The organism is Actinoplanes sp. 13, assembly GCF_056134165.1.
This window is the reverse complement of record NZ_JBVYOQ010000002.1, coordinates 631,981-725,406: the sequence shown is the minus strand read 5'-3', so window position 1 is coordinate 725,406 and position 93,426 is coordinate 631,981. Positions and strand designations below refer to the sequence as shown.

The 93,426-nt window shown below is 71.5% G+C and carries 83 protein-coding genes and 2 tRNA genes (1 of these 85 only partly in view); 36 read left to right on the top strand and 49 right to left on the bottom strand.

What is annotated here, in order from left to right:
• Window positions 1-271: 271 nt before the first annotated feature.
• The gene (locus AC0NH5_RS07785; RefSeq protein ID WP_474401365.1) at window positions 272-1,567 is read right to left on the bottom strand and encodes an aspartate aminotransferase family protein; all 1,296 of its coding nucleotides are present in this window, start codon (window positions 1,565-1,567) and stop codon (window positions 272-274) included.
• Between the two features lie 26 nt (window positions 1,568-1,593).
• Entirely contained in the window at window positions 1,594-2,970 is a 1,377-nt protein-coding gene (locus AC0NH5_RS07780; RefSeq protein ID WP_474401363.1) for an aminotransferase-like domain-containing protein, read from the bottom strand.
• Window positions 2,971-3,136: 166 nt separating this feature from the next.
• On the opposite strand from AC0NH5_RS07780, the gene AC0NH5_RS07775 reads away from it, so the two are divergent.
• From AC0NH5_RS07775 to AC0NH5_RS07745, 7 genes are read left to right on the top strand one after another with little or no spacing between them, the layout of a single operon-like run.
• Window positions 3,137-3,979, top strand: coding sequence for a nitrilase-related carbon-nitrogen hydrolase (locus tag AC0NH5_RS07775; RefSeq protein WP_474401361.1), 843 nt, complete (start codon window positions 3,137-3,139; stop codon window positions 3,977-3,979).
• Entirely contained in the window at window positions 3,976-5,376 is a 1,401-nt protein-coding gene (gene hydA / locus AC0NH5_RS07770; protein ID WP_474401359.1) for a dihydropyrimidinase, read from the top strand. Before AC0NH5_RS07775 ends, hydA begins: the two co-directional genes overlap by 4 nt.
• 10 nt (window positions 5,377-5,386) lie before the next feature.
• Window positions 5,387-6,382 (top strand): TIGR03842 family LLM class F420-dependent oxidoreductase, encoded by a 996-nt coding sequence (locus tag AC0NH5_RS07765; RefSeq protein ID WP_474401357.1) that lies wholly within the window; start codon window positions 5,387-5,389, stop codon window positions 6,380-6,382.
• On the top strand, window positions 6,379-7,221 hold the full coding sequence (locus tag AC0NH5_RS07760) for an ABC transporter permease (RefSeq protein WP_474401355.1): 843 nt from the start codon (window positions 6,379-6,381) through the stop codon (window positions 7,219-7,221). Before AC0NH5_RS07765 ends, AC0NH5_RS07760 begins: the two co-directional genes overlap by 4 nt.
• Window positions 7,218-7,976, top strand: a complete 759-nt coding sequence (locus AC0NH5_RS07755) for an ABC transporter ATP-binding protein (protein WP_474401353.1) — start codon at window positions 7,218-7,220, stop codon at window positions 7,974-7,976. Before AC0NH5_RS07760 ends, AC0NH5_RS07755 begins: the two co-directional genes overlap by 4 nt.
• Window positions 7,973-8,728, top strand: coding sequence for an ABC transporter permease (locus AC0NH5_RS07750; protein WP_474401351.1), 756 nt, complete (start codon window positions 7,973-7,975; stop codon window positions 8,726-8,728). The genes AC0NH5_RS07755 and AC0NH5_RS07750 overlap by 4 nt, the downstream gene beginning before the upstream one ends.
• A gap of 12 nt (window positions 8,729-8,740) precedes the next feature.
• Window positions 8,741-9,868, top strand: coding sequence for an ABC transporter substrate-binding protein (locus tag AC0NH5_RS07745; protein WP_474401350.1), 1,128 nt, complete (start codon window positions 8,741-8,743; stop codon window positions 9,866-9,868).
• 10 nt (window positions 9,869-9,878) lie between these two features.
• On the opposite strand, the gene AC0NH5_RS07740 is transcribed toward AC0NH5_RS07745, so the two are convergent.
• The 5 genes from AC0NH5_RS07740 to AC0NH5_RS07720 form a co-directional block, all read right to left on the bottom strand.
• Window positions 9,879-10,655, bottom strand: coding sequence for a hypothetical protein (locus AC0NH5_RS07740; protein WP_474401348.1), 777 nt, complete (start codon window positions 10,653-10,655; stop codon window positions 9,879-9,881).
• A 79-nt stretch (window positions 10,656-10,734) separates the two neighbouring features.
• Window positions 10,735-11,607 carry an SCO6745 family protein gene (locus tag AC0NH5_RS07735; RefSeq protein WP_474401346.1) on the bottom strand — a complete coding sequence of 291 codons (873 nt, stop codon included), beginning with the start codon at window positions 11,605-11,607 and terminating at the stop codon, window positions 10,735-10,737.
• Window positions 11,592-12,098, bottom strand: coding sequence for a hypothetical protein (locus tag AC0NH5_RS07730; RefSeq protein ID WP_474401344.1), 507 nt, complete (start codon window positions 12,096-12,098; stop codon window positions 11,592-11,594). The genes AC0NH5_RS07735 and AC0NH5_RS07730 overlap by 16 nt, the downstream gene beginning before the upstream one ends.
• 82 nt (window positions 12,099-12,180) lie before the next feature.
• Complete coding sequence (locus AC0NH5_RS07725; RefSeq protein WP_474401342.1) at window positions 12,181-14,478, bottom strand: putative bifunctional diguanylate cyclase/phosphodiesterase; 2,298 nt, start codon at window positions 14,476-14,478, stop codon at window positions 12,181-12,183.
• Window positions 14,475-16,346: a diguanylate cyclase domain-containing protein gene (locus tag AC0NH5_RS07720; RefSeq protein WP_474401340.1), complete on the bottom strand. Its 1,872-nt coding sequence runs from the start codon at window positions 16,344-16,346 to the stop codon at window positions 14,475-14,477. Before AC0NH5_RS07720 ends, AC0NH5_RS07725 begins: the two co-directional genes overlap by 4 nt.
• Before the next feature lie 172 nt (window positions 16,347-16,518).
• Between AC0NH5_RS07720 and AC0NH5_RS07715 the strand changes: the two genes are divergently transcribed.
• On the top strand, window positions 16,519-17,577 hold the full coding sequence (locus AC0NH5_RS07715; RefSeq protein WP_474401338.1) for a hypothetical protein: 1,059 nt from the start codon (window positions 16,519-16,521) through the stop codon (window positions 17,575-17,577).
• Window positions 17,578-17,663: 86 nt separating this feature from the next.
• On the opposite strand, the gene AC0NH5_RS07710 is transcribed toward AC0NH5_RS07715, so the two are convergent.
• Entirely contained in the window at window positions 17,664-18,380 is a 717-nt protein-coding gene (locus tag AC0NH5_RS07710; RefSeq protein ID WP_474401337.1) for a hypothetical protein, read from the bottom strand.
• Between AC0NH5_RS07710 and AC0NH5_RS07705 the strand changes: the two genes are divergently transcribed.
• Window positions 18,379-19,971, top strand: a complete 1,593-nt coding sequence (locus AC0NH5_RS07705) for a serine/threonine-protein kinase (RefSeq protein WP_474401335.1) — start codon at window positions 18,379-18,381, stop codon at window positions 19,969-19,971. The genes AC0NH5_RS07710 and AC0NH5_RS07705 overlap by 2 nt on opposite strands.
• A gap of 111 nt (window positions 19,972-20,082) precedes the next feature.
• On the opposite strand, the gene AC0NH5_RS07700 is transcribed toward AC0NH5_RS07705, so the two are convergent.
• Window positions 20,083-21,093 (bottom strand): LacI family DNA-binding transcriptional regulator, encoded by a 1,011-nt coding sequence (locus tag AC0NH5_RS07700; protein WP_474401333.1) that lies wholly within the window; start codon window positions 21,091-21,093, stop codon window positions 20,083-20,085.
• 265 nt (window positions 21,094-21,358) lie between these two features.
• Here AC0NH5_RS07700 and AC0NH5_RS07695 point away from each other — a divergent pair, with 265 nt between their 5' ends.
• From AC0NH5_RS07695 to AC0NH5_RS07675, 5 genes are all read left to right on the top strand, one after another.
• Window positions 21,359-22,351, top strand: a complete 993-nt coding sequence (locus tag AC0NH5_RS07695; RefSeq protein WP_474401331.1) for a GlxA family transcriptional regulator — start codon at window positions 21,359-21,361, stop codon at window positions 22,349-22,351.
• A 4-nt stretch (window positions 22,352-22,355) separates the two neighbouring features.
• Complete coding sequence (gene gap, locus AC0NH5_RS07690) at window positions 22,356-23,354, top strand: type I glyceraldehyde-3-phosphate dehydrogenase (RefSeq protein WP_474401329.1); 999 nt, start codon at window positions 22,356-22,358, stop codon at window positions 23,352-23,354.
• A 27-nt stretch (window positions 23,355-23,381) separates the two neighbouring features.
• A complete protein-coding gene (locus AC0NH5_RS07685) occupies window positions 23,382-24,398 on the top strand; it encodes a LacI family DNA-binding transcriptional regulator (RefSeq protein ID WP_474401327.1) in 1,017 nt (338 codons plus the stop codon).
• Window positions 24,399-24,548: 150 nt separating this feature from the next.
• Entirely contained in the window at window positions 24,549-25,556 is a 1,008-nt protein-coding gene (locus tag AC0NH5_RS07680; protein WP_474401325.1) for an aldo/keto reductase, read from the top strand.
• Between the two features lie 74 nt (window positions 25,557-25,630).
• Window positions 25,631-27,112: an FGGY family carbohydrate kinase gene (locus AC0NH5_RS07675; protein ID WP_474401323.1), complete on the top strand. Its 1,482-nt coding sequence runs from the start codon at window positions 25,631-25,633 to the stop codon at window positions 27,110-27,112.
• A gap of 9 nt (window positions 27,113-27,121) precedes the next feature.
• Here the strand turns inward: AC0NH5_RS07675 and AC0NH5_RS07670 are convergent, their stop codons facing one another.
• Complete coding sequence (locus AC0NH5_RS07670; protein WP_474401321.1) at window positions 27,122-28,051, bottom strand: PIG-L family deacetylase; 930 nt, start codon at window positions 28,049-28,051, stop codon at window positions 27,122-27,124.
• A gap of 218 nt (window positions 28,052-28,269) precedes the next feature.
• Window positions 28,270-28,848 (bottom strand): helix-turn-helix domain-containing protein, encoded by a 579-nt coding sequence (locus tag AC0NH5_RS07665; protein WP_474401319.1) that lies wholly within the window; start codon window positions 28,846-28,848, stop codon window positions 28,270-28,272.
• 47 nt (window positions 28,849-28,895) lie between these two features.
• On the opposite strand from AC0NH5_RS07665, the gene AC0NH5_RS07660 reads away from it, so the two are divergent.
• A complete protein-coding gene (locus AC0NH5_RS07660) occupies window positions 28,896-29,756 on the top strand; it encodes a class I SAM-dependent methyltransferase (protein WP_474401317.1) in 861 nt (286 codons plus the stop codon).
• 64 nt (window positions 29,757-29,820) lie between these two features.
• On the opposite strand, the gene AC0NH5_RS07655 is transcribed toward AC0NH5_RS07660, so the two are convergent.
• Window positions 29,821-31,776 carry an MFS transporter gene (locus tag AC0NH5_RS07655; protein WP_474401315.1) on the bottom strand — a complete coding sequence of 652 codons (1,956 nt, stop codon included), beginning with the start codon at window positions 31,774-31,776 and terminating at the stop codon, window positions 29,821-29,823.
• A complete protein-coding gene (locus AC0NH5_RS07650; protein WP_474401313.1) occupies window positions 31,773-32,174 on the bottom strand; it encodes a hypothetical protein in 402 nt (133 codons plus the stop codon). Before AC0NH5_RS07650 ends, AC0NH5_RS07655 begins: the two co-directional genes overlap by 4 nt.
• Before the next feature lie 180 nt (window positions 32,175-32,354).
• On the opposite strand from AC0NH5_RS07650, the gene AC0NH5_RS07645 reads away from it, so the two are divergent.
• On the top strand, window positions 32,355-33,011 hold the full coding sequence (locus tag AC0NH5_RS07645; RefSeq protein ID WP_474401311.1) for a hypothetical protein: 657 nt from the start codon (window positions 32,355-32,357) through the stop codon (window positions 33,009-33,011).
• A 24-nt stretch (window positions 33,012-33,035) separates the two neighbouring features.
• Here AC0NH5_RS07645 and AC0NH5_RS07640 read toward each other — a convergent pair whose 3' ends face one another.
• From AC0NH5_RS07640 to AC0NH5_RS07605, 8 genes are all read right to left on the bottom strand, one after another.
• Entirely contained in the window at window positions 33,036-34,193 is a 1,158-nt protein-coding gene (locus AC0NH5_RS07640; RefSeq protein WP_474401309.1) for a hypothetical protein, read from the bottom strand.
• A 656-nt stretch (window positions 34,194-34,849) separates the two neighbouring features.
• The gene (locus AC0NH5_RS07635) at window positions 34,850-36,199 is read right to left on the bottom strand and encodes a pectate lyase family protein (RefSeq protein WP_474401308.1); all 1,350 of its coding nucleotides are present in this window, start codon (window positions 36,197-36,199) and stop codon (window positions 34,850-34,852) included.
• A 4-nt stretch (window positions 36,200-36,203) separates the two neighbouring features.
• Entirely contained in the window at window positions 36,204-36,539 is a 336-nt protein-coding gene (locus AC0NH5_RS07630; RefSeq protein WP_474401306.1) for a cupin domain-containing protein, read from the bottom strand.
• Between the two features lie 4 nt (window positions 36,540-36,543).
• On the bottom strand, window positions 36,544-37,659 hold the full coding sequence (locus tag AC0NH5_RS07625; protein ID WP_474401305.1) for a Gfo/Idh/MocA family protein: 1,116 nt from the start codon (window positions 37,657-37,659) through the stop codon (window positions 36,544-36,546).
• The gene (locus tag AC0NH5_RS07620) at window positions 37,656-39,119 is read right to left on the bottom strand and encodes a mannitol dehydrogenase family protein (protein WP_474401303.1); all 1,464 of its coding nucleotides are present in this window, start codon (window positions 39,117-39,119) and stop codon (window positions 37,656-37,658) included. Before AC0NH5_RS07620 ends, AC0NH5_RS07625 begins: the two co-directional genes overlap by 4 nt.
• Complete coding sequence (locus AC0NH5_RS07615; protein ID WP_474401301.1) at window positions 39,110-40,399, bottom strand: enolase C-terminal domain-like protein; 1,290 nt, start codon at window positions 40,397-40,399, stop codon at window positions 39,110-39,112. The genes AC0NH5_RS07620 and AC0NH5_RS07615 overlap by 10 nt, the downstream gene beginning before the upstream one ends.
• Entirely contained in the window at window positions 40,396-41,820 is a 1,425-nt protein-coding gene (uxaC, locus tag AC0NH5_RS07610) for a glucuronate isomerase (RefSeq protein ID WP_474401300.1), read from the bottom strand. The genes AC0NH5_RS07615 and uxaC overlap by 4 nt, the downstream gene beginning before the upstream one ends.
• Before the next feature lie 8 nt (window positions 41,821-41,828).
• The gene (locus AC0NH5_RS07605; RefSeq protein ID WP_474401298.1) at window positions 41,829-43,163 is read right to left on the bottom strand and encodes a Gfo/Idh/MocA family protein; all 1,335 of its coding nucleotides are present in this window, start codon (window positions 43,161-43,163) and stop codon (window positions 41,829-41,831) included.
• 213 nt (window positions 43,164-43,376) lie between these two features.
• Here AC0NH5_RS07605 and AC0NH5_RS07600 point away from each other — a divergent pair, with 213 nt between their 5' ends.
• The 5 genes from AC0NH5_RS07600 to AC0NH5_RS07580 are packed head-to-tail and all read left to right on the top strand — an operon-like array spanning window position 43,377 to window position 48,157.
• On the top strand, window positions 43,377-44,402 hold the full coding sequence (locus tag AC0NH5_RS07600; RefSeq protein WP_474401296.1) for a LacI family DNA-binding transcriptional regulator: 1,026 nt from the start codon (window positions 43,377-43,379) through the stop codon (window positions 44,400-44,402).
• A gap of 8 nt (window positions 44,403-44,410) precedes the next feature.
• Entirely contained in the window at window positions 44,411-45,721 is a 1,311-nt protein-coding gene (locus tag AC0NH5_RS07595; protein WP_474401295.1) for an ABC transporter substrate-binding protein, read from the top strand.
• Entirely contained in the window at window positions 45,718-46,707 is a 990-nt protein-coding gene (locus tag AC0NH5_RS07590; RefSeq protein WP_474401293.1) for a carbohydrate ABC transporter permease, read from the top strand. The genes AC0NH5_RS07595 and AC0NH5_RS07590 overlap by 4 nt, the downstream gene beginning before the upstream one ends.
• On the top strand, window positions 46,707-47,543 hold the full coding sequence (locus AC0NH5_RS07585; RefSeq protein WP_474401291.1) for a carbohydrate ABC transporter permease: 837 nt from the start codon (window positions 46,707-46,709) through the stop codon (window positions 47,541-47,543). Before AC0NH5_RS07590 ends, AC0NH5_RS07585 begins: the two co-directional genes overlap by 1 nt.
• A 2-nt stretch (window positions 47,544-47,545) precedes the next feature.
• Window positions 47,546-48,157, top strand: a complete 612-nt coding sequence (locus AC0NH5_RS07580; RefSeq protein WP_474401289.1) for a hypothetical protein — start codon at window positions 47,546-47,548, stop codon at window positions 48,155-48,157.
• Between the two features lie 52 nt (window positions 48,158-48,209).
• Here AC0NH5_RS07580 and AC0NH5_RS07575 read toward each other — a convergent pair whose 3' ends face one another.
• Both AC0NH5_RS07575 and AC0NH5_RS07570 read right to left on the bottom strand, forming a co-directional pair.
• Window positions 48,210-49,448: an endonuclease/exonuclease/phosphatase family protein gene (locus AC0NH5_RS07575; protein WP_474401287.1), complete on the bottom strand. Its 1,239-nt coding sequence runs from the start codon at window positions 49,446-49,448 to the stop codon at window positions 48,210-48,212.
• 52 nt (window positions 49,449-49,500) lie between these two features.
• Window positions 49,501-49,968 carry an Lrp/AsnC family transcriptional regulator gene (locus AC0NH5_RS07570; protein WP_474401285.1) on the bottom strand — a complete coding sequence of 156 codons (468 nt, stop codon included), beginning with the start codon at window positions 49,966-49,968 and terminating at the stop codon, window positions 49,501-49,503.
• A 129-nt stretch (window positions 49,969-50,097) separates the two neighbouring features.
• Between AC0NH5_RS07570 and ald the strand changes: the two genes are divergently transcribed.
• The gene (gene ald, locus AC0NH5_RS07565; protein ID WP_474401283.1) at window positions 50,098-51,213 is read left to right on the top strand and encodes an alanine dehydrogenase; all 1,116 of its coding nucleotides are present in this window, start codon (window positions 50,098-50,100) and stop codon (window positions 51,211-51,213) included.
• Between the two features lie 140 nt (window positions 51,214-51,353).
• On the opposite strand, the gene AC0NH5_RS07560 is transcribed toward ald, so the two are convergent.
• Complete coding sequence (locus AC0NH5_RS07560) at window positions 51,354-52,922, bottom strand: beta-1,3-glucanase family protein (protein WP_474401404.1); 1,569 nt, start codon at window positions 52,920-52,922, stop codon at window positions 51,354-51,356.
• A gap of 244 nt (window positions 52,923-53,166) precedes the next feature.
• Between AC0NH5_RS07560 and AC0NH5_RS07555 the strand changes: the two genes are divergently transcribed.
• Window positions 53,167-53,904 (top strand): lytic polysaccharide monooxygenase, encoded by a 738-nt coding sequence (locus AC0NH5_RS07555; RefSeq protein ID WP_474401281.1) that lies wholly within the window; start codon window positions 53,167-53,169, stop codon window positions 53,902-53,904.
• 67 nt (window positions 53,905-53,971) lie between these two features.
• Here AC0NH5_RS07555 and AC0NH5_RS07550 read toward each other — a convergent pair whose 3' ends face one another.
• The 8 genes from AC0NH5_RS07550 to AC0NH5_RS07515 all read right to left on the bottom strand — a co-directional run bounded on the left by AC0NH5_RS07550 (window position 53,972) and on the right by AC0NH5_RS07515 (window position 61,650).
• Window positions 53,972-54,790 (bottom strand): MetQ/NlpA family ABC transporter substrate-binding protein, encoded by an 819-nt coding sequence (locus AC0NH5_RS07550; protein WP_474401279.1) that lies wholly within the window; start codon window positions 54,788-54,790, stop codon window positions 53,972-53,974.
• Window positions 54,791-54,866: 76 nt separating this feature from the next.
• On the bottom strand, window positions 54,867-55,523 hold the full coding sequence (locus AC0NH5_RS07545) for a methionine ABC transporter permease (RefSeq protein WP_474401277.1): 657 nt from the start codon (window positions 55,521-55,523) through the stop codon (window positions 54,867-54,869).
• Window positions 55,520-56,503: a methionine ABC transporter ATP-binding protein gene (locus tag AC0NH5_RS07540; protein ID WP_474401275.1), complete on the bottom strand. Its 984-nt coding sequence runs from the start codon at window positions 56,501-56,503 to the stop codon at window positions 55,520-55,522. The genes AC0NH5_RS07545 and AC0NH5_RS07540 overlap by 4 nt, the downstream gene beginning before the upstream one ends.
• Window positions 56,504-56,620: 117 nt before the next feature.
• Window positions 56,621-57,295, bottom strand: coding sequence for a response regulator (locus tag AC0NH5_RS07535; protein WP_474401273.1), 675 nt, complete (start codon window positions 57,293-57,295; stop codon window positions 56,621-56,623).
• 28 nt (window positions 57,296-57,323) lie between these two features.
• Window positions 57,324-58,484 carry a sensor histidine kinase gene (locus tag AC0NH5_RS07530; protein ID WP_474401271.1) on the bottom strand — a complete coding sequence of 387 codons (1,161 nt, stop codon included), beginning with the start codon at window positions 58,482-58,484 and terminating at the stop codon, window positions 57,324-57,326.
• 5 nt (window positions 58,485-58,489) lie between these two features.
• Complete coding sequence (locus AC0NH5_RS07525; protein WP_474401270.1) at window positions 58,490-59,188, bottom strand: YqeB family protein; 699 nt, start codon at window positions 59,186-59,188, stop codon at window positions 58,490-58,492.
• 78 nt (window positions 59,189-59,266) lie between these two features.
• Window positions 59,267-60,451, bottom strand: coding sequence for a fatty acid desaturase family protein (locus tag AC0NH5_RS07520; protein WP_474401268.1), 1,185 nt, complete (start codon window positions 60,449-60,451; stop codon window positions 59,267-59,269).
• 86 nt (window positions 60,452-60,537) lie between these two features.
• The gene (locus tag AC0NH5_RS07515; protein WP_474401267.1) at window positions 60,538-61,650 is read right to left on the bottom strand and encodes a ferredoxin reductase; all 1,113 of its coding nucleotides are present in this window, start codon (window positions 61,648-61,650) and stop codon (window positions 60,538-60,540) included.
• Between the two features lie 75 nt (window positions 61,651-61,725).
• Between AC0NH5_RS07515 and AC0NH5_RS07510 the strand changes: the two genes are divergently transcribed.
• Entirely contained in the window at window positions 61,726-62,934 is a 1,209-nt protein-coding gene (locus AC0NH5_RS07510) for a PucR family transcriptional regulator (RefSeq protein WP_474401265.1), read from the top strand.
• Between the two features lie 185 nt (window positions 62,935-63,119).
• Here the strand turns inward: AC0NH5_RS07510 and AC0NH5_RS07505 are convergent, their stop codons facing one another.
• The 8 genes from AC0NH5_RS07505 to AC0NH5_RS07470 all read right to left on the bottom strand — a co-directional run bounded on the left by AC0NH5_RS07505 (window position 63,120) and on the right by AC0NH5_RS07470 (window position 69,611).
• Window positions 63,120-63,416 carry a putative quinol monooxygenase gene (locus tag AC0NH5_RS07505; RefSeq protein WP_474401263.1) on the bottom strand — a complete coding sequence of 99 codons (297 nt, stop codon included), beginning with the start codon at window positions 63,414-63,416 and terminating at the stop codon, window positions 63,120-63,122.
• A gap of 348 nt (window positions 63,417-63,764) precedes the next feature.
• A complete protein-coding gene (locus AC0NH5_RS07500; protein WP_474401262.1) occupies window positions 63,765-65,177 on the bottom strand; it encodes a family 4 glycosyl hydrolase in 1,413 nt (470 codons plus the stop codon).
• A 277-nt stretch (window positions 65,178-65,454) separates the two neighbouring features.
• On the bottom strand, window positions 65,455-66,510 hold the full coding sequence (locus AC0NH5_RS07495; protein WP_474401260.1) for a carbohydrate kinase family protein: 1,056 nt from the start codon (window positions 66,508-66,510) through the stop codon (window positions 65,455-65,457).
• A 43-nt stretch (window positions 66,511-66,553) separates the two neighbouring features.
• Window positions 66,554-67,054 carry a hypothetical protein gene (locus tag AC0NH5_RS07490; protein ID WP_474401258.1) on the bottom strand — a complete coding sequence of 167 codons (501 nt, stop codon included), beginning with the start codon at window positions 67,052-67,054 and terminating at the stop codon, window positions 66,554-66,556.
• A 99-nt stretch (window positions 67,055-67,153) separates the two neighbouring features.
• Window positions 67,154-67,678: a GAF domain-containing protein gene (locus AC0NH5_RS07485; protein WP_474401256.1), complete on the bottom strand. Its 525-nt coding sequence runs from the start codon at window positions 67,676-67,678 to the stop codon at window positions 67,154-67,156.
• 23 nt (window positions 67,679-67,701) lie between these two features.
• On the bottom strand, window positions 67,702-67,995 hold the full coding sequence (locus AC0NH5_RS07480; protein ID WP_474401255.1) for a hypothetical protein: 294 nt from the start codon (window positions 67,993-67,995) through the stop codon (window positions 67,702-67,704).
• Between the two features lie 152 nt (window positions 67,996-68,147).
• Complete coding sequence (locus AC0NH5_RS07475; protein ID WP_474401254.1) at window positions 68,148-68,645, bottom strand: hypothetical protein; 498 nt, start codon at window positions 68,643-68,645, stop codon at window positions 68,148-68,150.
• 114 nt (window positions 68,646-68,759) lie between these two features.
• The gene (locus tag AC0NH5_RS07470) at window positions 68,760-69,611 is read right to left on the bottom strand and encodes a TIGR02452 family protein (protein ID WP_474401252.1); all 852 of its coding nucleotides are present in this window, start codon (window positions 69,609-69,611) and stop codon (window positions 68,760-68,762) included.
• Window positions 69,612-69,709: 98 nt separating this feature from the next.
• On the opposite strand from AC0NH5_RS07470, the gene AC0NH5_RS07465 reads away from it, so the two are divergent.
• The 4 genes from AC0NH5_RS07465 to AC0NH5_RS07450 are packed head-to-tail and all read left to right on the top strand — an operon-like array spanning window position 69,710 to window position 72,617.
• The gene (locus tag AC0NH5_RS07465) at window positions 69,710-70,492 is read left to right on the top strand and encodes an ABC transporter ATP-binding protein (protein WP_474401251.1); all 783 of its coding nucleotides are present in this window, start codon (window positions 69,710-69,712) and stop codon (window positions 70,490-70,492) included.
• 49 nt (window positions 70,493-70,541) lie between these two features.
• Entirely contained in the window at window positions 70,542-71,537 is a 996-nt protein-coding gene (locus AC0NH5_RS07460) for an aliphatic sulfonate ABC transporter substrate-binding protein (RefSeq protein ID WP_474401249.1), read from the top strand.
• Window positions 71,534-72,313 carry an ABC transporter permease gene (locus AC0NH5_RS07455; protein ID WP_474401247.1) on the top strand — a complete coding sequence of 260 codons (780 nt, stop codon included), beginning with the start codon at window positions 71,534-71,536 and terminating at the stop codon, window positions 72,311-72,313. Before AC0NH5_RS07460 ends, AC0NH5_RS07455 begins: the two co-directional genes overlap by 4 nt.
• Before the next feature lie 10 nt (window positions 72,314-72,323).
• On the top strand, window positions 72,324-72,617 hold the full coding sequence (locus AC0NH5_RS07450; protein WP_474401245.1) for a hypothetical protein: 294 nt from the start codon (window positions 72,324-72,326) through the stop codon (window positions 72,615-72,617).
• Window positions 72,618-72,622: 5 nt separating this feature from the next.
• On the opposite strand, the gene AC0NH5_RS07445 is transcribed toward AC0NH5_RS07450, so the two are convergent.
• The 7 genes from AC0NH5_RS07445 to AC0NH5_RS07415 form a co-directional block, all read right to left on the bottom strand.
• Window positions 72,623-73,969, bottom strand: coding sequence for a ferredoxin reductase family protein (locus AC0NH5_RS07445; protein WP_474401243.1), 1,347 nt, complete (start codon window positions 73,967-73,969; stop codon window positions 72,623-72,625).
• An 87-nt stretch (window positions 73,970-74,056) separates the two neighbouring features.
• The gene (locus tag AC0NH5_RS07440; RefSeq protein WP_474401241.1) at window positions 74,057-76,564 is read right to left on the bottom strand and encodes an NACHT domain-containing protein; all 2,508 of its coding nucleotides are present in this window, start codon (window positions 76,562-76,564) and stop codon (window positions 74,057-74,059) included.
• Window positions 76,565-76,626: 62 nt separating this feature from the next.
• Window positions 76,627-76,697 (bottom strand) — tRNA-Cys (locus AC0NH5_RS07435).
• A 14-nt stretch (window positions 76,698-76,711) separates the two neighbouring features.
• Window positions 76,712-76,795, bottom strand: a tRNA-Tyr gene (locus tag AC0NH5_RS07430).
• A 180-nt stretch (window positions 76,796-76,975) separates the two neighbouring features.
• A complete protein-coding gene (locus AC0NH5_RS07425) occupies window positions 76,976-77,977 on the bottom strand; it encodes a TAXI family TRAP transporter solute-binding subunit (RefSeq protein ID WP_474401239.1) in 1,002 nt (333 codons plus the stop codon).
• Window positions 77,974-79,986, bottom strand: coding sequence for a TRAP transporter permease (locus tag AC0NH5_RS07420; protein ID WP_474401237.1), 2,013 nt, complete (start codon window positions 79,984-79,986; stop codon window positions 77,974-77,976). Before AC0NH5_RS07420 ends, AC0NH5_RS07425 begins: the two co-directional genes overlap by 4 nt.
• Before the next feature lie 13 nt (window positions 79,987-79,999).
• Window positions 80,000-83,302 carry an NACHT domain-containing protein gene (locus tag AC0NH5_RS07415; RefSeq protein WP_474401235.1) on the bottom strand — a complete coding sequence of 1,101 codons (3,303 nt, stop codon included), beginning with the start codon at window positions 83,300-83,302 and terminating at the stop codon, window positions 80,000-80,002.
• A 93-nt stretch (window positions 83,303-83,395) separates the two neighbouring features.
• Here AC0NH5_RS07415 and AC0NH5_RS07410 point away from each other — a divergent pair, with 93 nt between their 5' ends.
• Together AC0NH5_RS07410 and AC0NH5_RS07405 are read left to right on the top strand one after the other, a co-directional pair.
• Window positions 83,396-83,692: a type II toxin-antitoxin system Phd/YefM family antitoxin gene (locus AC0NH5_RS07410; protein WP_474401233.1), complete on the top strand. Its 297-nt coding sequence runs from the start codon at window positions 83,396-83,398 to the stop codon at window positions 83,690-83,692.
• On the top strand, window positions 83,689-83,955 hold the full coding sequence (locus tag AC0NH5_RS07405) for a Txe/YoeB family addiction module toxin (protein ID WP_474401231.1): 267 nt from the start codon (window positions 83,689-83,691) through the stop codon (window positions 83,953-83,955). Before AC0NH5_RS07410 ends, AC0NH5_RS07405 begins: the two co-directional genes overlap by 4 nt.
• A gap of 53 nt (window positions 83,956-84,008) precedes the next feature.
• Here AC0NH5_RS07405 and AC0NH5_RS07400 read toward each other — a convergent pair whose 3' ends face one another.
• Window positions 84,009-86,300 carry a beta-galactosidase gene (locus AC0NH5_RS07400; protein ID WP_474401229.1) on the bottom strand — a complete coding sequence of 764 codons (2,292 nt, stop codon included), beginning with the start codon at window positions 86,298-86,300 and terminating at the stop codon, window positions 84,009-84,011.
• A gap of 188 nt (window positions 86,301-86,488) precedes the next feature.
• Between AC0NH5_RS07400 and AC0NH5_RS07395 the strand changes: the two genes are divergently transcribed.
• The 6 genes from AC0NH5_RS07395 (at window position 86,489) to AC0NH5_RS07370 (ending at window position 92,983) form a co-directional block, all read left to right on the top strand.
• The gene (locus AC0NH5_RS07395; RefSeq protein WP_474401228.1) at window positions 86,489-87,790 is read left to right on the top strand and encodes an ABC transporter substrate-binding protein; all 1,302 of its coding nucleotides are present in this window, start codon (window positions 86,489-86,491) and stop codon (window positions 87,788-87,790) included.
• 64 nt (window positions 87,791-87,854) lie between these two features.
• Complete coding sequence (locus AC0NH5_RS07390; RefSeq protein ID WP_474401226.1) at window positions 87,855-88,814, top strand: carbohydrate ABC transporter permease; 960 nt, start codon at window positions 87,855-87,857, stop codon at window positions 88,812-88,814.
• 1 nt (window position 88,815) lies between these two features.
• Complete coding sequence (locus AC0NH5_RS07385) at window positions 88,816-89,661, top strand: carbohydrate ABC transporter permease (protein WP_474401224.1); 846 nt, start codon at window positions 88,816-88,818, stop codon at window positions 89,659-89,661.
• A 14-nt stretch (window positions 89,662-89,675) separates the two neighbouring features.
• Window positions 89,676-90,692, top strand: coding sequence for a LacI family DNA-binding transcriptional regulator (locus AC0NH5_RS07380; protein WP_474401222.1), 1,017 nt, complete (start codon window positions 89,676-89,678; stop codon window positions 90,690-90,692).
• Window positions 90,693-90,794: 102 nt separating this feature from the next.
• Window positions 90,795-91,895: a glycoside hydrolase family 53 protein gene (locus AC0NH5_RS07375; RefSeq protein ID WP_474401220.1), complete on the top strand. Its 1,101-nt coding sequence runs from the start codon at window positions 90,795-90,797 to the stop codon at window positions 91,893-91,895.
• A complete protein-coding gene (locus AC0NH5_RS07370; RefSeq protein WP_474401218.1) occupies window positions 91,892-92,983 on the top strand; it encodes a glycoside hydrolase family 53 protein in 1,092 nt (363 codons plus the stop codon). The genes AC0NH5_RS07375 and AC0NH5_RS07370 overlap by 4 nt, the downstream gene beginning before the upstream one ends.
• 381 nt (window positions 92,984-93,364) lie before the next feature.
• Here AC0NH5_RS07370 and AC0NH5_RS07365 read toward each other — a convergent pair whose 3' ends face one another.
• Window positions 93,365-93,426, bottom strand: the final stretch of a protein-coding gene (locus tag AC0NH5_RS07365; RefSeq protein WP_474401217.1) for an MMPL family transporter. It continues 2,335 nt past the right edge of the window; only the last 62 of its 2,397 coding nucleotides appear in the window; its start codon lies beyond the right edge, outside the window — the gene reads right to left on this strand; its stop codon occupies window positions 93,365-93,367.

The window sequence follows — 93,426 nt, the reverse complement described above, 5'->3', positions numbered from 1 at the left end:
ATCGAGCCCCAACTTCACACACTCGAACGACCGACGCGCGCACGCCCCACCCACAGGCAGAGCCCAGCGTGTGAACTCCGGGCTCGAATCGAGCCCCAACTTCACACACTCGAACGACCGACGCGCGCACGCCCCACCCACAGGCAGAGCCCAGCGTGTGAACTTCGGGCTCGAATCGAGCCCGAACTTCACACAGTGGCTGGGGCGGCGGCGACACGGCTGCGGCGGCATTCCGCCTCGTACTGCACGGCGGGGGCGCCGTCGTCGAGTGTCAGGCGACGCGGGCCTCGGCGTCGGCTGTGGCGATGGCGTCGGTCAGGATGGCCAGGCCTTCCCGGGCCTCCTCCTCCGTCAGCGTCAGGGCGGGGCCGAGGCGCACCACGTTGCCGTAGAGGCCGCCCTTGCCGACGAGCAGGCCACCGGCGCGGCAGAGGTCGAACACCCGCGCCGTGACGGCGGGATCGGGCTCGACGGTCCCCGGCCGGACGAACTCGCACCCGATCATGAGCCCGCGTCCGCGTACCCCCGCAAGGATCTGATGGTCGAGCGAGCGCAGGCCGCTGAGCAGGATCTCGCCCACCCGCGCCGCGTTGCCCTGCAGATCGTGGTCGAGGACGTAGTCCAGGACGGCGTTGCCGGCCGCCGCGCTCACCGGGTTGCCGCCGAAGGTGGAGAAGCTGATCGCCGGCACCGCGTTCATCACCTCGGCCCGGCCGACCACGCCGCCGAGCGCGAAGCCGTTGCCGATGCCCTTGGCGAAGGTGATCAGATCCGGCGTGACGCCGTGCGCCTGATAGCCCCAGAAGTGCTCGCCGGTGCGGCCCCAGCCGGTCTGCACCTCGTCGGAGATCAGCAGGATGCCGTGTTCGGCGAGGACCTTGGCGTACGCCCCGAGCAGCCCGTCCGGCCCGTGCACGAAGCCGCCGACGCCCTGGATCGGCTCGGCGATCAACGCCGCCACGTCACCCGCGGTGACCGTGGCGAGGACCTCGCGCAGGTCGTCGACGGCCGCGTCGATCAGATCGCTGTCGGTCAGGCCGGCCATCCGCCCGCGCAGCCGGTCAGCCGAGGCCAGCCAGTTCACCGAGATCGGGCTCAGCGCGCTGGCCGACCAGCTGCGGTGCCCGGTCACGGCCATGGTGGCGAAGGTACGGCCGTGATAGCTGTTCTTGATCGCCAGGATCTGGTGGGAGCGCCGAACGTTGGTGGCGAACAGCAGCGCGCACTCGTTGGCCTCGCTGCCGGAGTTGGTGAAGAACACCCGCGCGTCCGGGATGCCGGAGAGCCGGGCGATCTTCTCGGCCAGCTCGACCTGCTGCCGGATCAGGTAGAGGGTCGAGGTGTGCGCGACGCCGGTGCCGAGCTGCCGGCGGACCGCGTCACTGATCTCGGCCACGTCGTACCCGATCATCGTGGTCAGCACGCCGCCGAAGAAGTCCAGATAGGACCGGCCGGCGGCGTCGGTGACCCGGCGGCCGCTGCCGGAGACGATCTCCAGGGCCTCGTCGCCGTAGTAGAGGGGCATCCAGCCGGGCATGACCGCGCGGTGCCGATCGAGCAGACTCATCGGGGACTACCTCCTGACATAGGGGTTCAGCGCCAGCCGTGCGGGTGCCCGGCGCCGCGCCGGCCGCTGCCGCGGCTGGTCCGGAGCGCCGCGGACGCGAGCAGGTCGGCGAGTTCGTCGTAACCGCCGGCGACCAGGCCGACGGTGATCCGCAGATGGTCGTCGCCCAGCGGGGTGACACAGAACGGCGCGCCGGGTGCGGCCGCGATGCCGCAGGCGGCGAGCGCCACGAGGGCGTTCTGCTGGTCCGGAACGGTCATCCAGAGGTTGATCCCGTCGGCAGCCGTCGCTTCCACGCCGCGGGACCGCAGCGCGGACAGGAGCGCGGCGCGGCGTTCGGCGTATGCGCTCCGCGCGGCCGCCACCCGGGCGATCGCGCCGTCGTCGGTGAGCAGGTCGAGCAGCACCCCCTGGAGCAGCCGGCTGGACCAGCCGGGGCCGAGCAGCCGCCGGTCGGCCACCCCGTCGACCACGTGCGCGGGGCCGCCGATCGCGGCGAGCCGCAGGTCCGGCCCGTGGCTCTTGGCGAAGCCGGCCACGTGCACGGTGCGGTCGCCGAGGTGCCGGCCGACGCTGACCGGCGGCGCGCCGGCGATGTCACCGGCGTGGTCGTCCTCGACGACCAGCACACCGGGGGCCTCGTGCAGGATCCCGGCGAGCACCCGGGCGCGGTCCGGGCTCATGCTGACACCGGTCGGGTTGTGCGCGCGGGGCTGCAGGAAGAGGGCGACCGGCCGGTATTCCCGCAACAGCCGCCGCAGGTCGCCGGGGACGATGCCCTCGTCGTCCATCGGCGCGCCGAGCACCGTGGCGCCGACCGCCTGGAGCAGGTCGAGCAGCGGCGCGAAGGCGGGGTTCTCCACCAGCACGTGGTCGCCGAACCGCAGCGTGGCACCGGCGATCCGGTCCAGGGCGTCCATCGCGCCGTCCACCACGGTGAGCCGCTCCGGCGGGAACGGCCAGCGGGCCCGCAGCACCGCCTCCAGCTCGGGCAGCACGGGCGCGTCCAGGTAGCTGCCCGCCCAGCGCCCGTCCCCGATCCGGCGCAGCGACTCGCTCAGATCGGGAAGCAGCGCCGGGTCGGGCACGCCGGTGGAGAGGTCCCGGGGCAGCGCGACGCCCGCCCCGCCGAGCTGGGTGTAGCGCAGCCGCTCGCGCGGTGGCAGGGGGCCGGCGACGAAGGTGCCGGAACGGCCGCGGGTCTGGATCGCCCCGGCGTGGATCAGGCTGCGCCACGCCTCGCTCACCGTGGTGGGGCTGACCCCGAGCTCGCCGGCGACCGAGCGCACGGTGGGCAGCCGGCCGCCCGGCGGCAGCCGCCCGGCGGTGATCAGCCGGCTGACGGCCGCGGCGATGCCCCGGGCGCTGCGGTCCTCGACCGCCCCGGTGATCAGACTCAGCAAATTACCTCTCCGAAACAATCGGTTACGTACGAGCAATTGTTCGCTTCCATGTGTGTCGTTAGTGTCCTACGGCATCGAGCGCTTCTAGGCAACCCCTGGCGCTGGAGGTACTACGGGGAGTAGACACACGATCACAGGCGAAATCCCCATCTGAGAGGGGCCCGCAATGTCGATAGACGTCGTTCGCGCCGCCCTCGTCCAGACCACGTGGACGGGCGACAAGGAATCCATGATCAAGGCGCACGAGGACTACGCCCGTGACGCCGCCGCCCAGGGCGCGAAAGTGATCTGCTTCCAGGAGCTGTTCTACGGCCCGTACTTCTGCCAGGTGCAGGACGCGGCCTACTACGAGTACGCGGAGTCCGTGCCCGGGCCCACCACCGAGCGGTTCCAGGCGCTCGCCGCCGAACTCGGCATGGTGATGATCCTGCCGATGTACGAGCAGGAGCAGCCGGGCGTGCTCTACAACACCGCGGCCGTCGTGGACGCCGACGGCCGGTATCTCGGCAAGTACCGCAAGAACCACATCCCGCAGGTCAAGGGCTTCTGGGAGAAGTTCTACTTCCGGCCCGGCAACCTCGGCTACCCGGTGTTCGACACCGCGGTCGGCCGGGTCGGCGTCTACATCTGCTACGACCGGCACTTCCCGGAAGGCTGGCGGGCGCTCGGCCTGGCCGGCGCCCAGATCGTGTTCAACCCGTCGGCCACCAGCCGCGGCCTGTCGTCGTACCTGTGGCAGCTGGAGCAGCCGGCCAGCGCGGTGGCCAACGAGTACTTCATCGGCGCGATCAACCGGGTCGGCGTCGAGCCGCTGGGCGACAACGACTTCTACGGGCAGACCTATTTCGTCGACCCGGAGGGCAAGTTCGTCGGCGACGTCGGCGACACCCACGAACCCGAGCTGATCGTGCGCGACCTGGACCTGAGCCTGCTCGGCACGGTCCGCGACCGGTGGCAGTTCTACCGGGATCGCCGCCCGGACAGCTACGACGGGCTGGTCACCCCATGAGCCTTCTGATCAGGGGCGGGACGGTCGTCGGCCCGACCGGTCCCCTCACCGCCGACGTGCTGGTCGACGGCGAGACGATCGCTGCGATCTTCGCGCCCGGCCGGGCCCCCGACGGTCCGGAGGTCATCGACGCCACCGGGAAGTACGTCATCCCGGGTGCCGTCGACGCGCACACCCACATGGAGTTGCCGTTCGGCGGCACCCACGCCAGCGACACCTTCGACACCGGCACGCGGGCGGCAGCGATCGGTGGCACCACCACGATCGTCGACTTCGCGGTCCAGCGGTACGGCGAGGTGGTGCAGGACGGTCTCGCCGCGTGGCACGGCAAGGCGGACGGCAACTGCCACATCGACTACGCCTTCCACATGATCCTCGGTGGCGTCGACGACGACTCCCTCAAGGCCATGGACCAGCTGGTGGCGACCGAGGGGATCAGCAGCTTCAAGCTGTTCATGGCGTACCCCGGCGTCTTCTACTCCGACGACGGCCAGATCCTGCGCGCCATGCAGAAGGCCCGCGACAACGGCGCCATGATCATGATGCACGCGGAGAACGGGCCGGCCATCGACGTGCTGGTCAGGCAGGCCCTGGAACGCGGCGAGACGGACCCGATCCACCACGGCCTGACCCGCCCGCAGGAGCTGGAGGCCGAGGCCACCAGCCGGGCGATCTGGCTGGCGTCGGTGGCCGCGGACTGCCCGCTCTACATCGTGCACCTGTCCGCGTCGAAGGCTCTGGAGGAGGTCAAGAAGGCCCGCGACCTGGGCCGCAACGTGTTCGCCGAGACCTGCCCGCAATATCTGTACCTGACGCTGGAGGACCAGCTCGGCGCGCCCGGCTTCGAGGGCGCCAAATGGGTCTGCTCGACGCCGCTGCGCAGCAAGCACGAACCGCACCGGGCCGACCTGTGGCAGGGCCTGCGGACCAACGACCTCTCGGTCGTCTCCACCGACCACTGCCCGTTCTGCTTGAAGGACCAGAAGGAGCTGGGCCTCGGCGACTTCTCCAAGATTCCGAACGGGATCGGCAGCGTCGAGCACCGGGTCGACCTGCTCTATCAGGGTGTGGTCGACAAGAAGCTGTCGCTGGGCCGCTGGGTGGAGACCATCGCCACCACCCCGGCGCGGATGTTCGGCCTCTACCCGCGCAAGGGGATCATCGCCCCCGGCTCGGACGCCGACATCGTGCTGTACGACCCGGCCGGGCGCACCCGGATCAGCGCCGCCACGCACCACATGAACATGGACCACTCCGCCTGGGAGGGCTGGGAGATCGACGGCCGGGTCGACACGGTCATCGCCCGCGGCGAGGTGATCGCCGCAGGTGGCGAGTACACCGGGCGGGCCGGCCGTGGCAGGTACCTCAAGCGCGGCCTCAGCGACTATCTGATCTAGGCGGGTGCCCATGGACATCGGCGTTGTTCTGCAGAACGATCCACCGGCGCTCGCCGTGGTCGAGTGGGCGAAGAAGGCCGAGGCGGCCGGCTTCAGCCACTTCTGGACGTTCGACTCGCACGTGCTCTGGCAGGAGCCGTTCGTCGTCTACTCGAAGATCCTCGCCGAGACCGAGCGCATCGTCGTCGGCCCGATGGTCACCAACCCGGGCACCCGGGACTGGACCGTCACCGCGTCGATGTTCGCCACGCTCAACGAGATGTACGGCAACCGGACCGTCTGTGGCATCGGCCGCGGCGACTCCGCCCTGCGGGTGCTCGGCCTGCCACCGCAGACGCTGGGCCAGTTGCGTGCGAGCGTCCAGGCGATCAGGGGCCTGGCCAACGGCGAGAAGGTGACCGTCCGGGGCAACGAGGTCCAGTTCGCCTGGGCCCCGGACAGCCGCCTCGAGGTGTGGGTGGCGGCTTACGGCCCCAAGGCGCTCGCACTCACCGGGGAGGTGGGCGACGGGTACATCCTCCAGCTCGCCGATCCGGACATCGCCGAGTGGATGATCGGCGCGGTGCGGGCGGCGGCCGTCGCCGCGGGCCGCGACCCCGACGCCATCAGGTTCTGTGTCGCGGCGCCCGCTTACGTCGGCGACGACCTGGCCCACCAGCGGGACCAGACCCGCTGGTTCGGCGGGATGGTCGGCAACCACGTGGCGGACATCGTCGCCCGGTACGGCGGGGACGGCGCGGTGCCGCAGGCCCTGACCGATTACATCAAGGCCCGGCAGGGGTACGACTACGCCGAGCACGGCCGGGCGGGTAACAGCCACACCGCGTTCGTGCCGGACGACATCGTGGACCGGTTCTGCGTGCTGGGACCGGTGGAGAGCCACGTCAAACGCCTCCAGGAGCTGAAGGCGCTCGGGGTGGACCAGTTCGCCGTCTACCTCCAGCACGACGCCAAGGACGAAACCCTTGCGGCGTACGGCAATCAGGTCATCCAGGCGCTGCGGTGAGAAGAGTCCTCGCGATCCTTGCCGGGTTGCTGGCCGGAGCCCTGCTCTGGGAGGGCTACAAGGCCGTCGGCAACCCCGAGGGCACCGTGGTCCTCGGCGTGCGGGTGCTCCCGCGCGCCGACGACCTCTCCATGCCGCACCTGTGGACGATCGCGGAACGGCTGGCCGGCCCGGAGATGGCCGGCGGCCGTCCGGTGTGGCTGGTGGTGCTCGAGGCCTGCTTCTTCACGCTCGGCATCACGGCCGCCGGGTTCGCCGCCGGCGCTCTGGTCGGCCTGCTGCTGGCGGTGGGCATGCAGCGCTTCCGGATCGTCGAGCGCGGCCTCCTGCCGTACGTCATCCTCTCGCAGACCGTGCCGCTCGTCGCGCTGGCGCCGCTCATCGCCGGCTGGTCCGGCAGCATCATGCCGGCCTGGGCCACCGTCGCGGTGATCGCCGCCTACCTGGCCTTCTTTCCGGTGGCGGTGGGCATGCTGCGCGGCCTGCAGTCCCCGGCGGCGGCCGGCGTCGAGCTGATGCGCAGCTACGCCGCCGGCTGGTGGCGGACCCTGGCGAAGCTGCGCTTCCCGGCGGCGCTGCCCTACCTGTTCCCGGCGCTGCGCCTGGCCGGCGCGGCGGCAGTGGTCGGCGCGGTGGTCGGTGAGATCTCCACCGGCACCCGTGGCGGCATCGGGCGACTGATCATCGAGTATTCGCGGGAGGCCACCTCGGACCCCGCCAAGGTGTACACGGCCATGCTCGGGGCGGCCCTGCTCGGCCTGCTCGTCGCGGCCGCCGTCAGCCTGCTGGAAGTGCCGCTGATGCGGCACCGGCGCCACGTGGAGGTGGTGACCCTGTGACGGCCGTGGTCGTGGACCGGGTGACGAAGATCTTCAACCAGGGCCGGGCCGACGAGGTGCTCGCGCTCGCCGACGTGGAACTGACCGTGGGCGACGGCGAGTTCGTCTCGCTGATCGGCCCGTCCGGATGCGGCAAGAGCACGCTGCTGCGGCTGATCGCCGACCTGATCGAGCCGACCACCGGCACGGTCACCGTCGCCGGCCGGCCCGCCGCGCAGGCCCGCCGGGACCAGGAGTACGGCATCGCGTTCCAGCAGGCGGGGCTCTTCGAGTGGCGTACCGTGCGGCGCAACGTGGAGCTTCCGCTGGAGCTGCGCGGGATCGGCCGGGCCGAACGCCGGGCCCGGGCCGACGAGATGCTGCACCTGGTCGGACTGGCCGACTTCGCCGGGCACTACCCGGGCCAGCTGTCCGGCGGCATGCAGCAGCGGGTGGCGATCGCCCGGGCCCTGGCGGTGCAGCCGCCGCTGCTGCTGATGGACGAGCCGTTCGGCGCGCTCGACGAGATGACCCGCGAACGGCTGCAGTCCGAGCTGCTCGGCATCTGCGCCAAGACCGGCGCCGGCACCGTCTTCGTCACCCACTCGATCTCCGAGGCGGTCTTCCTCTCCGACCGGGTGGTGGTGATGTCGGCCCGGCCCGGCCGGATCACCGCCTCGATCGACGTGCGCCTGCCGTCCCGCGACGAGGCCGGCCGGCAGGCACCGGCGTACTTCGCGGCGATCACCGAGGTCCGCAAGGCGCTGCGCGGATGAGGCGCGTCCTGCCCCCGCTGCTGTTCGGGGTCCTCGCGCTGGTCCTGTGGGAGCTCACCGTCACCCTCGGCCGGATCGCACCGTTCATCCTGCCCGCGCCGTCGGCGATCGGCGACCAGCTGGTCGAGCAGCGCGGCAACATCACGGATGCCGCCCTGGCCAGCGGCGCGAACGCGCTGACCGGCCTGATCGGCGGCACCCTGATCGCGGTGCTGGCCGCGCTCGCCGCCAGCCGCTCCCGGGTGCTCGGCGAGGTGTCGATCCCGTTCGCCGCGCTGGTCAACGCGCTGCCGATCATCGCGCTGGCGCCGATCCTCAACAACATGTTCGAGTCGACCAGCAGCGTGCCCCGCCGGCTGGTCACCGGGATCGTGGTGTTCTTCCCGGTCTTCCTCAACCTGCTGCGCGGCCTGCGGGAGGTCGATCCGGTGCATCAGGAGCTGATGCGCTCGTACGCGGCCGGCGGCTGGACGTTCGCCCGCAAGGTGCGCCTGCCCGGCGCGCTGCCCCACCTTTTCACCGGCCTGCGGCAGGCGTCGTCGCTGGCCGTCATCGCCGCGGTCGTCGCCGAGTACTTCGGCGGGCTGCAGGACGGGCTCGGCGCGCGGATCACCTCCGCCGCGGCGTTCACCGCCTATCCCCGTGCCTGGGCCTTCGTGGCCGGCGCCTGCCTCCTCGGACTCACCTTCTATCTGGCGACGCTCCTGCTGGAGCGCCTGGCCATGCCGTGGAAACAACGCCTCATCAGCTAGATAGGGACGCGCATGAAGATCTCCCGGATATTCCTCGCCTCGGTTCTCGCCCTGACCGCCTGCGGCACCGCCGACACCCCGTCCACACCGTCCGGCGGCGCCAGTGGCTCCCTCACCCCGGTCAAGCTGCAGCTGCAGTGGTTCTTCCAGGCCCAGTTCGGCGGCTACATCGCCGCCGTCGACCAGGGCTTCTACCGTGAGCAGGGCCTCGACGTCGAGCTCCTGGAGGGCGGCGTCGACATCGTCCCGCAGACCGTGCTCGCCCAGGGCAAGGCCGATTACGCGGTCGCCTGGGTGCCGAAGGCGCTCGCCTCCCGCGAGCAGGGCGCCGGGATCACCGACGTCGGGCAGATCTTCGCCCGGTCCGGGACCTATCAGGTGGCGTGGAAGGACAGCGGCATCACCACGGCCGCCGACCTCAAGGGCAAGAAGGTCGGCAACTGGGGCTTCGGCAACGAGTTCGAGCTGTTCGCCGGCATGACGAAGGCCGGGGTGGACCCCGGCAAGGACGTCACGCTGGTGCAGCAGCAGTTCGACATGCAGGCGCTGCTCAAGCGGGAGATCGACGCCGCCCAGGCGATGAGCTACAACGAGTACGCCCAGCTGCTGGAGGCGAAGAACCCGGCGACCGGCAAGCTCTACACCCCGGCCGACTTCTCGATCATCGACTGGAAGGCCGAGGGCTCGTCGATGCTCCAGGACGCGGTGTGGGCGAACACCGAGAAGCTCGCCGACCCGGCGTACCAGCAGCAGACCGTGAAGTTTTTGACCGCCACGATCAAGGGCTGGGCGTTCTGCCGCGACAACGCGGAGAAGTGCCGTGACCTGGTCGTCGCCAAGGGCTCGAAGCTCGGCAAGAGCCACCAGCTGTGGCAGATGAACGAGACCAACAAGCTGATCTGGCCGTCCGCCGGCGGCATCGGCCTGATCGACGAGGCCTCCTGGAAGCAGACCGTGGACATCTCGATGACCACGAAGAACCAGACCGGCGACACCGTCCTGACCAAGGCTCCGGAGGGCCTGGCCTTCACCAACGACTACATCAGGCAGGCTCTGGAGCAGGCGAAGGCCGCCGGCGTCGACGTCACCGGCGCCGCCTTCCAGCCGGCCACGGTCAGCCTGGCGGAGGGCGGCGCCTGATCCGGCCGGCTCAGATCGGGATCAGGCGGGCGGCGAGGGCGACCGCGTTCAGGTCGCCCTTGCGCAGCTTGTCGGCGGCGTCCTTCTCGCCGAGACCCTCCAGCCGGACGGCCGAGGCGGCGATCAGCTCGTCCTCGCCCTCCAGCAGCCGGCGGGCGATACGCGCTTGGGCGGGGGACAACTCGGCGTACGCGCACCGGTCGAGGGCCTCGACAGTCTCCTTGTCGAGCGTCCCGGCGAGCGCCCGCTCGGTGACCACCTTCATCAGCCAGCTCGGCCACCAGCTGTACTTGCCGACCACCTGGCCGGAGTGCAGCGCGGCGGCCGGCGACTGCCCGGCGGCGAGCAGCTTGACCGCCAGGTCGCCGTCGAACCGCTCCATCCGCAGCGCGCCGACGAAGGCCCGCAGGATCTGCTGGGTCTTGAGGAACCCCTCGGCCTCGGCGGCGGCCTCACCGACCCGGCCCTGCAAAAGATGACAGAGGGCGTACGCCTCGTCGAGCGCGAAATCCTCGCCGGAGCGCTCGACGAGCCGATCCACGGTCTCGACCAGCCGCTCGACGCCCTTCACGGCGCGGTCGGCCAGCTCCTGGCTGGTCGGCCGGTTCAGGTGCCGCACCATGAGGTCGGCGGCGATCTGCGCCTCGCGCCGCAGCAACGGCGACGCGATCTTGGCGACGATCAGGTCACCCAGCTCTTCGATCAGATAGGCGGTGTCGAACCGCTCGGACGCCTGGAGGAACTGCGCCCACCAGGACGCCGGGTGTCTCCGCTGTTCTCGTGTCACTCACCAAGCGTGACCTACCGATTACTCCCAGGCAAAGGAATCGGGGTGTTGGTCTGGTGTGCCTGATCACCGGCACGCGTCAACGAGCCCGGTCCCCGCTCAGGCTGCGGGGATCGAGCATGCCGGCCTTCACCACGGTACGGCTCAACGGCCGGGTCAGGGCGGCCAATCGCGCAGAACCGTCGGCACCGAGCGCCCGGTAGGCGGGCTCGGCCAGCCGGTCGGTCCGCTCCTCGACATCGGCACGCAGCTGCCGCCCGGCCTCGGTGAGGCCGTCGTCGCCGAGCAGCCCACGCGACCGCAGATCCTCGACGGTGGCCGCCCAGGCATCCCGGCTCCACCCCCGGGTCGGCCGCAGGAACCGCTCCTCGGCGCCGCCGCTCGCGACGTGCAACACGATCGACTCCAGGCCGGTCACGCCGGACTCCAGCAGCACCGCCACGTGCCCGTCGCCGCGGAACTCGCGGAGCAACGTCTGCGCGTGGAACAGCGTCAGGTGCGGTTGCTCCGGCCAGGGCAGCTCGGCGTATGCGGCGAACAGCGGGCGCCCCTGCGGCAGTTCGGCCGCGGCCAGCGCCGCCGTCCGCGCCAGCTCCGCCGCCTCGGCCACCTCCGGACCGGCCACCACCTCGGCACCCAAGCCCCTGGTCAGGGCCGCGTCTGCCGCGTCGAGCCGGGCCGCCAGCACCGCCGCCGGGGTGGTCCGCTCCCAGGCTGCCGGCAGCGCCCGCGCCACCAGCGCCGGGTTGAAGTTGTAGAACGTCGCCGCGACCAGGCCCGGACCGGTCGGGCCGAACACCGCCCCACGGGAGGCGAAATAGCCGGCCGACGCGTCGAGCCCCAGCGCCGCATAACGCTGCGCCGCCTCGGGGACGAAATAGATCATCGCGTGCAGCGGCTCGGTGACCCGCCAGGCCAGCCGGTACGGACTCTCGCTCACAGGCTGCCCCACGGCAACTCCTCTGTCTCGGCGGCGGGAACGACGTTCGGCGAATGATGCGGCGCCGGGCGCTCGACGACGGTGTGCCAGCGGCCCGCCTGCCGGGCGGCCTCCCGGGTGACCAGGTGCACCGGCAACGGTGGTGACGGGAACGGGCCGGCGCCCCAGCGGACCCAGATCGCCACCCGGCCGGCCGCCGCCTCGGCGAGCAACTTGTCGACCGTGCGCTGCCGGTCCAGGCGGTCAACCTCGATCGCGATCGGCGGCGCGCCCGGCCGTGCGCAGGCCACGTCGATCACCGAGTGGCCGCGCAGCGGCGGCGGCAGCGGGACGACGCTGGGCGCCCGGCGGTAGACCCGCCAGCCCTGGTCGGCGCCCCAGCCGGCGACGGCGTCCAGGATGCGCGCGGTCGCCTGGTCGGCGGTCAGGTCGGCGAAGGTGACCCGCTCCAGCCACCGCGCCAGGGACCGCGCTGTGCTGGTGCCGTCGTCCGCCGTGTCCACCGCCGTACCCTATCGCCCCCTCGGCGAGCGGCTGTGTGTGAAGTTGGGGTCGGATACGGACCACAACTTCACACGCTCGGGGTCAGGCGGCGGCGTGGGTGCGCTGGGCGGCGAGCCGGGCGGTCAGCTCGGCGGCGCTGCCCGGGCGACCGAGGTGGTAACCCTGGCCGACCGTGTAGCCCAGGCGCAGCAGCCGCTCCACCTGCTCCTGGTTCTCGACGCCCTCGGCGACGGTGTCCAGGCCGAGCGCGTCGGCGAGCTGGACGACCGCGCGGGCCACCGCCTGCCGGGCGTCGGCAGCCGGGGTGCCCGGCTCGTCGAGCTCGATGCCGTCGACGAACGACTTGTCCAGTTTCACGATCGCCGCCGGGAAGGATCGCAGCAGGCTCAGCGACGACTCGCCGGTGCCGAAGTCGTCCAGCGCCAGCCGGACGCCCATCCCGTGCAGCTCGTGCAGGACCCGCAGCACCTGCTGGCCGCGCAGCACCGCGGACTCGGTCAGCTCCAGGACGAGGCGCTCCGGGGGCAGGCCGAAGTCGCGCAGGGCGGCCCGCACGTCGGCGACGAAGTCCGGGTCGTGCAGCTGGCGTACCGAGACGTTCGGCGCGACCTTGAGGAGCGCGTCCGGCCCGAACTCGTGCAGCCACTCGGCGGCCTGCCGGCACGTCTCGCGCAGCACGAACCGGCCCAGCGGCACGATCAGGCCGGTGCGCTCGGCCGCCGGGATGAAGTCGGCCGGCGAGATCAGGCCGCGGTCCGGGTGCTGCCAGCGGACCAGCGCCTCGGCGCCGGTCACCCGCCCGTCGGCCAGCCCGACGATGGGCTGGTAGACCACGCGCAGCTCACCGGCGTCCAGGGCCCGGCGCAGCTCGCCGCCCAGCCGCGCGTGCGCCTGGGCGGGTTGCTCCATCCCGGCGGCGTAGCGGACCCAGTTGGCCTTGCCCCGCTGCTTCGCCGCGTGCATGGCGGCGTCCGCGTCACGCAGCAGCTGGCTCGGGGCGGAGCCGGGCGGCGCCGAGGCGAGGCCGGCACTGACGTGCACCAGCAGCCGGTGCTCGCTGATCGGCACGGCGGTCGCCGCCATCACCCGCTCGGCGACGCACTCCCCCGCCGTGCCGGTGCCGGTCAGCACCGCGAACTCGTCACCGGCCAGCCGGGCCACCTCGCCGTCGTCGCCGGCCGCGGCGCAGAGTGACGTCGCGAACGCGACCAGCAGCGCGTCGCCGACGTCATGGCCCAGGGAATCGTTGACAGTCTTGAAGTCGTCCAGGTCCACCAGCAGCACGGTGGCGCCGCCCGCGCCGAGCGCGGTCTCCAGGCGCTGCTTGAACAGCGCCCGGTTGGCGAGCCCGGTCAGCGGGTCGTGGGTGGCCTCGTGCAGCAGCCGGCCCTCGGACGCCCGCTTCTCCTCCAGCAGGCCGGTGTTCTCCCGGAACACCACGTACTGGCGTACCGCGACCAGCGCCGTCACCACGATCGCGGCGAGCACGACGAGCCGGCCCTCCCATCTGCCCGGACCCCAGTGCTCGGGCCGGAACAGCACGTCCGCGACCGGGACGTCGACGGCCAGCACCGCCAGGTACGGCAGCCAGACGTTGCCGGACCGCCGCGGTCCGCAGGTGGCCGTCTGCTGCCGGCGGGCGCCGAGGGCGATCAACAGGCCGGAGAGCGGCATGCAGACCGCCTGCCCCGGGAGGATGCCGTCGTAGCTGCCGAGCACGGCCAGCAGCGCGACAGCCGCCGCGGTCAGCCCGGTGCAGGCCACCAGGCGCATCGCCGTCCGGTCCACCGGCCCGCCCGCGATGTAGGACACCTTGGTGATCGCGCCCGCCGCGAAGGCACAGGCCAGCAGCAGGATGGAGAGCGCTGAGGTGGTCCACGGCTCGGGCGCGGTGACCATCGGTGAGACGCCGAAGTGCCAGAGCACGGTCGAGCAGCCGAGCAGCGCGATCGTGCGGTCCAGCCACTGCTTGCCCCGCTCGTACCAGGTCGTCACGCCCAGCGGCACCTGGATGACACCCCACATCGCGACCACGACGCCGGAGCCGATCAGCACCGCGCCGGCCGGGGGCATCGCCGGCAGTTCCGGCGAGAACCGGAACGCGTCCACCGCGAGCAGCACGAAGCCCGCCGTGAACAGATAGCAGCAGGCCTCCAGGGTGAGCCAGAAGCGGCGGCCGGCCGGCGCCAGCGCGACGGCCCGGCGCAGCGAGCGCACGGAGAGCCCGCCGACGGCCATCACGGCCGGCATGAACAGGTAGCCGACCGCCGCCGGTCCGGTGCGGCCGCCGGTGGCCACCCACAGCAGGTACCACACCGTGCTCATCAGGACGATGACCGCGGCGGTGAGGACGTACCGCAGCGGCGCGCGAGCCGTCACGGGGACACCGCCCTCGAGCGCTGCTTGTCGTCGTACATCCGCAGGTCGGCGGTGTGCAGCAGGCGGTCGGGGTCGGCCGCCGGGCCGGCCGCGACGCCGACGCTCGCGCCCACGGTCAGCTCGCGGCCGGCGAACCGCACGGGCCCGGTCAGCGCGGTGCGCAGCCGGACCGCGAGGCGCTCGGCGGCGGCCGGGTCACCGCCGCCGGCCAGCACCGCGAACTCGTCGCCGCCCAGCCGGGCCGGGAGGTCGTCCGGGCCGGCGCAGGCGCGCAGCCGGTCGGCCACGTGCCGCAGGACCGTGTCGCCGGCGCTGTGCCCGTACGTGTCGTTGATCTGTTTGAAGCCGTTCAGGTCGATCAGCAGCACCGCCGCCCCGCCGTCGCCGCCGGGCCCGGCCGCCGCGAGCATCGCGGCGGTGAACTCACGCCGGTTCGCCAGCCCGGTCAGGTCGTCGTGGCCGGCCTGGAAGCGCAGCCGCTCGTGCAGCTCGCGGGACTCGGTGACGTCCCGGGCGTTGCTCACCACACCCCCGATGGCCGGTTCGTCGGCGAGGTTCACGGCGACCACCTCCAGCCAGCGCCAGGAGCCGTCGGCCCGCCGGTATCGCCCCTGAAAGGTCAGCTCGGCGCCCGGGGTGGAACAGAGCGTCTCCAGCTGCGGCCCGAGCCGCTCCAGGTCCTCGGCGTGCAGCGTCTCGAGCGACGAGCGCCCGAGCGCGTCGGCCGCCGGAAGACCCAGCACCTTCTCCACGGCCGGGCTGATGTAGCGGAACTCGCTGCCGGGACCGATGATCGAGGTGATCTCGGAGGCGTGCCGCAGCAGCGTCTCGAGGCGGCGCTCCCGCTCGTCGAGCTTGTCCAGCAGGCGGTTGTTCTCGGCCAGCGCCAGCACCTGCCGGGCCACCACGAGCGCGACGTTCAGCAGCAGAGCGATCAGGGCGCCCCAGGCCGGCAGCCCGAGACCCCCGGCGAGCAGGGCGGCCACGAGGGTGGCCGCGCAGATCACACTCGCAGCGTACGGCAGGACGCTGTACCGGCGGCGGCGGTTCGCCCGGACCGGCCGTCCCGGCGTGCCGGTCCCCTGCCGCAGCTCCTGGATCCGGGGCGCGGCCAGGGTCAGGATGCACGGGGTGATCGTCAGGATCATCTGCAGCCCGGAATATCCGGCGCCGGCGCCCGGCAGCACCACGGTCACCGCCGCCTGCAGCACCAGCGAGACGACGATCGGCAGCGCGGCCGCACCGAGGATCGGGCTGTTGCCGCTGAGCACCAGCTTCACCGAGAGCAGCACCGCGCAGAACATCACGCCGCAGCCGACCAGCGCGGTGACGTACTCGGCGCCGCCGGCGGCCACCACGCTGGGCCGGGTCATCAGGCACCAGGCGACCGCCGCGGCGGCCGACGACACGATCGCGGCGTCCAGCAGGAACGTGATCCGGTCACTGCGCCGCCAGATGCCGATCGGGTGCAGCAGCCCGACCGCGTACACCATCAGCACGCCGAGCAGTGCTGTCGCGGTCTGCACCGGATGGGCGACGGAACGCTCGATCGACGGGTCGCCGAGCACGGTGACGCAGAGCGCGGTGTCACCGACGGCGAAGATCAGCCCGGCCAGCCCGACGGAGCGCCAGAACCGGGCGGGCACCGGGTCCATGCCGCCGGCGCGGTACAGTCGGCGGCACATCCAGAACAGCAGGACGTCCATCACCGGGGCGACCAGCCAGCAGACGATCAGCTGGGTACGCGAGCCGGCCACGTCCAGCGCGTACCAGCCGAGCAGCGCGAGACCGCCCACGGCGAGGGTGGCCAGCACCGGGTCGCGCCACAGCGGCGCCGGGCGCGCGGTGTCGCCGACCGCTGCCTGCATGGGTGATCTCCCGTCGTTCTGCTGTCCACGCCTGCGATCGGCGGGACTTCGCACGGGCTTAGCGTTCTCGGCGCGCTCACCCGTTATTGATCAACGGTCATCCGTCCGATGCCTCACGGTCACCCACCGACCTTATATTGACCTTCTTATATCCCCTGCACGAGGAGCATCGATGGGCGGAACAGGTACGGGCGCGGGCCGGCGCTGGGCGGCGGCGGCCGCGGCCTCGGTTCTCGCGGCGGCGGGCGCCGCCGTGGTCTCGCCGGTGGCGGCACAGGCGGCCCCGAGCCGGGCGGAGCTGGCACTGCGCTGGGCGCCGGTCCACCACCAGGACGTGGACGCCACCGGATCGCACGCGCTCGGCGGCAAGGCCGACATGGTCACCCGGTACGACTTCGACGGCAACCTCAACGGCCGCGACAACTGGGACAACGCGGGCAGCGAGACGGCCGCGTACGCCTACTACTCGATCGCCGAGACCACCACCCACTGGTACCTGACGTACCTGTTCTTCCACCCGCGGGACTGGGTCGACCACCCGTTGTTCGAGACCGAGCACGAGAACGACGGCGAGGGCGTGCTGGTGGCCGTCGAGCGGGACGGTTCCGAGTACGGGGTGCTCCGCGGCGCCGTGACGGTGGCGCACAGCGACTTCTTCTCGTACACGCCGAGCGGCAGCACCTGGAGGAACGGCAGCGAGACGATCGACGGGACGCTGCAGCTCCAGTCGTCGCCGCACGACGCGTTCCAGCACCCGGTGACCGCGCAGGAGGCGAAGGGGCACGGGCTCAAGGCCCACCCGCAATACCGGATCAACGGTGACGGGATCGTCTACTTCCCGTCGCTGACCAGCGCCGACACCCCGTCCGGCGCGGACGACCGGGACGTGCGCTACAAGTTGGTCGACATCTTCGCCGACGGCGGGCTGTGGGCGCAGCGCACCAACAGCAGCCTGTTCGCGGGCCTCGGCACCTTCGCCGGCGACACCAGCGGCGGGTGCGGCACCGGCACCTTCTCCTGCGGGACGAACTCGGCGAACGCCCCGTGGGGCTGGGACGACGGCAACGACACGGTGGCCCGGGGCGAGATCGCCACGGACCCGGCGAAGCTGGCCACGGCCTACTTCGCGGTGCCGGGCTCGCCGGCGCGTGGGTACACCTTCAACCCGTACACCGCGGCGTCCGCGGCGCTGAAGGAGGCCGCGCGCACCCTGCCGCCGACGGTCGACTGACGACGCCGGTGACCGGCCCGCCCGCTGGTTCTGGCGGTGGGCGGGCCGGTCACCGTGGGGCCGTGCGACCGGGTCGGGGGACCCGGTCAGACCTCCGGCGTCGCCTCGGGCACGGGGGTCTCTTCCGGCTCGGGGGTGTCGGTCGGCTCGGGAGTCGCGGTGGGCTCCGGGGTGCCGGCCGGGTCGTCGCCCGGCGCCGGCGAGTCGGTCGGGGCCGGCGAGGTGGTCGGGGCCGGCGAGGTCGGCGACGGGGCGGCGGTCGGCGGGACCGACGGGCTCGGTGACGCCGAACCGCTCGGCTGCGGCGCCGGCTTGACCCGCTTGCCGGTCGCCTGGACCTTCGCCGCGGTGTAGGCGGCGTCGATCCGGGTGCCGGTCACGGTGATCCGGTCACCGGCGGCCAGTGCGCCGATCTTGACCGCCTTGCCGTTCAGCAGGACCCGGACGCCGGACGGCACGGCGACGGTCACCGTACGGCCCTTCACGTCCTTGGTCCCGCCGTTAGCCGCGACGGTCACGGTGCCCTTGGCGCCGTCCACGGCTTTGACCGTGCCGGACGCCGAGAACACCACCTTCTTCTTGCCTGGCGCGGGCTTGGCGGTGGGCTTGCCGGGCGCGGGCACCGGCTTGGCGGTGGGCTTGCCGGGCGCGGGCTTGGCCGGCGCGGGCTTGTCGGACGGGCCCTTCTTGGCAGCCGAGACCACGCCGGCCGGCGACGCGTAAGCGATCACGCCGGTGGTGACGGTGGAGACGGTGACAGCCGCGGCCACGGCGACGGCTACGGCAGTGCGGCGCACTCGCATGACTAACTCCTACAACTCGGGGGAACTCGAAGTCTTGGGCCCGGCAGGTTCAAGCCGGTTGCCCGGCCGGTTGCGAACCGGTTGCGCCGCTTCCCCGGGCAGCGACAGATCGCCGCACGTCAGGGCCCGGTTGCCGAGACTTCCGTCGCACGGCCACCGCGGAGGAGTTGACATGCCCGTCGGACTGGGTGAATGTCCTGGGATGCACGATGTCTGGCCGGCCCCGGGTGTCCTCCTGGCCTCGCGGTACCGCCTTGTCACATTGATCGAGACAGGTGGCATGGCGCAGGTGTGGCGCGCGGTGGACGAGCTGCTGGACCGGCCGGTCGCGGTCAAGCTCCCGGCCGGCGACACCCGGGCGGCCCACCTCGCCTGGCGGGAGGCCCGGCTCGCCGCGCGCCTGTCGCACCCCGGGATCGCCGCCGTGCACGACTACCGGGAAGCGGTGCGCCCGGACGGCTCGGTCGCCCCGTTCGTGGTGATGGAGCTGCTGGGCGGCGAGACCGTGGCGGCCCGCCTGGTCGACGGCCCGATGCCGTGGGGTGAGGCGGTGTCGATCGGCACCGCGGTCGCCGAGGCCCTCGCCGCCGCCCACGCGGCCGGCGTGGTGCACCGCGACATCAAGCCGGGCAACGTCATGCTCTGCCCGGGCGGGGTGAAGCTGCTCGACTTCGGCATCAGCGCGGCCGCCGGCGAGCCGGACGACGACGACACCGGCGCCACCTTCGGCACACCGGCCTACGCGGCGCCGGAACGCCTGGACGGCAAACCCGCCGAGCCCGCCACCGATCTGTACGGGCTGGGCGTCCTGCTGTTCGAGATGGTCGCCGGCGAGCCGCCGTACAGCGTGGACACCTGGGAGGAGCTGGCCGCCGCGCAGGTGGTCGGCCCGTCCCCGCTCCCGGAGAACCTGCCGGTCCGGCTCCGCGAGCTGATCCGCCGCTGCCTGGAGGACGAGCCGCACCGCCGCCCGTCGGCCGCCGAGGCACGCCGCGCGCTGTCCCGGCTGATCCCGTCCACGCCCGCCCGGGCCACCATCCCGCTGCCCGAGCCGCCGCCGACCGGGCTGGCCCGGGTCATCCCGTCCGCCGGGCACGGTGGCTCGGCCGCCGGGCGCCGGATCGGCGTGGCGGCCGGGCTGGTGCTCACCATCGCCGCCTTCCTGGTGCTGGTGAACGCGGTGAACTCGCCGGAGGGCGGCAACGACACCGCGCAGACGCCGGCCGGCACGCCGTCGGCGGAGTCACCGCGGGCGACCACCCCGCCGCCGTCCCCGCCCGCGCCGAAGACCGCGAGCACCACGTCACCGGCGCCGGTGCCGGCCGAGACGCTGACCGTGGACGCTGCCCTGAGCCGGGTGCGGGCGGCGGTGGAGGAGGGCGAGGACCTGGGCGAGATCCGGCCGGACGTGGCCCTCGACTTCAAGAACCTGCTGCGCCAGATGAGCGCCGGGGACGCCGTGGTCGGTGACCAGGTGGACCAGCTCAGCCAGAAGGTGCGGCAGCGGCTCGGCGAGGGGGCGCTGACCGAGGGTCAGGCGAGCGAGCTCCAGGCGCGCCTGACCGACCTGCGGGACGTGTCCGGCGCCTGAAGCCCGGCCACCCACTCACCGCCCGGCGGTCGCGGCACGGGCCGGACCCGCCGGCCAGGCCGCGGGGTAGCCCACGGGAGGCGGTCCTGGGTCGTACCCAAAAGGAATCGCTCAGGCCGAGCCGCGAAGGATCAGGCGGGTGGGCAGCACGGTCTCGTGCTCGGACGGCTCGTCGCCGTCGAGCTTGGCCAGCAGCAGCCGGACCATCTCCTGGCCCATCTGCTCGATGGGCTGATAAACGCTGGTCAGCGGCGGGTCGGTGTGCCGCGCGATGCCCGAGTCGTCGAAGCCGATCACCGCGACGTCCTGCGGCACGCGGCGGCCGGCGCGGCGCAGCACCCGCAGCGCGCCCGCCGCCATCATGTCGGAGGCGGCGAAGACCGCGTCGATGTCGGGGTATTGCGAAAGCAGCCACTCCATGGCGGTGGCGCCGCTGAGCTCGCCGAAGTCGCCGCGGGCGGCCGGGCCCTCGCCGACGACGTCGCGATAGCCGTCGTAGCGGGCGATGCCGGCCGCCATGTCGAGTGGCCCGGTGATCGTCGCGATCTGCCGGCGGCCCTGGTCACGCAGGTAGGCGACGGCCGCACGGGCCCCACCCCGGTTGTCGGCGTCGACGTAGCTGACCGGCTCCGGGTGCACCGGGCGCCCCACCCGCACCGTCGGCACACCGCGCTCCTCCAGCTGGTTGGGCAACGGGTCGTCGCCGTGCAGCGACAGCAGCAGCGCGCCGTCGACGTGCTGGCGGGTCAGATAGCCCTCCAGCTGGCGGCGCTCCTCGGGGGCCTGCGCGATCATCAGGACCATCTGCAGGTTGCGCGCGACCAGCACGGAGGAGACCGACTGCACGATGCGGCCGAAGAACGGCTCGGCGAAGAACCGCTCGCCCGACTCGAAGACGACCAGCGCAATCGAATCGGTTCGCTGGGTGACCAGCGCGCGGGCCGCCCGGTTCGGCACGTAGCCGAGGGCGTCGATGGCGTCCTGCACGGCCTGCCGCGCCTTGGGACTGACCTGGGCGGACCCGTTGACGACACGCGACACCGTGCCGCGGCCGACCCCGGCTCGGGCCGCGACCTCCTCGAGCGTGGGCCGCCCCGCAGAGCGGCTCCGTTCGTCCCTCATCGCCGGCCGTCCTTTCCACACCGCTACGTCGTGCGCGCCCGACACAAATTACACGTGCCGCACCGCCCGGCGCGTGATCGCGATGGGCGTTGGTCTGCGTCAAGAGGGTAGTCTGCCGCCTCCGCGCCGGTCGCCCCCGGCTCGCGGCCGTGCCGGAGCAGTGCCCGTCTCGCCGTTTGCGCGCCATCCGAAACGGCGCTTTTCTTGCGGACCATGGCGGTACCGCCAGTTCCTCCGGCCGGGTGAGCCCGGCAGAGTGAGACCCATGCACCGGATCGCTGTTCTCGTCCTCGACGGCGCGGCGCCCCTCGACGTCGGGATCACCGCGCAGACCTTCGCCCCACGTCACGGCCTCTCCTACGACCTGCGGCACTGCTCCCTGCAGGCCGGCCCGGTCCCCGGGCGCGACGGGCTCGGCTTCGTGGTCGACGCCGGCCTGGAAGCCATCGCCACGGCCGACACGGTGATCATCCCGGGGTTCAAGGACCCGATGCGCCCGCGCGACCCGCAGATCCTGGACGCGCTGCGCGACGCCGCGTTCCGGGGCGCCCGGATGGTCTCGATCTGCACCGGCGCGTTCGCTCTCGCCGCGATCGGCGTGCTGGACGGCCGCCGGGCCACCACGCACTGGCAGATGGCGCCGGTGCTCGCCCGGGAGTACCCGAAGGTGCAGGTCGACGGCGGGGTGCTCTTCGTCGACGAGGGTCAGGTGCTGACCTCGGCAGGCGTGGCGGCCGGCATCGACCTGTGCCTGCACCTGATCCGCCGTGACCACGGCGTGCAGGCCTCCAACGCGGTGGCCCGGGTGCTGGTCGCGGCGCCGTACCGCAGCGGCGGCCAGTCGCAGTACGTGCCCCGGTCCATCCCCGAGCCGCTCGGCGACGTGTTCGCGGCGACCCGTGAGTGGGCGCTGCGCCACCTGGGCGAGCCGCTGACCGTGGAGGCCCTGGCCCGGCACGCGCGGGTGTCGGCCCGCACGTTCGGGCGGCGGTTCGTCGAGGACACCGGGTACACGCCGATGCAGTGGATCCTGCGGGCCCGGGTGGACCTGGCCCGGGAGCTGCTGGAGGGCACGGTGCTCGGGGTGGATCAGGTCGCCGCGCGGGTGGGCCTGGGCACCGGGGCGAACCTGAGGCTGCACTTCCAGCGCATCCTGGGCGTGTCACCCAGCGAGTACCGGCGGACGTTCACTGGCGGCATCCTTGCGGGACCTGGCGTGGCCGGGCCTGCCGGGACGCGCCGCACCGCACCACGATGAGGACATGACAACTCGCATCGCGATCAACGGATTCGGCCGCATCGGGCGCAACGTGCTGCGGGCCGCGGTGGACCACTCCGACCTGGAGATCGTCGCCGTCAACGACCTGGCCGACCCGCGGACCCTCGCCCACCTGCTCCGCTACGACAGCACCCTGGGCCGGTTCGCCGGCCGGGTCGAGGCGCACGACGACCACCTGCTGATCGACGGCCGCCGGGTCGACGTGACCTCGACGCGGGAGCCGGCGCAGCTGCCGTGGAAAGACCTCGGCGTCGACGTCGCGCTGGAGTCGACCGGCCGGTTCACCGCCGCCGCGGACGCCCGCGCCCACCTGGCCGCCGGCGCCCGCAAGGTCCTGGTCAGCGCGCCGTCGAAGGGCGCGGACATCACCATCGCGTACGGGCTGAACCACGGCGAATACGACCCGGACCGCCACGAAGTGGTGTCCAACGCCTCCTGCACCACGAACGGGCTGGCGCCGGTCGCCTCGGTGCTGGACGACCTGGCCGGCATCGAACACGGGTCGATGACGACCATTCACGCGTACACCCAGGAGCAGAACCTGCAGGACGCCCCGCACCGCGACCTGCGCCGGGCCCGCGCCGCCGCGCTGAACATCGCGCCCACCACCACCGGCGCCGCCACCGCGATCGGCGCCGTGCTCCCCCGGCTGGAAGGCCGGCTGCGCGGGTACTCGGTGCGGGTCCCGGTCCCGGTCGGCTCGCTGGTCGAGCTGAACGCGGTGGTCCGCCGCCCGGTCACGGTCGAGGAGGTGAACAGCGCGTTCGAGGCGGCCGCCGCCGGCCCGCTGCGCGGCGTCCTGGAGTTCTCCACCGACCCGCTGGTCTCCAGCGACATCACCGGCAACCCGGCGTCGTCCATCTTCGACTCGCTGCTGACCACCGTGCAGGGCCCGCTTGTCAAGGCCGTGGCCTGGTACGACAACGAATGGGGCTTCGCCGGCCGGGTGGTCGACACGCTGAGCCTGATCGGGCGCGGCTGACCGGCGGCCGGGCCCTATGCTGTGCCGATGGCGGTCACTCTCGCGGATGTGGCCCGGCTCGCCGGGGTCTCCCCGGCAACTGTCTCCCGCGTGATCAACGACAGCTCGAAACGGGTGAACGAGGATCTGCGTGAGCGGGTCCTCGCCGCGGTCGCGCAGCTCCACTACGTGCCCAACGCGCACGCCCAGCACGTGGCGCGGCCCCGCAAGTCGGCCGTCGGGGTGATCGTGCACGACGTCTCCGACCCGTACTTCGCGGAGATCACCCGCGGCCTGCAACGCCAGGCGGGCGCCCACGACCGGCTCCTGGTGATCTGCAACAGCTACCGGGAGCCGGAACGCGAGCTGGCGTACGTCGCGCTGTTGCGCGCCCAGCAGGTGCACGCGCTGATCCTGGCCGGCTCCGGCTACCACGACGACACGTTCACCGAGCGGCTCAACGCCGAGCTGGGGGCGTACCAGCAGGCCGGCGGCCGGGTCGCGGTGATCGGCCGGCACCGGCTGGTGGGCAGCGCCGTGCTGCCGGCCAACGAGGACGGCGCGCACGAACTGGGCCTGCGCCTCTTCGGCCTCGGCCACCGCCGCGTCGCGATCATCGCCGGCCCGCGCCGGCTCACCACCACCACCGACCGGCTCACCGGTTTCCGCCGCGCCGCCGAGGAGTGCGGCGTCGAGCTGCCGCCCGCGCGCATCATCTACACCGACTTCACCCGCGACGGCGGCGCGACGGCGGCCGGGGCGCTGCTCGACGCCGAGCCCGGCCTCACCGCGCTGGTCGCCCTCAACGACTCGATGGCCGTCGGCGCGCAGGCCACGCTGCGCGAGCGGGGCGTGCGGGTCCCGGACGACGTGTCGGTCACCGGTTTCGACGACATGCCGATCGCCCGGGACGTGACGCCGTCGCTCACGACGGTCAAGCTGCCGTTGGTGGCGATGGGCGAGCGGGCGATGGCGCTGGCGCTGGGCCACGACGACGGCCCGCACACCGAGCCCGCCCCGGCGACGGTCATCTGGCGCGAGAGCTGCGCGGCGCCCGCACTCTGAGATCCCCCGCGCTGCAGCGTTGCGTGGGGACTTGGGGTGCGTAGCGCACCCCAAGTTCACACGCTGCTGGTGGCGGGGTTGAGCTGGAGCGCGCTCCAGGTCATAGCGTCGGGGCCGGCGCCGACGTGCGGCGCGGATTCGGGGGTCGCCGTGGAGTACACCCGCCTGGGCCGGACCGGGCTCGAGGTCAGCAGGTTGTGTCTGGGGACGATGACGTTCGGCCGGGAGATCGGCGAGGCGGAGAGCCATCAGCTGATGGACCGGTTCACCGAGGCCGGTGGCACGTTCATCGACACCGCGGACGCCTACAGCGAGGGCCGGTCCGAGGAAATCGTCGGCAGCTGGCTGAAGGGCCACCCACGGCAGGACGTGGTGGTCGCCTCCAAGGCCCGGTTCGGCAGTGGCCGGAACCGCCGGGGCCTGAGCCGCAAACACCTTCTCGACGCGGTCGACGGCAGCCTGCGGAGGCTGGGCACCGACCACATCGACCTGTACCAGCTGCACATGTGGGACTACGGCACCCCGCTCGACGAGACGCTGCGGGCGCTGGACTCGATCGTCCGCGCCGGCAAGGTGCGTTACCTGGGGGTCAGCAACTTCAGCGGCGCCCAGCTGCAGCGCGCCGTCGACATGTGCCGCACCGCCGGCCGGGAGCCGCTGGTGTCGCTGCAGCCGCTCTACAACCTGCTGGACCGCGAGGCGGAGTGGGAGCTGGTGCCGGTGTGCCGCGAGGAGGGTGTGGGCATCGTGCCGTACAGCCCGTTGCGGGGTGGCTGGCTCACCGGCAAGTTCCGGCGCGGGGCACCGCCGGCCGACGCCGGCACCCGGATCGCGGCGACGAACCGCTCCGGTGAGCCGGTGTGGACCGAGGCCTGGGGCAACTACGACAACGACCGCACCTGGAACGTGGTGGACACGCTGATCGCCGTCGCGGAGGAGGCCGGCACCACCCCGGCCCGGACGGCGCTCAACTGGCTGCTGCACCGTCCCGGCGTCACCGCGCCGATCATCGGCGCCCGGACGACGCGGCAGCTCGACGACAACCTCGGCGCCGTCGGCGTCACGCTGGATCCGGAGCAGCGGGCCCGCCTGGACCGGGTGAGCGAGAAGCCGAAGCCGTACCCGTACCAGTTGCTGGCCGATCTGCACGACGTCTGAGCGCCGAGCGAGCCCCGGCACGCCCGGAGGGTTAGGGTCGCGGGGAACCGCACCCGCCGACCACGAGGACCGCGATGACCCGGATGGACGACGACGTCACGCTCGACGCGGCCCTGGACCCGCTGGTCCTCGCCCTGGACATCGGCTCCACCGCCACCCGGGGCGGCGTGCACGACGCGACCGGCCGGCGGGTCCACGGGCTCCAGCACAAGGTGCCGCACGCCTTCACGGTGGCGCCGGACGGCACCTCGATCATCGACCCGGACCAGGTCACCGCGGAGGTCGAGCAGCTCCTCGACGCGCTGACCCGCGACCCGCGGCTGGGCACCCGCATCGCCGGCGTCGCGATGGACACCTTCGCCGCCTCGCTGATCGCGGTGGACGCGGCCGGCCGTGCGCTCACCCCGTGCCTCACCTACGCCGACTCGCGCAGCGCCGACGCGGTCACGGCGCTGCGCGAGGAGCTCGACGAGCACGCGGTGCAGCAGCGCACCGGCACCCGCCTGCACACGAGTTATCACGCCCCACGCCTGCGCTGGCTGGCCGCCACCCAGCCGCGCGTCGTGGCCGCGGCCGCCGCCTGGTGGTCGCTGGGCGAATACGTGCTGGCCAGGCTGGCCGGGCACCCGCTCGCCGGGACGTCCACGGTGGCGTGGACCGGCCTGCTAGACCGGCACACCGGCGAACTCGACGCCGAACTGCTCGCCGCCGCGGGCGCCGGCCCCGAGCACTTCTCCGCACCGCGGGACATGACCGACCCGGCGCCGCCGGCGGCCCCGGCACACCGGCCCGCCCTCGCCCGGGCCCTCTGGTTCCCGGTCATCACCGACGGATTCGCCAGCAACATCGGGTCCGGTGCGACCGACGCCACGGTGCTCACCGCGGCGACAGCCACCAGCGGTGCGCTGCGGGTGCTGCTCGACGGGCCCGCCGACCCGCTGCCGTTCGGGCTGTGGAACTACCGGGTCGACGCGCGGCGCACGCTGCTCGGCGGGGCGATCAACGACGTCGGTCGCGCGGTCAGCTGGGCGCAGAGCACATTGCTCCTCGGCCCGGACCCGGCGGCCGTCCTCACCGCGCCGCCGAGCGACGCCACCCCGCTCGTGCTGCCGTACCTCACCGGTGAACGCGCGCCGGGCTGGGTCGGCGGGGCCCGCGCCGTGTTCGGCGGGGTGTCCACGGCCACCGGCGCCGACGCCCTGTTCCGCGGGATCGTCGAGGGCGTGGCCATGACGTACGCCCGGGTCGCCGACGAGCTGCACCCGGCCGCCCCGCAGGTGCTGGAGGTCGCGGCGGCCGGCCGGGTCAGCAACGACCAGCCGCAGTGGCTCCAGATCCTCGCGGACGTGCTCGGCCGTCCCGTCACCCACGTCACCCGGCGGCGGGCCACCCAGCGCGGCACGGCGCTGCTCGCGCTCGACGTGCTGGCGCCGGACGTGCCCCGCGCGCCCCGGGGCACCGGAGCGACGTACGAGCCACGGCCCGCGCACGTCGAGCACTACGCGGAGCGGCGCGCCCGGTTCGCCGAGGTGTACGACGCGCTCGTCCGCGGCTGAGGGAAGGGGTCAGCCGGCCCGGTGGATGTGGGTTATCACCTGGTTGGTCAGGTAGCCCCAGTAATCGGCGTTCGCCCGGCACGCGGCGCGGGTCTGGCACACGCGTCTGTCGCCCGCCGCGTACGCGTGGAAGGCCGCGTACTTCGCGTCGGCCCGCGCGGCGGACAGCGTGCCCGGCTTGATGAACCGGATGTGGTAACCCTGGTACGCGGTGAGGCTGTGCGGGAGCGCGTACCGGCGCTGTGCCTCCTCGGCGATCAGGCCGGCCACCCGATGGTCCTCGTGGTCACCGGCATCGAACGGGTGCGTGAAGTCCAGCGTGTTGATCTCGCGCGGCCGGTACAGGTCCATCATCCCGGTGACCGTGCCGGTGATCGACTCCCGGGTGTACACCTGCTTGCCGTCGACGGTCCCGATGGTTCCGCTGGTGCCGTTCCCCTGCCAGACGGTCCGCAGCCGGGCCTGGAACGGCGCTCCGTACTTGTCCGGGATGCGCATGAACAGGAGCGTGATGCCGGTGCCGGTGAGGGTGGCGCGGTGCACGGCGGCGCCGCGGACACGCAGCGTGTCCTCGGTCCACTTGTTGCGCTTGCCCGCCATCTGGGCGTAGGCGGCCATCGCGCCACGCTCGCGCCCCCGCCAGTACGTGTAGCCCCGGCCGGCGTCGCCGGCGGTGACGAAGACGGTGGTGACGCACCTGCGGGCGGTGATGTCGTCGCTGATCGCCGGATTGATGAACAGCAGGTCGTCGTCCTGGTGCGCGACGATGTTCATGGTGCGACCGCACCGTGCGGTGGACGACGGCGTGGCCGTCGTGGCCGCCACCGGCGCGACGAGCACCGTCGAGGAGGCGCAGACCAGCGCGGTGGAGGCGACAGCAGCGGCCCCGAGGGTACGCGTGACCCAGCCGGCGAGGCGGGATCTGAGATGGACGGTCATGCGGCTCCTCCTCGCTCGGCGATGTGGTCGCCAGGTGCCACGCCGCGCCCACCGGTATGAGACTGGCCGGTGCGGGGCGCACCTGTGGAGCGCCGGCGGAGTGGCCGGGTTGCACCCGTGCTTTTGACCCGAGCACCGCATGTCCGCACCGGGCGTCGTCGGAAACAGCCGAGAACTGCCCTCCGCCACCCTTGCCGAACAGCACCTCCCCCGGCGCGTCACCGGACGTCTGCCTGGTCGAGGTGCACCCGCTCGCCGTCGTGGTCCAGGATGGCGATCACCTCGGCCGGCCCGCCCCGTGCCCCGAAGGTGTGCGGGATCATGGTGCTGAACGCCGCCGCCTGTCCCTCCGTCACGACGATCGTCCGCTCCCCCAGCACCAGCTCGACCGTCCCGGACAGCACCGTGAACCAGTCCCGGCCGGGGTGCACCCGCAGCGCCTCCGGATCGCGCGACGCCGGCCGGGTAAGCCGCACCCGGGACACCGTCATGCCCTTCTGCCCGGGGTCGTGGCTGAGCACCCACGTGGTGATCCCGCGCTCCGGATGGTGATGCGGCTTGATCACCACCTCCTCGCCTCCGGTCTCGACGAGGTGGTCGAGGCTGACCCCGAGCGCGCGGGCGATCGCGGTCAACTGGTCGAGCCCGATCCGCCGGTGCCCGGTCTCGATCCGGCTCAGCGTCGACGGGCTCAGGTAGCACCGTCCCGCCAGGTCGTCGAGCGACCAGCCCTTGGCGATCCGCAGCGCCCGGATCCGGGCCCGCACCAGTCCGTCGATCTCAGCGTCTTGCGTCATACGCAATACACTATGCCTCCGGCGCAATCGGTGCCTACAGTCGGGCCATGGCTCACGCACACCACCACGGAACCGCCCCGTCATCCGCTCACGGCATCGCCCACCAGGAGATCCTCGATCTTGACGCCGAGGTGGCGGCGCCCCGGCTCGCCGAGCTGATCGTGCGGGCCGCCGGCCTGGCCAGCGACCCGGTGCGGCACGTCATCGACGTGGGCAGCGGCACCGGCACCGGCACGTTCGCGCTGCTCCGGCACTTCCCCGAGGCGACCGCCACCGCCCTGGACACCTCCGACGAGATGCTGCGCCACCTGCGGGAGAGCGCCGGCCGCCACGGCCTCGCCGACCGGATCCGCCCGCTGCGCGCCGACCTCGACGAGGGCTGGCCGGCGACCGGCCCCGCCGACCTCGTCTGGGCCTCGTCGTCCCTGCACCACATGGCCCATCCCGACCGGGTGCTCCGCGACATCCGCGCCGCCCTGCACCCCGGCGGCGTCCTCGTGGTCCTCGAGATGGAGCACCTGCCCCGCTTCCTGCCCGGGGACCTGGGAGCCGGCTTCGGCGAGCCCGGCCTGGAGGACCGCCTGCACGCCGTCACCGAGCAGGCCCGCAACGAGCACCTGCCGCACATGGGCGCCGACTGGCCCGCCCTGCTGGGCGCGGCCGGCTTCACCGTGCGCGAGGCCCGCACCCTCGACGTCGACCTCTCGGCGCCGTTACCGGCCCCCGCCCTGCGGTACGCCCGGGCCACCCTCGAACGCTTCGCCGCCGGCATGGCCGACCGCCTCGCCGCGGACGACCGCGCCGCGCTGGACCGGCTGCTGGCCGCCGAGGGGACGGCCGCCCTGGAGCAGCACCCCGGCCTGACCGTCCGCAGCTCCCGCGACGTCTGGCTCTGCACCGCCGCGTGATGAGGCCACGGCCGGCCGGGTCCGGCGGGCTCGCGCGGGGGCCGTGAAAGGCCCGGCGGGCGGGTCAGCCCCCGACCGGCGCCGACTCCGCCACCCGCTCCTGGACCGCGGCCTTGATCCGGTCGGCCTGGATCCGGCTCTTCACCCCGGTGACCGCCTGCACCTTGTAACGGCTCAGCCGCCCGGTCGTCCGCAGATGCTCGTCGAGCTGCTCGCCGTAGACCTCGAGCACCTCCTCGTCGGACGGCCCCCGCCCGGCGTGCGGGCGCGGCAGCAGGTGCTGCCACGGCTCGCCGCCCGGGCCGGCCTGCCCGCCGAGCACCAGCAGATAGTCCGTGATGAACCGCTGGATCGTCGCCTCGTCCAGCCGCGGCGCGCTCGGCGTCAACAGTTCGGCCAGCTCCCGCGCGTCCCGCGGCTCGCCGTGGCCGAGTTCCTCGACGAGCGCGTCGCGCAGGTCCTCCAGCGCGACCAGCCAGGCGTGCGAGCCGGGCGCGGCGGTCGCCGGAGCGGGAAGCAGATCACGCCAGGGGTACGCCGACTCGACGTGCTCCCCGCCCAGCTCCCGCACGTAGTCGTTCACGAACGCCCGCACCACTCCCTCACCGAGCTCGGAGACCCGCGGTGCGAGGGCCCGGGCCAGTTCGGTGACCCGCAGGTACGTCATGTCCGGCAGGTCCTCGGGGCTGATCTCGGCGGCGACCAGGCGGCTCAGCCGCTCCACGGCGAGCCGCCACCACGGCGAGCCCACGATGGTGACCGCGGGCCGGGCCCCGGTCCCGGTCGACGCCCAGGCGGGGACCGCCGGCGCCGGCGACACCGGAACAACCGGATCCACCTCGGCCGCTGGCGTCGGCGCCGGCGCCTGCGGTGCCGGGGAAGCGCTGAGCTCGGCCTCGACCGGCCGGGTCACCGCGTCCACTTCCGCGGCGGACGGTCGGCGCTGAGCCGGCACTTCCAGCATGGCGTCCCGCATCCCGTCGACCGCCACCTCATCGGCGAACCGGTGTGAGCCGTTCACCGGACCGTCGACGGTGGGGACAGGCGGCACGAACCGCACCGGCTGAACCGCCGGAGCCTGCCGCGGAGCCTCCACCGGGTCCGCGACCGGAACCGGCGGTGCCGCCGGGACGGACGACGGCGCCGGGACCGGGGACGGCGCGGCAACCGGCTGCGGCGCGGGAGCTCGCAACGCCTCCCGGTCGATCACCGGCAGGCCGGAACCGCCCGGAACCAGCAGATCCATCACCCGCTGGATCCGGGCCAGCTGCTCGACGACGTCCTCGACCACCGGCTCCCCGGCGGTCCGCGCGTCCTTCAGCAGCCGGGACCGCCACCACGACTGCGGCCAGCGGCCACCGCTGACCCGGTGATGGTTCACCACCATCCGGCGCACCTGGCGGTCGGCCGCCATCCGGACCAGGTCCGGGTCGTCGTCCGGGATCAGCCAGCCCCACCGCTCGGCGAGCCGGCGCGGGCTGTAGGCGAACCGGCCCCGCCGCACCCGCTGTCCCGCCGCGGTGAGCGCCGCCCACCACATCAGGAAGATCACGCAGGGCACCGCCAGGCGCAGCAGCTTCTCGGTGCCGGTGACGGCGTTGCTGGCCACGATGATGCCGGAGAGGGCGGCGATCAGCGCGGCGATGTAGAGCATCGGCCCGGGGTGGCCCGGCGTGACGATCCCGCCGTCCGGCCCGTACACAGTGGTGCGCCGGTACTGTTCCGCCGCCAGCGACGTCGCGGTCAGGAAGCAGATCTCGAACACCGCGAAGACCAGCACCGCGAACACCGGCGGCAGCCGCAGCTGGTCGATCGCGATCACCCACATGCCCTCGGCGTTGAGCAGCAGGGCCAGGTTCATGCTGAAGGCGAGCGCGATCGGGCGCAGCGGTTTGCGCGACCGTTTCGCCCAGACGAACAGCCCGGCCAGCGCCAGCACGCCGAGCAGCCCGGCGCCGAGCAGCACCAGTGCCGCGTAGTCGCGCCAGAAATCCGCGATCAGGTCGTTGTACTGCTTCACGCGGTGACGCCTTTCGTATCGGGAAGGAGGACGCCGGGAAGGAAGGCGTCGAGCGCGAGGGCGATCAACGCGGACCGGTTGCCACCGGTGTGCTGGGCGGCCAGCCGGTCGATGACAGCGAGGTTGTCCCGGTGCGGGCGTATCGAGACCTGCACCTGGTCCTCGCGGTGCTGTCGTCTGGTCGTACGCTGCGCGAGAAAGATGCCGTCGACGGCAGCCGGCAGCGAGCCGCCCCGCGCGACCAGATCGGCAAGCTGATCGTGGGTCGCGTTGAGCGCGTCGAAGACGAGTTGCGTGTGCGAGCGGCCGGTCGACGCGGCCAGGGCCCGCAGCCGGGAGCGCAGGCTGACCGAGAGATAGACCACCACGCTGCTGCCCGCTCGAACGGCGATCGCCACCCGCGTCTCCTCTGCTGGCGTAAACCGGGACGGAGCTTTCTACCACGCCCGCATGACGCCGGAGGGAAGGCACGCGCGAGCGCGCAAGCTATCGGATAGCAATGACGGATAGCACAGCACCCCCGGCCGGCGGCCGCGCGATCGATCACCTTACGGTCGGGGAATCGACGGTGATCGAGAGTGGGGAGCGTGGTTTTGCCGGGCTGGTCGGGGTGGGTCCTCGTGTTCGCGGTGCTGGTGGCGGTCGCCTTCGGCGGCTCAGCGGTGATAGCGGGACGCGTCCGGCACAGACCGGAGCCGCTGCAGTCGCCCGAACCGGTCGAGGAGGCCGCCGAACTGGCTGCCGACGTGGAGGCGGTGCGGGCCGCCGCCGAACGCGCGGTCAGCGCCGCCGACCAGGCCCGGGACCGGGCGGAGCAGGTCGCCGGCATGCGCGACCAGGCCGAGCGCCGCTATCTGCAGGCCCGCCGGCAGGCCCGGACGGCCGCGGTCGACGAGCCGCAGCGGCTGGTGCAGCGGGCCGCGCTGGACGCCTACCGGCGCGGGGAGCTGACGGTGGCGCAGCTCAACGGGATCTGGCAGCACACCGGCGGCGGCGAGATCGCCGAGGTGCCGGACGACGACGTGCTGGTGCGGGCGGCCCGCGACGAGTACGAGCGGGTGATCGCCGAGACCGCGCACAGCCGCCGCGAGGCGCACGTCGCCGAGGTGGCCGCCGAGGTGCTCGCCGAGGAGGTCCGCATCGCCGAGCAGGACGTCATCGCGGCGGAGGAGGCGGTGCGCTCCGGCACCGGCCTGGACGGGCTGCTCGGGCCGACGGAAACGGCCCGGCCGTAGCCGGGCCGTTCCGCGATGCAGTACTTACTGGTTGAGCGAGCAGGGCGCGAGACCCTCGGCGTTCAGGTTCGGCTTGGCCGCGGCGCGGCCGATCGCGGTCTCCATCCGGTTGATCGTCGCGAACCGCTTGCTCTGCAGCGGGCCGAGGATCGCGTTCTGGACGAAGTTCGGGCCGCCCTGGCCGGCCGAGCTGGCGATCCGGTCGTTCGCCTCCTGGATCTGCTTGTCCAGCAGCGCCAGGTTCCGGTCGATCTCGGCCTGCGCGGACGCCGGGATCGCGACGTTGATGGTCACGGCCGGGCAGTTCACGGTCGCCACGGCACCGGCGTCGCCGTTACCGCCACCGGCGTTGCCGTTGCCGCCCCCGGCGTTGTTCCCGGGGGCCTCGGTGGCCTCCGGCTCCGCGGCGCCGCCACCGTTCTCGTTCAGCGAGCAGGGGGCGAGACCTTCGGCGTTCAGGTTCGGCTTCGCCGCGGCGCGGCCGATCGCGGTCTCCATCCGGTTGATCGTCGCGAACCGCTTGTCCTCCAGCGGGCCGAGGATCGCGTTCTGGATGAAGTTCGGGCCACCCTGCCCCACCGTGCTCGCGATCCGGTTGTTCGCCTCCTGGATCTGCGTCGCCAGCAGCGCCAGGTTCCGGTCGATCTCCGCCTGCGCGGACGCCGGGATCGCCACGGCGATGTTCACATCCGGACAGTTCACGGTCGGCACACCGCCGGCGTTGTTGTTCCCACCGGCGTTGCCGTTGTTGTTCTCCGGCACCTGGGCCGGCTCCGGCGCCGCGGTGCCGCCACCATTCTCGTTCAGCGAGCAGCCCGACAGCCCCTCCGCGTTCAGGTCCGGCTTGGCCGCGGCGCGGCCGATCGCGGTCTCCATCCGGTTGATCGTCGCGAACCGCTTGTCCTTCAGCGGGCCGAGGATCGCGTTCTGGACGAAGTTCGGGCCGCCCTGGCCGACCGAGCTGGCCAGGCGCGCGTTCGCCTCCTGGATCTGGGTGTTCAGCAGCGCCAGGTTCCGCTCGATCTCGGCCTTCGCCGACGCCGGGACAGCAGGCAGCTTGTCCGCAACCGATTGGCAGTTCACCGTCGGCACCCCGGAGTCCGCGGCCGCCGCCACGCCCAGTCCCACACCGGCCAGGGCCACCGCCACGCCCGCCACGCCGGCCACGCGCCAGCGCCGCACGTTCGATCCCCCAGCGTTGTTCCGGTAGCTCCGGTAGCGCTTCATGTGCGTGCCTTCCTTTTGAACCGGGTTCTCCACCGGTCCATACGGGAACGCTCCCACGGCGGATCGATCTAAAGGCAAACTTAAGAATCAACGGGCAGCGGTCTTAAGGCACACCTCTTCGACCTGCGCAAACCCCACGGTGCAGGCTTGTCGATCACCTTCCATCTCGCAACCGTCTTTCTTGTACGAGCCGGCAAAGTCCCGCGCTACACCGCGACCGATTGCCACGCAAGGCCGCCCGGCGGCCGCCGGGCTGAAGCGACGGCCCGGCCCCGGCGGTCCCGTGCCCCCGAGGCGCGCCGCCTCCCGCCCGAGGTCGCGCCGCCGTCCCGCGCCCCACGGGGACAGCACCTGTAGCCCGTCCAAGCCAACGGAGACGTGGCGACGCACGACCGACCGATTCTGATTACCTCACCCACCGAGGCCCACCCGCACCCCGACCAGTGTGTGAAGGTAAGGCTCAATACGCACCCGAACTTCACACACTCGAACTGCCGCGGCCGGGCGTGTGAAGGTGAGCCCCCGTCCGCACCTGAACTTCACACGCTCGGTTTGTGCACGAGAGCGCCGGACGGCGGGCCGCCCGGCGCTCGTGTCGTGTGCTGCGGTGATCAGATCCGGCCTGCGCCGGCTCCCGCGTTCACCACCGCGGGCACCTGGGCGGTCGGCGTCACCGGCCCGGCCCGCAGCACCGGCGTCCAGCCGGCGTCCGTGCCCAGGTCCGGGTCGTGCGTCGCGTTGTACTCCGCCAGCAGGCTGACCGGCTCGACCCGCCCGGTGCCGACCTGGGTCAGCGTCCCGATCTCGGTCATCGCCGTGCCGCCCCAGTCGTAGACGAAGTCGTCCAGGGCGAGACCGGCGCTGCGCAGCAGGAAGTTGTTCTCCGCGTAGATCGCCGAGTACACCCCGACGCCCCACGAGTACGAGTACGCGTCCTCGTCGGTCAGGTAGTAGTAGTTGTTGTAGACGTCCACCTGCCCGAACCGGACCCGCGGCACCCGCTGCCCGACGTTGGCGAACTTGTTGTGGTGCAGGGTGACCCGCAGCTTGCCCACGTCCGCGCCGACCGTGTTGGTCGAGCCGATCAGCATCGTCTTGTCGTGTTCCTGAAACACGTTCCACGAGATCGTCACGTAGTCCGACGCCCGGATCACGTCCAGTGCCCCGTCGTGCACCTGGTACGGCCGCCCGAAGTAGCGCGGCTGCGCCGAGTCCACGTTGTTCCCGTCGCTGAACGTGTTGTGGTCGGCCCACACGTGGGTCGCACCGGTCAGCGTGACCAGGTCGTACGCGGAGTTCCAGTTGCCCGCCGACCCGTCGGTCGGGTCCCACGCCGGGAAGCAGTCCGCGGCGTCCTCCAGCCGGAGGTTGCGCACGATCACGTTGTCCACGTTCTGGACCAACAGGTTCGCGCCGACCAGCCGGGCGTTCGGCAGCCCGTAGATGGTGGTGTTCGACCCGACCCGGAAGTTGATCCGGGCGGCCTGGTTGCGCTGGGACCGGACCCGGGCCTCTTCGAGCGGACCGGTGGGCCGGGTCGCGCGTCCCCACACCGCCGGGTCGTAGGCGGCCAGGTAGGCGTCCAGGCTGTATCCGGGGTCGGCGTAGTCGTCGCAGGTCAGCGGCGCGCCGGTGTCGTCCTCGTTGGCCCGGATCGTGCCGGCGACGAGCACGATGCGCGGGGTGGGGTCGGTGCCGCCGGCCAGCGCGGCGGCCAGTTCGGCGCGGTTGCGCACGACGAAGACATGCGCGTCGTCGGCCGCAGCCCCACCGGTGGTCCCGGTGGTGGCGGCCGCCCAGCCGTCGTTCGGCGCGAGCACCTGCCGGGCGCCGGCAGGCGCCGCGTCCGGCAACGCGACGGACGCTGAACTCAGAGGTGCGGAGGCGGCGGAGGCGGGGACGGTGGCGACGCCGGCGAGGAGGAGGCCGATCGTCGCGGCGAGAGCGGTTCGGGTGGCCATGGCGTTACGCCACCGGTTCCAGGTGCATCCACACGAAGACCAGCGGCTCGTCACTCCGCTTGATCAGGTGGTGGTCCTCGCCGGGTTCGAACATCACGGCCTCGCCGGCGGTGAACTTGTCCACCTCCGTGCCGTCGATCTCGATGACGCCGCTGCCCTGCACGATCACGAAGATCTCGGGCACGGTGTGCACGTGCCGGCCCGGCTCGTCGTGGGTGCGGAAGTTCGGTTCGGCGTACACCCGGAATCCGCCCTTCTGGACGGTGTGGCCGGGCAGGACGCTGGTGAAGGTCGGGCCACGATGGTGGTCCGCGAATTCAGCGATGCTCAGTTTGCGCATGGTGTCACTCCTTTCTGTCGGTAAAGGCCACCCGGTGCGGATCGACCGCCCAGGTGACGCCGGTCTCGGACGGCAGGAGGCCGGTGGCGGCCACCTTCCGGACGAGCTCGTCGATGCCGTCGACGACGTGGCCGCCGCCGTCCGGGTGCGGGCGCAGCGCGCTCCGCGGGATCGTCGCCGGCGGCGGACCGGCCACGATGGCCTCGGCCACGGCGGTGAAGGTCCGGGTCCGTTCCAGCGGGGCGATCAGCGGTACGCCCGGGTCGCTCCGATGATCGAGAAGGTTCTCCAGCAGTCCCCTGCGCCCGGGGACGTGCCGGGCCCCGGTGTCGCCCGGCAGCCGGACCCGGTCGGTCGGATATTCCAGGACCGCCTCGCCCACCTGGATCTCCCCGGCGATGAAGATCTCCGACGCCAGCGTCACCCCCACCGTGATCCGCTCACCGTCCGCGCCGGTGAGCCGCAGGAAGGTGGTGTCGTCGGTCTCGATCGCCCGGGACCGGTACCGCTCCAGTTCCAGCAGCGCCGGGGCGAACTTCCCGGCGACGACCAGCGACTGCATCAGCGCGTGCGCGAACGGGTTGACCAGCGCGCCGTCCAGGACCGGCCGGTCGGCGATCGCGCGGCGCCCGGCCCACGGCGCCCGCAGGTAATAGCTGTCCGGCCGCCACCAGGCCCCGCGCACCGCGATCGGGCCGGCCGGGGCGGCGCCGCAGAACTCGGCGAGCGCCGCCGAGCCCAGCGCCTGGAAGCCGACCTGGCACAGCCGCCCGGTCGCGGTGACGGCCGCCGCCAGCCGGTCGTGTTCCGCCGCCGACATCACCGGCGGCTTCTCCAGCAGCAGATCGGCACCGGAGTCGAGCACGTCGAGGGCGATCGCCAGGTGGGTGTGCGGCGGTGTGCAGACCACGACGACATCGGGGCGGGCGTCCGCCAGCAGTTCGGTGTGGCTGGTGTAGAACGGGACGCCGGGCAGCGGCGCGTCCGGGTGCGGCTCGACCGGCTGCCGGTCGCAGAGCCCGGTCACCGTCACCCGGCCGGCGTCGGACAGCCGTTGCAGGGTGCGCCGGTGCCACAGACCGTGCCCGCCCGCGCCGATCAGCGCCACCCGCACGCTCATGAGGAGAGACTCCGGATGGTCGCCTCCGCACCGTGCTTCTCCAGGTCGGTGTACCGGCGGATCAGCTCCCGGCGCAGCTCCTCGTCGGCGGCGAGCGCAGGCGGGAACACCTGGGTCAGGCCGAGCAGCGCGTCCACGACCCCGGCCGGGGTGTCCGGCGCGGCGTCGAGCGCGGCCCGGATCTCCTCGGCCAGCGGGTCGTCCAGCGGCAGGCTGGCGCCGCTGTCCGCGTACCCCCGCGCAAAGCGCATCCACGCGGCCAGGACCAGGATCCCCCAGCCGGGGAGGGCACCGGCCCGCCGCCGGTCGGCGACCGAGCCGAGCAGGCGGTGCGGCAGCTTCTGGCTGCCGTCCATCGCCACCTGGATGTTGCGGTGCCCGAGCTCGCGGTTGGCGAAGCGGGCCAGGGCCGAGTCGCCGTACTCGACGACGCTCACGCCCGGCGGGGGTGTCACGGTCGGCGCGATGTCCTCGGCGATGAACCGGCGCAGCACGCCGGTCATGCCGGGCAGCTCCAGCGAGTCGGCGATCAGCTCGCGCCCGGCCAGGGCACCGAGGTACGCGCAGGCCGAGTGCACGGCGTTGAGGGCGCGCAGCTTGAGCATCTCCCAGGGGGTCACGTCGTCGGTGAGCACCGCGCCGGCCGCCGCCCAGTCCGGCCGCCCGCCGGGGAACCGGTCCTCGATCACCCACTGGGTGAACGGCTCGGCCACCACCGGCACCGCGTCGTCGGCGCCGAGCGCGAGCGCCGCCCGCCGCCGGTGGTCGGCGCTGGTGGCCGGCACGATCCGGTCGACCATGGTGGCCGGGAACGCGACATCCGCGGGCAGTTCGGCGCCGGCCACGGCCAGGGCCTGGGTGACCAGGCCCTGGATCCGCGGGCCGTTGCCCATCAGGTTGTCGCAGCAGAGCACGGTGAGCGGTCCGCCGCCGGTCTGCCGCCTGCGCAGCAGCCCCCGGACGAGCAGCGCCGGCACGGATGTGGGCGGTGCCGCCCCGGTCAGCTGGGCCCGCAGGTCGTCGTCGAGCAGCAGGCGCCCGTCGTGGTCGAGCCGGTACGCCTTCTCGGTCACGGTCATCGTGACGATCCGGATGCCCGGGTCGGCTATGGCCGCGACCACGCCGTACGGGTCGCCGGCCGCGTGCCCGAGCCCGGACAGGATCCCGATGGTCCGGGCCTGGTCCTCCGCACCGCCGACGGTGAGCACGCTGTAGAGGCGGTCCTGCTCCCGCAGCTGGTCGAGGATGGTCCTCGATCGCGGAGCCACCCCGACGATCCCCCAGTCCCCGCCGGACGCGGCGACCGCGTCCTCGGTGTAGACGGCCTGGTGGGCGCGGTGGAAGGCGCCGAGTCCGAGGTGGACGACGCCGGGCCGGACGTCGCCGGGCCGCACGGTGGGGCGGCTCCCCGACGGCAGCGAGGCGAGCGCGCTGCGGCCGAGGCGGTAGGTCACCGCCATGCCGGGCCGTCCGGGAAGCGGAACTCGGCGATCGACTCCGGCTTCATCTCCACGCTGTAGCCGGGCTTCGCCGGGAGCCGGTAACGGCCCTCGACGACCGTCACCGGGTCGGTGAAGTGCTCGTGCAGATGATCGACGTACTCGATCATGCGGCCTTCCAGCGACCGGCCGGCCCGCAGGTAGTCGAAGATCGCGAGGTGCTGCACGTACTCGCAGAGGCCGACCCCGCCGGCGTGCGGGCAGACCGGCACACCGAACTTGGCGGCCAGCAGCAGGATCGCCAGCACCTCGTTGACGCCGCCGACCCGGCAGGCGTCCACCTGGCAGACCTGGATCGCGCCGGCCTGCAGCAGCTGTTTGAAGATCACCCGGTTGGCGGCGACCTCGCCGGTGGCGACCCGGACCGGGTTCACCGCGCGGGCGATCCGGGCGTGCCCGAGCACGTCGTCGGCGTGGGTCGGCTCCTCGATCCAGTACGGGTCGAACGGCGTGAGCCGCTCCATCGCCGCGATCGCCTCGTCCACGTCCCACACCTGGTTGGCGTCCATCATCAGCCAGGCGCCCTCGGGCAGTTCCTCGCGGATGATGCGAGCGCGGCGCACGTCGTCCTCGAGCGGCCCGCCCACCTTCATCTTCACCGCGGTCCACCCCTCGGCGACGGCCTGCCGGGTCAGCTCGCGCACCTTGGCGTCCGGATATCCCAGCCAGCCGACGCTGGTGGTGTACGCCGGGAAGCCGTTGCGCTCCAGCTCGGCGAGGCGGTCCGAATATCCCACCGCGCCCTTCTCCAGGAGCTCGCGGGCCTCCCCCGGGGTGAGCGCGTCGCTGATGTGGTGGAAGTCGATCGAGGCGACGATCTCGTCGGCGGAGAGTTCGGCGAGGTAGCGCCACATCGGCTTGCCGGCCAGCCGGGCCCGCAGGTCCCAGACCGCGTTGACCAGCGCGCCGGCCGCCATGTGGATGACGCCTTTCTCCGGGCCCAGCCAGCGCAGCTGCACGTCGGCGGTGATCGAGCGCCAGAAGGTGACCTGGTCGGCGGCGATCTCCTCGACGGTGCGCCCGGTCACGTGGTGTGCGAGGGCGTCGACGGCGGCGCAGGTGATCTCGTTGCCCCGGCCGTTGGTGAAGGTCAGGCCGGTGCCGGTCACCCCGGCGTCGGTGGTCACCTCGACGTACGTGGCCGAGTAGTCACCCTTGTTGATCGCGTCCGAGCCGTCGCCGGCGGCCGCGGTGGGGAAGCGCACGTCGTGCACCTCGACCCCGGTGATCCGGACCGTCATGGTTTCTTCTCCTCGAGCTTGAAGACCTGCTTGGGCAAGTGGTACGCCAGGTCGGCGATGGTCTCGGCGGCCTCGTCGAGCGGCAGCCGGCCCTCGGCGACGAGCCGGGCCAGGAAACCGGCGTCGACCCGCCGGGCCACGTCGTGCCGGGCCGGGATGGAGCAGAACGCCCGGGTGTCGTCGACGAAGCCGGAGGTGTTGTAGAAGCCGGCCGTCTCGGTGACCGTCTCGCGGAACCGGCGCAGCCCCTCCGGGCTGTCCAGGAACCACCACGGCGCGCCGAGGTAGAGCGAGGAGTACCCGCCGGCCAGCGGCGCCAGCTCCCGGGTGAACGTGGTCTCGTCCAGGGTGTAGAGCACCACGCGCAGCCGCGGGTCGTCACCGTAGAGGTCGAGCAACGGCCGCAGCGCCCGCACGTACTCCGTCGGCGAGGGGATGTCACCGCCGACGTCGCGGCCGTGCCGGGCGTGCAGGGCCCGGTTGTGGTTGCGGACCGAACCCGGGTGCAGCTGCATGACCAGGCCGTCGTCGAGGGACATCCGGGCGAACTCGACCAGCATGTGCGCCCGGAACAGCTCGGCATCACGCTCGTCGGTCCCGCCGCCGAGCGCCTTGCGGTAGAGCACCGCCGCCTCGGCGTCGTCCAGCGCCGCGGTGGCCGCGGTCGGGTGCCCGTGGTCCGAGCTGGTGGCGCCGGCCGCGATGAAGTCCTCGCGGCGGGCCCGCAACGCGGCCAGGAAGCCGGGGAACGTGCCGACGTCCTGCCCGGTCAGCTCGCCGAGGGTGGCCACCCGGTCCCGCCAGCCGGCCCATTCCAGGTCGACCAGGTTGTCCGGGCGGAACGTGGTGATCACTCGGCCGCCCGGGCCGCCCCAGCCGTCGGCGGCCAGCTTGGCGTGCGCGCCGAGGTCGTCGATCGGGCTCTCGGTGGTCGCCAGCACCTCGATGTTGAACCGGGTGAACAGCGCCCGCGGCCGGAACGCTGGCTCCGCGAGCCGGGCGCTGAGCTCCTCGTAGATCTCGTCGGCGGTGGCCGCGTTCAGCGGCTTGTCGATGCCGAAGACCTCGGCGAACACCTTCTCGGTCCAGAGCCGCGACGGGGTGCCGCGGAACAGGCGCCAATGGGCGGCGAGCAGCCGCCAGATCTGCCGGCCGTCGGTCTCCACCTCGGATCCGTCGATGCTCGGCACCCCGAGCCGGGCCGGTGGGACGCCCTGGCTGGCGAGCATCCGGGTCACGTAGTGGTCGGGCACCACGAACAGCCGGGCCGGGTCGGGGAACGGCCGGTCGTCGGCGAGCAGCGCCGGGTCGACGTGGCCGTGCGGGCTGATCAGAGGCAGGTCGCGGGCGTGCTGATAGAGCTCGCGGGCGATCTGCCGCTGGGTGGTCTCGGCGGGGAAGAGATGATCTTCTTCGGGCACCGGGGCTCCTAGCGGGGGTTGGACAGGTCGAGAAGGTCGGTGACGCGGACGGCCTCGCGGGTCGCCAGGGACTCGTTGCCGGCCAGGCCGGTGAGCAGGGCTCGTGCCCCGTCCACGGCGCCGGCCGAACGCCCCAACGGATCGACCGTAACCTCTGGGCGGATGAGATCGCTGAGCATCCGCACGTCCGCGCCGCCGTGCCCGCCGCGGCTGAGCCCCTCGACGTGCACCTCCCGGGGCGGCGCCCAGTACGGCCGTACCAGAAGGCGTTTGAAGCCCTGCTCGGCGGTGGACTCCGCACCCGGCTCGCCCTTGACGCCGGCGGCCGCGGCCGGGGCCACGTGGTCGCTCTCCACCACTTCCAGTTCCAGGCGGCCCTTGCTGCCGTTGACCATGACGCGGTAGCCCTCCCACGGCGCGTACGCCGTGAGGTGGTAGCTCATCGAGGCGCCCCGGGCGTACCGGACCAGCACCGCCATGTCGTCCTCGATGGTCACGCCACCGCCGAACACGTTCTGGTCGCGGTGGTAGCCGTCGTGCTGCTCGGCGTCCAGGTAGAGCTCGCGCAGCCCCGGCTCGTCGGCGAGCCGCAGCGCGAACGGGTCGCCCTCGGCCGCGGCGGCGCCGTGTGCGCGCTGATAGTCGCGGGCGTACCCGTGCCGGTGGCCCTGCTCGCCGTAGAAGAACAGCCGCCCGGCCGCGAACACCTGCTCGGGCTCGTCGTCGAGCCACCAGTTCACCAGGTCGAAGTGGTGGCTCGCCTTGTGCACCAGCAGGCCGCCGGAGTTGGCCTTGTCGCGGTGCCAGCGCCGGAAGTAGTCGGCGCCGTGGCGCACGTCGAGCAGCCACTCGAAGTGCACCGAGCCGACCTCGCCGATCTCGCCGTCGAGCAGGATCCGCTTCACCGCCTCGTGCAGCGGGTTGTAGCGGTAGTTGAAGGTCACCTTCACCGACCGCCCGGGTGCGCGGCGCTCGGCCTCCAGGATGCGCCGGCAGCCGGCCACGTCCACGGTCATCGGCTTCTCGGTGATGGCGTCGCAGCCGGCTTCCAGGGCCGCCGCGACGTACTGATCGTGATATCGGTCGACGGTCGTGACCAGGGCGACGTCCACCCGTTCGCGCTTCAGCATCTCGGTGAAGTCCGCGGCGTCGTAGACCGGGACGGGCGAGGCGCCGAGGGCGGCGAGACGGGCATTGTGGACGGCCGGTCGTGCCGGGTTCGTGTCGGCCAGGGCCACCAGCTCGGCCACATCGGCGTGATCGGTGGTGAGGGCCCGGAGGAACAGACCGGCCCGGGCGCCGGCGCCCACGAGGGCATACCGGCGGCGGGGTGACAACGACATTCCGTCGCCTCCATTCGGCAAACGTTTGCAACAGATTAGGGATCAGAGCGAGACGCAAGTCAATGGACAGTCCAGGTATGTCCATTTTTATCCGCAGTAGGCAATCCGCAGGCAACAAGATCGATATCGAAGGGCGTTGACACGGCAGCAACCGTTTGCATTAATGGCTCCACCGGAGAGATCCGGGTCACATCCGCAAGTCAGGGAGGCACCGTGGCCGTGACGATCCGGGACGTCGCAAGGGCGTCCGGAGTGCACATCTCCACGGTGTCGCGCACCTTCTCGGCGCCGCACCTGGTCAACCCCGAGACCCGGTCCCGGGTGCTGGCCACCGCGGAGCAGCTCGGTTACCGCCCCAACCGGGCGGCCCGGGCATTGATCACCGGACGCACCCACAACATCGGCCTGATCGTGGCCGACATCGCCAACCCCTTCTTCCCGCCCTTGATCAAGGCGGCCGAGACCCACGCCCGGCGGCGCGACTACCACGTCTTCGTCGCCGACACCGACGAGGACCCGATCGTCGAGTTCGACCTGGTCCAGGCCCTGGCCAAGCAGGTCGACGGGATTCTGCTCTGCAGCCCGCGGATGAGTGACGACCAGATAGAACAACTGCGCCGCGAGGTGCCGCTGGTCGTCGTCAACCGCATGATCACCGGCTTGCCGGCCGTGGTCATGGATGTGGGGCACGGCGCCCGCCAGGCCATCCTGCACCTGCTCGACCTGGGCCACCGGCACCTGGTCTACCTGGGCGGCCCGCGTGGCTCGTGGACCAACCGGGAGATCCGCCGGGCCGCGGGAGCCACCGCACGCGCGGCCGGCGCGGATCTGACCGTCCTCGGCCCGCACCAGCCGGTCGAGGAGGCCGGCGCCGCGGCCGCCGAGGCGGTTCTCGCCACCGGCGCCACCGCGGTGCTGGCCTACAACGACCTGATGGCCATCGGCCTGCTCCAGGCGTTGCAGGACCGCGACATCGCGGTGCCCGGGCAGGTCAGCGTCGTCGGCATCGACGACATCGCGTACAGCAATCTGGTCCGCCCGAAGCTCACCACCGTGGCGAACCCGACTGCCACGGCCGGGCGCGCCGCCGTCGACATGCTGCTGCAGCAGGGCGACGACGGGGCCACCGGCCAGATCACCCTCCGGACCGACTTGATCATTCGCAACTCCACCGGCCCCGGGCCGTACACCCCGGCCGCCGCGACCACCGCTGAGGTAGCCGCAACCGTCAAGGAGTGACGACAAGCATGACCGCACCCATGTCCTTTCCCCGCCCCACCCGACGCCGCCTGCTGAGCGGCCTCGTCGCCGGCATGCTCGCCCTTCCCCTGGCGCTCGGCGCCTGTGGTGACGGCGAGGAGGCCGGCGGCGACGACGGCAAGGTCGAGCTGAGCTTCTTCTGGTGGGGTGGCGAGGCCCGCGCCGAGCTCACCGAGAAGGCGCTCGACCTCTACACCGCGAAGAACCCGAACGTCACGTTCAAGAAGACCTGGCAGGCCAACCAGGGCTACTTCGACAAGCTCGCCACGCTGACCGCCGGCGACGACGCGCCGGACATCTTCCAGATCGACGACAACTTCCTCTCCGAGTACGCGACGCGCAACGTCACGCTCGACCTGACGGAGTACCAGAACTCCGGCAAGCTCGACCTGACCAAGTTCCCCGAGGGCCTGTGGAAGTACGGCGTCGTAGACGGCAAGCTGGCCGGCATGGCCATGGGCGAGAACACGCAGGGCCTGGTCTACAACAAGACCAAGCTGGAGGCCGCCAAGCAGCCGCTGCCGACCACCGGGATGACCTGGGAAGAGCACATCAACTGGGCGAAGGCCGCGGGCCCGGCCGCCAAGGTCGCCGGCACCATGGACCCCAGCGCCGACTACAAGGCCTTCTGGGTCTGGCTGCGCCAGAACGGCAAGGACCTGTACGCGAACGGCCAGCTCGGTTTCACCAAGGAGGACGCGCAGGCCTGGTTCGAGCTGTGGAAGGGCGCCCGCGACGCCAAGGCCACGCCGACCGCCGACATCATCCACGAGGGCAACGCCACCGACATCACCAAGCAGCTGGTGGTGACCAACAAGGCGCTCACCTCCTGGGTGTGGGCCAACCAGATGCCCGAGCTGCAGAAGAACACCAAGGACGAGCTGGGCGTCGTGGCGTACCCGGGCGACCCGAGCGCCCAGTGGCCGCGCGCCTCGATGTACCTGTCGGTGTTCCGTGGCACCGAGCACAAGGACATCGCGGTGGACGTGCTCAACTTCCTGGCGAACGACCCGGAGGCCGGCGCGATCCTCGGCACCGACCGTGGCCTGCCGTCCAACCTGGACATCCGTAAGTCGGTCGCTGCCTCCACCGACAACCCGTCGATGAAGCAGTCGATCGCGTTCGAGGACGAGATGCAGGCGAAGTTCGGTCCGGCGCCGACCGTGCCGCCGAAGGGCCACAGCACGGTCCGCTCCGAGCTCATCAAGGCCGCGGAGGAGGCCCAGTACGGCCGCGCCACCCCGGCCGAGGCCGCCGAGCAGTTCCTCGCCGCCAGCCAGGCCGCGATCAGCCGGTGAGTCCAGTGGCCGTCACCACCACCCGGCCCTCCCCGAATCGGCCGCCGGCCGGTCCCGCCGCCTCCGGGCGGCGGGGCCGGCCCCGCCGGCGCAACGAGAACGACGGGATCGCCGGTTACGTCTTCCTCTCCCCCTGGCTGCTCGGATTCGCGGCGATCACCGCGATCCCGATGCTGATGTCGCTCTACCTGAGCTTCACCAACTACGACGTCCTGAGCGACTGGGAGTCGATGGAGTGGATCGGGTTCGACAACTATCGCCAGATGTTCACCGAGGACCCGTCCTTCTGGCACGCGGTCCGGGTGACCCTCACGTTCGCGCTGGTGGCCACCCCGCTGAAGCTGGGCGCCGCGCTGGCTGTGGCGTTGTTGCTGAACCGCTCGTTCCGCGGCGCCGGGCTGTTCCGGGGCCTGTTCTACCTGCCGTCGCTGCTGGGCGGCAGCGTGGCCCTGGCCATCGTCTGGGTCAACATGTTCAACCGGGACGGCGCGTTCAACTCGTTCCTGGCCTGGTTCGGCATCGAGGGCAAGGCCTGGGTCAACGACCCCGACTTCGCGCTCGGCACGCTGATCCTGCTGGCGGTGTGGCAGTTCGGCGCCCCGATGGTGATCTTCCTGGCCGGCCTGAAGCAGGTGCCCACCGAGCTGTACGAGGCGGCCTCGGTGGACGGCGCGGGCCCGATCCGCAAGTTCTTCAGCGTCACGCTGCCGATCCTGTCTCCGGTGATCTTCTTCAACCTGGTGCTCGAGACCATCAACGGGTTCCAGGGCTTCACCTCGGCGTTCGTGCTCAGCAACGGCACCGGCGGGCCGGTGGACTCGACGCTGATGTACACGCTGCACCTCTACATCAAGGGCTTCACCGAGTACCAGATGGGCTACGCCTCCGCGATGGCCTGGGTCTTCCTGCTCACCATCGGCCTTCTCACGGTGGTCATCTTCCGTACCGGCAAGTTCTGGGTGCACTACTCGGACGGAGACGACTGATGGCCCTGCGCAGGTTGTCGCGGCCTCTCGTGCTGCTCCTGCTGACCGCGATCGTGCTGTACCCGCTGGTCTGGATGCTCGGCAGCTCGTTCAAGGCGCCGCAGGAGGTCCTGAACAACATGTCGGTGTTCCCGGAGGTGTTCACCCCGGGCAACTTCACCGACGGCTGGTCCTACTTCGACGTGCCGTTCGGGCGGTTCTTCCTGAACAGCGCGCTGGTCGCGGGACTCACCGTGGTCGCCAACTGCATCTCGTGCCTGCTCGCCGCGTACGCCTTCGCCCGTCTGCGGTTCAAGCTGCGCGGCTTCTGGTTCGCCATCATGATCGGCACGCTGCTGCTCCCCGGCCACGTGCTGATCGTGCCGCAGTTCGTGATGTTCAAGACCTTCGGCTGGGTCGGCGGCGACTTCCCGTACCTGCCGCTGCTCGTCCCGCAGCTGCTGGCCACCGAGGCGTTCTTCATCTTCCTGATGGTCCAGTTCATGCGCGGCGTGCCGCGCGAGCTGGACGACGCCGCGAAGATCGACGGGTGTACGGCCTTCGGCGTGTTCCGCCACGTCATCCTGCCGCTGAGCCGGCCGGCCCTGGTCTCCACCGCTATCTTCTCGTTCATCTGGACCTGGAACGACTTCTTCCGCCAGCTGATCTTCTTGTCCGATCTGGAGAAGTACACCGCGCCGGTGGCCCTGACCATGTTCATCGACTCGTCCGGCCAGTCCGCGGTGGGCCCGATGTTCGCGATGTCGGTGCTCTCGCTGGCGCCGGTCTTCCTGTTCTTCGTGGCCTTCCAGCGGATGCTCGTCGAGGGCATCAACACGACGGGCCTGAAGGGATGACCGTGGCGGCCGAGCCGAACTGGCCACGCGAGGAGGCGCCGGCCGTCCGCCACGACTGGCGGGAACGGCTCGCGCTGGCCGCCGACCTCGCGCTGATCGGCGTGCTGGTCACCATCGCGGCGCTGCCGGTGCTCACCGCGCCGGCGGCGCTGGCCGCCGGGTCGGTCGCGGTCCGTCATCGCTGTCGCGAGGGAGACCTGGCGCCGGTACGGCCGTTGCTGCGCCTGTACCGCCGCCACCTTCTGCCCGGGATCCCGGTGCTGCTGGTCGCGGTGGTGCTGCTGGTGGACCTGATGGCGATCAGCCGGGGCCTGGTCCCGGGCGGCCCGGTGCTGTTCACCGCCACCGCCGCGGTGACGGTCTGGCTCGGCGGCTTCGCCACGCTGACGGTCGTCGCGATCGGCCGCGACGCCGCCGGTTCGCTGCGCGACGCCGCCCGCTGGGCCTGGGGGCAGACGACCAGCCGGCCGTGGACGGCCGTCGCCCCCGCGCTCGCCGGGGTGATCGCGTTCTTCCTGGCGCTCACCGTGCCGGCCACGATCCCGCTGGTGATCGGCTTTCAGCTGTTCGCCGCCCACGTGATCACCGACCGGCTGGCGCCGGCGGCCCGATGAGAGCACGGCCGGCCCGGTGTCCGGGCCGGCCGCTCTCGTGGGCCTCGGTCACTCAGAGGCGCAGGTCGCTCCAGACGAGCCGGTGGTCCGAGGTCGGGTAACCGCCGACCGCCGACCACGCCGGGTCGTAGACCCCGGTGAGCCGGGACAGCGGATCCGCCCGGACCGGCCAGAACACACCGTTGCGCACCACCCGCAGACCCTTGCGCGGCAGCACATAGTCCGCCCGCAGGTTGCCCGGCGCCGTGTCGGCGAAGTCCGCCGTATCGTTGCGAGGGTCCCCCTCGTGCGCCAGGTTCGCCCCGCCCTGCAGCGTGGCCGCCTCGGCGCCACCGGCACTGGCCGGCGCGGTCCGCGCGTTGATGAGCGGGTGCTCGGTGAGCTGCCGGATCGCGTCGTCGTAGGAGTCGCCGTCGAACGGGTCCGCGTTCTGGTCGCCGGCGATCACGAACGCCGCCCCCGGCCGCAGGCCGCCGCGGCGCCCCCGGTCGTCATAGACGTAACGCGCCCGGCCCGGCGCCACGTAATCCGCCCAGAACCGGATCTCGTCGTGGTTGCGGCGCCCGTTGCGGTCCTCCGGCCCGTCGAAGGTGGGCGGCGTCGGGTGCGAGACCAGGAAGTGCACGGTCTCGCGGCCGACCTTGACCGGCACGTCCCAGTGGCTCTTCGACGACAGCCGCAGGACTGCCTGCTCCTCGGGTGAGTAGAAGTCGGTGGGCAGCAGGTTGCCCGGCATGTCCTTCCACTTGAAGAGCTGGAACGTGCGGACCGACGACCGGTCGATCGGGTACTTCGAGTAGACGACCATCCCGTACTGCCCGGGGAACCAGCCGAAGCCGAACGAGTCGTCGCCGTACCCCTGGTCGCCGGGTGTGGTGTCGGTGACCCCGTTGTTGTTCAGGTCGAAGCCGGTGGAGATCCCGGTGTTCGACGGCGCCACGTACCGGTACGGGTACCGCTGCGCCTTCGCCCCGTTCTGCGGCACGGCCAGGAAGTTCTCCGCGAACAGCCGCGCCGCTTCCGGGTCGAAGTCGAACTCGTTGATCAGCACGACGTCCGGCGCGGCCCGCTGGATCACCTCGGCGACGTTGCGCGCCTGCCGCCGGTACACGTCGTCGACCGCCGGGTTCGCCAGGTGCTCGCGGAGCAGCCCCTGGGCCGGCCGGTTCAGTGACAGGTTGTAGGTCGCGAACCGTACCTCATGGTGTCTGCCGCCGGCGCTCGCCGGCGCCGAACCGATCGTCGCTGCCAGTGCCGCCGCGCCGAGCGCGGCCGCGAGAATTCGCTTCATGATCTCTCCCTACTGGAGGGTCACCCGGCACGCAATGGTGTTCATCGAGGCTTCATCCGCCCCTGCGGTGCTCGAAGATCAGGTAAGTCTCGGTCCCGGCGATCAGCCGCGTCCCGCTGAGCCGCTCGGTGATCACCGACCGCAGGTCGTCCACGTCGGCGGCCGCCACGTGCAGCAGGAAGTCGTAGGAACCCGACACGAAGTACACGTCGCGGACGGCGGGGATGCCGGCCAGCGACTCGGCGAACTTTCCGATCGCGTCGCGCGCGTCCGACCGGATCCGCACCGCGATCATCGCCTGGATCGGCCGGCCGATCCAGGCCGGGTCGACGTCGGCGTGGAACCCGCGGATCGCGCCGATCTCGCGCAGCCGCCGCACCCGGGTCAGGCAGGTGGACGGTGCGATGCCGACCCGGTCGGCGAGGGCGTTGTTCGGCATCCGGCCGTCGGCGCGCAGCAGGCTGAGCAATTCCAGATCGACCTGGTCGAGCCCTCGAAGATCCTTCGGAAGATCCGTCATTCCGGCCGCCGCGACCGCACGATCTGCGCGCACGGCGTTACGAACAGAATGTCGTTCGCTCGTCTTGCCCGAATCCTGCACATCGTTTCACCCTATCGCCACAGACGACGCGGTCGAAAGGAAAGTCCCATGCGCATCGGTGTGCCGGCAGAGGTCAAGAACCACGAGTACCGGGTTGCCATCACCCCGGCCGGCGTGGTCGAGGCGGTGCGCCACGGTCACGAGGTGGTCGTGCAGGCCGGCGCCGGAACCGGCTCGGCGATCACCGACGAGGACTACGTGGCGGCCGGCGCCCGGATCCTCGGCGGCGCCGACGCGGTGTGGGACGCGGCCGACATGATCCTCAAGGTCAAGGAGCCGATCGCCGAGGAGTACCACCGCCTCCGCGCCGGCCAGGTGCTGTTCACCTATCTGCACCTCGCCGCCGACATCGAGGGCACCAAGGCCCTGCTCGGCAGCGGGACGACCGCGATCGCGTACGAGACGGTGCAGCTCGCGGACGGTTCGCTGCCGCTGCTGGCCCCGATGTCCGAGGTCGCCGGCCGGCTGGCCCCGCAGGTCGGCGCGTACAGCCTGATGCGCAACAGCGGCGGACGCGGCGTGCTGCCGGGCGGCGTGCCCGGCGTGGCGCCGGCCCGGGTGACCGTGATCGGCGGCGGCGTGTCCGGCGTCAACGCCGCGACGATCGCCCTCGGCCTCGGCGCCGACGTCACCGTCCTCGACCTCAGCCTGCCCCGCCTGCGGCAGATCGACGCCCAGTTCAACGGGCGGGTCAAGACGCTGGTCTCGAACGCGTACACCATCGAGCAGTCGGCCCTGGAGGCCGACATGGTGATCGGCGCCGTGCTGGTGCCCGGTGCGAAGGCGCCCACCCTGGTCAGCAACGACCTGGTGAAGCGGATGAAGCCCGGCTCGGTGCTGGTCGACATCGCCATCGATCAGGGCGGGTGCTTCGAGGACTCGCGGCCCACCACGCACCAGGATCCGGTGTACCGCGTGCACGAGTCGGTCTTCTACTGCGTCGCCAACATGCCCGGCGCGGTGCCCAACACCTCGACGTACGCCCTCACCAACGCCACCCTGCCGTACGCGCTGCGGCTGGCCGACCTCGGCTGGCGCGACGCGCTGCACGCCGACCCGGCCCTGGCGCTCGGCCTCAACACGCACGCCGGCACCCTCACCAACGACTCGGTCGGCACCGCCCTCGGCCTCCCCACCGAGCCCATCACCACCGTCCTGGCCTGACCCCAGCTCCGTCAGCCAGCCGCCAGTGTGTGAACTTCGGGTGCGATACGCACCCGAAGTTCACACACTGAGCTCACGCAGGGATCAAGCCTGACCGCCCGGAGTGGGCCGTCCCCGCCAAAACCGCTCCGCTCGCGAGCTCAGCCCCGGCGGAACGTCTGGTTCGCGCCGCCGTGACAATCCCACTGAAGCAGCTTCGCCCCGTCGTTCGGGTTCCACGCGTCGATGTCGATGCACCGGCCGGACTGCGGGTTGCGCAGCGTGCCGTTGCTCTGGTGGACCCACTGCTGCGCCGCGTTGCCGCTGCAGCCGGCCAGCTGGATGATCGCGCCGTTGGCGGTGGAGCCCCAGGCCACGTCCACGCACTTGTTGTTCTGGCTCTGCAGCGTCCCGCCGGTGAAGGTGAACTTCTGGGCGTTGGTGTTGTTGCAGGTCCACATCTGCAGCTGGACGCCGTCGGCGAAGTTGGCGTTCGGCACGTCGATGCACTTGTTGCTCAGACCGCTGATCAGCGAGGTCGCCCCGGTGCCCGGGTTGCCGGGGTTGGTGGGCCCGCCGCCGCCGGTGAACGGCGAGAGGATGATGCCGGCCGAGCGCGGGTCACCGTCGTGGACCAGCGACTCGAAGGCGCCGACGTCGTCGAAGGCGAACGCGTACGCCTTGCCGTCCGCCATGTTCTGGTGGATCACCTTGCCGTACACGTTGGTCGGGTTGCTCTTGTAGAAGTCGTTGGCGTTGAGGCTCGGCTGGGTGTCGATGGTGCCGAGCGTGCCCCGGTTGAGGGCGGCGCACAGCGTCCGCGAGATGGGGCCGACCACCTGGTCGTTGGGGGCCGGCAGGTCACCGTCGCAGCCCCAGACGCTGGCCGACGACGGCCGGTTGAACGAGGCCACCCGGTTGCCCGCCGCGTCGGTGAAGTTCATGACGGTGCCCGTGGTCCGGCCGAAGTACCGCACGTCGGGCCGGTCGCCGAAGGGCACCACGGTCAGGGTCTTGGTGGTGTAGGCGTTCCATGCCGAGGCGATGTACGGGTCGAGGTAGTTCGCGCTCATCAGACCGGCGCCGGCCGCCTTGCCGGGAGCGAGGACCCGCAGCACCGTGCCGTCGGAACGGGTGCGGACCGTGTTCTGCCAGCCCGCCGTGGTGCGCAGCGTGTTGATGACGTTGTCCCGCCCGTTGGCGACCACGTCGCCGGTGCGCTTGGTCTGACCGCTCGCGCCGGTGACGGTGACCGCGTGCGGGATGGCGAACATGTCGACCTGCGAGCTGTTCAGCCACAGACCGGCGTCGTTGTAGGTGAACTCGCTCCAGTCGAACAGGATGTTGGCGTTCGCGTCGCCGGCCGCCCACGGCGCGGGCTGGACCAGGCCGTCGGGGGTGAGGAAGAACTTGAGTTTCTCGCCCAGGGACATGTAGACGCGGCCGGAGAAGCCGCGCGGGAAGTTGAGCTGGGTGCTGCCGCCGTTGCCGGCGCCGGGGATGGACACGTCGGGGGCGGGCACCGGTGGGTTCGCGCCGCCGCTCCACGCGGTGAAGGTGCCTGCCTGGTTGACGTACCCGAGGCGGCCGGAGGAGAGCTGGACACCGATGACGTACAGGTGGACTGCTTCGCCACGGCCGGAGTTGTTGGTGACGGTGACCGGCAGGATGGCCGGGCCGACGGCCTGTGCCGTCGGCGGGGAGACCGCGACCGCGACCGGGATGGTCATGGCCAGCGCGGCGAGGGTGCGCAGGAAACGCACGAGGGATACCTCTTTCCGCTAGTGAGGACGCTGAGAGAGCGCTCTCACACGGTCGTACTTGTTAACAACGTTTGTCAATAGATGCTCCCCCGCGTGTGAAGTTCGGGCTCGGATCGAGCCCGAACTTCACACACGGGTCTTTTCTGTTAGGAAAGCTTGCTTTATATTTCTGTCACAGCCATCAATCGATGTTCATCGTTGGAGGAGTGACATGCGCAAGTTGATCGCCACGTTAGCCGTCGCCCTCTTGGGCGCCGCCGGCTCGCTCCTGGTGGCCTCTCCCGCCTCCGCACACGGATACGTCTCCAATCCGCCGAGCCGGCAGGCTCTCTGCGCGCAGAACCGGGTCGCCTGCGGTCAGATCAAGTACGAGCCGCAGAGCGTCGAGGGCCCGAAGAACCTGCGCAACTGTCACGGCAACAACGCCCAGTTCGCCGAGCTCAACGACGACAGCAAGGGCTGGCCGGCCACGAACGTCGGCACCTCGCTGACGTTGACCTGGATCAACACCGCCCGGCACGCCACCGCCGGCTGGGAGTACTTCATCGGCGGCACCCGGGTGGCGTCGTTCAGCGGCAACAACCAGCAGCCGCCCGCCACCCTGTCGCACACGATCAACCTGAGCGGCTTCTCCGGCCGGCAGAAGATCCTCGCCATCTGGACCATCTCCGACACCGCGAACGCCTTCTACTCCTGCATCGACGTGAACGTCGGCGGCAGCGGTGGCGGCCCGACCAACCCGCCGCCGCCGACCGGCTGCTCCGGGACCGCGGCGTGGAGCTCCAGCGCGGTCTACGTGAACGGCAACACCGTGTCGCACAACGGCCGGATCTACCGGGCCAAGTGGTGGACGCAGGGCGAGACGCCCGGCGCCGCCGACGTCTGGGCCGACCAGGGCGCCTGCTCCTCGGCCATGGGCACCACCCTCGCCGCCGCCAAGGCCGGCTGACCCCCAAGCCGGCGTGGGGACTTCAGGCTCGATACGAGCCCGAAGTCCCCACGCAGGAATCTGCCGCTCAGAAGGCGGCGAGGACGGAGCCCTGGTACTTGTCCTCGATGAACTTCTTCACCTCGGCGGAGTGCAGCAGCTTCTCCAGCTTGACCACCCGGGCGTCGGCCTCGTCGCCGGAGCGCACCACGACCAGGTTCGCGTACGGGTTGTCCGCACCCTTCTCCAGCGCCAGCGAGTCGGCCGCCGGCTTGAGCCCGGTCTCGATCGCGTAATTCCCGTTGATCACCGAGATCGCGGTGTCCTCCAGGCTCCGCGGCAGCTGGGCCGCGTCGAGCGCCTTGATGTCGAGGTTCTTCGGGTTGGTCGCGATGTCCGCGGTGGTCGCCTTGACGCCGACGCCGTCCTTCAGCGTGATCAGGCCGTTGGTGGCGAGCAGGTTCAGCGCCCGGCCCGAGTTCGACGGGTCGTTCGGGATGCCCACGACGCCACCGGCCGGCACGTCGGCGATGTTCTTGACCGTCTTGGAGTAGACGCCGAGCGGCTCGATGTGCACCGGCGCCAAGGCCTTGAACTTGTAGCCCTTCGACGCGACCTCTTCCTCCAGGTACGGGATGTGCTGGAAGTAGTTGGCGTCGAGCTGCTTCTCCTGCAGCGCGACGTTCGGCTGGATGTAGTCGTCGAACTCGACGATCTCCAGCTTCAGGCCCTCGGCGGCGGCCAGGTTGTCCGACACGTACTTGAGGATCTCCCCGTGCGGGACCGGGCTGACCCCGACCTTGAGGGTGTCCGAGGCCGACGACGACTCGTCGGAGGAGCCGCACGCGGCCAGCCCCAGGACGAGGGTGGCGCAGGCCAGAACAGCGGCGAGTGAGCGGCGGCGCATGATCGCTGAACCTTTCATTTCGATGGGAGAGGTGGGAATACTGACGGACGGGCGGGACAGTCGGGGTGGGCGGCGGCTACCGGTGCGAGAGCCGGCGGGCGAGCAGGTCGCCCGCCATCTGGATGAGCTGGACGAGGATCACCAGCAGGACCACGGTGGCGAGCATGACCTTGCCCTCGAACCGCTGGTACCCGTAGATCACGGCGAGCGCGCCGAGGCCCCCGCCTCCGACGGTGCCGGCCATGGCGGAGTAGCCGACGATCGCGATCACGGTGACCGTGAATCCGGCGATCAGGCCCGGTCGTGCCTCCCGCAGCAGCACCTTGCCGACGATCTCGCGGCGACTGGCGCCCATCGCGGTGGCGGCGCCGAGCACGTCGGACGGCACCTCCCGCAGCGCGGTCTCGACGATGCGGGCGAAGAACGGGATGGCGCCGACGGTGAGCGGCACGATCGCCGCGTCGGTACCGATGCTGGTGCCCACGACGAGCCGGGTGAACGGGATGATCGCGACCATCAGGATCAGGTACGGGATCGAGCGGCCGATGTTCACGATCACGCCGAGGACCCGGTTGACCGGCGCGAACGGCATCAGGCCGCCGGCCTCGGTGAGCACGAACAGGACCCCGATCGGCAGGCCGCCGAGCGCGGTCAGCAACGACGCCACACCGACCATCCAGAGCGTCTCCTGCAGTCCGGGGCCGAGCAGCTCGAGAACTTCGGACCAGGTCACTGCGCCGCCCCCACCTGTGCACCGCGCTCGCGCAAGAAGTCGAGCGCCTTGTCGTTGTCGCCGGCGGCGCCGGGCAGCGCCAGCCGCCAGCGCCCGGCACGGGTGGTGGCCAGAGTCTCCACCGAGCCGCCGAGGATGCGCACGTCGATGTCGAACCGCCGGGCCAGCTCGGTGATGATGGGCGAGTCGGCGTCGTCGCCGCTGACCGTGACGTCCACGACCGTGGCGTCCGGGACGGCCACCGGCGCGTCCAGCGGGAACAGGTCGCGGGCCAGCTCCGAGCCGGGGGTGCGCAGCAGCTCGGCGACCGGGCCGGACTCGACGAGCCGGCCGTCCCGCATCACCGCGGCCGACGTGCAGATCCGCTTCACCACGGTCATCTCGTGGGTGATCAGCAGGATGGTGAGCCCGAGCCGCTTGTTCAGGTCGAGCAGCAGCCGCAGGATCGACTCGGTGGTCTCCGGGTCCAGCGCCGAGGTCGCCTCGTCGGAGAGCAGCACCTTCGGCCGGGCGGCGAGCGCCCGGGCGATGCCCACCCGCTGCTTCTGGCCGCCGGAGAGCTGAGCGGGGTACGCATCCGCGCGATCCGTCAGCCCGACGAGGTCGAGCAGCTCCTCGACCCGGGCCCGGCGCGCGGCCCGCGGGGTGCCGGTGACCTCCAGCGCGAACGCCACGTTGCCGGCGACGGTCCGCGACGACAGCAGAGCGAAGTGCTGGTGGATCATCCCGATCCCGTGCCGGGCCAGGCGCAGCTGCTTGCGGCCCAGCGACGTCAGCTCGACCCCGCCGACGGTCACCGTTCCGGCGTCCGGGCGCTCCAGCATGTTGACGCAGCGCAGCAGGGTGCTCTTGCCCGCGCCGCTGCGCCCCAGGACGCCGTAGACCTCGCCCTCGCCGACGGTCAGGTCGACACCGTCGACGGCCTGGACGGCGCCCTTGCGCGAGCGGTACGTCTTACGAAGACCGCTGATTTCGATCACGTGAACACCCTGGTAGCCGACTGTGACGAGCGTCGCAATGCCTACTCAAAAGATAGGCTTTGCATCGGGCCAACGGTATCTCCCGGCGCGGTCGGCGGCCACCGGATGTAACGACCCTCACGCGTCCCTGCCCGCTTCATGGACGAGGATCGCGACCTGCACCCGATTGGCGCAGTCGAGCTTGTCGAGCAACCGCGAGACGTACGCCTTCACGGTCGGGACGCTCATGTGCAGCTGGACGCCGATCTCCGCGTTCGACCGCCCGGTCGCCACCGCCTCGGCCACCTCGCGCTCCCGTTCGGTGAGCCCGTCCAGTGCCGCTGTCGCCCGCGCCGGCCGGCCGCCCTGCTCGGCGTCCGGTGAGCGTCGCACCGCGTGCTCGATCAACCGCGGCACGACCGACGGCGCCAGGATGGACTCGCCCGCCGCGGCCCGGCGCACCGCCGTCAGGATCTCGGTCGGCGCGATGTCCTTGAGCAGGAAGCCGTTGGCGCCGAGCCGCAACGCCCCGAGCAGATGCTCGTCGGTGTCGAAAGTGGTCAGCACCACGATCGCCGGCCGCGGCCCGGCGCGGCGCAGCTCGGCGGTGGCCGCCAGACCATCCATCCGCGGCATCCGGATGTCCATCAGCACCACGTCCGGGTGCAGGCGCCGGGCCGCCTCGACCGCCTCGGCACCGTCCCCCGCCTCCCCCACCAGCTGCAGGTCCGGCCCGGCGCCGAGCACCATCGACAGGCCGACCCGGACCAGCGGGTCGTCGTCGGCGATCAGCACCCGGATCAGCTCCGCCACGGCAACCACGCTTCCTTCGACATCCCGATCAACTCGGCCACGGCAGCCACGCTTCCAGACGGAATCCGAGCCCGGCGTCCGGGTCGGCGCGCACCCCGTGCCGCAGCCTCCCGCCGAGCAACTCCACCCGCTCGGTCAGGCCGACCAGCCCGGCCCCGGCACCCGGCACACCGGGCGGCGGCCTGCCCGGCAACGGATTGGAGACCTCGACATGCAACTCACCCTCGGCGGTCTTCTCCACCAGCAGATGTACGGGTACGCCCGGCGCGTGCTTGCCCGCGTTGGTGAGACCCTCCTGCACCAGCCGGTAGACGCTGCGCCCGAGCGACGGGCCGACTGTCGCGCCGTCGAGCAGGTTGGACGCTGTCACCCGTACCCCCGCCGCTTTCGCGTCCGCGAGCAGATCGCCCAGCTGGTCCAGATCGGGTTGCGGCCGCAGGCCGTCGCCGCCGTCCGCCCGCAGCACGCCGAGGATCTCCCGCAGGTCCTCCAGGGCCTGATGGGCGCTGTCCCGGATGGTCGCCGCGGCCTCGGCCACCTCGTCCGGGGTCAGGTCCGGCCGGATCTGCAGGGCGCCGGCGTGCAGGCTGACCATCGAGATCCGGTGCGCCAGCGCGTCGTGCATCTCGCGGGCGATCCGCTCGCGCTCCAGCGAACGCAGCCGGTCGGCGCGCAGCCGGGCCTCGTCCTCGGCGCGGGTGGCCCGGTCGCGCAGCGAGACGATCAGCTCCCGGCGGGAGCGGACCGCGACACCCACCGCGACCGTCGCCGCCAGCAGGGCCGCGGTCAGCAGCATCTCGCCGAGCAGCGGCATCTCCGGGCTCGGGCGCGTCCAGGCGTAACCGACCGCCGTCAGCATGTTCAACAGCACCACGACAGCGATCACGCGGCCCCGGCGCAGCGTGACCAGCGTGTAGAGGATGGCCAGGCCGGCATAGGCGCCGGCGTCGGTGAGCAGGGCGGCCGGGAGGACGAGCAGCGACATGGCGAGCGGGTGGCTGCGGCGCCACCAGATCGGCACCGCCGCCAGGCAGCCGAGCAGCAAGAAGAACGGCGTCTCGCCGGCGCTGATCCGGCCGACCGACTCGGCGTCACCGACCAGCAGCAGCGAGCAGAACCACGAGGTGAGGATCGCGGCGACGTCGACGGCCCGGTAACGGACAGCGTCCCGGAACCGGCTCCTGCGCACCCCGGTCACGTTTCGACCAGCGGTCGCCACGACTGGCTGTCGCTGTCGTCGTCGCGGACCGCGTACCCGAGCTTCTGCAACGCCTCCCGCAGCTCGGCGGCCTCCTTGCCGGCCTTCTTGCGCAGCGCGACGGCGCGGGCCGCGAGCAACGCCTCGACAGCGGGCGGCAGCCGGCCGCCGTCCGGATCCCAGCGCTGATAGAGGCCGGCGAACGGGTCGGCGTCGCGCCACGGGTACCCGAAGTCGCGGAACGCGCGCTCCAGGACCGCCTTCTCCGCGCGCGGCTCGCCGCGGAACGCCTGCTTCGACTCCCGGTCCAGCACGACCAGGGCGTCACCGTCCAGATAGAGAGCCTCGATGTCGGCGCGGGCCAGGGTGCGGCGCTCGTCCCCGAGATCCAGGCGCACCTGATCGTTGGCGATGGTGATCCGGGCGGTACGGCGGAGAATCTCGACGGTGGCCAGCACGCCGAGTCCGGCCAGGATCGCGGCCTGCACGGCCAGCATCCACCAGTCGTCGACGGCGGCGACCGCCCGCCACACGAAGCCGAACGGCAGCGGGATGTGCAGGCCGGTCGCCCACCGCGCGATCGGCGGCAGGACGACCGCGAGCAGCAGGCCGAGAGCCGCCGGGCCGACCAGCACCAGCGCCCGCCCGAAGCCGGCGAGGGTGAGGACGACCGGCTCACGTTCTCCATGGGTCACGCCACTGACGCTATGCGCGATCAGTGGCGTGCTCCAGACGACTCCGGTAGCCGGGTCAGCGACTTTGGTATACGCCCGTCAGGCGGCGACCTTGACCTCGGCGGGGTAACGCGGCGGGATCGAGTGGTCGATGTCGTTGGCGGGCTTGCGGTTCGGCAGGGCCAGGCGGAACACCTTCGCCCAGGCCGACGCCACCTGCAGGACCATCGGGCCGGTCACGTAGTTCAGCTCGTATTTCTCGAACAGCGCCCGCACCTTCGGCGCGACCTCCGCGTAGCGGCTGGCCGGCAGGTCGGGGAAGAGGTGGTGCTCGATCTGGTGCGACAGGTTGCCGGTCATGATGTGCATCAGCTTGCTGCCGCTGATGTTCGCCGAGCCGAGCATCTGCCGCAGGTACCACTCGCCGCGCGTCTCACCGGTGATCGAGGTCCGCTCGAAGGTCTCGACACCCTTCGGGAAGTGACCGCACATGATCACCGAGTGGCTCCACAGGTTGCGGACCAGGTTGGCGACCGCGTTGGCGGACAGAGTGCCGAGCCAGGCGCCGAGCGGGTTGCCGAACAGCAGGCCGATCGGCAGGGCGAGCGCCGGGTGCACCACGTAGTCGCGGGTGACCTGCCGGCGGATCTTGCGGAGCACCTCGCGGGCACGGGCCCGGAACTCCGGGTTGTTGCGGCGCTTCTTGGTCTTCAGGTTGCGGCCCAGCTCCAGGTCGTACGCGGCGATGCCGAACTGGAAGAAGCAGGCGTTGATGAAGTTGTAGAGCGGCTGGCCGAGGTGCGCGGGCGCCCAGCGCTGCTGCTCGTCGACGCGCATGATGCCGTAGCCGAGGTCGTTGTCGCGGCCGACCACGTTCGTGTACTTGTGGTGCAGCTCGTTGTGCGAGTGCTTCCACTGCTCGGCCGGTGACACCGAGTCCCACTCCCAGGTGGTCGAGTGGATCTTCGGGTCACGCATGAAGTCGTACTGGCCGTGCAGGATGTTGTGCCCGATCTCCATGTTCTCGAGGATCTTGGAGATGGACAGGCCGAGGGTGCCCAGCACCCACGCCGGCGGGAAGAGCGAGAAGAGCAGCACGGCGCGGCTGCCCAGCTCGAGCCGGCGCTGCACCGTGATCATGCGGCGGATGTACCTGGCGTCCTTCTCACCGCGCACGGCCAGCACCTCGTCGCGAATCGCGTCGAGCTCCCGGCCGAGCTGCTCGATGTCCTCGGGCGTGAGGTGGGCGATCGGGTTGACATCCTTGCGCTGCAGCGTCGTCACGATGTACCTCAGTTCTGCTGTGTCTTGGGGCGTCGTTCAGTTGTCGTCAGGGGTGTCACGCGCTAGCGGGCGTCGAAGCCGCGTGGCTAAGCGTCGAACTTGCAGGGACCGGCGGCCGACGAGATGCAGGTCTGGATCATGACCTTGTCGCCGTCCACCTCGGTCACCGTGGTGATGGCCCCGTCACGCAGGTCGCGGACGATGCCCTCGCGCATCGGGAGCACGCACTTGTAGCAGATACCCATCCGGCAGCCGGATTTCATCAGCTGACCCGCGGCCTCCCCGGCCTCCAGGATCGACGTGCCGGGCGCGACCTCCGCCACCGTGCCGGTGCGCTCGAAGGTGACCGTGCCACCGTCGCCCGCGACCAGCACCGTCGGCCGGAACCGCTCCACGTGCAGGCGCTCGGCGACGCCCGCATCGGTCCAGTGCGCGGTCAGGTCGTCGAGCATCTCGCCGGGACCGCACGCCCAGGTCTCGCGCTCGACCAGATCGGGCACGAGGGTGGCCAGCTCGTCCGGCTTGAGCCGCCCGTCAGCGCGGGTGTGCCGCTCGACCAGCCGGATCTTGCCGGCGGCCGCGAGCGCCCGCAGGTCGGCGCCGAACACGACGTCCTCGGGGGTGCGCGCGGAGTGCACCACGACCACGTCGGGCAGCTCGTGCACGGCGCTGCGCAGCATGCCCATCACCGGGGTGATGCCGCTGCCCGCGGTCACGAAGAGCGCCTTCGCCGGCCGGGTGGCCGGCAGCACGAAGTCACCGGCCGGCAGGTCCAGGTTGACGATCATGCCGCGCTTGGCGTGCCGCCGCAGATAGCCGCTGACCACGCCGTCCTTGACCGCGTTGACGGTCACGGCGAACCGGCCGTCCTTGCGGCCCGCGGCGCTGGACACCGAATAGGCCCGCCACAGCCGGACACCGTCGACGTCCACGCCGAGCCGGATGTACTGCCCCGGCTGGTGCGGCTGCCAGTTGCGCCCGGGGCGCAGCACCAGCGTGACCGCGTTGTCGGTCTCCGGGCGGACCGCCTCGACCCGCGCACGCAGCACAGTCGGGTTGCGCAGCGGCGCGATGACGTCGAGGTAGTCGGCCGGAACCACCGGCGTCGTGATCAACTCGAGGGCGCGCCACGCGCCGTTCCGCAATTGCTGGGTAACCGCCACATGACCAAGCCTCCTTCCTCGCAAGGAAGAAAGCATGACCTGAAGAAGTGAATCCGGAGCTGCATAATTGTTCGACGGGGACAAAGATCGGGCCGAAGATGAGGAGTTTCCGTGAAACCTCCCCTGGGAGACGTACGTTCCTACCGCCTCCCGGCCGAAGTCGTGAATCCGCTTCGGCACGGTCTGCCCGAGGTGTCCGGCCAGACGATCGCCGCGATCACCATGGAGGTCCCGGCGTACGCCGAAGCCTTCGCCGGCGAACTGGGACACAAGATCGAAAAGGCGGTGCGGGCCGCTCTCGGCACCTTCCTCAACCTGGTGTCCCGCCCCGGCGCCGACCCGGGCACCCCGCTCGCCTCGGCACTCGAAGCCGCGTACGCCCTGGGCCGCGGCGAGGCCCGCTCGGGCCGCAGCCTGGACGCCCTGCTCGCCGCCTACCGGGTCGGCGCCCGCGTCGCCTGGCGGGAACTCGCCGCGATCAGCGTCGGCACCGGACAGCCGGCCGCCACCATCGCCGACTTCGCCGAACTGGTCTTCGCCTACATCGACGAACTCTCCGCCGCGAGCGTCGCCGGCCACGCCGACGAACTGGCCGCCTCCGGCCGCACCCGCCTGCGGCACCTGCGGGAACTGGCCCAGGCCCTCGTCACCGGCGAACCCCCGCACGTCCTGCTGGCCGCCGCCGAGCAGGCCGAGTGGACGCCCCCGCAGACCCTCACCGCTGTCATGCTGCCGGAACGCGGCGCCCGCTGGGCGATCGACCTCCTCGACCCGCGCACCCTGCAGATGGCCGACGCCGTCCCCGACCTGCCCGGCATGACGGTGCTGCTGGTCCCCGACCCCCAGGGCGCCAGCAGAGGCCACCTGGCCCGGTTGTTCGCCGGCAGCAGCGCCACCATCGGGCCCGCCCGACCCTGGCTGGAGGCCAAAAGCTCCCTGGACCGGGTGATCCGCGTCCACCGGCTCTGCCCCCCGGCCGCCGGCGCCGTCGTCGACACCGAGGACCACCTGGCCGAGGTGGTCGTCTCCGCCGACCCCAGCGCGCTGGCCGACCTCCGGGCCCGGGCGCTGGCCCCCCTCGCCGGCGAACGGGGTGCGGCCGCCGCGAAACTCGTCGAGACCCTGCGCAGCTGGCTGTTGCACCACGGGCGCCGCGAGGACATCGCCGCCGAGCTCTTCGTGCACCCCCAGACTGTCCGCTATCGCATGGCGCGCCTGCGCGAGCTTTACGGCGAGAAGCTCAAAGATCCGGAGTGGGTGCTGGCGCTGACCATCGCGCTCGCGCTCCCGGAGACCTCGCTCCCGCTCCCTGAGGGTTAGCCGACCGGCGCCGGCTCAGCCATGCGCTGTGGTCGGCCATGCGCCGTCGTCCGCCATGCGCTCTCGTCAGCCATGCACTGTCGTCCGCCATGCGCTGTCGTCCGCCATGCGCCGTTGTCCGCCATGCGCCGTCGTCCGCCATGCGCCGTCGTCCGCCATGCGCCGTCGTCCGCCATGCGCCGTCGTCAGCCATGCGCCGTCGAAGGCGGGACGCCGAGGCCGCCGACGACCGACACCTCGTGGCTGGTGAACTCGCCGGTCAGCATCGGCATGGCCGTGGCGATCGCCTCCCTCGTCGCGGGCAGCTGCAAGGAGGCGGCGTGGTGCTCCTTGCTCTCCCACACCTCGCTGACCCAGATCGTCTGGTCGTCGGCCTCGGACACACCGACCACATAGAGATGGCACCCGGCGGCTCGCAACCCGCCGGCGCCGCTCACCAGGATCGCCACGACCTCGTCACGGTGGCCTGACTTGGCTCTCATCGAGCCGAGATAGCCGAACACAACGTTCCCCCTCCGCCGTCTGCGGGATCAGACTGCCACGGGGGTACGACACTTTTCGGCGACGCGGACAGTCCGGTTGCGGCGGTCCGGCGAGGTCGGGGCGGCGCGAACGGTCCCGGCACGGGGGCGCGAGCAATAGGGCATGGCCGGAACTGCGCGAACGGCCACGGCACGGCGCCGCGAGCAATAGGGCATGGCCGGGGCGGCGCGAACGGCCCCGGCCCGGCGCCGCGAGCAGGAGGGCATGGCCGGGGCGGCGCGGACATCCCCGGCCGGACACCTCGACGGCGCCCTCCTCCAGCTGGTGCGGTCCGGGTGGCGTGCTGGTCAGCGCAGGTAGGCGAGCTCGGTGAGTTCGGCTCGGTAGGCGTCGATCAGGCGAGTGGCCGTCACCTCGGAGGCGACGAGCGGATGGGCGGCCATGGCTCGTACGGCGGCGGAGCGGGAACCCGTGGCGACGGCCTCGATCACGCCTCGATCGGCCGTCTTGACCGCCCGGACCAGGTCCACGCCGTGGGCGGGCAGCGGCGCGACCGGGTGCGGGGTGGCGCCGCGGGCGTCCACCGTGCACGGCACCTCGATGATCGCCTCGTCGTCGAGCACGCCGAGGGTGCCGCGGTTACGGACGTTGAGGATGAGGGTGGCGGGCTCGTCGTGGGCGAGCGCGCGCATGACGGCGAGGGCGACTCCCTCGTAGCCGGCGGGGCGGGACTCGTCGTGTTCGCGTTCGCCCGCGCCGGCGAGTTCACGGTTCTCGGCCATGTAGGTGGCCTCCCGCTCGCGCCAGGCGTCGAGCCAGGCATCGAGGGGGTCCCGGCCGGAGGCGCGGATGTCCGCGTAGCACCGGTTCTGTTGTTCGAGCAGGAAGGCGCCCCGGGTCCGGGGAGCGTCCCGGACGGCGGCCAGGGTGCCGGCCGGGTCGTAGTAGTAGTGCAGGTATTCGTTGGGCACCGCACCGAGTTCGCGGAGACGATCGGCGCCGAAGAGGCGGCCCTCTTCGAGGGCCTCCAGCCTGGCCTTGTCCGCCAGCAGGGCGGGAAGCAGGTCCCGCTGGACGGTCGGGTCCGTGCCGGTGGCGGGGTAGGCGGCAGCAGGTCCGGCGTTGGGGCCCGCGACGGTGGGGCTGAGCGGGCGGACGCCGTAGAGCCATCCGAGGTGGTTGAGCCCGGCGTAGTCGACGTGCACCCCGGCGGCGTCCACGTCGAGCGCGCGCAGGACCCGGTCGACGAGGCCGGCCGGGGAGTCGCAGATGCCGATCACGCGGTCGCCGAGGCGGGCGGCCATCGCCTCGGTCACCAGGCCGGCGGGGTTGGTGAAGTTGATGGTCCAGGCGGCGGGCGCCAGACGGGCGATGCGTTCGGCGATGTGCTGGGCCACCGGCACGGTACGCAGGCCGTAAGCGATCCCGCCGGCGCCGACGGTCTCCTGCCCCAGCACTCCGGCGTCGAGGGCGACCCGTTCGTCGACCACCCGGCCGCGCAGGCCGCCCACCCGGATCGCGCAGAACACGAAGGAAGCGCCGGTCACCGCGGTGTCGAGATCGGTGGTGGCGCGCACCTCGGGTGCGTCGGGCACTCCCCGGGCCTGGGCGGCGAGCACCGACGCGACGGCGTCGAGCCGCTCCCGGTCGACGTCGTGCAGGACCACTTCGGTGATGCCGGTCCGCCGGCGATCCGCCAGCAGCGCCCGATGAACGAGCGGCACCCGGAACCCGCCCCCACCCAGAATCGTCAACCGCACTTCATCCCCACTTCGAATCCAGGCCGGCCCACCGGACCAGGCGCCCCACGTCGGACCCCGCGCAACGCGATCTTGGACGATCGACCACCTCGTCCGGTGGGCAATCGTTCAAGATCCGCGCGAGGGGCGGCGCGCTCGAAACGGCGGGCGGCCGTGTGAGGGGCGGCGCGCCCCCAACAGCGGGCGGCCGTGTGAGGGGCGGCGCGCCCACAACCGGCGGGCGGCCGTGTGAGGGGCGCGCTCAAACGGCGGGTGCGGCGCGGTGGGCGTGGCCGGCTCAATGGGCGTCGGAGAGGCGGGCGATGGTCGCTGTGGCACGGTGCACCGCGTTACGCCGGCCCGGCGGGATGACGTCGTCCAGGAAACCGTACCGCCGGGCGGACGAGGCCTCGTCCGAGTCGTCGTGGTGACGTGCCGCGGTCTGCCGCACCGCCCTCCACCAGTCCGCGATGTCGCCCCACCCCGGCGCCGACAACGAACCGCCGAAGTGTTGCACGGACAGCGACGCCACCAGGTTCGCGAAGGCCACCCGGTCGGCGAGCGGCCACCCGCCCAGCGTCCCGGTGACGAAACCGGCCGCGAACACGTCACCGGCACCGGTCGGGTCCAGCGCCTCCACCGGCACGCTCGGCACCGAGGCGACCTCGCCGCTCACCGAGTCGACGGCGACGGCGCCGTCCGACCCGCAGGTCACCACCACGACCGGCACCAGGCCGGAGAGCTTGTCGAGCGCCTGGCGCGGCGAGTCTGTCCGCGTGTAACGCATCGCCTCGACCGCGTTCGGCAGGAAGGCGTGGCAGTCGGTGAGCGCGGCCAGCACGTCGGCGGACCACTGGTCGGTCTCGTCCCAGCCGACGTCCGCGAAGACGAGGGTGCCCGCCTCCTTGGCCCGGTGCACCCAGCCGGTGCCCGTCCCGGCCAGGCTCACCGCCGCGGCGCGGGCCGGAGGCAGGCCGTTGACCAGGCCGTCGTCGGCCGTGGGCAGCGGATGCCCGTGAGTGATCATGCTGCGGTCGCGGTCGTAGGCGAGGGACACGGTGACCGGCGAGTGCCAGTCGTCGACGCGCACCGAGGCGGACAGGTCGATGCCCTCCTGGCGGCTCAGGACCTGGTGGCAGAACTCGCCGTACGCGTCCGAGCTCAGCGCCGTCCCGAGGCCGGTGTGCAGGCCCAGCCGGCTCGCCGCGACGGCCAGGTTGGCGACGCCGCCGGGGCAGGAACCCATGCCGGGCGCCCACACCTCGGTCCCGGGGCCGGGCAGCTCTCGGAGGCCGGTGAAGATGACGTCGAGATACACCACCCCCGGCACGAACAGATCGAGCTGTCCAGCCATTGGCCGATCTTACCTCCGTCCCCATCGGGCAGGTAGCTGATGATCACGGCGTGTGACGAAGGTCGGCATGTGCCGCACGCAGGGTGTCCACACCCCGGTCGGTGCCTGGCGGCCGGGCCTCGTCCAGCAGCCGCCACGCCTCCTCCAGGGCTTGGGACAGCTCCCGGATCCGGCCGGCGTGCTGGCGCCGCACATCCTCGCGCACCTTCTCGATCCGCCGCAGCCATCCGGCCGAACTGGCACCACCCTCCGGATCGGACCGGCCGGCGGACGCCCGCTGCGCCGGCACGGCCGAAGCCGCCGAGCCGGCCGAAGCCGAAGGCCCAGTTGATGCCGCCGGCCCAGCCGTCGGGGACGACGGGGGCGGGGCGGGACCGAGAGCATCCCCGGGCGGGACGATCGCCGCGATCGGCCGCCCACCGTCGACCACGACGGTCACCTGGCCGGTCAACCCGGTCACCCGCACGAGCTGCTGAAACCTCAACCGCGCCTCGGCCACCGAGAGCTCGATGTGGCGACGGATCGGAACGACTGGTTCACCCATACCGCGATGATGCCGAGCGGGTACGACATCTTTCGGAGACGGCGAGCAACGGCAGCGGCAGCGGCAGCAGCAGCCCGGGACGCCGAGGGGCGGAAGCGCTCAGGCGGGACGCTGGTCGCGATAGGCGTCCAGCAGCCGCATCGCCTTCTCGGCACCGTCGGTGATCACGGCCAGATCCACGTCGGTGAAGATTCGCGGCCGCGTGTCGATCACGCAGTGCGCGCCCAGCGTGATCCCGTCCGGCCCGAGCAGCGGCACCCCCAGATAGCTGCGCAACCCGGACGTCTGCAGGAACGGGTTCCCGGAGTGCACCGGGTCGGACAGGCCGTCGGTCACGCAGTACGGCTCGCCGGCCAGCACAGTGTGCGTGCACATCGCCCACTCCGCCGGTGTCCCCTCGGCCGCGGCCACCCACGCCAGGGCCATCGTCCCGTACGAACCGAGGATCAGCTGCGCACTGTCCAGCAGCACGGACACCAGTGCGACCGGTGCGTCGAGCAGCGTGGCGCTGCGCTGGGCGACGGCCTCCAGGCTGGTCCGCAGATCCGGGTTGTCAAGGTCGTACCACGCAAGCGCTTTGATCCTCGCCGGGTCGCCCAGCCGGTGGAAGATGTCGGTGTTCATGGCGGGCCTCCCGAGGTCGGCGTTCACAGGCCGGCCGCCGGCGCGCTGGTCAGGTCGTGGGCGGCCGAGAGATAGGTGTGCGAGGCGAGGCGGATCCGCAGGGCGCGGGCGCACAGCCGGAGCACCGGATCCGCGGCGGTCATCGCGCCCAGCAGCTGTTCGAGGGCGTCCGGGCCGGTTTCCGTGCCGCTGAGCCCGGCCGAGCGCAGCAGCTCCTCCCACACGGTCGGCCCGGCGTCGCCGTGCACCCGGTGCACCGCTTCCCGGGCGTCCGCGAAGGTGGGCCGGACCAGGACCCAGGGGGCGACTTCGGTCATCGTTCTCCCACGGTTCTCAGTGCCGGAGGCCGTCTGCACCTGCACTACTCCCGTCGGCAGCGATGACCGGCCTGCTGAGGACGGGAAAGCTGCGGGGCCGGCCGGGACGCGCGGCGGGTGGGACCCATGGGGGTGAGGAGGCGGCTGTTGCCTCACGCGGCCGGGCGGCGGGTGCCCTCGCGTGTGGCGCGGGGGTGACGGATCGGGGCGGGGCGATGGTGACGAGGGCCGGACGGGGCCGCCGGCCAGGTGACCGGAGGGGTGAGGCGGAGACGGCGGAGCAGAGGCAGGAAGGGGTCGCCGAAGGTGCGGGCGGCGGTGTTGATCAGAAGGGCGGCGGCGACCATGCCGACCGCGGGCATCCCGATGAGCAACGCCAGCACGGAACCGGCCAGGCCCGCCCACACCATCACCCGCAGACCGATGTCGGCGACCGGGATGCCGCTGGGACGTTCCCGGGTCCAGACCGGCAGGAAGGAGGACGCCAGCGCGAGGGCGACGGCGCCGAGCACGGCGGCGGTGACGAGGAAGGCCTGCGGCCAGTGGAAGTGCCGGCCGAGCGCCCACCCGCCGGAGAGGACGACCCCGAACCACACCTTGCCCAGAGCCCAACGGCCGATCCGCACCAGCAGGTCGTCGCTCGTCGTCATAGGGCGCTCCCCCGCCGGCGAAGTCTCCCGCCAGACTACCCATTCCAGCGTGGTGATTCGGGGCGCGCAGCGAACCGTAAGTCCCCACACGGGGGTGGGGTGCGGCAGGGCAGCTCAGCCCGGCGGTCGCGGCACGGGCTCGCCCGGCAGGGCGCCGCGGTTGGCCACGGGACTGGTCGTAGGTCGTACTCCCGCGAGATTTGACCGGAAGGAATCACGCACCTCGTCGCGGCGGTCGAAGATCGCGAAGACCACCCGGTCGAACCACGGACCGGCTCGCAGCGCGCTCGCGAAGGCCCGGGCCACCTCGGCCGGGTCGTTGCCGAAGACGCCGCAGCCCCAGGCGCCGAGGACCAGATCGCGATGGCCGTGTGCGGCGGCGACGCGGAGGATCCGGGCGGCCCTGCGGGCCAGCACACCGCTGACCCGCGGCAGCAGATCGGGCTGGTCGCGGGAGATCATCGCGCGGTTGGGGGCGGCCACGGTCAGGAAATTGCCGGGGTACGCCTCCGTCAGCAACGTTCCACGATCGTCCCGGAAGATCGGCACGCCGGGCGAGTAGATGATCCGGTCGGTGTAGAGCAGGCCTTTGTGGGCGCGGTGGTATGCGTAGAAGTCGCCGGCCGCCAGCAGGGTGGGGTAGATCGCGGAGCTGCGGGCGATGCTCTCCTCCTGGGCCTGCGCGCCGTTACGGAACCCGCCGCCGGGGTTGCGGGCGGAGGCGAAGTTGAGGGTGGCCGCGCCGGGGCCGAGACGGCGTGCGGCGGCGAGCGTGGACTCGCCGGTGACTTCGACGACCGGTGCCGGGTTGTGGTGGGACGGCTCGGGCAACTCGTCGTCCGGCAGGTGAAGCCGGGTGCCGGCGACGGAGCGCGCCACCGCCGCGGTGATGTCGACGTCGCCGTAACCGCCGCGCTCCACGATGGACAGGGTCTCGTGGGCGATCGCCCGCAGCCTCGCGCTCATGTCGACGATCATGGACCAACAGTGTGATCGACTCCATCGAATTCGCTGGTTGGGATCACTCTAGTAAATCGGTAGGAATACTGGTTAAGCTGCGCGCCATGAGCGCCGTTCCCCTGCATCTGTCCGGCGTCGGCAAGGATTTCGACGCCGGTGGCCGCCGGCGGGCCGTCCTCGCCGGCGTCGATCTGTCGGTCGCCGCCGGTGAGGTGGTGGCCCTGCTCGGACCGTCAGGGTGCGGGAAGTCGACGCTGCTGCGGCTGGCCGGCGGGCTGGACACGCCGACCGCCGGGACCGTCCTGGTCGACGGGCACGAGGTGCGCGGGATCGAACCCCGGTGCGCCGTGGTGTTCCAGGAGCCCCGCCTGCTGCCCTGGCGGACCATCGAGCGGAACGTGGCGTACGGCCTGCCGCGCGGCACCCCGGCGGCGCGCGCCCGCGAGGAGGTGGCGCACTGGCTCTCCGTGGTCGGGCTCGCCGACTTCGCCCGGCACCGGCCCCGGCAGGTCTCCGGCGGCATGGCGCAGCGGGCCGCGCTGGCCCGGGCGCTCGCCCGGCGGCCCGGCGTGCTGCTGCTGGACGAGCCGTTCGCGGCGCTGGACGCGCTGACCCGGCTGCGCATGCAGGACCTGCTCGCCGAGGTGCAGCGCGAGGCCGCCACGACCGTGCTGCTGGTGACGCACGACGTGGACGAGGCGCTGCACCTGGCCGACCGGGTGGTGCTGCTCGGCCCGGCGTCGCCGGGCGGCCCGGCCGGCGTCCGGTCGGTCGTCGACGTGCCCGGTGAGCGCCCCCGCAGCCGCGGCGACGCGGGCCTCGCCGCGCTGCGGGTGTCGCTGCTCGCCGAGCTCGGCGTCCGGGCGCCGGAGCCCGCCGCGTCCTGAGCCCTCTCCTGCGCCCTCACTTCCCCGAATTGGAAGGAACCACCCCGATATGAAGATTCTGCGTGCCCTGCTGGCGGCGGCCGCCTCCACCGCACTGCTGGCCGGATGTGTGCAGGGCGAGGATGCTCCCGCCAAGACCGCCGACGCGGTGACGTTGCGGCTGGACTACGCCTACTACAACCCGGCGAGCCTGGTGCTGCGCGAGCAGAAGTGGCTGGAGACCGATCTGGCCGGCCGGGGTGTGACGGTCAGCTGGCAGCTCTCGGCGGGCAGCAACAAGGCGAACGAGGCGCTGCGGGCCGAGGCCGTCGACGTCGGCTCGACGGCGGGCGCGGCGGCCCTGGTGGCGCGGGCCAACGGGGCGCCGATCAAGACGATCGACGTGTTCAGCCAGCCGGAGTGGGCGGCGATCGTGGTGCCGAAGGACTCCCCCATCACCGGCGTGGCCGGGCTCAAGGGCAAGAAGGTGGCTGCCACCAAGGGCACCGACCCGTACTTCTTCCTGCTCCAGGCCCTCGACGAGGCGGGGCTGAAGCCGGCCGACGTGACCGTGACCAACCTTCAGCACGCGGACGGCAAGACCGCACTGGAGCGCGGCGACGTGGACGCGTGGGCCGGGCTCGACCCGCTGATGGCCACGTCCGAACTGGACTCGGGCTCGAAACTGATCTACCGCAACGTGGCGTTCAACTCGTACGGGGTGCTCAACGCCACGGAGAAGTTCCTGGCCGCGCAGCCGGACCTGGCGCAGGCGGTGGTGAACGCCTACGAGCGGGCCCGCCAGTGGATCAAGGACAACCCGGACGAGGCAGTCGCGCTGTACGCCCGGGAGGCGAAGATCTCCGAGCAGGTCGCGAAGAAGGTGCTGACCGAGCGGACCCGTCTCGACATCGACCCGGTGCCGGGCGCGGCGCAGCGGGCGGTCTTCGAGAAGATCCTGCCGGTCCTGGTCGCCGACGCCAACGTGAAGAGCCAGGAGTCGGCGACGGCGGCGATCGACTCGCTGTTCGAACCGAAGTTCGCCACCGCCCGGAGCGTTTCGTGACGTTGCTCGGCACCCCCACCACCGCCGGCCGCCTCGCGCGGCCGGCGGCCGGCGCCGTGCTCCCGCTCGGGTTGCTGGCGCTGTGGCAGGTGACAGCGTCGGCCGGGATCTTCTCGGCGGCCCAGCTGCCGCCGCCGAGTGAGGTGGTCGCCGCGCTCGGTGAGCTGATCCGCCGCGGCGAGCTCTGGCATCACCTGGCGATCAGCACGCAGCGGGTGCTGATCGGCTTCGCGGTCGGCTCGGCGCTCGGGCTGGCGCTGGGCGGCCTGGTGGGTCTCTCCCGAACGGCGCGCGCCGCGCTGTCGCCCACCGTGCAGGCGATCCGGGCGGTGCCGTCGCTGGCCTGGGTGCCGTTGCTGCTGCTCTGGCTCGGCATCGGCGAGACCCCGAAGATCGTGCTGGTGGCGATCGGGGCGTTCTTCCCGGTCTACACGACGGTGTCGGCGGCGCTCGCGCACATCGATCCGCATCTGGTCGAGGTCGGCCGGGCGTACGGTCGCAGCGGGATCCACCTGCTCGCCACGATCCTGTTCCCGGCGGCCACCCCGGCGATCCTGTCCGGGCTGCGCCTCGGGCTGGCCCAGGGCTGGCTGTTCCTGGTGGCGGCGGAGCTGATCGCGTCCTCGATGGGGCTGGGCTTCCTGCTGATCGACAGCCAGAACACCGGGCGCACCGACGTCATGCTGCTGGCCATCATCCTGCTGGCGCTGCTCGGAAAACTCAGCGACACCGCGCTCGGGATCGGCGAGAACCGCCTGCTGGCCACCCGCCGGTGATACTGCTGCCATGAGTCTTCTGCTGGTCGCGATCGTGGAGATGGCCGAGGGGCAGGTCCCGGCCGGCCGCGCCTACGAGGATGCCGTGCTCGCCCTGCTGGGCCGGCACGGCGGGACGCTGGAACGGCGCCTGCGCGAGGCGAACGGCAACGAGGTGCACGTCATCCGGTTCGCGTCCCGGGCCGGGCTGGAATCCTTCCTGGCGGACCCGGAACGGCTGGCGAGCCGGGCCGAGGCCGGCGACGCGGCGCCGGCCACCCAGGTCCTCGAGGTGCACGACGTCCTCGAGGTCATCGACGTTTGAGCCTGTCACGCGGCCAGGCGGAAGACTTCCGCGTGCACCTGGCGGGCCGGCACCCGCAGCCGGCGCAGGCTCTCCAGCACGGCGCCGGTCAGCGCGGCCGGGCCACAGACATAGACGTCACGCTCGGCGACGTCCGGCACCAGGGCGTGCAGGCTCTCCGGGCGGAACGGCTGATTGTCCGGCCCGGACCGGCCGGTGAGCAGGTGCAACCGCGCGTTCTTCCCCCGGACCAGGTTCCGCAGCTCCCCGGCCAGGACGGCGTCGGCCTCGCTGCGCACCCGGTAGAGCACGACCACGTCGTCGCCGACCTCCGGGTCCTCCAGCAACGAGCGGATCGGCGTGACCCCGATGCCGCCGGCGATCAGCAGCGTCGCCGTCCGCACCCGATGGTCCAGGGTGAAGGCGCCGTACGGGCCCTCGGCGAAGACCCGGGCACCGACCCGCAGATCCCGCAGCCCCTTGCTGGTGGCGCCGATGCCCTTGGCGGTCAACCGCAGCGAGCGCCCGTTCGGCGCGGCCGACAGCGAGAACGGGTTCACCTGCCACCACCGGTTGTGGCCGGGAAACCGCCACAGGAAGAACTGACCGGCCCGGGCCGGCAGCCGGTCCAGGTCGCGGCCGGTGACGTGCACCGACACCACGTCCTCGGACTCCGGGACGACGGCGGCCACCCGGAACCGGTGCCGCCGGTTGCGGACGACCGGGACGATCACGCGGCCGGTGAGCAGGGCGCCGAGCGCGAACGCCCACAGACCCCACCAGTAGATCCGGGTGCCGAGGTTGATGGTGAAGGCGGTTCCCTCGTACAGCTGATGGATCACGCCGAGGACCACGACCACGTAGAGGACCAGGTGCAGGGCGTGCCAGGTCTCGTACGACAGGCGGCGCCGGGCCGCCCGCACCGAGACGGCGGCCACCAGCGCGATCAGGCCGACCGCGACCATGCCGAGCAGCACCGGGAGCTGTTTGCCGAGGGTCACGGCGGTCCGCAGCACCGGGTCCTCGCCGTACCGGGCGAACCCGACGATCACGAAGGACGGGTGCAGGACGGCCAGCCAGAAGACGGTGAACCCGGTCCAGCGGTGCCAGGAGGTCAGCTTGTCCATGCCGAACCCGCGGTCGAGCAGCGGCAGGCGGGCGATCAGCAGCAGTTGCACGATCAGCGTGAAGGCGAGGTAGAGGCCGAGGAGGCGGCCGATCGAGCCGAAGAGGTTGTGCGCAGGCGGGCCGGCCAGCTGGAAGAGGATCTGGATGACGGTCAGGTTGACGAGCAGGAAGGCGCCGAGAGCGAGGCGCGCGGCCAGGTCGGGACGGCGGACGGTGATTACCTGTGGGTGGGTCAGGGCGGTCATCCGGTCTCCCCTGCCGAGCCGACTGTCTACAGGGCGTACCACTGCCGTCACTCTATGGTTCGACGACGTCTCCGAGCGAGCCGAGGGTCAGGAACGCCGCAGCTGCAACTGACCGCCCGGCATGACGAGGCCACCGGCTCGCCAGTGCAGAGTGATGGCGTGGTCAAGAACGCGTGCCATCTCTCCCGCCATCCAGCCTCGGTGACTGAACCAGACCGACTCGGCCAGGTGCGCGATGCCGACCACCAGCGACAGCAGATCGTCCGCATCGCGCTCCGGACGTGACTGCCAGGCGGCCCACAGGCTTTCGACTTCATCGAGCAGAACGAAAGCCTCAGGCCGCAGCTGCACGCCGCGGAGCCTGCCGCCGATGTCACGAATAGCTCTAGTCATCTCTGCAGCACCGACGAACAGCGTCTTGTCTTTCAGCAGTGCAGGGATGCCATCGCTATCGATCTTGAGCCAGACCCGCCAATCATGCCCGACACCGACACCGATGAGTTCGAGGTAGGAGAGCTTCGCTGATCGAGCCTGGAGCAGGCCGATGGAATTGCGGCTCGGTTCGTCCAGGACAACCTTGGTGGTGGCACCCCTTTCCGGGATCTCGAACTTGTACGGGATCTTCCTCGCCGTTTCATCGGACGTGTGGCTCACATACGTCCACTCGTTGATCGAACTGATCCAGGAGCAGAACGCCTTCTTTTCCGCCCACGTCAAGCCCACGACCGGGTCGTCGGGCCGCCGTGACGCCAGGCCCCGGGTCCAGTGCGCCGGCCAGAACGCCGGGCTGTCCCCCTTGATGACTCGCAGGAAGAGATCGAACTCCGCGTTGGTGATGGGTTCGCTGACCAGTACGACACCCGGCTCGGGATGCCTGACCCGACGCAACTTACGGGCCAGGATGACCTGTCCGATCAGTCCTGCCCGCCTGAGATCACCAGAATGAGCTTCGGCAGACAAGACCTGTTCCAGCCGTTCCCGGAGTTCCGGATCGAGCTCTCGGGCCACCTCGGCGCAATCCGAGGCAAGGAGAAGTGAGCGGACCGTGTCCTGCTGCAGGCACGCCTCGACAATCGGTCCGGCGTCGGCGTTGGCGCTGTACAAAAGTGTCACTTCACGCCACCACGGTTCGTCCGTACGTTCGGCCAGATAACCGCCCCTCCCCCTCTCGCGGAGACGAACGGCGGCCAGGAATTCTTGGAAGGTCAGGTGCGCGAAGGCGTAGACACCACTCTCACGCTGCAGGAGCAGACCACTCTGCTGCTCGGTCTCCGCCAAGAATTCGCGCGGACTCACCCCGGGCGCCACCCGCGCCAACTGATCTCGAATCAACCGCGCGGCTACGGCAACCTCGATGTCACGCCGGCGATCTCGCATCATGGTCAGAGCGAGATGTCTCAGCACCGACTCACGCTGATCCGCGGAGAGGTCGCCGGTCAAGCCCTTCGCAGCCTGCCTACCGCCGAGGAACACGTGGCAGATCTCGCGGTACAGATCCGCCCTGCCGCCCGGCAGCACACCACGGTAATTATGGACATGAGCCATCATGGTCAGCAGCAACGGATTCACCGCCAGGTCATACAGCTGAGTGTTGTCACGCAGCCGTTGCAGGAGCTCTTCAGCCCGCTTTCTGGCGTCGGAGATCACCACCTCGTCTCTGCGGCCGGCCTGCCTGATCTCGGTTGCCGTGTACCAGAGCCGCAGGAAACGCTCGATCTGGCCGTGGTTGAAGGGCCGCACTTGCAACACGTCCGCCGAGGTGAGCGGATTACTCTGATATCCGTACGGCCGCGAGGTCAGGAGGAACCCATTGGTGTGGTGAACTGATATCTGGCGTTCCACCCAGTTGGAGACAGCCTGGCGTTGATCCGGATCGGCCACCTCGTCAAGACCGTCGAACATGACCAGACAAGCGCCCTTACCCAGTTGTCGCTCAAGCCAAGGGCCGGCGCCACCCAGTTCCGGCGGCAGGGCGGCCGTTACTGCTTCGATCAGCGGCAACTCCGGGTTTTCGGCGATGGCTTTCGATTGGTCGCGGATGACCAGCAGCAGAGGTACCCGGTTACGGAGAGGGCGTGTCGGAGGGCGTCCCGACGCCAAGGCGAGCGCCAGGTGTTTGAGCAGAGTGGTCTTGCCGCTGCCGGGCGGTCCCACGATCGCCAGCGTCCGAGGTGGCCACTCCGTCAGGAACGTCCATACCGGCCTCCGTTCCAATGCGGCGTCACCAATCTTGGCCAACGGGTCCCCCGTTGCCAGGTGTATCGGCCGGGGCACCAGACTGACGTCGACGAAGACACTTTCCACCGCCAGATAGTGCGGTCCTTGTGTATTGAGGCCTCGGAAGTCCATGTCGCGGTTGCGGGCGATGATCCACTTCAGATAAGCGCGCCGAACAGGCGACGGCAGCCAGCGAGGCGCCGGCGTGTGTGGGCGGGGTCGCTGCCGCCACACCAGCACACCGGCGGCAGCGGCGGCCGAGGCAAACCCACCGATACTGGAAAGCTTGTCCATCGTATCCAGGGGCTCGCCACCGATGAGAACCGCGATCGCAGCGACCAGGGCGATCACGATGGCACCCGCGAGCAGTGTCTGCACGGCGGACATCGTGGCAGTGCGTATCGAACGTTGTCACGTTGACCTTGACGGTCAGGATGAGGAAGCCGCAGCCGGAATCGAACCGGCGTGGACCGTTTTGCAGACGGTTCCCTGACCACTTGGGCATGCGGCCGTGGTGTTGCATCGTGCGGGCGGCAGGAGTCGAACCTGCTCAGCGCTGAGGCACCCGGTTTACAGCCGGGCCCGACTCTCCGACGTCGGCGCGCCCGCCAGCATTTCCTGGACGACGAAGCGCCGCCCACCCCCGGCACGGGGATGGGCGGCGCGGAAGAGCATCGCGAGCGGTCTCAGCCGCGCCACCGGTCGGGGGTGGGATAGCAACACATGACCAGACTCCTTCGCTCGCGTTCGACACCAACCTAGGTGTACCGGCGTGACCCGGCAACACGTTTACTGCGGGGCGCCGAGGCCGTCGAGGGCCTTGGCCGCTCCCCGGTGGACGGTCACCGGAGCGGTCTGACGCGCCGTCTCCAGGCTGATCTCCTTGGCCGCCGCGTTCGCCTGCTCCAGCTGGGTCTTGCGCTCGAACAGGGTCTTGGTCAGCACACAGGCCACGTTGGCGTCCAGGTCGTCGCGGACGAGCAGGTAGTTCGGGACCACGATGGTCTTCGTGTCGGCCGCGGTGCCGTACGCCGCCGCCGGGATCGTGCCCTCCTGGTACACCTCGTTGATCTTCTGCATCGCCGGCAGCAGCGGGGTGATATCGAGGAACTCGACCTGATCCTGCGCCGTGGTGAGCAGGTCGGTGATGCCCGGCGTGGGCAGCCCGCCGGACCAGAACAGCGCGTCGATCGTGCCGTCCTTCATGCCGTCCACGGTCTTGGTGAGGTCCAGTTTCTGCGCCTGCACGTCGCTGTCCGGCTTGAGGCCGGCGGCGGTCAGGATCCGGTTGGCGATCACCTCGGTGCCGGATTTCGGTGAGCCGGTGGACACCCGCTTGCCCTTCATCCCGGCGACGTCCTTGATGCCGGCCGCCTTGCGGACGATGACCTGCGTGTAGTTGGTGTGGATGCGGGCCAGCGCGGCGACCGGCTGCTTCGCGGTGAAGCTGCCGGCACCGTTGACCGCGTCCGCCGCGGTGTCGGCGAGCGAGAACGCGACCCCGTAGTTGCCGGCCACCAGCTGCTGGATGTTCTGCACCGAGGCGCCGGTCTCCGAGGCGGTGGCCTGCACGTTGCCGCCGGAGGCGTTGACCTGTTCGGCGTACGCGTTGCCGAGCGCGAAGTAGACGCCGGTGGCGTTGCCGGTGGCGATGCCGACCCGGGTGGCCTGGCCGACCTCGCAGGTGACGTCGCCGCCGGTGTCCGAGGCGGCCTGGTCCTGCCGGCCGCCGCAGGCCGCGGTCGTCGCCGCGAGCGCGCCGGCCAGGGCGATGCTCAGAACTCGTTTCATTGATCCTCCCGTGGATTTTTCCTCTGGACCAGAGCTATGACGGCCGCGACGAGCAGCGCCCCCACACCCGCGGCCACGGCGACCGGCGCCAGATAGAGCAGGAGCAGCCCGGAGAGCCCGGCCAGCACGCGGCTCACCGGGCCGGCCGGCCCGATCCCCGGGAACCACGCGCCGGTCGCCACCGCCAGGCCGAGCACGGCGAGCCCGGCAGCCGCCGTCGCCCACGCGACGTTCACGAACGACCCGCGGGCGAGCAGGAACTCGCCGTTGTCGGTCAGCACGAAGGCGATCGGCGCCAGGAACGCCGGCAGCGCGTATTTCAGGGCCTGCCACATGGTGGCGATCGCCCGGCCGCCGGTGATCGCGCTGGCGCCCACCGCCGCCAGGGCGGTCGGCGGGGTGACCTCGGAGAGCACCGAGTAGTAGAAGACGAACATCGCCGCCGCCGGGGCGGGCACACCGAGCGTGAGCAGCGCCGGGCCGATGATCACCCAGCCGATGATGAAGCTGGCCGTGACCGGCACCGCGAGCCCGAGCAGCGCCAACGCGGCCGCGGCCAGCACCACGGTCAGCCCGAGCACCACCTGCGGATGATCGGCGACCGCTTGCGCGCCGCTGACCAGCAGGGACGCGAGCTGGGCACCGAGACCGGTCTTCGTGGTGGTGGCGGTGATGATCCCCGCGGCGGCGCAGACCGCGACGACCGGCAGAACCCCGCGGACCCCGGCCGAGAGCGCGGCGAACGCCCGTTGTGGGGTGAGCCAGGAACGCCGTTCCAGGAAGGACAGCCCGGCGGCGAGGATCGTCGCGTAGACCACCGCGCGGGTGGCGGTCTCGCCGAGCGCCAGCAGCACGACGATGACCACGAGCGACGAGAAGTGGTAACCGAACCGGCCGAGCAGCCGCCATGCGCTGGTGGCGGGGGCGTCGATGGCGCGGACACCGTACCGCCGGACGTCGATCTCCACCGCCAGCAGGATGCCGAGGTAGTAGAGGACGGTCGGGATCATCGCCCAGCCGAGCACGGTCAGATAGGAGACGTTCAGATACTCGGCGACGATGAAGGCGGCCGCACCGAGCGTCGGCGGCGACAGGATCGCGCCGACCCCGGCCGCGGCGAGCATCCCGCCGGCCTGCTCCCGCGGGTACCCCGCCTTGCGCAGCATCGGCCAGGTCACCGCGCCGACGCTGACCGCGGTGGCCGTCCCCGACCCGGAGACCGTACCCAGCAGGAAGCCGGCCGCCACCGCGGTGCGTCCCGCGGCGCTGCGCGACCGGCGGAAGGCGGCGACCGACAGGTCGACGAAGAACCGGCTCGCCCCCGACAGCTCCAGCACCGCGCCATAGATGGTGAACAGCACGATGTAGGTGGCCGCCACGTCCAGCGGGGTGCCGTAGAAACCGCTGCCCGAGTTGTAGAGCGCGTCCACGATCTGCGCGAAGTCCAGTCCCGCGTGCGCCACCGGCCACTGCTGCGGCAGCAGGCCACCGTAGTAGCCGTATGCCAGGAAGAACAGGCAGACGATCGGCAGCGCCCACCCGGTCGTCCGCCGGCTCGCCTCCACCACCAGCAGCAACAGAACCGCGCCGAGGACGACGTCGACCGGTTCGAGCAGACCCTGCCGGTCCAGGAACGCGTTGTAGCCGCCGGCGAACGGATTCACCGGGTACAGGCAGACCAGCGCAGCGGCGCCGGCCAGCAGCCAATCGCTCACGCCGGGCGTCTCCCGGCCTTTCCCGAAACCGCTTCTGTACGCCAGGAAGCACAGCGGCAGCGTCCCGGCGAGGAAGATGATCAGGTAGTACTGGCTGCCCTGCGCGAGAGGGCGGAACACCTGCCACAGCACGAGCAGCGCGACCCCGAAGGCGACGATCCCGACGAACGTGCCGACCCGGCCGGGGAGCTCGCGGGCGGGCCGCTCCTCCTCGTCGTAGTGCAGCGCCTCGAGGGCGTCCACACTGGACGGTCGAGGTGGGTCGCCCACCACCGAAGATCGATCATCGCCCATGAAACGGACAGTACTATGTCGCTCCCTCCTGAGTAACGATCACCGCACGTCGGGATGACGACTGGTCAGCGAGCAACTCCCGCAGCTGAGTCCGCGTCGCGTTCCAGCGCATCCACCTCGTGCCCTGCGGTGGCTCCTCGCAAGCGGCGAGCACCGCCCGGACCTGAGCGGTGTGCACCTCCACGAGTCGCCGGAGGTTCCACGGTACGGAGTCACTGAGCAGCTGCATGGCGAGGTCGGCCAGCTCACGACGGGCCGCACGCTCGGGATGCCGGTCCGGCACGGATCGCTGCAGCGCGTCACCGCACGCCTTCACCAGCATCGGCAGTGTCAACCCGGCGTGCTCGGCGGTCGCCGCGATCCGGCACGCCTCGCTCACCACCGGCAGCGGCACGTCGTCGTGCACCAGAGCGGCCAGGAAGAGCTCGGTGAACGCGGTGTGCGCCTGAGCATCCCAGATCGGCAGGTGCGCCGCGGCGATCCGCGCGCCGGTCAGGCAGACCTCGCGAATCTCCTCCGGCCCTCGTTGCAGCACCGGCAGGAGCCAGATCTGGAGCAGGACCCGTGCCGCGGACGGAGCATCCGGCGCGATCGAACCGCAGAAGGTGCGGGCGACCACGCCGAGAGGCGAGTCCAGCAGCGGCTCCACGACGTGCACCAGAAGGTTGTCGTTGACCCCCGCCTGCAGATGGACCCGTTGCCGCAGCGTCTCGAACAGCAGCCCGTCGACGTAGGTGGCCGGCTCCCCTTCCGGCCGGTTGGACAGCCAGTACGGATCGAGGCGGGGCACCGTCGCGGTGCCGTCGGCAACCGCCAGCCGCAGATCGCGGCCGCCGTCCGGGTCCCGGCAGGGGGTCAGTTCGAGCACCTCGGTGAGGCGGCCCCAGCCCTCGTCGGTGAGCTGCGAATGCCAGAGCAGCATCTGATCGTGCCAGCACCGGCCGGCCGACTGTTCCGCCGGCCGGGCCAGCTCCCCGAAGCGCAGGCCCGGGGCGATCGTCACTGCCAGCAGGAGAAGGTTGGCGGAGTAATTGGCGTAGCGGGCCGGCATGGCCTGCGGCACCGGCTGGTAGTCGGCCGCGGACGCCGTCCAGCCGGTGTGCAGGCATCGCCGGTAGCGCCCGAAGACGACATGCCGCCACTGTTCCCGCTCCTCGTCGCTCAGCCGGGTGGCCATCTCCGCCAGGAACCGGAGGATCGGCGCCCGGACCACCAGCGGTGCGAACGACAGCAGGCGGGAGAACAGGCCGTCGTCGGTGTTCCATGTCGGTGAAGCAGTCACTGCCTCGCGCGCCACCACCTCACGCAACAGTTGCCAGGTGTAGCGGGCCACGAGGTATTCGCCGAAGGTGGCGTGCAGAAACTCGTACGTCTGCAGGGTCTGCCGGCCACGAAGGGTCTGCGCCCGGTGCACGAAGAAGAAGCGGCCGAGCAACAGGGTGGCGGGATTGATGCCGTCCCCCGCCGGAGGTGCGGGTGCCGGCCCGAAGACTGCCGCAAGGTCGCGGAGCAGTTCCGCCTCGGTCACCCACTGAGCCGACCGGTTCAACATGGCGAAGGCAACGATCGAGAGGCGGTGCAGTTCCTCCTCGACCGCCGCTCGGCACTGCGCCTCGGACAGGTGCGGGCTCAACTTGCGGACCTCACGGCGCGCGAAGCTGACCAACAGCCGCTCATAAAGATCGCTCTCGGACAGTTGATCGGTGTGCTGGAGCGCGTTCTCGTCGGCGTCGTAGAGGGCGAGCAGCAGGAGCAGCAGCGGCTGCGACGCGAGGCCGGCGAAGCGAAGCGCGATCCCGGCGGGGAGAGGACGCAGTCCGCGCACCCGCAACTCCACTGCGTTCGCGTCGTTCCAGGTGTCGAGCCAGGCCGCCACCCGCCGGTCGTCGAAGGGCTCGAGGCGCAGCATCAAGGTGCCCGGTGGAGTCCGGGCCCGGTCCGCCACATTGGTGCGCGTGGTGACCACCACCGCAACCGCCCGGCCGAGGTCCCGTTCCCGCTGCTGGAAGTCGGCGGCCTGATAGAGATAGTCGCTCCTGCTGGTCGCGGTCGCCTGCAGCAACTCGTCGAAGCCGTCGAGCAGGACGACCGGCAGGCGACCCTGCGCGGCCTCGGCGAACCGTGGCCAGGCGGTGACCTCGGTAGTGGCGGCCTGGAGGGCCTGCTCGATCTGTCGCTGCAGATCGAGTGAGGTGTCGATCTCCCGCAGCGGGACGCGGACCGGAAGGAAGCCGCCCCCGGAGAGTTCGGCGGCGAGCACCTTGGTCAGCACCGATTTGCCGGCACCCGGCTGGCCGAGCACCACGATCGGCGCCGACTGAGCGCGGGGCGAGGTCAGATAGCCGGCGAGAAAGGGATAGAGATCGGCGCGAACCGGCGACTCCTCCCAGAAGCGCTCGTCGCTCGCCGGATGGTCGGACGCCGACTCGCTGACCCGGAACAGCGATGGCAGATAGGCCTTTCGCAGACTCGGCACGCCCAGCCCGGCCGGCAGATCACCGGTCTCCACGATCGGCCGATCCAGCAGCGCGCCATAGACCCGGCACACCACCTCGGTCAGCCCGGCCGGCGCCGCCGCCGGGCCGCTGACCCGCAGCATGAGGTCGTGCAGTTGCCGGACGGAGTCGTGCAGGCCGGTGGCGCGCTGCTCCCGGAGCCAGAGGTCCACCTCGGGACAGTCGGCGCGCAGGTCGAACAGCAGACGCTCGTAGTGAGCCACACCCAGGTCAGGCATCGTGGCGAAGACGCGCACGGTTTCGTCCCGCTCCCGCTCGCCGAGCCCCTCCCAGAGCCGCAGCCCGGCGAGGAACGCCCGGGTCGCCTGCGCGAGATGCTCGTAGGCCGCCCGCACCGCGGCCAGATGGTCAGCGCGGGTGCCGTGCGGCTCGGGCAGCGCCACCCCGGTGTGCAGGGCGGCCAGCGCCAAACTGTCGACCCGGTTGGAGCCACTGCCGGCGAGGCTCATCTGCTCGCGGGCGGTCAGCTCGGCGTCGGCGAGGCGGAACGGCAGGCGGGCCTCGGCCAGCGCCTCGAAGAACGCGGTCACCACGACGATCGCGTGGGCGGCCACGATGCGTTCGGTGCGCTGCAACCGGTGCGCGCCGGTGAGCCGTTGTGACGTCGCGCGGACGAACTGCTGCGACAGCTTGGCGAACTGGGCGTGCGCGTCGAACCAGCTCAGCACGGCGCCCGGGTCGACAGCCGTGGCGCTGAGCAGCAGCCCACCGGTCAGGTCGTTGAGGCGGCGCATCCAGTCGGCGTCGGGTCCCTGCCCGAGGATGCGTACCGCGTCGGCGTAGCTGAGCGATCGGGGCATCACCTCATGCTGCCGACGGGACGGCGCCGCCACAACGCCCCGATCTACTGACGACCTGATGTACGTTGGGACGTACGTCTGGAGGTGCAGGACATGAAGGTCATGACGATCAGCGAGGTGCGGCGCAACTTTGCGGCGGTGGTTGACGCGGTCATCGACGACGCGGAGGAGACAGTCATCCCCCGCGGCAACGGCAAGGCCGTGGTCATCGTCTCGCTGGACGAGTGGAACGCCATGAAGGAGTCGTTACACCTGCTCAGCACGCCCGAACGGGCCCGCCGCCTGCTGGAGAGCATCGCTCAGGCCGACGCCGGATCGACGCGTGAACAGCAGCTGACGGACCCGGACAGCTTGCGGCCGGAGCCGGATGGCGGCAAGGCCGTGGCATGAGGTTGAGCGTTCGCTTCACCTCGAACGCTTGGGATGATTACACCTCCTGGCGGAACCCCAAGGTGGTCCGGCGGATCAACCGGCTCATCGCCGACATTCAGCGAAATCCGGACGGCACAGGGCTCGGCAAGCCTGAGCATCTGCGCGGCGCGTTGTCGGGATGGCTGTCGCGCCGCATCGATGACGAACATCGGCTCGTCTATCGGGTGCGCGGCGACACCCTGGAGATCGCCGCCTGCGCCGGGCACTACGACGACAAGTGAAGCGAGGGCGCCGACGTCGAACGGCCGCCCGGGCGCGGGCGGTTGCGGTTCGGTCAGGCGTGGTCCGGGGCGTCGGACCGGCTCGGGGTTGTGGGGAGGTCGACGACGGTGGTCGAGCGGCCGATCACCTCGACGGCGTCGAGGGCGAGGAGCTGGTCGTCGACGGCGGCGAGCCGCCGCCGGGCCTCGTGCGGCACGTGCACCGGCGAGCCCGCCGCCAGCGGCAGCACGTGCAGGGTCACCTCGGCCCCCGGGCGGTATCCCGCGTCGACCAGGTTGACCGTCCAGCCCGAACCGTCCCAGAACCGGTCGGTCACGGTCACCCCGTCGATGCGCAACTCCCCGACGTCTCCCGCCCAGAAGATGCGCAGCAGCGGGTCGCGGTCCTCCTCGGCGGCCCAGGACGGCAGGGCCAGGCGGTAGACGGCGGCCAGCTCGCCGAAGACGTCGGGGCCGGGTGCGGAGGGCCGCCCCTCGTGCTTGCCGTAGGTCACCGGGACCGTCACCGCCGCGGAACGGACCGGGGTGGTGGCGACCGGGACGCGGATCCCGGGTTCGCACGGCACCGCGACGTCGGCGAAGGACCTGCTGGACGGGTCGTATACGCGTACCCCCGCAGTGCCCGTGGCCTTGACCGTCACCGGCCCGGAGGCGTCCCACTGGAGTTCGTCGTCGCTGAGCAGCAGCCGCCGGCCGCCGGCCTCGGCGATCCAGGCCGATCCGGCCGTCCCGGCCGGGAGGACGAGCACGTCGAGGGCGCCCAGCCGGACCGGGTGCAGGCCGGGGGTCACGTCGTGCACCTGGATCCCCCCGTCGGTGCGCACCGCGATCTCGGGGTCGATGCCGTTCTCGGCGATCAGGACGAACGTGGGCACCGGGCCGGGGAGCAGGGTGAGTGCGCTGGCGGTGGCCCAGGCGATCCGGACGCCGCCGGCGGTGAGGTTGACCGGCCAGCGGGCGAGGGTGCCGGGCGGCACGTCGACCGGCGCGGACGGGAGTTCGAGGTCGCCGTCGGCGAGGGTGACGCGGAAGCGGGCGCCGCGGTATGCCGGTAGCGGGACGTGCGGCTGGTGCCAGGCGATGAAGAGGAAGCCGCTGTCGCCGTCGCTGCGCAGCGCCCAGCGCAGGGTCCGGTCGTCCTCGACGCCGCCGGGGCGGACGTCGGGCAGGCTGGACGGCATCCCGGCGAGCCGGTCGCCGAACGCGGCGAGGAAGGCGTGCTGGTGGCGCAGCGCGGCGTGGCTGGGCGCGAGGGCGCCGGCCTCGCCGATGGGGGCGTGGAAGTCGTAGCCGAGGCGCGGCAGGTCGTTGGGGTAGCCGGTGGCGTGCGACTCCTGGAGGTCGGGTCCGGGGTTCGTGCCGCCGGCGTACATGTAGTAGCCCTGCCAGGCCGAGCCGTTGCCGATCTTGCAGTGGGCGATGGCGGCGACGTCGAGCGCGTCGGGGCGGGGCCGCCGGTGATAGGCGGTGGCCATCCCGCCGCCGAGTTCGCAGGTCGCGGGGGGAAACTCCGCGGACGGCGTGCGCGGGCCGCCCGAGGCTGCCACGATGGTCTGGGCGCGGCGCACGTCGGCACCGATGCCCGGGTCGTCCCAGACGTGCGAGAAGAAGTAGTGGTCCCGGAAGGTCGGGTCCCAGGGCGCGTCCGCGTCGACCCAGAACCCGTCGCCGTATCCACCGTAGAGCGGGAGGACCTCGCCGGCGGGCAGGTCGGCGCCGCCCCAGGCGGTGGCGGTCCAGAGCGGGGCGGTCAGGCCGGCCTCGCGGGCCAGCCGTTTGAGCGTGACCAGGTGCCGCGGCTGGTCGTAGAGCTCGTTCTCCAGCTGGATGCCGATGACCTTTTCCACCGACGGGCCCAGCGACTGCCCGATCTGCCCGAACCACTCGGCGACGAGCGCGAGGTATCCCGGGTCGTCGGTGCGGTGGCGGACCGGCGCGTGCTGCACCCAGTCGGGGAAGCCGCCGTTGCGGGACTCGCCGTGGCACCACGGGCCGATCCGCAGCACCACGTCGAGACCGGTCTCGACCGCCAGGTCGACGAACGCGGCCACGTCCAGGTTGCCGTCGAAGCGAGCCTCGCCACGGCGCGATGAGTGGTGCAGCCAGAAGATGTAGCTGGCCACGACCGTGACGCCGCCCGCCTTCATCTGCCGCAGGCGCTCCGCCCACCGGTGCCGCGGCACCCGGCTGAAGTGCATCTCGCCGGAGACCGGGACGACCGGGCGGCCGTCGCGGATCAGGTACCGGTTGGTCAGCGAGAGCCCGGCCCGCACGTCCTCGTCGTTGCTCATCCGCGGTCGGCGCAGCGGCGTCGCCCAGGGTTGGTGGCGGACGGAGAGCGGCATGGGATCAGCTCCTTGCGACATTGAACTGTAACCGGTCACAGACCGGCGAGTGCGAACGATACACAGGCGTAACGGGTGGGACGCAAGGTCTTGACACGGGGCCGTACCGGCAGCACTGTAACCGGTCACAGGGGCTGAGCCCCCGTCCCCGGCTTCCCGTTCCCGGCCAAGCCGATCAAGGAGGATCGATGAAGACGAAACTCGCGCCCCTCGCGGCCGCATTGACCTTGTTCGCCGTCACCGCCTGCACCAGCTCCGACCCGGGCACCTCGGGGGAGGAGCCCACCGGCCCCGTCTCCCTGACCTACTGGAGCTGGGCGCCGAACATGGAGAAGGTCGTGGAGGCCTGGAACGCGAAGAACCCGAACATCAAGGTCACCGTCAACAAGCAGGACGGCGGCGACCCCGCGGTCACCAAGCTGCTCACCGCGATCAAGGCCGGCAGCGGCGCACCGGACATCATGCAGGCCGAGTACCAGAAGATCCCCACTCTGGTCTCCGCCGACGCGATCACCGACATCGCCGCCGAGGCGGGCTCGCTCAAGGACAAGTTCCCGGAGGGCGCCTGGAACTCGGTCACCCTCGGCTCCGAGGCGGTGTACGGCGTGCCGCAGGACTCCGGCCCGCTGATGTTCTTCTACCGCTCCGACGTGTTCGAGAAGAACAACCTGCAGGCCCCGAAGACCTGGGACGAGTACGCCGCGGCCGCCGAGAAGATCCACCAGGCGGATCCGAAGCAGTACCTCGGCACGTTCTCGGCCACCGACGCCGGGCTCTTCGCCGGCCTCGCGCAGCAGGCCGGCGCCTCCTGGTGGGGCGTGAACGGCGACGCGTGGAGCGTCAGCATCAACGACGCCGCCACGCAGAAGGTCGCCTCGTACTGGGGCGGCCTGGTGGAGAAGGGCGTGATCGACAACAAGCCGATGTACACGCCGGAGTGGAACGCCGCGCTCAACGACGGCACGCAGGTCGGCTGGGTCAGCGCGGTCTGGGCGCCGGGCGTGCTCGAGGGCAGCGCGAAGGACACCAAGGGCAAGTGGAAGGCCGCGCCCATGCCGCAGTGGGACACCGCGGCACCGGCCACCGGCAACTGGGGCGGCTCGGCCACCAGCGTGACCACCCAGAGCAAGCACAAGAAGCAGGCCGCCCAGTTCGTGGCCTGGCTGAACAGCGACCCCGAGGCCCTCGAGCTGCTGGCCGGCACGGCCAACGTCTATCCGGCCGCCACCGACGCGACGAGCGTGCTGACCAGCCCGCCCGCGTTCTTCGAGGGCCAGGCGGACTTCTACACGCTCGCCGCCGAGGCCGCGAAGACCACCAAGCCGTTCACGTACGGCCCGAACGTGAACGTCGCGTACAGCGCGTTCAACGACGCCTTCGGCAAGGCCGCCGAGGCGAAGAAGGCCGCCGCCTTCACCGGCGCGCTCGCCACCATCCAGACGACCACCGTCGACGACCTGAAGAACACCGGGTTCACCGTCGCCGGATGACCCGGCCGCCCGGGCGGGCGCGCCCCGCCCGGGCCCCGGTCCTTCGCCACAGGAAGGTTCGGCGATGTCGCTGATCACACAAGCCCCCAGCAGCACCACTCCGGCCACGGTCCGGTCGGCCCCCCGGCGGAACGGCGCCCCGTACGCGTTCCTCGCCCCGGCGATGGTGCTCTTCGTACTCTTCCTCGCCGCGCCGATCGTGTACGCCGGTTACCTGAGTCTGCGCAAGGTTCAGGTCAGCGGGCTGGGCCTGGGCGCCAAGGCCCGGACCGAGGTGTGGGCCGGCCTGAGCAACTACACCCGGTCGCTCACCGACCCGGATTTCCTGCCCAGCGTGCTGCGGGTCGGGGCGTACGGGCTGATCGTCGTCCCCACCATGCTCGGCCTGGCCCTGCTGATGGCCCTGCTGCTGGACGCCGGTCGGACACGGGAGTCGATCGGCAGGTTCGCCCGGGTGTCGATCTTCCTGCCGTACGCGGTGCCGGCCGTGGTGGCCTCGCTGCTCTGGGGCTTCCTCTACCTGCCGCGGGTCAGCCCGATCACCGACGTCCTGGAGTCGGTCGGCATCGCCGCGCCGAACCTGCTCTCGTCGAGCGCGACCCTGTGGGCGGTGGCCAACATCGCGGTCTGGGGCGGCACCGGCTTCAACATGATCGTCATCTACACGGCACTGCGGGCGGTCCCGGCCAGCCTGTACGAGTCGGCCCGGATCGACGGCGCGTCGGAGGTCGCGATCGCCTGGCGCATCAAGATCCCCATCGTGATGCCGTCGCTGGTGATGACGTTCGTGTTCTCGCTGATCGCGACCCTCCAGGTGTTCGCCGAGCCGATGACGCTGCGCCCCCTCGCCAACACGATCTCCACGACCTGGACGCCGCTGATGAAGGTGTACCGGGACGCGTTCACCCGCAACGACATCTACGCGGCCGCCGCCACGTCGGTGATCATCGCGGTCGCCACGTTCCTCCTGTCCTTCGGCTTCCTGAAGCTGGTCGGCCGTCGCGCGTTCAACCAGGAGGACTGACATGTCCGCTGTCTCGATCAAGAAGCGGTCCTCGCTCGCCACCACGCTGCTCCTGCTCGGCGCGGCCTACTGCCTACTACCCGTCCTGTGGGTGCTGGTCGCCTCGACCAAGAGCGCCGGCGAGCTGTTCTCCACCTTCACGTTCGCGCCCAGCACCGCCCTCTGGGCCAACATCGTCGACCTGGCGAACTACCGCGACGGCCTGTACTGGCTGTGGATGGCGAACACCGTCCTCTACGCCGGTGTCGGCGCGGCCGCCGCCACGCTGATCTCCGCGATGGCCGGGTACGCCCTGGCCAAGTTCGAGTTCCGCGGCAAGAGCCTGATCTTCAACGTGATCCTGGCCGGCGTCCTGGTGCCCGGCGTGATCCTGGCGATCCCGCAGTACCTGCTGCTGGCGAAGGTCGGGATGACCAACACGTACTGGGCGGTGCTGCTGCCCAGCTTCATCAGCCCGTACGGCATCTACCTCGCCCGGATCTTCGCGGCGGCGGCGGTGCCCACCGAGATCCTGGAGGCGTCCCGCATCGACGGGGCCGGCGACTGGCGCACCTTCGCCCGGGTGGTGCTGCCGATGATGCGCACCGGCCTGGTGACCATCTTCCTGTTCACGTTCGTGGCGATCTGGAACAACTTCATGCTGCCGTACATCATGCTCGGGGACGACACCCTGTACCCGATCACGGTGGGGCTGAACGGCCTGCTCAACCAGGGCGCCAACCAGCCGGCCATGTACACGTCGGTGATCACCGGCGCGCTGCTCTCGATCGTCCCGCTGATCGCCCTGTTCCTCACGCTCCAGCGGTACTGGCAGGTCGACCTGGCCGCCGGCGGCGTGAAGGCCTGACTATGATCCCGAACGTGTCGCGCAAACGCCCCACCATCCGCGACGTCGCTCGCGAGGCCGGGGTGTCCTACGCGACGGTGTCCCGGGTGCTCAACGGGCGTGACTGGGTCAGCCCGGAGGCCGTCCGCGCGGTCCGCGACGCGATCGCCCGGACCGGGTACACCGCGAACCCGCATGCCCGCTCGCTGGCGACCGGCCGCTCCGGCTCGATCGCCTTCCTGCTCACCGAGCCGCAGCACCTGCTCTTCGAGGACCCGAACTTCTCGGTGCTGCTGCGCGGGGTCGCCCAGGCGCTGTCCGACCGGCAGCTGACGCTGATCCTGATGATCGCCTCCACCCCGGAGGAGCGCAGCCGCGCCATCGCGTACCTCTCCGGCGGCCACGTCGACGGCGTTCTGCTGGTCTCCCCGCACTCGGGCGACCCGCTGCTGCGGCAGCTGGTCCAGGCCGAGGTCCCGATCGTGGCCTGCGGGCAGGTGCTCGGCTTCGAGGACACGATCAGCTCGGTGTCGGCCGACGACTGGGGCGGCGGCCGGTCCGCGGTCGAGCACCTGCTCGCGGCCGGCTGCCGGCGGATCGCCACGATCACCGGACCGCAGGACACCTTCGGCGGCGTGTTCCGGCTGCGGGGTTACACCGACGCCCTGGCGGCGGCCGGCCTCGCCGTCGACCCGGCCTATGTGGTGCACGGCGACTGGAGCCGGGAGAGCGGCGCGGCCGGGATGCGCACGCTGCTCGCCCGGGTCCCCGAGGTGGACGCGGTCTTCGCGGCCTCCGACGCGATGGCCGCCGCCACGCTGCCGGTGCTGCGCGAGGCCGGCCGCGACGTCCCCGGCGACGTCCGGGTGGTCGGCTTCGACGACTCGGGGCTGGCCGCCACCACCGATCCGCCGCTCACCACCGTGCAGCACCCCCTGGAGCGCATCAGCGAGGAGATGGTCCGCCTCCTCGTCGATGTGATCGCCGGGCGCACGCCCTTGTCGATCACCGTGCCGACCAGCCTGGTGATCCGCTCCTCCTCCCCCGCCTGAGCCCCTCCGCTCAGGCCTCAGCGTGGGCCGGTCCCGCTCCCTCGGCCGGCTCCCGATTCCCGTACGGCACCATTTCGTCCCTTTAGTCCCCAAAGGAGCGTCATGAAACGCCTGTCCGCCGTGATCGCTGCTGTCCTGGCAGCGGTCCTCATCCCCACCGCCGCCCCAGCCGCCCCGGCGCACCGACTGTCGATGCTCGGTGCGGACGTCTCCACCCTTCCCCGCTCCCTCGAACTCGGCCAGAAGTTCTACGACGCCCGCGGCAAGCGCGCCGACCCGTACGACATCCTCGCCAAGGCCGGCGCCAACTACATGCGCCTGCGCATCTGGAACGACCCGGCCAGCGGGTACAGCAACAAGGCCAAGGTCCTCCAGCAGGCGAGGGCGATCAAGAAGGCCGGCCACAAGCTGCTGATCGACTTCCACTACTCGGACACCTGGGCCGACCCCGGCAAGCAGTTCACGCCGGCCGCGTGGGAGGGACACAACCTCGCGCAGCTCACGAAGGACGTCTACGACTACACCTACGACATCTGCACCAGCTTGAAACAGCAGGGCACCACGCCCGACAGCGTGCAGATCGGCAACGAGATCAACGTCGGCATGCTGTGGCCGGTCGGTTACGTCGCCGACAGCGACTTCGGCCCGGTCTCCCAGCTCCTCAACGCCGGGCACGACGCCACCAAGGCCTGCAACCGCAAGACCCAGGTCATGATCCACACCGCCCTGGCCGGCGACCCCGGCGCCGCCCGCTGGTTCTACGACGGCATCACCGCGGCCGGCGCCCGGTGGGACATCACCGCACTGAGCTATTACTGCATGTGGCACGGCAGCCTGGACAACCTGCGGTCGATCCTCACCGAGGTCCGGAGCCGTTACGGCAAACCCGTCGTGATCGCGGAGACCGCTTACCCCTGGACCACCGAGAACTTCGACCACCTCGAGAACATCATCCTTTCGCCGGCGCCCTGCGACGGCATCCCGGCCACCCGCCGGGGCCAGGCGCTGCAGTTCCAGCAGGTGCAGGACGCGGCCCGGGACGCCGGCGCGCTGGGCGTCTTCTACTGGGAGCCGACCTGGACCGCGATCGACGGCAACGGCTGGGACACCGAGGACATCGAGAACTCGGGCAACGCCTGGGAGAACATGGCCACCTTCGACGACCGCGGCCGGGTCAACCCGTACCTCCGCTGGGAGCGATGATGCGTCTCCTGAAAGCCGCCCTGGCCGGCCTCCTGCTGGTCGCCCTCACCCCCACCGCCGCCCAGGCGGCCCCGCTCACCATGCTCGGCGCCGACGTCTCCAGCCTGCAGCGCACCTTGGACCTCGGCGGCAAGTACTACCGGAACGGCGTCGCCACCGACCCGTACGACATCCTCAAGGGCGCCGGCGCCAACTACATGCGGCTACGGGTCTGGAACAACCCCGCCGGCGGCTACAACAACAAGGCGAAGGTCCTCCAGCAGGCCAAGGCGATCAAGGCCAAAGGCCTCAAGCTGATGATCGACTTCCATTACTCCGACACCTGGGCCGACCCCGGCAAGCAGTTCACCCCCGCCGCCTGGGCGTCGCATTCACTGGCCCAGCTCCAGACAGACGTCTACAACTACACCTACGACGTCTGCACCGCGCTGAAGGCGCAGGGGACCACCCCCGACAGCGTGCAGATCGGCAACGAGATCAACGTCGGCATGCTCTGGCCCCGCGGCCAGATCGTGAACAGCAACTTCGCCCCGCTCGCGGCGCTGCTCAAACAGGGTTACAACGCCACGAAGGCCTGCCACAGCGCGACCCAGGTGCTGATCCACACCGCCAACTCGGACAGCCTGTCCAACGCCCGCTGGTTCTACGACGGCATCCGCGCGGCCGGTGTCACCTGGGACGTCACCGCCCTCTCGTACTACTGCATGTGGCACGGCACGCTCGCCAACCTCTACAACGTCATCACCGACATGCGCACCCGGTACGGCAAGCCGGTCGTCGTGGTGGAGACCGCCTACCAGTTCACCGCCGCCGACGCCGACAGCGAGAAGAACTCCATCCCCGGCACCGTCCTCTGCGACAACATCCCCGCCAGCTGGGCCGGTCAGGCCCAGCAGTTCGCCTGGGTCCAGAACACCGCCCGCAACGCCGGCGCCGTCGGCGTCTTCTACTGGGAGCCCACCTGGTACGCCATCCGCGGCAACGGCTGGGACCCGGCGAACATCAACGGGACCGGGGACGGCTGGGACAACATGGCCACCTTCGACTGGTCCGGCAACGTCAACCCCGACCTGCGATGGACACCCTGATCATCGGGTCCTGCTGAGCGGCCCGGTCCGGCTTCTTCGCCGGACCGGGCCACTCCTTCGGTGGTACGCCCAGACCGGTGCCGGGGCCACCCCGCGACGTTCTCACCGGTCCGGGCCGCGGCGCGGCCGCCGGGCTGAGCTGCCCACTCCCCCTCACCCCACACCGCCCCGCTCCCAGTGCCACCTCGCCGGCAGCGTGGGGACTTCGGGTGCGGAACGAACCGCAGATCCCCACGCAGCACGGCCCGATATCAGCTCGACTCCCGGGAACCAGTCGTCTGCGCGTACCCCCGAAGGAAGAAACGGCTCGGCGCCGCCTCGCTCGGAGTGAGTGAGGCGGCGCCGAGGTGGCGTCCGGCCCGCGAGCCGGACTGCCACGGTTCAGGAGGAACGGGTGGCGGGGTGCCGCGGGTCGCCGTCAACACCGGCGGAACCCGGGGCGT

Excerpts from the sequence above, each read along its gene's own strand:
- AC0NH5_RS07685 (WP_474401327.1), top strand. The coding sequence starts at position 23,382 with ATGGCGGTCACTCTCGCGGATGTGGCCCGGCTCGCCGGGGTCTCCCCG.
- AC0NH5_RS07405 (WP_474401231.1), top strand. The coding sequence starts at position 83,689 with ATGAGGTTGAGCGTTCGCTTCACCTCGAACGCTTGGGATGATTACACC.
- AC0NH5_RS07570 (WP_474401285.1), bottom strand. The coding sequence starts at position 49,968 with ATGACGGATCTTCCGAAGGATCTTCGAGGGCTCGACCAGGTCGATCTG.
- AC0NH5_RS07480 (WP_474401255.1), bottom strand. The coding sequence starts at position 67,995 with ATGACCGAAGTCGCCCCCTGGGTCCTGGTCCGGCCCACCTTCGCGGAC.
- AC0NH5_RS07710 (WP_474401337.1), bottom strand. The coding sequence starts at position 18,380 with ATGCGAGTGCGCCGCACTGCCGTAGCCGTCGCCGTGGCCGCGGCTGTC.
- AC0NH5_RS07595 (WP_474401295.1), top strand. The coding sequence starts at position 44,411 with ATGACCGCACCCATGTCCTTTCCCCGCCCCACCCGACGCCGCCTGCTG.
- AC0NH5_RS07745 (WP_474401350.1), top strand. The coding sequence starts at position 8,741 with ATGAAGATCTCCCGGATATTCCTCGCCTCGGTTCTCGCCCTGACCGCC.
- AC0NH5_RS07370 (WP_474401218.1), top strand. The coding sequence starts at position 91,892 with ATGATGCGTCTCCTGAAAGCCGCCCTGGCCGGCCTCCTGCTGGTCGCC.
- AC0NH5_RS07775 (WP_474401361.1), top strand. The coding sequence starts at position 3,137 with ATGTCGATAGACGTCGTTCGCGCCGCCCTCGTCCAGACCACGTGGACG.
- AC0NH5_RS07505 (WP_474401263.1), bottom strand. The coding sequence starts at position 63,416 with ATGAGAGCCAAGTCAGGCCACCGTGACGAGGTCGTGGCGATCCTGGTG.
- AC0NH5_RS07420 (WP_474401237.1), bottom strand. The coding sequence starts at position 79,986 with ATGGGCGATGATCGATCTTCGGTGGTGGGCGACCCACCTCGACCGTCC.
- AC0NH5_RS07465 (WP_474401251.1), top strand. The coding sequence starts at position 69,710 with ATGAGCGCCGTTCCCCTGCATCTGTCCGGCGTCGGCAAGGATTTCGAC.
- AC0NH5_RS07630 (WP_474401306.1), bottom strand. The coding sequence starts at position 36,539 with ATGCGCAAACTGAGCATCGCTGAATTCGCGGACCACCATCGTGGCCCG.
- AC0NH5_RS07750 (WP_474401351.1), top strand. The coding sequence starts at position 7,973 with ATGAGGCGCGTCCTGCCCCCGCTGCTGTTCGGGGTCCTCGCGCTGGTC.
- hydA (WP_474401359.1), top strand. The coding sequence starts at position 3,976 with ATGAGCCTTCTGATCAGGGGCGGGACGGTCGTCGGCCCGACCGGTCCC.
- gap (WP_474401329.1), top strand. The coding sequence starts at position 22,356 with ATGACAACTCGCATCGCGATCAACGGATTCGGCCGCATCGGGCGCAAC.
- AC0NH5_RS07550 (WP_474401279.1), bottom strand. The coding sequence starts at position 54,790 with ATGCGCCGCCGCTCACTCGCCGCTGTTCTGGCCTGCGCCACCCTCGTC.
- AC0NH5_RS07460 (WP_474401249.1), top strand. The coding sequence starts at position 70,542 with ATGAAGATTCTGCGTGCCCTGCTGGCGGCGGCCGCCTCCACCGCACTG.
- AC0NH5_RS07765 (WP_474401357.1), top strand. The coding sequence starts at position 5,387 with ATGGACATCGGCGTTGTTCTGCAGAACGATCCACCGGCGCTCGCCGTG.
- ald (WP_474401283.1), top strand. The coding sequence starts at position 50,098 with ATGCGCATCGGTGTGCCGGCAGAGGTCAAGAACCACGAGTACCGGGTT.
- AC0NH5_RS07490 (WP_474401258.1), bottom strand. The coding sequence starts at position 67,054 with ATGGGTGAACCAGTCGTTCCGATCCGTCGCCACATCGAGCTCTCGGTG.
- AC0NH5_RS07475 (WP_474401254.1), bottom strand. The coding sequence starts at position 68,645 with ATGACGACGAGCGACGACCTGCTGGTGCGGATCGGCCGTTGGGCTCTG.
- AC0NH5_RS07395 (WP_474401228.1), top strand. The coding sequence starts at position 86,489 with ATGAAGACGAAACTCGCGCCCCTCGCGGCCGCATTGACCTTGTTCGCC.
- AC0NH5_RS07720 (WP_474401340.1), bottom strand. The coding sequence starts at position 16,346 with ATGCAGGCAGCGGTCGGCGACACCGCGCGCCCGGCGCCGCTGTGGCGC.
- AC0NH5_RS07620 (WP_474401303.1), bottom strand. The coding sequence starts at position 39,119 with ATGGCGGTGACCTACCGCCTCGGCCGCAGCGCGCTCGCCTCGCTGCCG.
- AC0NH5_RS07675 (WP_474401323.1), top strand. The coding sequence starts at position 25,631 with ATGACCCGGATGGACGACGACGTCACGCTCGACGCGGCCCTGGACCCG.
- AC0NH5_RS07575 (WP_474401287.1), bottom strand. The coding sequence starts at position 49,448 with ATGAAGCGAATTCTCGCGGCCGCGCTCGGCGCGGCGGCACTGGCAGCG.
- AC0NH5_RS07625 (WP_474401305.1), bottom strand. The coding sequence starts at position 37,659 with ATGAGCGTGCGGGTGGCGCTGATCGGCGCGGGCGGGCACGGTCTGTGG.
- AC0NH5_RS07665 (WP_474401319.1), bottom strand. The coding sequence starts at position 28,848 with ATGACGCAAGACGCTGAGATCGACGGACTGGTGCGGGCCCGGATCCGG.
- AC0NH5_RS07715 (WP_474401338.1), top strand. The coding sequence starts at position 16,519 with ATGGGCGGAACAGGTACGGGCGCGGGCCGGCGCTGGGCGGCGGCGGCC.
- AC0NH5_RS07425 (WP_474401239.1), bottom strand. The coding sequence starts at position 77,977 with ATGAAACGAGTTCTGAGCATCGCCCTGGCCGGCGCGCTCGCGGCGACG.
- AC0NH5_RS07660 (WP_474401317.1), top strand. The coding sequence starts at position 28,896 with ATGGCTCACGCACACCACCACGGAACCGCCCCGTCATCCGCTCACGGC.
- AC0NH5_RS07670 (WP_474401321.1), bottom strand. The coding sequence starts at position 28,051 with ATGACCGTCCATCTCAGATCCCGCCTCGCCGGCTGGGTCACGCGTACC.
- AC0NH5_RS07695 (WP_474401331.1), top strand. The coding sequence starts at position 21,359 with ATGCACCGGATCGCTGTTCTCGTCCTCGACGGCGCGGCGCCCCTCGAC.
- AC0NH5_RS07555 (WP_474401281.1), top strand. The coding sequence starts at position 53,167 with ATGCGCAAGTTGATCGCCACGTTAGCCGTCGCCCTCTTGGGCGCCGCC.
- AC0NH5_RS07700 (WP_474401333.1), bottom strand. The coding sequence starts at position 21,093 with ATGAGGGACGAACGGAGCCGCTCTGCGGGGCGGCCCACGCTCGAGGAG.
- AC0NH5_RS07385 (WP_474401224.1), top strand. The coding sequence starts at position 88,816 with ATGTCCGCTGTCTCGATCAAGAAGCGGTCCTCGCTCGCCACCACGCTG.
- AC0NH5_RS07410 (WP_474401233.1), top strand. The coding sequence starts at position 83,396 with ATGAAGGTCATGACGATCAGCGAGGTGCGGCGCAACTTTGCGGCGGTG.
- AC0NH5_RS07635 (WP_474401308.1), bottom strand. The coding sequence starts at position 36,199 with ATGGCCACCCGAACCGCTCTCGCCGCGACGATCGGCCTCCTCCTCGCC.
- AC0NH5_RS07445 (WP_474401243.1), bottom strand. The coding sequence starts at position 73,969 with ATGACCGCCCTGACCCACCCACAGGTAATCACCGTCCGCCGTCCCGAC.
- AC0NH5_RS07485 (WP_474401256.1), bottom strand. The coding sequence starts at position 67,678 with ATGAACACCGACATCTTCCACCGGCTGGGCGACCCGGCGAGGATCAAA.
- AC0NH5_RS07705 (WP_474401335.1), top strand. The coding sequence starts at position 18,379 with ATGACTAACTCCTACAACTCGGGGGAACTCGAAGTCTTGGGCCCGGCA.
- AC0NH5_RS07585 (WP_474401291.1), top strand. The coding sequence starts at position 46,707 with ATGGCCCTGCGCAGGTTGTCGCGGCCTCTCGTGCTGCTCCTGCTGACC.
- AC0NH5_RS07785 (WP_474401365.1), bottom strand. The coding sequence starts at position 1,567 with ATGAGTCTGCTCGATCGGCACCGCGCGGTCATGCCCGGCTGGATGCCC.
- AC0NH5_RS07400 (WP_474401229.1), bottom strand. The coding sequence starts at position 86,300 with ATGCCGCTCTCCGTCCGCCACCAACCCTGGGCGACGCCGCTGCGCCGA.
- AC0NH5_RS07605 (WP_474401298.1), bottom strand. The coding sequence starts at position 43,163 with ATGTCGTTGTCACCCCGCCGCCGGTATGCCCTCGTGGGCGCCGGCGCC.
- AC0NH5_RS07470 (WP_474401252.1), bottom strand. The coding sequence starts at position 69,611 with ATGAGCGCGAGGCTGCGGGCGATCGCCCACGAGACCCTGTCCATCGTG.
- AC0NH5_RS07615 (WP_474401301.1), bottom strand. The coding sequence starts at position 40,399 with ATGACGGTCCGGATCACCGGGGTCGAGGTGCACGACGTGCGCTTCCCC.
- AC0NH5_RS07415 (WP_474401235.1), bottom strand. The coding sequence starts at position 83,302 with ATGCCCCGATCGCTCAGCTACGCCGACGCGGTACGCATCCTCGGGCAG.
- AC0NH5_RS07495 (WP_474401260.1), bottom strand. The coding sequence starts at position 66,510 with ATGGCTGGACAGCTCGATCTGTTCGTGCCGGGGGTGGTGTATCTCGAC.
- AC0NH5_RS07375 (WP_474401220.1), top strand. The coding sequence starts at position 90,795 with ATGAAACGCCTGTCCGCCGTGATCGCTGCTGTCCTGGCAGCGGTCCTC.
- AC0NH5_RS07390 (WP_474401226.1), top strand. The coding sequence starts at position 87,855 with ATGTCGCTGATCACACAAGCCCCCAGCAGCACCACTCCGGCCACGGTC.
- AC0NH5_RS07450 (WP_474401245.1), top strand. The coding sequence starts at position 72,324 with ATGAGTCTTCTGCTGGTCGCGATCGTGGAGATGGCCGAGGGGCAGGTC.
- AC0NH5_RS07560 (WP_474401404.1), bottom strand. The coding sequence starts at position 52,922 with ATGACCATCCCGGTCGCGGTCGCGGTCTCCCCGCCGACGGCACAGGCC.
- AC0NH5_RS07515 (WP_474401267.1), bottom strand. The coding sequence starts at position 61,650 with ATGCTTTCTTCCTTGCGAGGAAGGAGGCTTGGTCATGTGGCGGTTACC.